Annotated in this window: 105 protein-coding genes, 2 tRNA genes and 3 pseudogenes (2 of these 110 running past the window's edge); 78 read left to right on the forward strand and 32 right to left on the reverse strand. The window is 70.1% G+C overall.

Going from position 1 to position 113450, the window contains the following annotated elements; all coding sequences use genetic code 11:
- Positions 1–438 carry the 3' portion of an HIT domain-containing protein gene (locus Q0P88_RS02075; protein WP_295010779.1) on the forward strand. Its footprint begins 114 nt before the window's first position, so 438 of the gene's 552 nt are visible here — the last part of the coding sequence; the start codon falls outside the window, past its left edge; its stop codon occupies positions 436–438.
- Between the two features lie 146 nt (positions 439–584).
- Here Q0P88_RS02075 and pdxY read toward each other — a convergent pair whose 3' ends face one another.
- Positions 585–1439: a pyridoxal kinase PdxY gene (gene pdxY, locus Q0P88_RS02080; RefSeq protein ID WP_295010627.1), complete on the reverse strand. Its 855-nt coding sequence runs from the start codon at positions 1437–1439 to the stop codon at positions 585–587.
- Positions 1440–1525: 86 nt separating this feature from the next.
- Between pdxY and pdxS the strand changes: the two genes are divergently transcribed.
- The 4 genes and pseudogenes from pdxS to Q0P88_RS14060 all read left to right on the forward strand — a co-directional run.
- The gene (gene pdxS, locus Q0P88_RS02085; RefSeq protein ID WP_295010628.1) at positions 1526–2428 is read left to right on the forward strand and encodes a pyridoxal 5'-phosphate synthase lyase subunit PdxS; all 903 of its coding nucleotides are present in this window, start codon (positions 1526–1528) and stop codon (positions 2426–2428) included.
- Entirely contained in the window at positions 2425–3033 is a 609-nt protein-coding gene (pdxT, locus tag Q0P88_RS02090) for a pyridoxal 5'-phosphate synthase glutaminase subunit PdxT (protein ID WP_295010629.1), read from the forward strand. Before pdxS ends, pdxT begins: the two co-directional genes overlap by 4 nt.
- 184 nt (positions 3034–3217) lie before the next feature.
- Positions 3218–3976, forward strand: a complete 759-nt coding sequence (locus tag Q0P88_RS02095; RefSeq protein ID WP_295010630.1) for a YebC/PmpR family DNA-binding transcriptional regulator — start codon at positions 3218–3220, stop codon at positions 3974–3976.
- 22 nt (positions 3977–3998) lie between these two features.
- Positions 3999–4289 (forward strand): annotated as a pseudogene (locus Q0P88_RS14060) (GrpB family protein); the annotation flags it as partial.
- Between the two features lie 32 nt (positions 4290–4321).
- Here Q0P88_RS14060 and Q0P88_RS02100 read toward each other — a convergent pair.
- Entirely contained in the window at positions 4322–5320 is a 999-nt protein-coding gene (locus Q0P88_RS02100) for a DMT family transporter (protein ID WP_295010631.1), read from the reverse strand.
- Between the two features lie 71 nt (positions 5321–5391).
- Here Q0P88_RS02100 and Q0P88_RS02105 point away from each other — a divergent pair, with 71 nt between their 5' ends.
- From Q0P88_RS02105 to Q0P88_RS02140, 8 genes are all read left to right on the forward strand, one after another.
- Positions 5392–6324, forward strand: a complete 933-nt coding sequence (locus tag Q0P88_RS02105; RefSeq protein ID WP_295010632.1) for a LysR family transcriptional regulator — start codon at positions 5392–5394, stop codon at positions 6322–6324.
- Between the two features lie 116 nt (positions 6325–6440).
- Complete coding sequence (gene ruvC / locus Q0P88_RS02110; protein ID WP_295010633.1) at positions 6441–7046, forward strand: crossover junction endodeoxyribonuclease RuvC; 606 nt, start codon at positions 6441–6443, stop codon at positions 7044–7046.
- A 9-nt stretch (positions 7047–7055) separates the two neighbouring features.
- Complete coding sequence (gene ruvA / locus Q0P88_RS02115) at positions 7056–7658, forward strand: Holliday junction branch migration protein RuvA (RefSeq protein WP_295010634.1); 603 nt, start codon at positions 7056–7058, stop codon at positions 7656–7658.
- Entirely contained in the window at positions 7651–8679 is a 1029-nt protein-coding gene (ruvB, locus tag Q0P88_RS02120; protein WP_295010635.1) for a Holliday junction branch migration DNA helicase RuvB, read from the forward strand. The genes ruvA and ruvB overlap by 8 nt, the downstream gene beginning before the upstream one ends.
- Positions 8680–8757: 78 nt before the next feature.
- Positions 8758–9198, forward strand: coding sequence for a preprotein translocase subunit YajC (locus Q0P88_RS02125; RefSeq protein ID WP_295010636.1), 441 nt, complete (start codon positions 8758–8760; stop codon positions 9196–9198).
- Positions 9199–9261: 63 nt separating this feature from the next.
- Positions 9262–10986 (forward strand): protein translocase subunit SecD, encoded by a 1725-nt coding sequence (gene secD, locus Q0P88_RS02130; RefSeq protein WP_295010637.1) that lies wholly within the window; start codon positions 9262–9264, stop codon positions 10984–10986.
- The gene (gene secF / locus Q0P88_RS02135) at positions 10986–11987 is read left to right on the forward strand and encodes a protein translocase subunit SecF (RefSeq protein WP_295010638.1); all 1002 of its coding nucleotides are present in this window, start codon (positions 10986–10988) and stop codon (positions 11985–11987) included. The genes secD and secF overlap by 1 nt, the downstream gene beginning before the upstream one ends.
- 57 nt (positions 11988–12044) lie before the next feature.
- The gene (locus Q0P88_RS02140; protein ID WP_295010639.1) at positions 12045–14327 is read left to right on the forward strand and encodes a bifunctional (p)ppGpp synthetase/guanosine-3',5'-bis(diphosphate) 3'-pyrophosphohydrolase; all 2283 of its coding nucleotides are present in this window, start codon (positions 12045–12047) and stop codon (positions 14325–14327) included.
- Here the strand turns inward: Q0P88_RS02140 and Q0P88_RS02145 are convergent.
- The 3 genes from Q0P88_RS02145 to Q0P88_RS02155 form a co-directional block, all read right to left on the reverse strand.
- The gene (locus Q0P88_RS02145) at positions 14306–14926 is read right to left on the reverse strand and encodes a type IV toxin-antitoxin system AbiEi family antitoxin (RefSeq protein WP_295010640.1); all 621 of its coding nucleotides are present in this window, start codon (positions 14924–14926) and stop codon (positions 14306–14308) included. The two genes, Q0P88_RS02140 and Q0P88_RS02145, sit on opposite strands and share 22 nt — an antisense overlap.
- A gap of 89 nt (positions 14927–15015) precedes the next feature.
- Positions 15016–16320 (reverse strand): DUF349 domain-containing protein, encoded by a 1305-nt coding sequence (locus Q0P88_RS02150; RefSeq protein ID WP_295010781.1) that lies wholly within the window; start codon positions 16318–16320, stop codon positions 15016–15018.
- Positions 16321–16643: 323 nt separating this feature from the next.
- Positions 16644–16943: a hypothetical protein gene (locus Q0P88_RS02155; protein ID WP_295010641.1), complete on the reverse strand. Its 300-nt coding sequence runs from the start codon at positions 16941–16943 to the stop codon at positions 16644–16646.
- Between the two features lie 110 nt (positions 16944–17053).
- Here Q0P88_RS02155 and Q0P88_RS02160 point away from each other — a divergent pair, with 110 nt between their 5' ends.
- The 46 genes from Q0P88_RS02160 (at position 17054) to Q0P88_RS02385 (ending at position 67471) form a co-directional block, all read left to right on the forward strand.
- A complete protein-coding gene (locus tag Q0P88_RS02160; RefSeq protein ID WP_295010642.1) occupies positions 17054–18421 on the forward strand; it encodes a replication-associated recombination protein A in 1368 nt (455 codons plus the stop codon).
- Between the two features lie 231 nt (positions 18422–18652).
- Positions 18653–19282: a 30S ribosomal protein S4 gene (rpsD, locus tag Q0P88_RS02165; RefSeq protein ID WP_295010643.1), complete on the forward strand. Its 630-nt coding sequence runs from the start codon at positions 18653–18655 to the stop codon at positions 19280–19282.
- Between the two features lie 141 nt (positions 19283–19423).
- On the forward strand, positions 19424–19603 hold the full coding sequence (locus Q0P88_RS02170) for a hypothetical protein (protein WP_295010644.1): 180 nt from the start codon (positions 19424–19426) through the stop codon (positions 19601–19603).
- Between the two features lie 68 nt (positions 19604–19671).
- Positions 19672–22332 (forward strand): alanine--tRNA ligase, encoded by a 2661-nt coding sequence (gene alaS, locus Q0P88_RS02175; protein WP_295010645.1) that lies wholly within the window; start codon positions 19672–19674, stop codon positions 22330–22332.
- Positions 22329–22802 carry a Holliday junction resolvase RuvX gene (ruvX, locus tag Q0P88_RS02180; protein WP_295010646.1) on the forward strand — a complete coding sequence of 158 codons (474 nt, stop codon included), beginning with the start codon at positions 22329–22331 and terminating at the stop codon, positions 22800–22802. Before alaS ends, ruvX begins: the two co-directional genes overlap by 4 nt.
- A gap of 1 nt (position 22803) precedes the next feature.
- Positions 22804–24336 carry an endolytic transglycosylase MltG gene (gene mltG, locus Q0P88_RS02185; protein WP_295010647.1) on the forward strand — a complete coding sequence of 511 codons (1533 nt, stop codon included), beginning with the start codon at positions 22804–22806 and terminating at the stop codon, positions 24334–24336.
- Positions 24337–24340: 4 nt separating this feature from the next.
- On the forward strand, positions 24341–25186 hold the full coding sequence (locus Q0P88_RS02190) for a shikimate dehydrogenase (RefSeq protein WP_295010648.1): 846 nt from the start codon (positions 24341–24343) through the stop codon (positions 25184–25186).
- 61 nt (positions 25187–25247) lie between these two features.
- On the forward strand, positions 25248–26477 hold the full coding sequence (aroC, locus tag Q0P88_RS02195; protein WP_295010649.1) for a chorismate synthase: 1230 nt from the start codon (positions 25248–25250) through the stop codon (positions 26475–26477).
- Positions 26464–26994 carry a shikimate kinase gene (locus tag Q0P88_RS02200; RefSeq protein ID WP_295010650.1) on the forward strand — a complete coding sequence of 177 codons (531 nt, stop codon included), beginning with the start codon at positions 26464–26466 and terminating at the stop codon, positions 26992–26994. Before aroC ends, Q0P88_RS02200 begins: the two co-directional genes overlap by 14 nt.
- A complete protein-coding gene (gene aroB, locus Q0P88_RS02205) occupies positions 26991–28100 on the forward strand; it encodes a 3-dehydroquinate synthase (protein WP_295010651.1) in 1110 nt (369 codons plus the stop codon). Before Q0P88_RS02200 ends, aroB begins: the two co-directional genes overlap by 4 nt.
- A complete protein-coding gene (locus Q0P88_RS02210; RefSeq protein ID WP_295010652.1) occupies positions 28097–28633 on the forward strand; it encodes an N-acetyltransferase in 537 nt (178 codons plus the stop codon). The genes aroB and Q0P88_RS02210 overlap by 4 nt, the downstream gene beginning before the upstream one ends.
- Before the next feature lie 5 nt (positions 28634–28638).
- Complete coding sequence (gene aroQ / locus Q0P88_RS02215) at positions 28639–29097, forward strand: type II 3-dehydroquinate dehydratase (RefSeq protein WP_295010653.1); 459 nt, start codon at positions 28639–28641, stop codon at positions 29095–29097.
- A 95-nt stretch (positions 29098–29192) separates the two neighbouring features.
- Complete coding sequence (efp, locus tag Q0P88_RS02220; RefSeq protein WP_295010654.1) at positions 29193–29756, forward strand: elongation factor P; 564 nt, start codon at positions 29193–29195, stop codon at positions 29754–29756.
- 3 nt (positions 29757–29759) lie between these two features.
- Entirely contained in the window at positions 29760–30170 is a 411-nt protein-coding gene (nusB, locus tag Q0P88_RS02225) for a transcription antitermination factor NusB (protein WP_295010655.1), read from the forward strand.
- A gap of 79 nt (positions 30171–30249) precedes the next feature.
- On the forward strand, positions 30250–33216 hold the full coding sequence (locus Q0P88_RS02230; RefSeq protein ID WP_295010656.1) for a DEAD/DEAH box helicase: 2967 nt from the start codon (positions 30250–30252) through the stop codon (positions 33214–33216).
- Between the two features lie 80 nt (positions 33217–33296).
- Positions 33297–34877 carry a Rieske 2Fe-2S domain-containing protein gene (locus Q0P88_RS02235; protein ID WP_295010657.1) on the forward strand — a complete coding sequence of 527 codons (1581 nt, stop codon included), beginning with the start codon at positions 33297–33299 and terminating at the stop codon, positions 34875–34877.
- A gap of 126 nt (positions 34878–35003) precedes the next feature.
- Positions 35004–35543: a bifunctional pyr operon transcriptional regulator/uracil phosphoribosyltransferase PyrR gene (gene pyrR, locus Q0P88_RS02240; protein WP_295010658.1), complete on the forward strand. Its 540-nt coding sequence runs from the start codon at positions 35004–35006 to the stop codon at positions 35541–35543.
- A complete protein-coding gene (locus Q0P88_RS02245) occupies positions 35540–36532 on the forward strand; it encodes an aspartate carbamoyltransferase catalytic subunit (RefSeq protein WP_295010659.1) in 993 nt (330 codons plus the stop codon). The genes pyrR and Q0P88_RS02245 overlap by 4 nt, the downstream gene beginning before the upstream one ends.
- Positions 36529–37842 carry a dihydroorotase gene (locus tag Q0P88_RS02250; RefSeq protein ID WP_295010660.1) on the forward strand — a complete coding sequence of 438 codons (1314 nt, stop codon included), beginning with the start codon at positions 36529–36531 and terminating at the stop codon, positions 37840–37842. Before Q0P88_RS02245 ends, Q0P88_RS02250 begins: the two co-directional genes overlap by 4 nt.
- Positions 37839–38360, forward strand: a complete 522-nt coding sequence (locus Q0P88_RS02255; protein ID WP_295010661.1) for a hypothetical protein — start codon at positions 37839–37841, stop codon at positions 38358–38360. Before Q0P88_RS02250 ends, Q0P88_RS02255 begins: the two co-directional genes overlap by 4 nt.
- Positions 38357–39529, forward strand: a complete 1173-nt coding sequence (gene carA, locus Q0P88_RS02260) for a glutamine-hydrolyzing carbamoyl-phosphate synthase small subunit (RefSeq protein ID WP_295010662.1) — start codon at positions 38357–38359, stop codon at positions 39527–39529. The genes Q0P88_RS02255 and carA overlap by 4 nt, the downstream gene beginning before the upstream one ends.
- The gene (gene carB, locus Q0P88_RS02265; protein ID WP_295010663.1) at positions 39529–42834 is read left to right on the forward strand and encodes a carbamoyl-phosphate synthase large subunit; all 3306 of its coding nucleotides are present in this window, start codon (positions 39529–39531) and stop codon (positions 42832–42834) included. Before carA ends, carB begins: the two co-directional genes overlap by 1 nt.
- A complete protein-coding gene (gene pyrF, locus Q0P88_RS02270; RefSeq protein ID WP_295010664.1) occupies positions 42831–43673 on the forward strand; it encodes an orotidine-5'-phosphate decarboxylase in 843 nt (280 codons plus the stop codon). The genes carB and pyrF overlap by 4 nt, the downstream gene beginning before the upstream one ends.
- Complete coding sequence (gene gmk / locus Q0P88_RS02275; protein ID WP_295010665.1) at positions 43666–44580, forward strand: guanylate kinase; 915 nt, start codon at positions 43666–43668, stop codon at positions 44578–44580. The genes pyrF and gmk overlap by 8 nt, the downstream gene beginning before the upstream one ends.
- Before the next feature lie 71 nt (positions 44581–44651).
- Positions 44652–44906 (forward strand): DNA-directed RNA polymerase subunit omega, encoded by a 255-nt coding sequence (gene rpoZ / locus Q0P88_RS02280; protein ID WP_179434547.1) that lies wholly within the window; start codon positions 44652–44654, stop codon positions 44904–44906.
- Between the two features lie 130 nt (positions 44907–45036).
- Positions 45037–46233, forward strand: coding sequence for a methionine adenosyltransferase (gene metK / locus Q0P88_RS02285; protein WP_295010666.1), 1197 nt, complete (start codon positions 45037–45039; stop codon positions 46231–46233).
- A gap of 19 nt (positions 46234–46252) precedes the next feature.
- Entirely contained in the window at positions 46253–48241 is a 1989-nt protein-coding gene (locus Q0P88_RS02290) for a primosomal protein N' (protein ID WP_295010667.1), read from the forward strand.
- A gap of 42 nt (positions 48242–48283) precedes the next feature.
- Complete coding sequence (fmt, locus tag Q0P88_RS02295; protein ID WP_295010668.1) at positions 48284–49225, forward strand: methionyl-tRNA formyltransferase; 942 nt, start codon at positions 48284–48286, stop codon at positions 49223–49225.
- Positions 49226–49272: 47 nt separating this feature from the next.
- Complete coding sequence (locus tag Q0P88_RS02300; protein WP_295010783.1) at positions 49273–50688, forward strand: RsmB/NOP family class I SAM-dependent RNA methyltransferase; 1416 nt, start codon at positions 49273–49275, stop codon at positions 50686–50688.
- A 7-nt stretch (positions 50689–50695) separates the two neighbouring features.
- A complete protein-coding gene (gene rpe, locus Q0P88_RS02305; RefSeq protein ID WP_295010669.1) occupies positions 50696–51385 on the forward strand; it encodes a ribulose-phosphate 3-epimerase in 690 nt (229 codons plus the stop codon).
- The gene (locus Q0P88_RS02310) at positions 51382–51645 is read left to right on the forward strand and encodes a phosphoribosyl-ATP diphosphatase (RefSeq protein WP_295010670.1); all 264 of its coding nucleotides are present in this window, start codon (positions 51382–51384) and stop codon (positions 51643–51645) included. Before rpe ends, Q0P88_RS02310 begins: the two co-directional genes overlap by 4 nt.
- 38 nt (positions 51646–51683) lie before the next feature.
- Complete coding sequence (gene hisG / locus Q0P88_RS02315; protein WP_295010671.1) at positions 51684–52526, forward strand: ATP phosphoribosyltransferase; 843 nt, start codon at positions 51684–51686, stop codon at positions 52524–52526.
- A complete protein-coding gene (gene hisF, locus Q0P88_RS02320; RefSeq protein WP_295010672.1) occupies positions 52526–53317 on the forward strand; it encodes an imidazole glycerol phosphate synthase subunit HisF in 792 nt (263 codons plus the stop codon). The genes hisG and hisF overlap by 1 nt, the downstream gene beginning before the upstream one ends.
- Positions 53314–53697, forward strand: a complete 384-nt coding sequence (gene hisI, locus Q0P88_RS02325) for a phosphoribosyl-AMP cyclohydrolase (RefSeq protein WP_295010673.1) — start codon at positions 53314–53316, stop codon at positions 53695–53697. The genes hisF and hisI overlap by 4 nt, the downstream gene beginning before the upstream one ends.
- On the forward strand, positions 53694–54281 hold the full coding sequence (locus Q0P88_RS02330; RefSeq protein ID WP_295010674.1) for a Trp biosynthesis-associated membrane protein: 588 nt from the start codon (positions 53694–53696) through the stop codon (positions 54279–54281). The genes hisI and Q0P88_RS02330 overlap by 4 nt, the downstream gene beginning before the upstream one ends.
- Before the next feature lie 78 nt (positions 54282–54359).
- Positions 54360–54590 carry a DUF6704 family protein gene (locus Q0P88_RS02335; protein WP_295010675.1) on the forward strand — a complete coding sequence of 77 codons (231 nt, stop codon included), beginning with the start codon at positions 54360–54362 and terminating at the stop codon, positions 54588–54590.
- Positions 54590–55402, forward strand: coding sequence for an indole-3-glycerol phosphate synthase TrpC (gene trpC / locus Q0P88_RS02340; RefSeq protein ID WP_295010676.1), 813 nt, complete (start codon positions 54590–54592; stop codon positions 55400–55402). Before Q0P88_RS02335 ends, trpC begins: the two co-directional genes overlap by 1 nt.
- The gene (gene trpB / locus Q0P88_RS02345) at positions 55399–56628 is read left to right on the forward strand and encodes a tryptophan synthase subunit beta (protein WP_295010677.1); all 1230 of its coding nucleotides are present in this window, start codon (positions 55399–55401) and stop codon (positions 56626–56628) included. Before trpC ends, trpB begins: the two co-directional genes overlap by 4 nt.
- The gene (gene trpA / locus Q0P88_RS02350; RefSeq protein ID WP_295010678.1) at positions 56625–57413 is read left to right on the forward strand and encodes a tryptophan synthase subunit alpha; all 789 of its coding nucleotides are present in this window, start codon (positions 56625–56627) and stop codon (positions 57411–57413) included. The genes trpB and trpA overlap by 4 nt, the downstream gene beginning before the upstream one ends.
- A gap of 29 nt (positions 57414–57442) precedes the next feature.
- Positions 57443–58444, forward strand: a complete 1002-nt coding sequence (lgt, locus tag Q0P88_RS02355) for a prolipoprotein diacylglyceryl transferase (protein ID WP_295010679.1) — start codon at positions 57443–57445, stop codon at positions 58442–58444.
- 169 nt (positions 58445–58613) lie between these two features.
- Complete coding sequence (gene gltB / locus Q0P88_RS02360; protein WP_295010680.1) at positions 58614–63131, forward strand: glutamate synthase large subunit; 4518 nt, start codon at positions 58614–58616, stop codon at positions 63129–63131.
- On the forward strand, positions 63124–64587 hold the full coding sequence (locus tag Q0P88_RS02365) for a glutamate synthase subunit beta (protein WP_295010681.1): 1464 nt from the start codon (positions 63124–63126) through the stop codon (positions 64585–64587). The genes gltB and Q0P88_RS02365 overlap by 8 nt, the downstream gene beginning before the upstream one ends.
- A 54-nt stretch (positions 64588–64641) precedes the next feature.
- The gene (gene pyk, locus Q0P88_RS02370; RefSeq protein WP_295010682.1) at positions 64642–66087 is read left to right on the forward strand and encodes a pyruvate kinase; all 1446 of its coding nucleotides are present in this window, start codon (positions 64642–64644) and stop codon (positions 66085–66087) included.
- Positions 66088–66183: 96 nt separating this feature from the next.
- A tRNA-Leu gene (locus Q0P88_RS02375) sits at positions 66184–66266 on the forward strand.
- 31 nt (positions 66267–66297) lie between these two features.
- Positions 66298–66924, forward strand: coding sequence for an ANTAR domain-containing response regulator (locus tag Q0P88_RS02380; RefSeq protein ID WP_295010683.1), 627 nt, complete (start codon positions 66298–66300; stop codon positions 66922–66924).
- Positions 66925–66928: 4 nt separating this feature from the next.
- On the forward strand, positions 66929–67471 hold the full coding sequence (locus Q0P88_RS02385; protein WP_295010685.1) for a GNAT family N-acetyltransferase: 543 nt from the start codon (positions 66929–66931) through the stop codon (positions 67469–67471).
- Between the two features lie 42 nt (positions 67472–67513).
- Here the strand turns inward: Q0P88_RS02385 and Q0P88_RS02390 are convergent, their stop codons facing one another.
- Positions 67514–67888, reverse strand: a complete 375-nt coding sequence (locus tag Q0P88_RS02390) for a hotdog fold thioesterase (RefSeq protein ID WP_295010785.1) — start codon at positions 67886–67888, stop codon at positions 67514–67516.
- Positions 67889–67990: 102 nt separating this feature from the next.
- Here Q0P88_RS02390 and polA point away from each other — a divergent pair, with 102 nt between their 5' ends.
- The 4 genes from polA (at position 67991) to Q0P88_RS02410 (ending at position 74265) form a co-directional block, all read left to right on the forward strand.
- Positions 67991–70624, forward strand: a complete 2634-nt coding sequence (polA, locus tag Q0P88_RS02395) for a DNA polymerase I (RefSeq protein WP_295010687.1) — start codon at positions 67991–67993, stop codon at positions 70622–70624.
- Between the two features lie 38 nt (positions 70625–70662).
- Positions 70663–72348 (forward strand): DUF885 domain-containing protein, encoded by a 1686-nt coding sequence (locus Q0P88_RS02400; RefSeq protein WP_295010689.1) that lies wholly within the window; start codon positions 70663–70665, stop codon positions 72346–72348.
- A 69-nt stretch (positions 72349–72417) separates the two neighbouring features.
- Entirely contained in the window at positions 72418–73452 is a 1035-nt protein-coding gene (locus Q0P88_RS02405; RefSeq protein WP_295010691.1) for an LLM class flavin-dependent oxidoreductase, read from the forward strand.
- Between the two features lie 39 nt (positions 73453–73491).
- A complete protein-coding gene (locus Q0P88_RS02410) occupies positions 73492–74265 on the forward strand; it encodes an SGNH/GDSL hydrolase family protein (protein ID WP_295010693.1) in 774 nt (257 codons plus the stop codon).
- Positions 74266–74287: 22 nt separating this feature from the next.
- Here the strand turns inward: Q0P88_RS02410 and Q0P88_RS02415 are convergent, their stop codons facing one another.
- Positions 74288–74857, reverse strand: coding sequence for a dihydrofolate reductase family protein (locus Q0P88_RS02415; RefSeq protein ID WP_295010695.1), 570 nt, complete (start codon positions 74855–74857; stop codon positions 74288–74290).
- Between the two features lie 81 nt (positions 74858–74938).
- Between Q0P88_RS02415 and Q0P88_RS02420 the strand changes: the two are divergent.
- A pseudogene (locus tag Q0P88_RS02420) lies at positions 74939–75683 on the forward strand (SUMF1/EgtB/PvdO family nonheme iron enzyme).
- A 59-nt stretch (positions 75684–75742) separates the two neighbouring features.
- On the opposite strand, the gene Q0P88_RS02425 reads toward Q0P88_RS02420, so the two are convergent.
- The 4 genes from Q0P88_RS02425 to Q0P88_RS02440 form a co-directional block, all read right to left on the reverse strand.
- A complete protein-coding gene (locus Q0P88_RS02425; RefSeq protein WP_363316494.1) occupies positions 75743–76306 on the reverse strand; it encodes a GNAT family N-acetyltransferase in 564 nt (187 codons plus the stop codon).
- Between the two features lie 82 nt (positions 76307–76388).
- Positions 76389–77396 carry an alpha/beta hydrolase gene (locus Q0P88_RS02430; protein WP_363316493.1) on the reverse strand — a complete coding sequence of 336 codons (1008 nt, stop codon included), beginning with the start codon at positions 77394–77396 and terminating at the stop codon, positions 76389–76391.
- A 4-nt stretch (positions 77397–77400) separates the two neighbouring features.
- Positions 77401–77997: a putative glycolipid-binding domain-containing protein gene (locus tag Q0P88_RS02435; RefSeq protein WP_295010699.1), complete on the reverse strand. Its 597-nt coding sequence runs from the start codon at positions 77995–77997 to the stop codon at positions 77401–77403.
- Between the two features lie 165 nt (positions 77998–78162).
- A complete protein-coding gene (locus Q0P88_RS02440; protein WP_295010701.1) occupies positions 78163–79485 on the reverse strand; it encodes an FAD-dependent oxidoreductase in 1323 nt (440 codons plus the stop codon).
- Positions 79486–79567: 82 nt separating this feature from the next.
- On the opposite strand from Q0P88_RS02440, the gene Q0P88_RS02445 reads away from it, so the two are divergent.
- Positions 79568–79921, forward strand: coding sequence for a metalloregulator ArsR/SmtB family transcription factor (locus Q0P88_RS02445; RefSeq protein ID WP_295010702.1), 354 nt, complete (start codon positions 79568–79570; stop codon positions 79919–79921).
- Positions 79922–80220: 299 nt separating this feature from the next.
- Here Q0P88_RS02445 and Q0P88_RS02450 read toward each other — a convergent pair.
- From Q0P88_RS02450 to Q0P88_RS02470, 5 genes and pseudogenes are all read right to left on the reverse strand, one after another.
- A pseudogene (locus Q0P88_RS02450) lies at positions 80221–80640 on the reverse strand (NUDIX domain-containing protein).
- Positions 80641–81090: 450 nt separating this feature from the next.
- Positions 81091–81927, reverse strand: coding sequence for a TrmH family RNA methyltransferase (locus Q0P88_RS02455; RefSeq protein ID WP_295010706.1), 837 nt, complete (start codon positions 81925–81927; stop codon positions 81091–81093).
- A gap of 13 nt (positions 81928–81940) precedes the next feature.
- Positions 81941–84295, reverse strand: a complete 2355-nt coding sequence (locus tag Q0P88_RS02460; RefSeq protein ID WP_295010708.1) for an excinuclease ABC subunit UvrA — start codon at positions 84293–84295, stop codon at positions 81941–81943.
- A 97-nt stretch (positions 84296–84392) separates the two neighbouring features.
- A complete protein-coding gene (locus Q0P88_RS02465; protein ID WP_295010709.1) occupies positions 84393–84803 on the reverse strand; it encodes a VOC family protein in 411 nt (136 codons plus the stop codon).
- Between the two features lie 10 nt (positions 84804–84813).
- Positions 84814–85254: a helix-turn-helix transcriptional regulator gene (locus Q0P88_RS02470; protein ID WP_295010711.1), complete on the reverse strand. Its 441-nt coding sequence runs from the start codon at positions 85252–85254 to the stop codon at positions 84814–84816.
- 132 nt (positions 85255–85386) lie between these two features.
- On the opposite strand from Q0P88_RS02470, the gene Q0P88_RS02475 reads away from it, so the two are divergent.
- Positions 85387–85956, forward strand: coding sequence for an HdeD family acid-resistance protein (locus Q0P88_RS02475; RefSeq protein WP_295010713.1), 570 nt, complete (start codon positions 85387–85389; stop codon positions 85954–85956).
- A 66-nt stretch (positions 85957–86022) separates the two neighbouring features.
- Here Q0P88_RS02475 and Q0P88_RS02480 read toward each other — a convergent pair whose 3' ends face one another.
- Entirely contained in the window at positions 86023–86787 is a 765-nt protein-coding gene (locus tag Q0P88_RS02480) for an SDR family oxidoreductase (protein WP_295010715.1), read from the reverse strand.
- A gap of 147 nt (positions 86788–86934) precedes the next feature.
- Here Q0P88_RS02480 and Q0P88_RS02485 point away from each other — a divergent pair, with 147 nt between their 5' ends.
- From Q0P88_RS02485 to Q0P88_RS02500, 4 genes are all read left to right on the forward strand, one after another.
- The gene (locus tag Q0P88_RS02485) at positions 86935–87411 is read left to right on the forward strand and encodes an NfeD family protein (protein WP_295010717.1); all 477 of its coding nucleotides are present in this window, start codon (positions 86935–86937) and stop codon (positions 87409–87411) included.
- Between the two features lie 22 nt (positions 87412–87433).
- On the forward strand, positions 87434–88435 hold the full coding sequence (locus Q0P88_RS02490) for an SPFH domain-containing protein (protein WP_295010719.1): 1002 nt from the start codon (positions 87434–87436) through the stop codon (positions 88433–88435).
- Positions 88432–89214 (forward strand): glycerophosphodiester phosphodiesterase family protein, encoded by a 783-nt coding sequence (locus Q0P88_RS02495; protein ID WP_295010721.1) that lies wholly within the window; start codon positions 88432–88434, stop codon positions 89212–89214. Before Q0P88_RS02490 ends, Q0P88_RS02495 begins: the two co-directional genes overlap by 4 nt.
- A gap of 151 nt (positions 89215–89365) precedes the next feature.
- Positions 89366–89749, forward strand: coding sequence for an RNA polymerase-binding protein RbpA (locus Q0P88_RS02500; protein WP_295010723.1), 384 nt, complete (start codon positions 89366–89368; stop codon positions 89747–89749).
- Here Q0P88_RS02500 and lnt read toward each other — a convergent pair.
- From lnt to Q0P88_RS02545, 9 genes are read right to left on the reverse strand one after another with little or no spacing between them, the layout of a single operon-like run.
- The gene (gene lnt, locus Q0P88_RS02505) at positions 89746–91329 is read right to left on the reverse strand and encodes an apolipoprotein N-acyltransferase (protein WP_295010724.1); all 1584 of its coding nucleotides are present in this window, start codon (positions 91327–91329) and stop codon (positions 89746–89748) included. The genes Q0P88_RS02500 and lnt overlap by 4 nt on opposite strands.
- 2 nt (positions 91330–91331) lie before the next feature.
- Positions 91332–93806, reverse strand: a complete 2475-nt coding sequence (locus tag Q0P88_RS02510) for an RNA helicase (protein WP_295010726.1) — start codon at positions 93804–93806, stop codon at positions 91332–91334.
- Positions 93803–94558 carry a twin-arginine translocase subunit TatC gene (tatC, locus tag Q0P88_RS02515; RefSeq protein ID WP_295010789.1) on the reverse strand — a complete coding sequence of 252 codons (756 nt, stop codon included), beginning with the start codon at positions 94556–94558 and terminating at the stop codon, positions 93803–93805. Before tatC ends, Q0P88_RS02510 begins: the two co-directional genes overlap by 4 nt.
- 59 nt (positions 94559–94617) lie before the next feature.
- On the reverse strand, positions 94618–94896 hold the full coding sequence (tatA, locus tag Q0P88_RS02520) for a Sec-independent protein translocase subunit TatA (protein ID WP_295010728.1): 279 nt from the start codon (positions 94894–94896) through the stop codon (positions 94618–94620).
- 35 nt (positions 94897–94931) lie between these two features.
- Positions 94932–95918: a YafY family protein gene (locus Q0P88_RS02525; protein ID WP_295010730.1), complete on the reverse strand. Its 987-nt coding sequence runs from the start codon at positions 95916–95918 to the stop codon at positions 94932–94934.
- Positions 95918–96916 carry a YafY family protein gene (locus Q0P88_RS02530; RefSeq protein WP_295010732.1) on the reverse strand — a complete coding sequence of 333 codons (999 nt, stop codon included), beginning with the start codon at positions 96914–96916 and terminating at the stop codon, positions 95918–95920. Before Q0P88_RS02530 ends, Q0P88_RS02525 begins: the two co-directional genes overlap by 1 nt.
- A 41-nt stretch (positions 96917–96957) precedes the next feature.
- Positions 96958–97923, reverse strand: a complete 966-nt coding sequence (locus Q0P88_RS02535) for an FKBP-type peptidyl-prolyl cis-trans isomerase (protein WP_295010734.1) — start codon at positions 97921–97923, stop codon at positions 96958–96960.
- Positions 97924–97933: 10 nt separating this feature from the next.
- Positions 97934–98980, reverse strand: a complete 1047-nt coding sequence (locus Q0P88_RS02540) for a tRNA (adenine-N1)-methyltransferase (RefSeq protein ID WP_295010736.1) — start codon at positions 98978–98980, stop codon at positions 97934–97936.
- Positions 98977–99663 carry an HAD family phosphatase gene (locus tag Q0P88_RS02545; protein WP_295010738.1) on the reverse strand — a complete coding sequence of 229 codons (687 nt, stop codon included), beginning with the start codon at positions 99661–99663 and terminating at the stop codon, positions 98977–98979. Before Q0P88_RS02545 ends, Q0P88_RS02540 begins: the two co-directional genes overlap by 4 nt.
- Positions 99664–99773: 110 nt before the next feature.
- Between Q0P88_RS02545 and Q0P88_RS02550 the strand changes: the two genes are divergently transcribed.
- Positions 99774–100640 (forward strand): PAC2 family protein, encoded by an 867-nt coding sequence (locus Q0P88_RS02550; RefSeq protein ID WP_295010740.1) that lies wholly within the window; start codon positions 99774–99776, stop codon positions 100638–100640.
- A gap of 28 nt (positions 100641–100668) precedes the next feature.
- Here the strand turns inward: Q0P88_RS02550 and Q0P88_RS02555 are convergent, their stop codons facing one another.
- Both Q0P88_RS02555 and Q0P88_RS02560 read right to left on the reverse strand, forming a co-directional pair.
- Positions 100669–101493, reverse strand: coding sequence for an undecaprenyl-diphosphate phosphatase (locus tag Q0P88_RS02555; protein ID WP_295010742.1), 825 nt, complete (start codon positions 101491–101493; stop codon positions 100669–100671).
- 98 nt (positions 101494–101591) lie between these two features.
- Positions 101592–102893: a M20/M25/M40 family metallo-hydrolase gene (locus Q0P88_RS02560; RefSeq protein WP_295010743.1), complete on the reverse strand. Its 1302-nt coding sequence runs from the start codon at positions 102891–102893 to the stop codon at positions 101592–101594.
- A 156-nt stretch (positions 102894–103049) separates the two neighbouring features.
- Between Q0P88_RS02560 and Q0P88_RS02565 the strand changes: the two genes are divergently transcribed.
- Together Q0P88_RS02565 and Q0P88_RS02570 are read left to right on the forward strand one after the other, a co-directional pair.
- Positions 103050–103134, forward strand: a tRNA-Leu gene (locus tag Q0P88_RS02565).
- A 132-nt stretch (positions 103135–103266) separates the two neighbouring features.
- Positions 103267–103668: a DUF4186 domain-containing protein gene (locus tag Q0P88_RS02570; protein WP_295010745.1), complete on the forward strand. Its 402-nt coding sequence runs from the start codon at positions 103267–103269 to the stop codon at positions 103666–103668.
- 32 nt (positions 103669–103700) lie between these two features.
- Here the strand turns inward: Q0P88_RS02570 and Q0P88_RS02575 are convergent, their stop codons facing one another.
- Positions 103701–104810 carry a VIT1/CCC1 family protein gene (locus Q0P88_RS02575; RefSeq protein WP_295010747.1) on the reverse strand — a complete coding sequence of 370 codons (1110 nt, stop codon included), beginning with the start codon at positions 104808–104810 and terminating at the stop codon, positions 103701–103703.
- Between the two features lie 129 nt (positions 104811–104939).
- On the reverse strand, positions 104940–106682 hold the full coding sequence (locus Q0P88_RS02580) for a DEAD/DEAH box helicase (RefSeq protein WP_295010749.1): 1743 nt from the start codon (positions 106680–106682) through the stop codon (positions 104940–104942).
- A gap of 176 nt (positions 106683–106858) precedes the next feature.
- On the opposite strand from Q0P88_RS02580, the gene Q0P88_RS02585 reads away from it, so the two are divergent.
- Both Q0P88_RS02585 and Q0P88_RS02590 read left to right on the forward strand, forming a co-directional pair.
- The gene (locus Q0P88_RS02585) at positions 106859–108112 is read left to right on the forward strand and encodes an LCP family protein (RefSeq protein WP_295010751.1); all 1254 of its coding nucleotides are present in this window, start codon (positions 106859–106861) and stop codon (positions 108110–108112) included.
- A 76-nt stretch (positions 108113–108188) separates the two neighbouring features.
- Complete coding sequence (locus tag Q0P88_RS02590) at positions 108189–109010, forward strand: SGNH/GDSL hydrolase family protein (RefSeq protein ID WP_295010753.1); 822 nt, start codon at positions 108189–108191, stop codon at positions 109008–109010.
- Between the two features lie 24 nt (positions 109011–109034).
- Here the strand turns inward: Q0P88_RS02590 and Q0P88_RS02595 are convergent, their stop codons facing one another.
- Both Q0P88_RS02595 and Q0P88_RS02600 read right to left on the reverse strand, forming a co-directional pair.
- Positions 109035–110207 carry a low temperature requirement protein A gene (locus Q0P88_RS02595; RefSeq protein ID WP_295010755.1) on the reverse strand — a complete coding sequence of 391 codons (1173 nt, stop codon included), beginning with the start codon at positions 110205–110207 and terminating at the stop codon, positions 109035–109037.
- 72 nt (positions 110208–110279) lie between these two features.
- On the reverse strand, positions 110280–111113 hold the full coding sequence (locus Q0P88_RS02600; protein ID WP_295010757.1) for an RNA methyltransferase: 834 nt from the start codon (positions 111111–111113) through the stop codon (positions 110280–110282).
- Positions 111114–111192: 79 nt separating this feature from the next.
- Here Q0P88_RS02600 and Q0P88_RS02605 point away from each other — a divergent pair, with 79 nt between their 5' ends.
- From Q0P88_RS02605 to Q0P88_RS02615, 3 genes are all read left to right on the forward strand, one after another.
- Entirely contained in the window at positions 111193–112029 is an 837-nt protein-coding gene (locus Q0P88_RS02605; RefSeq protein WP_295010758.1) for a Sir2 family NAD-dependent protein deacetylase, read from the forward strand.
- The gene (locus Q0P88_RS02610; protein WP_295010760.1) at positions 112026–112610 is read left to right on the forward strand and encodes a histidine phosphatase family protein; all 585 of its coding nucleotides are present in this window, start codon (positions 112026–112028) and stop codon (positions 112608–112610) included. The genes Q0P88_RS02605 and Q0P88_RS02610 overlap by 4 nt, the downstream gene beginning before the upstream one ends.
- Before the next feature lie 108 nt (positions 112611–112718).
- On the forward strand, positions 112719–113450 hold the 5' portion of the coding sequence (locus Q0P88_RS02615; RefSeq protein WP_295010791.1) for a nitrate/nitrite transporter. Its footprint extends 567 nt past the window's final position; the window shows 732 of its 1299 coding nt (coding positions 1–732); the start codon lies at positions 112719–112721; the stop codon falls past the right edge of the window.

Raw genomic sequence — 113450 nt, forward strand, 5'->3', positions numbered from 1 at the left:
GAGCCGCTGCGCGAGCAGTGCCCGTTCTGCGAGGCGCCGAAGCATCCGGACGAGGAGCGCCTGATCGTCGCGCGCGGCCGGACGTCCTATGTGCTGCTGAACCTCTTCCCCTACAACTCCGGCCACCTGCTCGTCTGCCCCTACCGCCACATCGCCACGTACGACCAGGCGACGCCGGAGGAGGTCGCCGAGATCGGCGCCCTCACGCAGACGGCCATGCGCGTCCTGCGCGCGACATCGCACTGCGACGGCTTCAACATCGGGATGAACCAGGGCGCGGTCGCGGGCGCCGGCGTCGATGCGCACCTGCATCAGCACGTGGTCCCGCGGTGGACGAGCGATGCGAACTTCTTCCCGATCATCGCGAAGACCAAGGCGCTCCCGCAGCTCCTGGGAGACGTGCGCAACACCCTCGCGGCCGCGTGGCCGCAGGACTGACTCCCGGGGCGTCGAGCGAGCCCAGCCGGGCGGCACCCCCTGGCGGTCGTTGAGCGAGTCCCGCCGGGCAGCACCCCTTAGGGGTCGTTGAGCGAGCCCCGGCGCAGCCGGAGCGAGACGAAACGCCGCGAGACGGCCGCGCCGTCTCAGCGCACCTGGCGTGCTTCGAACTGCTGCGGCGGGTTGGCGTAGAACTCCTGCGCCGGCACGAGCTGCAGTTCGCGCGCGCCCGACTCCAGGGTGAGACGGAGGAGCTCGTACACGCTGGACACCGTGCGCTCGAGCGCCAGCTTGGCATCGCCCGTCTCCACGTAGTGCGCCGTGAACAGCGCGGCGGTCACGTCGCCGGATCCGTTCGCCTTCATCGGAAGGTGGGGCGTCGCCACCAGCCACGCGCCCTCGTCGTCCACGGCGAGCATCTCGATCGTGCCCTCGGCGCGATCCGGTCGCTCCACGCTCGTGACGAGGACGGTGCGCGGACCCATCGCGCGCGCGGCGTCGACCGAGGCGAGGGTCGACTCCAGGGTGTCGGGCTCCGTGTTCGTGAGGTAGCCGAGCTCGAACTGGTTCGGCGTGATGATGTCGGCGACGGGAACGACGCGGTCGCGCAGCAGCTCGGGGATCGCGGGGGCGACGAAGCACCCCGACTTGGCATTGCCCATGACCGGGTCGCAGGAGTACACCGCCGCGGGGTTGGCGGCCTTGACCCGCGCCACGGCGTCGATGATGACGTCCGCGATGCCCTCGCCGCCCTGATAGCCGCTGAGCACGACATCGACGTCGCCGAGCACGCCGCGCTCCTCGATGCCTGTGATGACCTCGCGCACGTCGTCGGGCGCGATGAGCGGCCCGCGCCACGCGCCGTAGCCCGTGTGGTTCGAGAAGTTCACGGTGTAGACGGGGAGCACCTCGACGCCGATGCGCTGCAGAGGGAACACGGCGGCGGAGTTGCCGACGTGTCCGTAGGCGACGGCGGACTGGATCGAGAGCACGGTGAGCATTCCTCGATCCTCTCATTGGTGCGCGAGGAACCGCACACTGTCTCGGGCGGAAAGAGCATCGGAGCAGACAGCGTATGATCTGTCCTATGACAGAAACTTCCCCTGGAACGACCACCGGCACCGGACGGGTCAAGCGAGGCCTCGCGGAGATGCTCAAGGGCGGCGTCATCATGGACGTCGTCACCCCAGAGCAGGCCCGCGTCGCCGAGGACGCCGGCGCCGTGGCGGTCATGGCGCTCGAACGGGTCCCGGCGGACATCCGCGCCCAGGGCGGCGTCTCCCGCATGAGCGATCCGGACATGATCGACGGGATCATCTCCGCCGTGTCGATCCCGGTCATGGCGAAGGCGCGCATCGGTCACTTCGTCGAGGCGCAGGTGCTGCAGGAGCTCGGCGTCGACTACATCGACGAGTCCGAGGTGCTCTCGCCCGCCGACTACGTGAACCACATCGACAAGTGGGGCTTCGACGTGCCGTTCGTCTGCGGTGCGACCAACCTCGGCGAGGCGCTGCGCCGCATCACCGAGGGCGCGGCGATGATCCGTTCCAAGGGCGAGGCGGGAACCGGTGACGTCTCGGAGGCGATGAAGCACATCCGCACCATCCGCGGCGAGATCGCACGCCTGACCACCCTGTCCAAGGACGAGCTGTACGTCGCCGCCAAGGAACTGCAGGCGCCCTACGAGCTGGTCGCCGAGGTCGCCGAGAAGGGTGCGCTCCCTGTCGTCATGTTCGTCGCCGGGGGAGTGGCCACTCCCGCCGATGCCGCGATGATGATGCAGCTGGGCGCCGACGGCGTCTTCGTCGGATCCGGCATCTTCAAATCCGGGGATCCCGCGGCTCGCGCGGCGGCGATCGTCAAGGCCACCGCCGCCTACGACGACCCCGCCGTGATCGCCCAGGTCTCGCGCGGACTCGGCGAGGCCATGGTCGGCATCAACGTGGCAGACCTTCCCGCGCCGCACCGTCTGGCGGAGCGCGGCTGGTGACAGCCCCCGTGCGGATCGGCGTGCTCGCGCTGCAGGGCGATGTGCGCGAGCACGCCGCGATCCTCACCGCGCTCGGGGCGGAGGCGGTGCCCGTCCGCCGCCCCGAGCAGCTCGACCGGATCGACGGCCTGGTGCTCCCGGGCGGCGAGTCCAGCGTGATCGACAAGCTGTCGCGGATCTTCGGTCTGCGCGATCCGCTGCGTGCGCTCATCGCGGACGGTCTGCCCGTCTACGGGACGTGCGCCGGGCTGATCCTGCTCGCGGACGAGATCGAGGGCGCGATCGACGGGCAGCTCACCTTCGGCGGGCTCGACGTCACCGTGGCGCGCAACGCGTTCGGCGGACAGGTCGAGTCGTTCGAGACCACGCTCACGATCGCCGGCATCGAGGGCGAGGTCGAGGCGACCTTCATCCGTGCACCGCTGATCACCCGGGTCGGACCGCGGGCCACCGCGATCGCGACCCTTCCCGACGGTGGCGTGGTCGCGGTGGAGCAGGGGAGTCTGCTCGGCACGAGCTTCCACCCGGAGATGAACGGCGAGACGCGTCTGCACGCCCGGCTGCTGCACCTGGTCGAGGCACGCCGGTCCGCACGCGCCGCCTGACCCGCCCCCGTCGGGCACAACGCAGGAGTTGCGGTCGGAACACCGCCTCACGGCGGTCCGGCAGGCCCAAAACTCCTGCGTCGTGTCGCGGGCGGAGCAGTCGGCGACGACGAGGATGGCCGATTCGTTAGAATGGACGATGCCCTGGCGGGATGAGCCCCGGGGCGGATAGAGCGGGAGACATATGTCCGGGCATTCCAAGTGGGCCACGACGAAGCACAAGAAGGCCGTCATCGATGCGCGCCGTGCGAAGTCCTGGGCCAAGCTCATCAAGAACATCGAGGTCGCGGCGAAGCTCGGCGGCCCCGATCAGGCCGGCAATCCGACGCTGTTCGACGCCGTGCTCAAGGCCAAGAAGACCTCCGTCCCCAAGGACAACATCGACCGCGCCATCAAGCGCGGCGCCGGCATCGGCGGCGAGTCGGTCGAGTACTCCTCGATCACGTACGAGGGCTATGGCGCGAACGGCGTCGCGCTGATGATCGAGTGTCTGACCGACAACAAGAACCGGGCCGCCGCCGAGGTGCGTACCGCGCTGAGCCGCAACGGCGGCACGCTCGCCGATCCCGGCAGCGTCGCGTACAACTTCACCCGCAAGGGCGTCATCGTCGTCGAAGGCGAGAACACCACCGAGGACGACGTCATGATGGCGGCACTCGAAGCCGGCGCCGAGGAGATCGAGCCGCATGCGCAGGGCTTCGAGATCATCACCGAGGCCTCCGACCTCGTCGCGGTGCGCAGTGCGCTGCAGGATGCCGGCATCGAGTACGAGTCCGCGGACGTCGAGTTCGTGCCGAATCTCAAGGTCGAGGTCGATGCCGAGACGGCGCGCAAGATCTTCCGCCTGATCGACGCCCTCGAGGACAGCGACGACGTGCAGAACGTCTACGCCAACTTCGATCTCACGCCCGAGGTGCAGGCCGAGCTCGAGAACGACGAGTAGGCCGCATCCCGAAGAGACCCCGATGGCCGCGCCGCAGATCGTCCCGTACGACCCGGCGTGGCCATCGCTCGCGGAAGACTGGATCGCGCGTCTGCGAGGGGTGCTCTCGCCTGTCCTGGGTGAGAGCGCGTGGATCGAGCGCATCGGTTCGACCGCGGTGCCGGGGCTGGCTGCGAAGCCCTTCCTCGATCTGCAGCTGACTCTGACGGAGCTGCCGGAGGAGCGGCGGATCCGCCAGGCGGTGCTCCCGCTCGGGTTCGCGCGGGCACGCGGAGCGCGTCCGACTCGCCCGGCGTCGATCACGACACGCTCCGGCCAGGATCGGATCCCGCCCATCACGACAGTTCATGGACGAGGCGCAGGCGCGGATGGGCTGGCACGCTCCGGGCTGATCGACGGCGTCGGAGGGCTGCGTTTCGCGCGTGGAGCCCGGTTTCCGGACGCCTCGCGCGCCGAGAGGCGCTGTGCCCCGAACACCGCGACCAGCATCACCACGATGCCGATGGCGCTCATCGGGGTCAGACGATCATGAGCGACGAAGACGCCGAAGAGCGCGGCCCACACCGGTTCGGTGCCGAGCAGCAGTCCGGCGTGGGTCGCGGAGGTCGCCGCGATGCCCCAGGTCTGGATCACGAACACGACAGCGCCGGCCACGATCGCCAGATACAGCAGCGCGAGCAGTCGAGGAGGCGTCATGCCGGCGAAGAAGGCGCCGACGGGAGTGCCGCGAACGGGGCACAGCGCCGCGAACACCACTCCGACGGTTCCGAGCTGGATCGCGGTGAGCCGAGTGGGGTCCATCGGACGGGCCGCCTGCAGGGCGCTCGACGCGGTGACGTGCACGACCCGCGCGAGCGCGGCGCCCAGGATCAACAGGTCGCCGAGACCGGGAGCCGAGAGCGTGTGTCCGCCGGCGATCAACCACGCTCCCATCATGGCGACCGCGCACAGGGCGACGATGACGCCCCGCAGTCGCGTGCGACGAACCGCTGCTTCGGCGAAGGGCACGAGCACGATGCACAGGGCGATGAGGACGCCCGCGTTGGTCGCACTCGTCAGGGCGACGCCGTACGTCTCCAGGGCGAAGACGATGCTCAGCGGGAGACCCAGGAGAACCCCGGTCCGCCATTCGGCGGGCGTCGGGCGCCCCCTCCGACGCGCCATCGCGAAGAGCGCGAGCACTGCCGCCGAGAGGAGCATCCGTGTGGCGATGAGGGCCGGCGCGCCGTCGGGATCCGGGAGGAGTTGCTTGACGACGAGATAGGTCGAGCCCCAGCAGACGGCGCCGAGCAGCAGCAGCGCGTCGTGACGGCGGACGGCGAAGGAGCGGGGGAGGACGGGCACCGTCTCAGCCTCGCTGTTCGTGAATCATCAGACCAGATAGCGATCGCTGATCCAAGCCGTAAGTTCTTCTTATGGATCCACAGCAACTCCGTGCCCTCCGCGAACTGCGTGACCGTGGCTCGATCGCGCAGGTCGCCGTCGCATTCCGAGTGACGCCCTCGGCCGTGTCGCAGCAGCTCGCGGCGCTCCAGCGGCGCGCGGGCGTCGCGCTGACCCGGATCGACGGGCGCAGGACGGTGCTGACGGACGCGGGGCACGCGCTCGCGGACGCCGCCGTCGGGGTCGAGATCGCGATGGCGCAGGCGCAGGACGCGGTGGACCGCTTCCACGCGACCGAGGCGGCGACGGTATCGGTCTCGGCCCTCTCCTCCGTGGCCCAGACGTTCTTCCCTGCCCTGCTCAGTGCCCGGTTACCGAGCGACCCGGTGCTGAGCTTCACGGATCGCGACGTCGCCCACCACCGGTATGCCGCCCTCACCGCCGACATCGATCTGGTGATCGCGCACCGACTCCCCGGCGCGGATCGGTGGCCGTCCGGCATCCAGGTGATCCCGCTGCTGGACGAACCGCTCGATCTGACCTTCCGCCGCGGCCACGATCTGGATCGCGCTGCGCCCGCCTCGATCGACGAGCTCGCCGACGTCGAATGGATCAACGTGCACGAGGACTATCCGCTCGCAGGATCGGTCTCGCTGCTCGGCGCGCTCAGCGGGCGCGAGCCGCGTGTCCGGCACCAGGTCAACGACTACGCCGTCACGGCCGCACTCCTCGGCGCCTCCGACGCCGTCGCGCTGCTCCCGCGGCACACGGGTCGCTGCTACCTCGGCGCAGGTCTCGTCCAGCGTCCGATCGCGCACGACGCGGCCCCTCGCCGGAGCATCGACGTGCTCGCCCGCCCCGAGGCGCTGCGTCGCCGGGGCGTGCGCGCCGTGCTCGATGCGATCCGGGCGCACGCGGCGCTGATCGCCGGCGCGGACGAAGCCGAGTCCACGCCACGCGCGTGACGCGGCCGCGCTCGGGCACGCCGACGCGTCCTCCGCGCCGCGCGACGAGGCGTGGACGGAGCGGAGCGGCGGTGCGCCTCCGCCACGGCACGCGTCGCGAGACCTAGCCTGGTCGGATGACGAGCGCACGGAGGATCAGCGCACGAAGGATCCTGGGGATCGATCCCGGACTGACCCGGTGCGGGGTCGGCGTGGTCGACGTCGATCCGATGCGGAGGGGCACGCTCGTGCACGTGGGCGTGATCCGGACGCCGGTCGACGCGCCGATCGGCGAACGGCTCGCGTCCGTGGCGGAGGGCATCCGGTCCGTGATCGCCGCGCACGGCCCGGAGGCCGTCGCCGTGGAGAGGGTCTTCGCGCAGCAGAACAGTCACACCGTCATGGGCACGGCCCAGGCGAGCGGAGTCGCGCTCCTCATCGCGGCGGAGCACGGGCTTCCCGCGGCGACGCACACCCCGAGCGAGGTCAAGGCGGCTGTGACCGGATACGGCTCGGCCGATAAGAAGCAGGTCCAGGCGATGATCGCCCGGATCCTCCGGCTCGACGCGCCGCCGCAGCCGGCCGATGCCGCGGACGCGCTAGCCATCGCGCTGTGCCACGCCTGGCGGGGGGCCGCGTCCGATCCCGCGGGCTCGGCGGCAGGCGCAGGCCAGACGCCGGCGCAGCGCGCGTGGGCCGACGCGGAGCGTGTCGCTCGAACATACCTACGAGCGCGTGCGTAGAATCGTCGTATGATCTCCTCCTTGCGCGGCATCGTGCTGGCCACGACCGCGGACTCCGTGGTCATCGAGGTCGGGGGAGTCGGGTTCTTCGTCGCCGTCCCGGGGGACGTGGCGCACACGGCCCGCCTCGGACACGAGCTGCGGCTGCACACCTCGCTCATCGTGCGCGAGGACGCGCTGTCGCTCTTCGGATTCGCCGAGGCCACCGAGTTGGAGGTGTTCGGTCATCTGCTCTCCGTCACGGGGGTCGGTCCGAAGTCCGCCCTCGGCGTGCTCTCGCATCTGTCCGTGGATCAGATCGCGGCGGCGGTCGACGCGGACGACGACGCCCCGTTCCGCCGGGTCTCCGGGATCGGTCCGAAGACCGCCAAGCTCATCGTCGTCCAGCTCGCCGGCAAGCTGCAGCCGCCCACAGCGGCCACCCCGATCTCCTCCGTGCCGGACGAGATCGGCACGCAGCTGATCGCGGCGCTGATGGGCCTCGGCTGGAGCGAGCGCGTCGCCGCGGACGCCGCGGAGAGCAGCCTCGCCGAGGCGAGCGAGACCGAGCGCGCCTCGGTGGCGCTGCTGCTGCGCCGCACCCTCGCGACTCTGGGTCCGGCCCGTGCCTGAGTTCCGCGATTCCGCCGAGGCCACGGACGACGCTGAGCTGGCGATCGAGGGGGCACTGCGTCCCGCGAGCCTCGACGAGTTCGTCGGCCAGCACAAGGTCCGCGGTCAGATGAAGCTGCTCCTCGACGCGGCGCGCATCCAGGACCGGCCGGCGGACCACATCCTGCTCTCGGGACCTCCCGGCCTCGGAAAAACGACCCTCGCGATGATCGTCGCCCATGAGAGCGGCCGCGCCCTGCGGATGTCGAGCGGTCCCGCGATCCAGCACGCCGGGGACCTCGCGGCTCTCCTCAGCAGCCTCACCCCGGGCGAGGTGCTCTTCATCGACGAGATCCACCGGATGGCGCGCTCCGCCGAGGAGATGCTCTACCTCGCGATGGAGGACTTCCGGATCGACATCATGGTCGGCAAGGGCGCGGGGGCCACGAGCATCCCGCTCGAGCTCGCGCCCTTCACGCTCGTCGGCGCGACGACGCGCTCCGGCCTGCTCCCCAACCCGCTGCGCGACCGCTTCGGCTTCACGGCGCACCTGGAGTACTACGACGCCGAGGAGCTCGAACGCGTGGTGGAGCGCTCGGCGCTCGTGCTGGGCGTCGACGTCCCGGCGGTGGCGCGCGCCGAGATCGGGCGGCGGTCTCGAGGGACTCCGCGCATCGCCAACCGCCTGCTCCGTCGCGTGCGCGATTTCGCGCTCGTGCACGGCGGGGGATCCTCCGCGTCGGTCGAGGACGTGCGCGCGGCGCTGGAGCTCTACGACGTGGACCGGATCGGGCTCGACCGCCTGGACAGGGCGGTGCTCGACGCGATCGTGCGCCGGTTCCGCGGCGGTCCGGTGGGGCTCAGCACCCTCGCGGTGTCGGTCGGGGAGGAGCCCGACACGATCGAAAGCGTCGTGGAGCCGTATCTCGTCCGGATCGGTTTCCTCGGGCGCACGCCGCGCGGTCGCATCGCGATGCCCGAGGCGTATGCGCATCTCGGCATCGGCCACCCCGAGGGGGCGGCATTGTTCGATGACCTATAATCGCTGAAGACTTCCACCCTGTCCCTGCACCGCGCGTACCCATCGACGGCTCGCACGCTCGAAAGGCCCTTCTCCCGCATGAACATCGGCAATTTCTTCAGCCAGTACGGACTCTTTTTCGTTCTGGCGATCCTCCTCGTCTTCATGGTGTTCAGCACCCGTCGTCGCAACAAGCGCATGAAGGAGGAGCAGGAGAAGAAGGCGCGCGAGACCGTTCCGGGCGCCCGCGTCCTGCTGCAGGGCGGCATCTACGGCACGATCGTCGAGTTCGACCCGGAGAACCTCGATCAGCCGGCACGCGTCGAGATCGCACCCGGCACCGTCATCGAGGTGCACTCGCAGGCCATCCTGCGCATCGTCGACGAGGAGGCCACGGCTCTCGTCGCCACGGAGGAGCACACGCCGCTCGATGACCAGACGCCTCTTGACGAGCGGCCCGCTGCCTCGGCGGACCCCCGCATCGAGTCCGCCGAGGAGACCCGCGCCCGCCTGGAGCGCGAGGCCGACGACAAGAACTGACGTCCGCCGCGCTCCGGCGCGGACAGACCTTCCGCCCCGTTCTCCAGAAAGCGAAGAACCTTCGTGGCATCCTCTTCTCCCGTCAAGCACGCCTGGCGGGTCCTGCTCGGCCTGCTCGTGCTCATCGCGGTGCTCTTCGGCATCAACGCCGGCGGTGTGATCTTCGGCAAGAGCTCCTGGTCCCCGCAGCTTGCCCTCGATCTGCAGGGCGGGACGCAGATCATCCTGAGTGCGCAGACGGCGGACGGCAAGGATCCGAACGCGGAGCAGCTCGACCAGGCCGCGCAGATCATCCGACAGCGTGTCGACGCCTCGGGCGTCGGCGAGTCCGACATCACGACTGAGGGCGGTCGCAACATCGTCGTCCAGATTGCGGGGAAGGCCGATGAGGCCACGCGCAACCGGATCCAGGCGAGCGCCAAGCTCGAGCTGCGCCCTGTGCTGGCCGCCACGGATCCCGCTACCTCGTTCGTCGGCCAGGACGGCAAGAGCACCCCGTACCCGACGCCGGCGCCGGATCTCGCCTCCACCCCCTCACCGTCGCCCACCGACGGCAGCGACACGAGTTGGATCACACCGAAGCTGCAGGCCGAGTTCCTCGCCTTCGACTGCAACACGAAGCGCGACGCGGCGAAGCAGCCCACCGATCAGCCGCTCATCGCGTGCGACGGCCAGGCGAAGTACTTGCTGGGCCCCGTCGCCCTCGACGGCACGTCGATCACCGACGCGACCGCGGGGATGAACCAGCAGAACGGGCAGTGGGAGGTCAACCTGACCTTCAACGCCAAAGGCACCGACGCCTTCGGCAAGGTGAGCCAGCGCCTCTACGGCTACACCCAGCAGAACCAGACGCCGCGCAACCAGTTCGCGTTCGTGCTCGACGGCTCGGTGATCTCGGCCCCCACGATGAACGGCGTGATCCTGGACGGTCGTCCCTCGATCAGCGGTTCGTTCACGCAGGAGACGGCCAAGAGCCTCGCGGACCAGCTGAAGTATGGCGCGCTGCCGCTGAGCTTCACGGTGCAGAGCTCCGACACCATCTCCGCGACCCTCGGCTCCCAGCAGCTGCAGATCGGCCTCATCGCCGGCCTCATCGGCCTCGGACTCGTCGCGATCTACTCGCTCCTCAGTTACCGCGCACTCGGGTTCGTGATCGTCGCGTCGATCGCGGTCATGGCCGTGCTGACGTACGTCATCATCTGCATCCTGGGCTGGCGGATGGGCTTCCGGCTCTCGCTCGCGGGTGTCGCCGGTCTGATCGTCTCGATCGGATTCACGGCCGACTCCTTCATCGTCTACTTCGAGCGGATCAGGGACGAGCTGCGCGACGGCAAGTCGATCACGGGCGCCGTGGAAGACGGCTGGGGTCGTGCGAAGCGCACGATCTACATCTCGAAGTCGATCAACATCCTCGCCGCGGTCGTGCTCTACATCCTCGCCGACGCGACGGTGAAGGGCTTCGCGTTCACCCTCGGTCTCACCACGATCATCGACGTGGCGATCTTCGTGATCTTCACGCACCCGGTGATGCAGCTCCTCGCGCGCACCCGCTTCTTCGGCAACGGGCATCCGCTCAGCGGCATGGACCCCGAGGCGTTGGGCGCGGTCTACCGCACGCGCACCGAGTACCGCAGCGTGGCTCCCGCGTCGCAGGGCCGTGCCGCCAAGGCGGGTCGTTCCCGGGGCGAGGCGGAGCGTCGCCAGACGATCGCGGAACGCAAGAGGGCCGAAGCCCTCGCCGGATCCGACACCGGGGCCGCGCGCTCCGGGAACGAGGAGAACGACTGATGCGCTCGATGAACGAGTTCGGCAACGACCTCTATTCCGGCAAGACCTCCTTCCCGTTCGTCGCGAAGCGGCGGATCTGGTTCGTCATCGCGATCGTGCTCGTGATCGCGTCGGCCCTCGTGCCCTTGTTCCGCCCCGTCCAGTTCTCGATCGAGTTCACCGGCGGATCGCAGTTCACGGTCGAAGCCCCCGCGGATCGCAACCAGGACATCGCGACCTCCGCCGTGCGCTCGGTGCTGCCGAACGTGACCACCAAGGTCACGACCGTCAACAACCGCGACATCCGGGTGCAGACCGCGCAGCTCAAGGACGATCAGGAGACGCACGACGTCGCGGCGGCTCTGGCCAAGGCCTACGGCGTCTCCGAGGACAAGGTCAACACGTCCTTCATCGGTCCGAGCTGGGGCGAGGGCGTGACGCGCCAGTCGCTGTGGGGTCTGGCGATCTTCCTCGCGCTGACCTTCCTGATCCTCGCGCTCTACTTCCGCACCTGGAAGATGTCGGCGGCGGCCATCCTGGGACTGGTCGACGTGCTGGTCATCACCGTCGGCGTGTACGCGCTGGCCGGCTTCGAGATCTCGCCCGCCGCGGTGATCGGATTCCTGACCATCCTGGCGTACTCGCTGTACGACACGACGGTCGTGTTCGACAAGATCCGGGAGAACACCACCGAGGAAGGCGCCAAGTCGTCACGGACCTTCGGCGAGTCCGTCAATCTCGCGGTCAACCAGACCCTGATCCGATCGATCAACACCGCGGTCATCGCGGCGCTGCCGGTCGGCGCGATCCTGTTCATCGGCGCCTTCTGGCTCGGCGCGCAGACCCTCACCGACATCTCCCTGTCGATCTTCGTCGGCATCATCGTCGCGGCCTATTCGACGCTGTTCGTCGCCGCGCCGCTCTACTCGCTCTTCCGGGAGAACGAGCACACCATCACCGAGCGCGACAAGCGCGTCCGTGAGGCCCGTGCGCGGGCGACCGTCACCGCGGTAGAGGTCTGATCCGTCGATGCGTCCGGTGCTCTTCTCCGCGCGTAGGATGATCTGCCTGGAGGTCGGATGAGCGAGGTTTCCACGTCCCAGGGCGCGAACCCCGCGTCCGGACAGGGGCAGGGGTCGAGTCTGCGCAGGCTCGTGCCGCGGATCTTCTCGCGCGCGCCCCGGATCAACGACCTCGACAACCTCATCCGCACCGTCCGGCAGAACCACCCGCGGGGCGATCTCACGATCATCGAGCGCGCATACGCGGTCGCGGCCGAGAAGCACGAAGGGCAGAAGCGACAGAGCGGCGAGCCCTACATCACGCATCCCCTCGCCGTGGCGCAGATCCTCGCGGATCTCGGTCTCGGGCCGCGGGCGATCGCCGCCGCCCTGCTGCACGACACGGTCGAGGACACGGGCTACGCCCTCACGGACCTGACCGCCACGTTCGGCGACGAGGTCGCCATGCTCGTGGACGGCGTGACCAAGCTCGACAAGGTCAAGTACGGCGACAGCGCGCAGGCCGAGACGGTCCGCAAGATGATCGTGGCGATGTCGAAAGACATCCGCGTGCTCATCATCAAGCTCGCCGACCGCCTGCACAACGCGCGCACCTGGGGTTTCGTGCCTCCGGCGAAGGCCGCGAAGAAGGCCACGGAGACCCTCGAGATCTACGCTCCGCTCGCGCATCGCCTCGGTATCCAGGCGATCAAGTCGGAGCTCGAAGACCTCTCCTTCGCGGTGCTGCACCCGAAGATCTACGCCGAGATCGAGAGCCTCATCAAGCAGCGCACCCCTCAGCGCGAGCAGTACATCCGCGAAGTGATCGGCGCCGTCGAGAGCGATCTGCGGGATCTGCGGGTGCGCGGCAAGGTCGCCGGACGGCCCAAGCAGCTGTACTCCGTGTACCAGAAGATGGTGGTCCGCGGCCGGGAGTTCGACGACATCTACGATCTCATCGGCATCCGCGTGCTCGTGAGCACCGTGCGCGACTGCTACGCCGTGCTCGGAGCGATCCACGCCCGATGGACGCCGCTGCCCGGGCGTTTCAAGGACTACATCGCGACGCCGAAGTTCAACCTCTACCAGTCGCTCCACACGACGGTGATCGGTCCAGGGGGCCGCACCGTCGAGATCCAGATCCGCACCCACGAGATGCACCAGCAGGCCGAGTTCGGCGTGGCCGCGCACTGGATGTACAAGGAGCGGATGAACGGGGGCAAGGGCGTCGCCGCATCCTCCTCGGACGCCGACATGACCTGGCTCGCGCACATCTCCGACTGGCAGGCCGAGACGGCGGATCCCAGCGAGTTCCTCGAGTCGCTGCGCTTCGAGATCGGTGCGAAGGAGGTCTACGTCTTCACGCCCAAGGGGCGCGTCATCGGCCTTCCCTCCGGTGCCACGCCGGTCGACTTCGCGTACGCCGTGCACACCGAGATCGGCCACCGTACGATGGGTGCGAGGGTCAACGGACGGCTCGTCCCGCTGGAGACGGCGCTCAACAGCGGCGACGTGGTCGAGGTGTTCACCTCGAAGAACCCCGACGCCGGCCCGAGCCAGGACTGGCTCACCTTCGTCAAGAGCACCCGCGCGCGCAACAAGATCCGCGGCTGGTTCACGAAGGAGCGGCGCGAGGAGGCGATCGAGCAGGGCAAGGAGGCGATCGCGCGCGCGATGCGTCGGCAGAACCTGCCGCTGCAGCGTCTGATGAGCCAGGAGTCGTTCACCGAGGTCGCGCATCAGCTTCGCTATGAGGACGTCTCCGCGCTCTATGCGGCCGTGGGCGAAGGCCATGTCTCGACGCAGTCGGTGCTCGAGAAGGTCACCGCGCTCATCTCCACGACCGAGGACACCACGACCGGCGCGATCGACGTCCCCACCCAGGGTCGCAGCCGGGCGCCTCGCGAGGGGGATTCCGGCGTGCTCGTGCGCGGCTCCGCCGACATCCTCGTCAAGCTCGCCAAGTGCTGCACGCCGGTGCCGGGCGACGAGATCGTCGGCTTCGTCACGCGCGGGAGCGGCGTCTCCGTGCACCGCGCCGACTGCGTGAACGTCAAGGCGCTCTCGGCGGAGAAGGACCGCATGGTCGAGGTCGAGTGGGCCCCGACCACCCGGAGCATCTTCCTCGTGCAGATCCAGGTGGAGGCCCTCGACCGTTCGGGGCTCCTCTCCGACGTGACCAGGGTGCTCAGCGAGCATCACGTGAACATCCTGTCCGCCAGCGTGCAGACGAACTCCGACCGCCTGGCGCTGAGCCGTTTCGTCTTCGAGATGGGCGACACCGTGCATCTGGACCGCGTGCTGAACGCGGTGCGCCGGATCGACGCCGTCTACGACGTCTATCGCGTGACGTCCTCCTGACCCCGCCGCACCGGCGTCGCGGCGGGCGTCGCCGGTGCGCCGCGCGCACGCAGGAAGGCGCGCACCCTGTCCATCCCCGGTCCGCGCCCGTCCACCTCCGCCCGCGTCAGGATCCTGGTCACGAGCGTCGGATCCGCCTCGGCGAGGGCCCGTGCCCAGACCGCGCGCTCCGGGACCGTCGGCGGCCAGCGGAGCAGATCGATGAGGGTCCGTTCCGGGGAGGCCACGGCGACGGTGCCGATCCGACGGACGTCGTGGTGACCGAGTGCCACGTCATGGACGATCAGACGGGTGACGGGCGCGCTGCGCAATCGTCGTCCGGAGGCGCTCTGGATCTCGTGGACGCGGGGCGGCGCGTCGCCCGCGCCGTGGATCCAGGCCGCGCTCATCCCCGCGAACGCCACCCCCTCGCTCCGGGGCAGCACCGTCGCGAGAGACAGCGCGCGGAGGGCGGCGGTCTCGACGAGGTCTGCCGGGACGTACGCCTCGCCGAGCTCGACCACATGGCCGTCGAGTCTGGCCGCGCTGAGCTCCGCGGGGGAGAGGCGGTCACCGATCCGGTGCACGATGCCGATCCGGTGCACGAAGAGGCCGTTCATGCCGCCATTGTCCCGGGAACGCCACAGGGCGGGGCGCCGAAGCACCCCGCCCTGTGGACAAGCCGTCTCGATCGGCCGGCGTCCCCGGATCAGCCGTCCAGGGCGCCCAACCAGGCACGACGCGCCTCGAGCGCTTCGGTCGCCTGCTTCAGCGCTCGTGCATCGCCCGACTTCTCCGCGGCGTCGCGCGCGGCCTCGAGCTTGGCGATGGCCTGCTGCAGCTGCTCGCTCATCGCGCCGGCGCGGGCCTTCGTCTCGGGATTGTTGCGCTTCCAGTCGACGTCCTCGCGGCCCTTGAGCTCCTGCTCGATGACGCGGAGCCTGTCGTCGAGCGCACGCTCCTTCTCCCGCGGGAAGATCCGGCCGACGTCGTCCCACTGACGCTGGATGCGCGTCAGCAGCGCTCGTGCCTTGGCCAGGTTGGGCTCGTCGGTGACGGCCTTGGCCTCCTCGAGCAGCGCGGTGCGCGCCTCGATGCGCGGCGCGGACTCGGCCTCGGTCGCGGCGGCCTGCTCGGCACGCGCCGAGTACAGCGCGTCGCCGGCCGCCTTGAACCGGGCCCAGAGCGCATCGTCGGCCTTGCGTCCGGCGCGTCCCGCGGCCTTCCACTCGTCGAGCAGCGCACGGTACGCGGGGATCCCGTCGACGCCCCGCGGCGCGAGCGCCTCGGCACGCTCCACGAGGCGCGCCTTGCGGTCCCGCGCGGCCTTGTGCGTCTCGTCCAGCTCGGCGTAGAAGGCGCGGCGCTGACGGTCGACGGTCGCGCGCGCGTCCCGGAATCGCTTCCAGAGCTGGTTGGCGGCACCCTTGGGCAGTCGGGGCCCGGTCTGCTGGTGGTTCTGCCAGGCGTCGAAGAGCGCGCCCATCTCCTCGGTGACCTTCTTCCACTGCACGGAGGAGAGGTCCTGCGCGGCGATGGCCTCCGAGCGCTCGACGATCGCGGTGCGCTCGGCGATCGCGGCGTCCACCGCGGCCTTCGCCTCGACGGCCTCCGCCGCGGAGGCGTCCGCGAGCGACGCGGTCAGGGCGTCCAGACGGGAGCGGAGCCCCTGCAGATCCCCGACCGCGGCGGCATCGGTGAGCTCGACGACGAGGTGGCCCGCCTGCTTGGAGAGGTCGCCGGCGGCCGCGCCTCCGCTCTTCACGCGCTGCTCGAGCGTGTTGACCTTGAAAGCGAGATCGTCGAACTTGCGGGCGAAATAGGCCAGCGCCTCGGCGGCAGTGCCGTCGGGGTACTCGCCCACGACGCGCCATCCGCCGTTCTCGCGGACCGCGACGGTGCCGTCCTCGTCCACGCGACCCCACTCTGCGGCATCGCTGATGCTCGACGGCCCTGCCGTCGCGGGAGCCGCGGGGGCGGCGGGCCGGATCGTGCGCGCGGGCGGGCGGGGCATGGCGGGCGGACGCGGCATCGCCGACGGCCGCGGCGCAGGGGCCGCGGGGGCGTCCGTGGACGAGTCCTGCGCCGTGACGGACGCGTCGGGCTCCGCAGCGCCGTCCGGGGCGGCGTCGACGCTCTCGGGCGCCGCGGGCTCGGCCGCCGCGACGGACTCGGGCGCGTCGGACTCGGGCGTGGGGGTGGACTCGGTGCTGTTCGGCTCTTCGGCAGACACGGTGAACTCCTTGCGCGGGCGACCCGCGGGAGGCGGAAAGGACAGGCCCTCAGCCTAGTATGCCGGTGCGCGGCGCGAAGGGTTCCCGCCTCGGGCTCGCTCCGTCAGCCCGCCGGCGGCGTCGTGGCAGGGGCGACCGTCGACGGAACCGGTGAGGGCGTGGGCGTGGTCGTCGCCGAGGGCGTCGGCTTCGGTGCGGGGGCCGTCACCTCTGCGTGGACGACCTGGCTGACGATCGCTGCGAGGACCACGATCGACCCCGCCACGATCGCCACCGCGTTGTCTCGCAGGCGACGGCGCTGGATCCCGGCATGCCAGTCGCGACGTGCCGCATACGCGCGAGCGCGCTCCTGGTCGAGACGGGCGCGCTGTTCGCGGGCGTTCGTCGGACGGCGACCGGCCATGGTCCTCCTCGGGATGTCGGCTCCGGGTGTCGAGCACAGAGCCTAGCCGCACGCCATCTGCGCCTTCCGCATCCCCGTCCGATGTCGGTGGTCGCGGCTAGCCTGGGGGGATGACTCCCGCCTCTCCGCTGCTCGGCGGCCAGACGCCGCTCGCGGTGCGGATGCGCCCGACCTCGCTCGACGAGGTGGCGGGACAGCAGCATCTGCTGCGCCCCGGATCGCCGATCGTGACCCTGGCGGATCCCTCGGGGAAGACGGCGTCGAGCGTTTCGATGATCCTGTGGGGACCGCCCGGCACGGGCAAGACGACCCTCGCGCAGGCGATCGCGCGTTCGTCCGGGCGCCGGTTCGTCGAGCTGTCGGCGGTCACCGCCGGAGTCAAGGACGTGCGCGAGGTCATGCAGGAGGCGCTCACCCAGCGCGATCTCTACGGGCAGTCGACCATCCTCTTCCTCGACGAGATCCACCGCTTCACCAAGGCGCAGCAGGACGCGCTGCTGCCCGGCGTCGAGAACGGGTGGGTGATCCTCATCGCCGCGACGACGGAGAACCCCTCCTTCTCCGTGATCTCGCCGCTTCTCTCCCGCTCGTTGCTGCTCACACTGCAACCCCTCACCGATGACGACATCGGCCTGCTCATCGATCGAGCGGTGGGCGACGCCCGAGGGCTGAACGGGCGGGTCGTGCTCGATCCCTCCGCCCGCGCCGCGCTGATCCGGCTCGCCTCGGGCGACGCACGCCGCGCGCTCACGGGGCTGGAAGCCGCCGCATCGGTGGCGGCGACCGCGGACCACGAGGAGGACGACCCGGACCGCGAGGAGGACGGCGAGCAGGACGCGCCCCCCGTGCTCACGGAGGACGACGTCGCACAGGCGGTGGACCGGGCGCTGCTGCGCTACGACCGCCAGGGCGACGAGCACTACGACGTGATCAGCGCCTTCATCAAGTCGATCCGGGGTTCCGACGTCGACGCCGCCGTCCACTATCTGGCCCGCATGATCGAGGCGGGGGAGGACCCGCGCTTCATCGCTCGACGACTGGTCATCTCGGCATCGGAGGACATCGGCCTCGCCGACCCCCAGGCGCTCGTCATCGCGGTCGCGGCGGCCGACGCCGTCGCCTTCATCGGCATGCCCGAGGGACGCATTCCGCTCGCGGAGGCCACCGTGTACCTCGCGACCACGGCGAAGTCCAACGCCGCCTATCTGGCGGTCGATGCGGCGATCGCCGACATCCGCGCGGGCGGTTTCGGCCGCGTGCCCGTACACCTGCGCGACGCCCACTATCCCGGTGCCAAGCGCCTGGGCCACGGCAAGGGCTATCGCTATCCGCACGACCACGAGGCGGGAATCGTCGCGCAGCAGTACCTCCCGGACGAGCTGCGCGGTCGCCGCTACTACCGGCCCAAGGCGCTCGGGGCCGAGCGCGACGTCCAGGCACGCCTGGAACGGATACGCCGCATCCTCGGCGACGGCTGAGAGCCCGTGCGGACGCGCGTCGGGAGGTCGGCGCGGAGGCCGAGGCGGAGAGGTCGCGGGCAGGATCGGCCGATCTGATAGCATGGATCGGCTCGAAACCGGGTTTTCGGGCATCTCTCCACTCCTGCACCACCCTCTCGTCCGCCCCGGCGTGCGTTCGTGAGGGGCGGAATCGAGACGATACGTCCGCGAGCCGTGATGGACACGGCCGCGTATCGAAAGGAACACTTCGTGGTCACGAAGTCCCAGGACCGCCGCAAGGTGCGTCTGTCGCGCGCCCTCGGCGTCGCGCTCACCCCCAAGGCCGCCCGCTACTTGGAGAAGCGTCCCTACGCTCCCGGTGAGCACGGCCGCACCAAGCGCAAGGCCGACAGCGACTACGCCGTCCGTCTGCGCGAGAAGCAGCGTCTCCGCGAGCAGTACGGCATCCGCGAGAAGCAGCTGGTCATCCAGTTCAACGAGGCCCGTCGCAAGGACGGCCTGACGGGTGAGAACCTCGTCGAGCAGCTCGAGATGCGTCTCGACGCGCTCGTGGTCCGCGCGGGCTTCGCGCGCACCACCGCGCAGGCGCGTCAGCTCGTCGTGCACCGTCACATCCTCGTCGACGGCCAGCTCGTCGACCGCCCGTCGTTCCGCGTGAAGCCGGGTCAGCTCATCCACGTCAAGCCCAAGAGCGAGGGCCTCGAGCCCTTCCAGGTGGCGGCCGCCGGCGGTCACGCCGAGGTGCTGCCCCCGGTTCCGGGCTACCTCGAGGTCGAGCTCGACAAGCTGCAGGCCCGTCTGGTCCGTCGCCCGAAGCGCGCCGAGGTCCCCGTGACCTGCGACGTGCAGCTGGTCGTCGAGTACTACGCGGCTCGCTGAGTCCGTCGGACTCCGGACGGAGTCCAGCGAACTCTCCGAACACACCGAGGAGGTGTCGGGGGCAACCCCGGCGCCTCCTCGGTGTTTGCGCATACGATGGATCTCGCCGTGACGTGCGGCCGGAAAGCGGAGGTGAAGGGCATGAAGAGCCTGGCATGGTTCCTCATCGGCGTGATCGGCGGGTTCGTCGCCGCCCACTTCCTCAACAAGGATCCGCGCAGCCATGACGTGCTCGCGGACGTCGACCGCCGCATCGACGAGTTCACCGGCATCCTCGGCGACGCGTTCCGGGCGCAGGAGGCCCGTCTCACCGCGGACTGACGCCCGACCTCGTCACCTCTTCGTCACGCGCGCCGACGCGCGCCCACAGCAAGGACTCCTCTACGAGCATGAAGACCGCGGAGATCGCGCAGCGCTACCTCGACTACTTCGAGAAGAACGACCACCTCATCGTCCCGTCGGCCTCGCTGGTCAGCGACGACCCGTCGTTGCTGTTCACCGTCGCCGGCATGGTGCCGATGATCCCGTATCTCACGGGTGTGGTCCCCGCCCCCCATCCGCGCATCGCCGACCTGCAGAAGTGCATCCGCACCAACGACATCGAAGAGGTCGGTCGCACGGCCCGCCACGGCACGTTCTTCCAGATGCTCGGCAACTGGTCCTTCGGCGACTACTTCAAAGAGGGTGCGATCCGCTACGCGTGGGAGCTGCTGACCGCCTCCGAGTCCGACGGCGGTCTCGGCTTCGACGAGAAGGACCTCTGGGTCACCGTCTACGAGACCGACGACGAGGCGGAGGCGATCTGGCGCGACGTCATCGGGCTCAAGCCCGAGCGGATCCAGCGCCTCGGGCGCGCGGACAACTACTGGAACACGGGTCAGCCCGGTCCTGGTGGACCCGACAGCGAGATCTTCTTCGACCGAGGGCCGGCCTACGGCGAGGACGGCGGCCCCGCGGTCGACGACACCCGGTTCCTGGAGATCTGGAACCTCGTCTTCATGCAGGACTTCATCGAGAACATCCAGGGCAAGACGGAGTTCGACATCGTCGGCGAGCTGCCGATGAAGAACATCGACACCGGGATGGGCCTCGAACGCGTCGCCTTCCTCAAGCAGGGCGTCGAGAACATGTACGAGACGGATCAGGTGCGCCCCGTGCTGGACCGTGCGGTGGAGCTCTCCGGACGCCGCTACGGCGCCGAGCACGCCGACGACGTGCGCTTCCGCGTCGTCGCGGACCACGTGCGCTCCTCGCTCATGCTCCTCTCGGACGGCGTGCGGCCCTCGAACGAGGGGCGCGGGTACATCCTGCGTCGGCTGATGCGCCGGACGGTGCGGTCGATGCGGCTGCTCGGCGTCGACGAGCCCGTCTTCCCCGAGCTGTTCTCCGTGTCGAAGGACGCGATGAAGAGCGCGTACCCGGTGCTCGAGCAGGACTGGGCGCAGCTCTCCGCCGCCGCCGACGCGGAGGAGGAGACGTTCCGCCGGACGCTGGACGCCGGATCCACCATCCTCGATCTGGCACTCGACGACACGAAGAAGGCGGGATCGGCGACGCTGAACGGATCGCAGGCGTTCCTGCTGCACGACACCTACGGCTTCCCCATCGACCTCACGCTCGAGATCGCGGAGGAGGCCGGCCTCAGCGTCGATCGTGCCGCGTTCGACACGCTCATGCAGGAGCAGCGCACCCGAGCGAAGGCGGACGCCCGCAATCGCAAGCGTCAGCTGGCCGACGTCTCGGTCTACCGTGACCTGCGCGCGCTGGGCGAGACCGCGTTCCTCGGATACGACGAGCTCGAGACCTCCTCGCGCGTGCTCGGCATCCTCGTGGACGGGCACCCCGTGCAGAGCGCGGGCGAAGGACAGGTCGCCGAGGTGATCCTCGCCGAGACGACCCTCTATGCGGAGTCCGGCGGTCAGGTCGCCGACAAGGGCGTCATCACCGGCCCCGGCTACGCCCTCGAGGTGCTGGACGTGCAGCGCCCCGTCCCCGGTCTCATCAGCCACACGGTCGAGGTCACGAGCGGCACGGTCTCGGTCGACGCCGCCGCGACCACGTCGGTGGACGCCGCCAACCGTCGCGCCGCGCGTCAGGCCCACTCCGCCACGCACCTCGTGCACGCCGCGCTCCGCGACACGCTGGGCAAGACGGCGACCCAGGCCGGCTCGCTCAATCGCGCGGGCTATCTGCGCTTCGACTTCTCCTGGGGGCAGGCTCTGTCGGCCGAGACCCGCACGGAGATCGAGGAGATCGCGAACCGCGCCGTGCAGGACGGCCTCGAGGTCACGACGAAGATCATGTCGCTCGACGACGCGAAGGCCGCGGGCGCGATGGCCCTGTTCGGGGAGAAGTACGGCTCCACCGTCCGCATGGTCGACATCGGCGGCCCCTGGTCCCGAGAGCTCTGCGCGGGCACGCACGTCTCGTCCAGCGCGGAGATCGGCCTGATCAATCTGGTCGGGGAGTCCTCCGTCGGCGCGTCCAACCGTCGCGTCGAGGCGCTCGTCGGACAGGAGGCGTTCCGGGAGTTCGCGGCCGAGAGGGCGCTCGTCTCGCAGCTGACCACGGCGCTGAAGACCCCGCGCGAGCAGCTGACCGAGCGCGTCTCGGACCTCGCGGCGCAGCTCAAGGCCGCGGAGAAGCGGATCGCCCAGTTCGAGGCCGCGGAGCGGGCGGGACGGGTCCCTGCGATCGCGCAGACCGCGACCGCCGTCGGCACGCTGCAGTTCGTCGCGCACGACCTCGGAGAGGTCGCCGGTGCGGACGAGGTCCGTGAGATCGCGATGGGCGTGCGGGACACGTTCGGCGGGACGGCCGCGGTCGTCGCGATCGCGGGCGTGGCGAACGGGCGACCGATGGTCGTCATCGCCACGAACGACGCCGCGCGTGCCGACGGCGCCAAGGCGGGTGCGCTCGCGAAGATCGCGGCCGGGGTGCTCGGCGGCGGAGGCGGTGGACGGGACGACGTCGCGCAGGGCGGCGGCTCCGATCCGGCAGCGCTGCCGGCGGCGTTCGCGGCGATCGAGCAGGAGCTGCGTCGCGCGTGACCGGGTTCCGTCGAGGAGTGCGGCTCGGGGTCGATGTCGGCCGGGCGCGGATCGGGGTCGCGCGCAGCGATCCCGACGGGATGCTGGCCGTACCCGTCGAGACGGTGCCGCGCGACGACGACGCGATTGCGCGCCTGGTCGCGCTCGTCGGGGAGTACGAGCCGCTGGAACTGCTCGTGGGACTTCCGATCAACCTGCGCGGCGAGGACACCGCCTCGACCGTCGACGCGCGCGATTTCGCCCGGGCACTCGGGTCGGCGTCGTCCGTCCCGGTGCGCCTGGTCGACGAGAGACTGAGTACGGTGTCCGCCCACCAGGCGTTGCGCGCCTCGGGACGCAGCCAGCGCTCGTCGCGTGGCGTCGTGGACCAGGCCGCCGCGGTCGTGCTGCTGCAGCAGGCCATCGACACCGAGAAGAACACCGGTTCCCCCGCCGGTACTCCGCTGATTCTCGACGAGGAGAACCTCTGACATGACCGACCGCGAAGACCCGGCCGCGTCCGACGCCGCGCACGACCTGTTCCGTGCGCTTCCCGATCCGCAGGTCGAGGCCCCGCGCCCCGTCGGGGCCGCACCGGCGCCCGGATCCCGGCGCGCCGCACGCGCCGCCGCGCAGCAGGGTCCCGCGCCGCAGGAAGCCGCTCCGCAGAACGCCGTCGCGCCGCAGGACGGCGACGCGAGGTCGGCGGCCGACGCACCGGAGGTTCCTCCCGTGCCCGCCGGCCCGGGAGTCGAGCAGGTGGGCGCGTCTCGTCCGGCGGCCGCGGAACCGACGACGCGCGACACTGCTCGCGCCGAGGATCCCTCGCCCGCCGCACCGCTCGACGAACCGACGGCGGGAGCGTCCGGAGGCGGATCCGCAACCGAGGATCCCTCGCACGCGACGCTCGAGGCGCTGTTCCGCCACGAGCCGGATCACGCGCCGACGAAGCCGCGGAGCCGCAGGCGGGGCTGTCTCGTCGCGCTCATCATCGTCTTCGTGCTCGTCGGCGGTGCCGCCGCGGGCGGCCTGTGGGTGTGGAACCAGTTCGGTTCGACGATCGCGGAGAACATGGGCTGGGGGCCGCCCAAGGACTACGCCGCAGGACAGGCGACGGGAGAGGCCCTCGTCACGATCGCCAAGGGCGACGCAGGACAGGAGGTCTCGACGGCCTTGTACGACGCGGGCGTGACCCGGACGAAGAGCGTCTTCTACGACATGCTCGTGACGCAGGGCGTCAACCCGACGTTCTATCCGGGCGTCTACAAGCTGCAGACGAGGATGACCGCCGCGGCGGCGTTGAAGGCTCTGCAGGATCCGAAGACGAAGATGGAGAACTCCGCGATCATCCCCGAGGGGCTGACGGTGGATCAGACGATCGAGAAGATCTCGAAGAGCGTCGACGTGCCCCTCGCGGATCTGCAGGCCGCGGTCAAAACGCCCGCCGACTACGGTGTGAACGCGCCGTCGCTCGAGGGCTGGCTGTTCCCCGCCCTCTACGAGTTCGCGCCGAAGGCGACGGCGAAGGACGTCATCACGACGCTCGTGAAGCGCACGCGCGACTCGCTCGCGGCGGCCGAGGTCCCGGCGGCCGAGGAGGAGAGGGTGCTCACGATCGCCTCGATCGTGCAGCGCGAGGCGCGCGCGGAGGCCGACTTCTACAAGGTCTCCCGGGTGATCCAGAACCGTCTGGACAAGGGCATGAAGCTGCAGATGGATTCCACCGCGCAGTACGGCTACGGCGAGCTGCACGCGGGCAGCGCGAGTACTTCGGACGCCGCCCAGAACGACGACAACGCGTGGAACACCTACGTCATCGACGGCCTGCCCAAGACGCCGATCGCGAACCCCGGCGACAAGGCCATCGACGCGGCCATGCATCCCGCCGACGGACCCTGGCTCTACTTCGTGACCGTCAACCTCGACACCGGCGAGACGGTCTTCTCCTCGACGTACGAGGAGCACGAGGCCGCGGTGAAGCAGTGGCAGGACTGGTGCAAGGCGAACCCGGACTCCGGGTGCTGACGCGATGACCGCCGCAGGCGCCGCGGTCCGCCTCGCGGTCTGGGGCGATCCCATCGCGCACAGCCGGTCGCCCGAACTGCACGCTGCCGCTTACAGGGTGCTCGGGCTGGACTGGAGCTACGGGCGGGAACGGGTCGCGGTCGACGGCTTCGACGCGGCCCTGGACCGTCTCGACGGTTCCTGGCGGGGGCTGTCGCTCACGATGCCGCTCAAGGAGCGGGCCTTCGCCTTGGCCGATGCCGTCGACGACGACGCCCGGCTCACCGGTGCGGTCAACACGTACCTGCTCGGATCCTCCGTGCAGGGCTTCAACACGGACGTCGGCGGCCTCACGGCCGCCCTCGCCGACGCGGGACTGGGAGCCGTCCGGACGGCGCGCGTCCTGGGCGGGGGAGCGACGGCACGCTCCGCCCTGGTCTCACTGCTGCGGCTGGGGACGGTCGAGGTGGAGCTCCGCACCCGCCGGAGCGCCCAGGCGGACGAGCTTGCCGCCTTCGCGCGGCGGATCGGTCTGCGCGCGTCGGCGGCCGCGCTCGACGTCGACGGGCCGCTATCGGCCGTCGACCTCACGGCCTCTACGCTGCCGGGATCGGCTGAGCTGCCGGGAGGCGTGACGGCGGCTCTCGCGGCGGCGGGCGGAGCGCTCTTCTCCGCCGCGTACGCACCGTGGCCCACCCCGCTCGCCACCGCCTGGCGGAACGCACCCGTCGTGACGGGGCTGGAGATGCTGCTGCATCAGGCCGTGCGTCAGATCCGGATCTTCCGCAACGGGGCCCCCGATCGGGAGCTGCCGGACGAGGCGGCCGTGCTCCGCGCGATGCGTGCCGCGCTCGACGCCCCGCCCGTCTGAGCCGCCGGACCCCTCACGACACGCGGCGTCGTGCCGCGGGAACGCATGGGAGACTAGAAGAATGCTCCGCGTGCTCACGGCCGGCGAATCGCACGGCCCCGAACTCATTGCCGTCATGGAGGGCCTGCCGGCGGGCGTTCCCCTCTCCCGGGAGGCGATCCAGGCCGACCTGCAGCGTCGCAAGCTGGGCTATGGGCGTGGATCGCGGATGAAGTTCGAGCAGGACGAGTTGACGATCTCCGGCGGCGTGCGACACGGCCTCTCCCTGGGCAGCCCGATCGCGATGCGCATCGGAAACACCGAGTGGCCGAAATGGGTCGAGGTGATGAGCGCCGACCCCGTCGAGCTCACCGAGAAGTCCCGCGGACGCAGCGCCGCGCTGACCCGCCCGCGGCCGGGGCACGCCGATCTCGTGGGCATGCAGAAGTACGGCTTCGACGAGGCGCGCCCGATCCTCGAACGCGCCAGCGCCCGCGAGACGGCGGCTCGGGTCGCCCTCGGCGCGGTGGCGCGTGCGTTCCTCGGCGAGCTCGGGATCCGCCTGGTCAGCCATACGCTCGCGATCGGACCGGTGCGGGTGCCGGACGGCGCCGCTCTGCCGACCCCCGACGACGTCGACGTGCTCGACGCGGATCCGCTGCGCTGCTTCGACGCCGCCACGAGCGAGCTCATGGTCGCCGAGGTCGACGCGGCCCGCAAGGACGGCGACACCCTCGGGGGCATCGTGGAGGTGCTCGCCTACGGCTTGCCGCCCGGGCTCGGCTCCCACGTGCACTGGGATCGCCGCCTCGATGCGCGGCTCGCGTACGCGCTCATGGGCATCCAGGCGATCAAGGGCGTCGAGGTCGGAGACGGCTTCGAGACCACCCGCCGTCGGGGTTCCGCCGCGCACGACGAGCTCTTCGCGACGGACGACGGCATCAGCCGCGGCTCGGACCGTGCGGGCGGGACCGAGGGCGGCATGTCGACCGGGACGGTGCTGCGGGTGCGTGCCGGCATGAAGCCGATCGCGACCGTCCCGCACGCCCTGCGCACGGTCGACGTCGCCTCGGGCGATCAGGCGACCGCGCACCACCAGCGCTCCGATGTCTGTGCGGTCCCTGCGGCCGGTGTCGTGGCGGAGGCGATGGTCGCGATCGAGCTCGCGAACGCCGTGCTGGAGAAGTTCGGCGGCGACAACGTAGCGGAGACCCGCCGCAACCTCGAGGCGTACCTGGCCGCGATCCCCGACGAGCTGCGCACCACGCCGGCGTCCGAGGCGGCCCTGATCCTGCACGATGAACTCGGCTGAGCCGGCCCCGCAGCGTCTGGTCCTTGTCCTCGCCGGTCCGATGGGCGCGGGCAAGACGAGCGTGGGGCGACGCGTCGCCCGCCTGCTCGGGCTGCCGTTCGTCGACACGGACAAGGCGATCGTGCGTGCGCACGGACCCATCCCGCAGATCTTCTCGGAGCACGGCGAGGCGCAGTTCCGGATCTGGGAGCGGGAGCAGGTGGCGCGGGCGCTCGACGACGGGGGAGTGATCTCCCTGGGCGGCGGGGCGGTGCTCGCGGAGGACACGCGTGCACGCCTGCGCACCGTTCCGGTGGTGCTGCTGACGGTGACCCCCGACGCCGTCGCGGCGCGGATCGACGGCGGAGGGCGGCCGCTGCTGGCCGCGGAGGAGGATCCTCTCGTGCGATGGAGCCGGATCCTCTCCGAGCGTAGGCCCCTGTACGAGGAGATCGCCGACGTGGTCTTCGACACCTCCCGGGCGCCGATGACGCGCGTGGCCGAGGAGATCGCGGCATGGATGAGAGGACGAGCATGAGCACGGAGCAGCAGGACGGGGAGATCACGACGATCCCCGTGACCGGGACCGACGCGTACGACATCACGATCGGCCGGGACGTGCTCGACCACGTCTCCGCCGCGCTCGCGCCGTCGGTGCGCAAGGTCCTGGTGGTGCATCCCCCGACGCTCGCGGATCGCGCCGCGCAGTTGCGCGATCGGATCCTGGCCGACACGGCGAACGGCCCCCGGGAGGTGCTGCTCGCGGAGATCCCGGATGCGGAGCAGGGCAAGCGGATCGAGGTCGCGCAGTTCTGCTGGCAGATCATGGGTCAGGCCGACTTCACGCGCACCGACGCCGTGGTGGGCTACGGCGGGGGAGCGGTCACCGACCTCGCGGGCTTCGTCGCGGCCACCTGGCTGCGCGGCGTGCAGCTCGTCCAGGTGCCGACCACCGTCCTCGGCCTCGTGGACGCCGCGGTCGGAGGCAAGACCGGGATCAACACGAACGAGGGCAAGAACCTCGTCGGTGCGTTCTGGGCGCCGCGCGCGGTCATCGGCGACCTCGACGAGCTGTCCAGTCTCAGCCGCAACGAGGCCACGGCCGGCTTCGCCGAGGTCGTCAAGGCCGGATTCATCTGGTCCCCGGAAATCCTCGACATCGTCGAGGCCGATCCCTCGCGGGCTGTCGATCCCCTCACCCCGGAGTTCCGCCGTGCCGTCGAGCTGGCGATCGGGATGAAGGCGCGCGTGGTCTCCGAGGACTTCCGCGAAGCCGGGCAGCGCGAGATCCTCAACTACGGGCACACGCTCGGCCACGCGATCGAGCACGCCGAGCGGTACCGCTGGCGTCACGGCGCGGCGATCTCGGTCGGGATGCTCTTCGCCGCCGAGTTGTCCCGCCTGGCCGGTCGCCTGGACGACGCAGCGGCGGACCGGCATCGCACCGTGCTGGAATCGCTCGGACTGCCGACCTCGTATCGTGCGGGCGCGTGGCAGACGCTGCTGGCGACGATGCAGCGCGACAAGAAGAGCCGCGGCGGGACGCTGCGCTTCATCGTGCTCGACGACATCGCCAAGCCCACCGTGCTGCAGGCCCCGGACGAGTCGCTGCTCTTCGCCGCCTACCAGGAGGTCGCGGAGTGAGCCCTCTCGTGCGCCGGATCCAGGCGCACGAGTGGGAACTGACGAAGCGGCTGCGGCTGAGGGCGCTGCGGGATCCGGTGGCCGACCTGGCCTTCCTGGACACGGTCGAGAACGCCTCCGCCCAGCCGGACGCGTTCTGGCAGGAGCGCACCCGCGCCGCGGCGGAGGGAGGCCCCCACGCGCAGTTCGTCGCGATCGCGGAGAACGGCGACGAGTACGGCACGGCCACGGTCCTTCCGCGCACGGACGCACCGCGACAGGGGCTCGTCGTCGGCGTCTACGTCGCGGAGGGGCATCGCGGCGCCGGCACGATCGAGGCCCTCTTCGACGCCTGCGCCGCCTGGGGCATCGCACAGGGATACTCCGACCTCGTGCTCGAGGTGCACGTGGACAACGCCCGCGCGCAGCGTGCCTACGCGCGATGCGGCTTCGTCCGCACCGGCGAGATCACGGAGCTCGCCAACGGCCGCGAGTACGTCATGCGCCGCGGCCTGCCGCAGCCGACGGACGGATCCGATCCGCTGGTACCGTGAGGCGCGTGACCCCTCCGCGCCGCCTGCTCCTCGTCAACGGACCGAACCTCAACCTGCTCGGCACGCGTGAGCCGGGGATCTACGGATCCGCGACCCTCGCCGACGTCGAACGCCTCACCGCGGACACGGCGGCCGCCTACGGCTTCGAGGTGCGTGCGGTGCAGAGCAACCACGAGGGGGCCTTGCTCGACGCGATCCACGAGGCCGCCGCGGACTGCGCGGGCATCGTGATCAACGCCGGCGCGTACACGCACACCTCGGTCGCGCTGCGGGACGCGCTCACGGGAGTGGATCTGCCGTTCGCCGAGGTGCACATCTCCGACGTGTACGCCCGCGAGGAGTTCCGTCACCACTCGTACCTGACGGACGTGGCCGTGGTGCACGTCGTCGGCGAGGGCATCGACGGGTACGCCACGGCGACACGCCGCCTCATCGCGGTGCTCACGGGGCAGGCCGACGGCTGATCGTCCGCCCTCGGCCCCGGCGCGCTTCGGGGAACCGGTAGAATCGGACTTCGGCCGATCGGCCGTGCACTCTCAGGAACGGACTTCTCAGACCCATGGCATCCACTGCAGACATCAAGAACGGCGTCGTCCTCTCCATCGACGGCCAGCTCTGGAACGTCATCGAGTTCCAGCACGTGAAGCCGGGCAAGGGCGGCGCGTTCGTCCGCACCAAGCTGAAGAACGTCGTCAGCGGCAAGGTCGTCGACCGCACGTACAACGCGGGCGCCAAGGTCGACATCGAGAACGTCGACCGCCGCGACTTCACCTACCTGTACACCGACGGCGACAACTTCGTCTTCATGGACCAGGAGGACTACGACCAGATCAACGTCCCCGCGGCCACCGTCGGCGACGCGAAGAACTTCATGCTGGAGAACCAGTCCGTCCAGATCGCGCTGAACAACGGCAACCCGCTCTACATCGAGCTCCCGGCGTCCGTCGTGCTCGAGGTCACCTACACCCAGCCCGGCCTGCAGGGCGACCGCTCGTCGGCCGGCACCAAGCCCGCCACCCTCGAGACGGGCTATGAGATCCAGGTCCCGCTGTTCCTCGAGACCGGCACCAAGGTCAAGGTCGACACCCGCACGGGCGGCTACCTCGGCCGCATCAACGACTAACGCGTGGGCGCCCGGACCAAGGCGCGCAAGCGCGCCCTCGACATCCTGTTCTCCTCCGACGTGCGCGGTGACGATCTCGCCGTGACGCTCGCCGCCGAGGCCAAGCGCGCCGTCGCGGAGCCCTCGCGGGAGGGCTCCTGGCTGTACGCGCGGGAGATCGTCGACGGCATCATCGATCACCGCGACGAGATCGACGAGCAGATCACGACCCACAGCCGCGACTGGAAGCTCGACCGCATGCCGGCGGTCGACCGGGCGCTGCTGCGCATCGGCGTGTGGGAGATCCTGCACAACGACGAGGTGCCCACGGCGGTCGCGATCGACGAGGCGGTCGAGCTCGCCAAGGAGTTCTCCACGGACGACTCCGGTGCGTTCGTGCACGGCGTGCTCGCCCGGGTCGCGCGTACCGCCTGAGCGCCACCGCACCGCGCCAGACGGCCCACGGCGTCCGCAGGGGTGAGTGCGATGTCGGCGGCGCCGACGAGGATGGGCGATGATGAGCACCGACGCGAACGACGACTGGCGCGCGCTCCTGCCCGCCGCGCCCACCACCGGTGCGGGGCTCGCGCTCGGCGTCGAGCTGCGCCGCAGGGATCGTGCGGACGCCGGGCACTGGACGAGCCGCCCTCTGCGCACCGCGACGGCCAGGGACCTCGTCAAGGACCGTGGCGAGTTGTTCCTCGCCGTCCGCCCCTTGCGTCGCAACGACGCGGGCAACGCCTGGGTCCAGGGCGACGCGGGCTGGGACGCCGTGCGGCGGCCCGGGAGCCGCTTCGCCGCCGCGCAGTCGCGCTGGTTCGCCGACCTGCTCAGCATCTCGCGCGACTCGCTCCTGTCGGGCACAGCGGGGGACTGGCTCCTGCTCGATCCCGTCGCCTCCGCGCTGCTCTGGCCGCATCTCTCCGGGGCGGAGCGCCTGGGCATCCCGTTCGTCGCGACGGAGCGTCGGACGCGCCTGCGCTGGTCCGAGGACCTGCGCTTCGCGGTCGACGTCCGCGCGACGGGGGACGGGGGGCTGCGGATCGACCTGGCGCTGTCGGACGCGGGGGACGAGGTGCCGGCGGCCCAGGTCCGGGCGATCGGCGCGGGAGGGGTCTACGCGTACCGCGTGGTCGCGGCCGACATCGAACTCACGCTGGGCCCGGTGAGCGTCACCGAGACCGCGCGGGCGCTCCTCGACGCTCCCGACGGACTCGCCGTGGCGCCCGTGGACAAGGACGTGTTCTTCCGGGAGGCCTCCCCGCTCCTGCGTGCCGTCGGCGAGCTCCGCGCGGGCCGTGACGTGCGTCTGCCGGATCCGCCGCGCCCGGTTCCGCTGCTCGTCGTGGACTTCCGTCCCGCGGACGTGGTCGGGTATCGACTGCACTGGGACTACCCGGGCTACGCCAGGTTCCCCCTCGACGAGCGGGGCGCCGAGTCCGGCATCAGAGACGCGGCCCGCGAGGCGGAGCACCGTCCCGTGCTGATCGCCGCCTGGACCGAGACGACGGGCCTGCCCTTCCTGCTCTCCGGTTCGTTCCGCGATGCGGACGCGGCCGAATTCGTGTCCCACCTCGTCCCCACGCTCGAGGAACGCGGCTTCTCGGTGACGACCAGCGGCACGCCGCGCACGTACGCCGCGCTCACCGGAGAGCCGGAGATCACGGTGAACACCGTGGAGAGCACGGATCCGGACTGGTTCGATCTCGGCGTGATCGTGCGCATCGACGGGCGCAGCATCCCGTTCGAACCGCTGTTCCGGGCGCTCGCACTGCGCCAGGGCAAGCTCAAGCTGGTCGACAACTCCTGGTTCTCGTTGCGTCATCCGGCCTTCGACCGGTTGAAGGAACTGCTCGACGAGGCGACGGAGCTGGCGGAGTGGGAGACCGGTCCGCGGATCCCACGCACGCACGTCACGCTGTGGGAGGACTTCGAGGACCTCGCGGACGAGGCGCTCCCCGCCCGCACGTGGCGCGCCGCGGTCGACGACCTCCGCGCCGATCCCGCCACCGATCCGGTGCCGGTCCCCGCGGGGATCACAGCCGTGCTGCGGCCGTATCAACAGGAGGGATTCAGCCGGCTCGCGCGGCTGTGGAAGCACCGATTGGGCGGCATCCTCGCCGACGACATGGGCCTGGGCAAGACGCTGCAACTGCTCGCCCTCATCGCGCACGCGAGGCAAGGCGCGAGCGCGGACGGCGATGACGAGGCGCGCGCGCCCTGGCTCGTCGTGGCGCCGACCTCCGTGCTGCCCGTGTGGGTGCGCGAGGCGGAACGCTTCGCCCCCGCGCTCCGCGTCGCCCTGGTCGCCCGGACGAGGGACGCCCGAGGTGTGCCGTTGGACGACGTGATCGCGGGCGCCGACGTCGTGGTCACCTCGTACACGGTCCTGCGCCTGGACGCCGGGGAGTTCTCCGCCCGGCGGTGGGACGGGGTCGTGCTCGACGAGGCGCAGCAGGTGAAGAACCCCGCCACGCAGCAGCACCAGGCGGTGGCGGCGCTGGATGCCCGTGCGGTGTTCGCGGCGACCGGCACGCCCCTGGAGAACGGTCTGGACGAGCTCTGGGCGCTGCTGAGCCTCGTCGCTCCGGGACTGTTCCCCTCGGCGCGGCGGTTCAGGGAGGACTTCGTCCAGCCGATCGAGCAGGGCAAGGTGCCGGAGAACGCCGAGGGCGCTCGGTACCGGCAGGGCCGGATCGCGCTGCTGCGTCGCCGGATCCGTCCCTTCCTCATCCGCCGGACGAAGGAGCTCGTCGCGCCGGAGCTGCCCGAGCGGCAGGAGCAGGTGCTGCGGATCGAGCTCGGGCCGGCGCATCGACTGCGCTACGACACGGTGCTGCAGCGCGAGCGGCAGAAGATCCTGGGGCTTCTCCCGGAGCTCGATCGGCACCGGTTCATCGTGTTCCGGTCTCTCACGCTGCTGCGCATGCTGAGTCTCGCGCCCGGCCTCGTCGACCCCGACGACGCGGACATCGCCTCGGGGAAGATCGAAGAGCTCGTCGAGCGGATCCTCGAGCTCCGGGCCGAGGGGCACAGAGCGCTCGTGTTCAGCCAGTTCACCTCCTTCCTCGCCCTCGCCGCCGACCGCCTGCAGCGCGCGGGACTGGACATCTCGTACCTCGACGGTTCCACGCGCCACAGGGACAGGGTCGTGCAGGAATTCCGAGAGGGGGAGCAGGACGTCTTCCTGCTCAGCCTGAAAGCGGGCGGAACGGGTCTGACGCTCACGGAGGCGGACTACGTCTTCCTTCTCGACCCGTGGTGGAACCCCGCGGCGGAAGCGCAGGCGGCCGACCGCGCGCACCGGATCGGTCAGAGCGAGCGGGTGTTCGTGTACCGCATGATCGCGGCCGACACGATCGAGGAGAAGGTGCTCGCGCTCCAGCAGCGCAAAGCGCGTCTCGCCGCCGCCGTGCTCGACGACGAGGACCTCTTCGCGCAGTCGCTCACCGCCGACGACATCCGCGACCTCCTGGGCTGAGGCGGTTACGCACGGCCCCGCTCCAGGCTCTCCGGAGGCGACGCCGGTAGACTCGGGAGGTCCACACGGGAGGAAGACACATGCGGATCACGGGACTCGGACACGCCGGGATGTTCATCGAGACGGCGGGCGGGAACATCATCTGCGACCCCGTGCTCGGGCCCTCGTTCTACGGCTCGTGGTTCCCGTTCCCCGACAACCGCGGCCTGGACTGGGAACGCTTCGGACGCGAGGCGGACTTCCTCTACGTGTCGCACCGGCACCGCGACCACTTCGACCCTCGTCTGCTCGAGCGCCACATCCGCAAGGACATCGAGGTGCTCCTGCCGGAGTACCCGACGGACGACCTGGAGAAGGATCTGCGCGCGCTCGGCTACGAGAACATCACGTACGCGCCGGCGGGTCAGGTCATCGAACGGGGCGACCTCAAGATCATGATCACGCCGCTGCGCGCTCCGAGCGACGGACCCATCGGGGACAGCTCGCTGAGCGTGGACGACGGCACGGGCTCCGTGCTGAACCAGAACGACTCGCACCCGCTCGACCTCGAAAAGCTCATGGACTTCGGCACCCCTGATGCCTACTTCACGCAGGTCTCCGGGGCGATCTGGTGGCCGATGGTCTACGACCTCCCCATGGACGCCAAGCAGAACTTCGCACGCCTCAAGCGCGAGGCGCAGAACAAGCGTGCGATGTACTACATCGAGAAGGTCGATGCGCCGCACGTCTTCCCGATGGCCGGGCCGCCCATGTTCCTGCGCGACGAACTGTTCGACTTCAACGGGGTCGGGCGCAACGGCGAGTCGATCTTCACCGACCAGAAGCAGTTCCTCGCGCACATGAACGAGCTCGCGCCCCAGTACGACGGGCATCTCTTCGTGCCGGGCACGGTCGTCACGCTCCAGGACCGCGACGTGGTCGCCGTCGAGCAGACCCTCTACACCGAGGACGAGCTGCGTCACGTCTTCGACGAGAAGTGGGAGTACCTGGAGGAGCAGCGGGCCTCCCGGCAGCAGGAGCTCCGCGACGAGGAGGAGCGGCGCGCGCCGGTCCTGCCCCCGGACGAGATGCTCGCCGCCATCAAGGCCTGGTGGGAGCCGCTGCTGAAGAAGTCCCGCACGATCCGGCTCGGCGTCGGCGGCAACGTCCGCTTCCGGATCGGAGAGCTCGACATGGTCGTGGACTTCCCCAAGGCGAAGGTCCGCGAGTACGCGGGCGAGGAGTGCATCTACTGGTACACGATCCCCGCCGATCTCGTGTCGACGAACATCGCGGACCACGAGATCGATTGGTCCAACTCGATCTTCCTCTCGATGCAGTTCTCCGTGGGACGCAGCGGCAAGTTCAACGAGTTCCTCACCACGTTCCTCAAGTGCCTCTCGGTCGACCGGATCGAGTACGTCGAGAACTGGTACCAGGAGCAGACCGATCAGACCGAGGACGCCGAGATCGGCGACTGGATCGTCCAGCGACGCTGCCCGCACCTCCGCGCCGACCTCACCCGGACCGGTTCCGTGGACGAGAACGGCGTGCTGACGTGCAGCATGCACGACTGGAAGTGGGATCTGACCTCGGGGCGGTGCCTGTCGACGAGCGGCCACCCGATCCGCGCCGCGAAGATCGACGAGGTCACCGAGGCCGTGCTGAGCGAAGCCTCCTGAGGCGACGGGCCGCGGCGCGTGCGTCGCCCTCGCCGTCCGCGGAGCTCTGCCGCCTCCGGTAGACTGGACGCATCGAAGCACGCAACCTTTAACACCGTCCCGTGAGGCGGAGAAGGGAGCCGGTGGATGAACGCACGCATCGTGCTGCAGGAAGCCGACATCAGGCGCGCCCTGACGCGCATCGCCCATGAGATCCTCGAGTCCAATCGGGGTGCGGAGGATCTGGTCCTCCTGGGCATTCCGACGCGCGGGGTCCCCTTGGCCGAACGCCTCGGCCTGCTGATCACCGAGATCGCCCAGATCGCCGTGCCGGTCGGATCCCTCGACGTCACCCTGTTCCGGGACGATCTCGCACGGCATCCGACCCGGTCCCCGCACCCGACCGAGATCCCCGCGGGGGGCATCGACGGGAAGACCGTCGTGCTGGTCGACGACGTGCTCTTCTCGGGCCGCAGCATCCGTGCGGCGCTCGACGCCCTGCAGTCGATCGGCCGCCCCGCGGCCGTCCGGCTCGCCATCCTCGTCGACCGCGGCCATCGCGAGCTCCCGATCCGCCCCGACTTCGTGGGCAAGAACATCCCCTCGGCCCGCGCCGAGCGCGTGAATGTGCGCCTGCGCGAGGACGACGGCGAGGACCTCGTCTCGATCGAGGGGAGCGAGGCATGAGGCATCTGCTCGACACCCGCACGCTCGCCCGGGAGGACGCCTTGCGCATCCTCGACGTCGCGGAGGACATGGCGGACACCCAGTCCCGCGAGGTCAAGAAGCTCCCGACGCTGCGGGGCAAGACCGTGGTCAACCTCTTCTTCGAGGATTCGACCCGCACCAGGATCTCGTTCGAGGCCGCGGCCAAACGGCTGTCCGCCGACGTCATCAACTTCGCGGCCAAGGGGTCGAGCGTCTCCAAGGGGGAGAGCCTCAAGGACACGGCGCAGACGCTGCAGGCCATGGGCGCCGACGCGGTCGTGATCCGGCACGCGGCGTCGGGCGCCCCCCGCACCCTCGCGACGAGCGGCTGGATCTCGGCGGGCGTGGTGAACGCCGGCGACGGCACGCACGAGCATCCCACCCAGGCGCTCCTCGACGCCTACACGATCCGCAAGCGCCGCTTCGGGGCCGACAGCCGGGGTCGTGATCTGAGCGGCGTCCGCGTGGTCATCGTGGGGGACGTGCTGCACTCCCGGGTCGCGCGCTCCAACGTGTGGCTGCTCTCGACGCTCGGCGCCGAGGTCACCCTCGTCACCCCTCCCACGCTCATCCCGCAGGACGTCAGCGCGTGGCCTGCGCGGGTGCTGTACGACCTCGACGCCGCGCTGGCCGAGGAGCCCGATGCCGTGATGATGCTGCGGATCCAGCTGGAGCGCATGCACGCCGCATACTTCCCGAGCGAACGCGAGTACGCGCGGCGGTGGGGACTCGACGCCACGCGGATGCGCCGGCTCCCCGAGGGTACGATCGTCATGCACCCCGGCCCGATGAACCGCGGACTGGAGATCTCCTCCGAGGCCGCGGACTCCGCGCGATCCACCGTTCTCGAGCAGGTCGCGAACGGGGTGTCCGTGCGCATGGCCGCGCTCTACCTGCTGCTGGCCGGCGAGCGCCCCGCGGTCGCAGCGACCGCCGACGAGTTCGAGATGAATCGAGGAGACCGATGACCGAGAGCCTGCTTTTCCGAGGGGCCAGGATCCTCGGGACGACCTCCGCCGACATCCTCGTGCGCGACGGGCTGATCGTCGAGGTCGGATCCGGTGTCGCCGATGCCTCCGCCCGGGTCGTCGACGTCGAGGGCCTCGTCGCCCTTCCCGGCCTCGTCGACCTGCACACGCACCTGCGCGAGCCGGGCTACGAGGCCAGCGAGACCGTGCTCTCCGGGACCCGCGCCGCCGCGGCGGGAGGGTTCACGGCCGTGTTCGCGATGCCGAACACGTCGCCGGTGGCGGACTCCGCCGGCGTCGTCGAACAGGAGCTCGCCCTCGGCGAGGCGGCCGGCTACGCCGCCGTCCAGCCGATCGGCGCGGTCACCGTCGGGCAGAAGGGGGAGCGGCTCGCCGAGCTCGGCGCGATGGCCTCTTCCCGCGCCAGGGTGCGCGTGTTCAGCGACGACGGTTTCTGCGTCTGGGATCCGCTCATCATGCGCCGTGCGCTCGAGTACGTGAAGGCGTTCGACGGCGTCATCGCGCAGCATGCCCAGGACCCCCGGCTGACCGAGGGCGCCCAGCTCAACGAGGGCTCCGTGTCGGCCGAGCTCGGGCTCGCGGGGTGGCCGGCGGTCGCCGAAGAGTCGATCATCGCGCGGGACATCCTGCTCGCCGAGCACGTCGGATCGCGCCTGCACGTGTGCCACCTGTCCACCGCCGGATCGGTCGAGCTGATCCGCTGGGCCAAGAAGCGCGGCGTCAGGGTCACTGCCGAGGTCACGCCCCATCACCTGCTGCTGACCGACGAGCTGGCACGCGGCTACGACGCGCGCTTCAAGGTGAACCCGCCGCTGCGCACGCAGGAGGACGTCCTCGCCGTGCGCGAAGGCCTGGCCGACGGGACGATCGACATCGTCGCGACCGACCACGCGCCGCACCCGAGCGAGGCGAAGGCCTGCGAGTGGCAGGCCGCCGCCAACGGCATGGTCGGGCTCGAGTCGGCACTGCGGGTGGTCCACCAGGCGATGGTGCAGACCGGGATGCTGGACTGGGCCGACGTCGCGCGGGTGATGAGCGCCGCCCCCGCCCGGATCGGCGCGCTCGACGGCCACGGCACGCCGATCGCCGCGGGGCAGCCGGCGGAGTTCACGCTGTACGACGCCGACGCCCAGGGCGTCTTCGCCGCCTCCGACCTGCACGGGCAGAGCACCAACTCGCCGTACCTCGGCCGAGAGCTCCCCGGGAAGGTGCTCTGGACCGTGCACCGCGGTGCTCCCACCGTCGAAGACGGCGTCCTCGTCGAGCGCAGCGAGGAGGCAACCCGGTGACCCAGCAGATCGCGGGCGCCGTCGTCCTCGTCGTCGCGCTCCTCCTTCTGCTCGCGGGCGTGTTCGCCTGGCGTGCACGGCTGCGCCGCGACGCGGGCCTCACCGCTCCGCTCGGCGTTCCCGAGCACGCCGAGGTGCGGGCCCGCTACGAGACGCTCTACGTCGCCACCACGAAGCACGACCAGCCGCTCGAACGGCTCGCGGTGCGACCGCTCGTGTACCGTGCCCGCGGCGAGCTGACCATCACCGACCGCGGGGCGGCGCTCAGCCTCGACGGCAGCCCGACCGTGTTCCTCGCATCGAACCGCCTGATCGGCGCCGATCGAGCGACCGTGACGATCGATCGGGTCGTCGAGCCGGGCGGGCTGATCCGCCTGACCTGGCGCACCGACGAGGGCACCGTCGTCGACAGCTATCTCCGCATCACGGGCGACCTGGGCCACACCGACGCCCAGAGCGCCGCGCTCACCGACCTCCAGCGCCTGTGCGCTGACTCCGAGACAGGAGCTTCCGCATGACCATCCCCTCCACCTCGGCGGACCACACCGCCGACGCCGCCGTGCTCGTCCTCGAGGACGGCACCCGACACGTCGGACGCGCGTACGGCGCCCGGGGCACGACCCTCGGCGAGGTCGTCTTCGCCACCGGCATGTCCGGCTACCAGGAGACGCTGACCGATCCCTCCTACGCCGGCCAGATCGTGCTGCAGACCGCGCCCCACATCGGCAACACCGGCATGAACGACGAGGATCCGGAGTCCCGTCGCATCTGGGTCGCGGGGTACATCGTGCGCGACCCCTCGCGCATCGTGTCGAACTGGCGCGCCACGACCTCGCTCGACGACGACCTCGTGCGGGACGGGATCGTCGGCATCAGCGGCATCGACACGCGCGCGATCACCCGGCACATCCGCTCCGCCGGCTCGATGCGCGGCGGGATCTTCTCCGGCGACGCCGCGGACCTCGATCCGCAGGAGCAGCTGCGGATCGTGACCGAGGCGCCGGAGATGGCGGGACGCAACCTCTCCGCCGAGGTCTCCGTGTCGGTGGCCGAGATCACCCCGGCGACCGGGGAGCGGGTCGGCAACCTCGCCGTGCTCGACCTCGGCGTGAAGCAGTCCACGCTGGACAACCTCGCCGCCCGCGGCTTCGACGTCCACGTGCTGCCGCAGTCGTCGTCCTTCGCCGACATCGTCGCGATCGAGCCGGTCGCCGTCTTCTACTCGAACGGCCCCGGCGACCCCTCTGCCTCGGACGCGCAGGTCGCGGTCCTGCGGGAGGTGCTCGACGCCGGGCTGCCGTACTTCGGCATCTGCTTCGGCAACCAGCTCTTCGGCCGGGCGCTCGGCCTCGGCACGTACAAGCTCGCCTTCGGTCATAGGGGCATCAACCAGCCCGTGCTGGACAAGGCCACGGGCCGGGTCGAGATCACCGCGCACAACCACGGCTTCGCGGTCGAGGCGCCCGTCGAGGGCACGTTCGACAGCCCGCACGGCTACGGCCAGGTCGAGGTCAGCCACGTCGGTCTCAACGACCAGGTCGTCGAGGGGCTCCGCGCCCTCGACATCCCCGCCTTCTCGGTGCAGTACCACCCGGAAGCCGCGGCCGGCCCGCACGACGCCAACTACCTCTTCGACAGATTCCGCGACGTCGTCGTCGCCCACCTCGCAAAGAAGGACAGCAAGTAATGCCCAAGCGCGACGACATCTCCTCCGTCCTCGTCATCGGATCCGGCCCCATCGTCATCGGACAGGCCTGCGAGTTCGACTACTCCGGCACCCAGGCGTGCCGCGTCCTGCGTGCCGAGGGCGTGCGGGTGATCCTGGTCAACTCGAACCCGGCCACGATCATGACCGATCCCGACTTCGCCGACGCGACCTACATCGAGCCGATCACCCCCGAGGTGATCGAGACGATCATCGCCAAGGAGCAGCCCGACGCGATCCTGCCCACGCTCGGCGGTCAAACCGCGCTCAACGCGGCCATGGCGCTGCACGAGCGGGGGATCCTCGAGAAGTACGGCGTCGAGCTCATCGGAGCGAACGTCGACGCCATCAAGAAGGGCGAGGACCGGCAGATCTTCAAGGAGCTCGTGATCGAGTGCGGCGCGGACGTCGCCGACTCCGTCATCTGCCACACGATGGACGAACTCCTCGCGGGCGCCGAGAAGCTCGGCTATCCGCTCGTGGTCCGACCCTCTTTCACGATGGGCGGCCTCGGCTCGGGCTTCGCGTACGACGAGGCGGACCTGCGCCGGATCGGCGGCGCAGGGCTGCACGACTCGCCCACGACCGAGGTGCTCCTGGAGGAGTCGATCCTCGGCTGGAAGGAGTACGAGCTCGAGCTCATGCGGGACACCGCCGACAACACCGTCGTGGTCTGCTCGATCGAGAACGTCGACCCGGTCGGCGTGCACACGGGGGACTCGATCACCGTCGCGCCCGCGCTGACGCTGACCGACCGCGAGTACCAGAAGATGCGCGACATCGGCATCGACATCATCCGCGCCGTCGGCGTGGACACCGGTGGCTGCAACATCCAGTTCGCCGTCGACCCGGCGACCGGGCGCATCATCGTCATCGAGATGAACCCGCGCGTCTCCCGCTCCAGCGCGCTGGCCTCCAAGGCGACCGGCTTCCCGATCGCGAAGCTCGCCGCCAAGCTCGCGCTCGGGTACCGCCTCGACGAGATCCCCAACGACATCACGGGCGTGACTCCGGCGAGCTTCGAGCCGACGCTCGACTACGTGGTCGTCAAGGCCCCGCGCTTCGCGTTCGAGAAGTTCCCCGCCGCCGACGCCACGCTCACGACGACCATGAAGTCGGTCGGCGAGGCCATGGCGATCGGACGCAACTACACGACCGCGCTGCAGAAGGCGCTGCGCTCCCTGGAGAAGCGCGGGTCCTCCTTCCACTGGGGGCCGGAGGAGCGGTCGGTCGAGGAACTGCTGGAGATCGCGAAGACCCCGACCGACGGACGGATAGTGACCCTGCAGCAGGCGCTGCGCAAGGGCGCGACGATCGAGCAGGCCTTCGAGGCGACGGCGATGGACCCCTGGTTCCTCGATCAGATCGTGCTCATCAACGAGGTCGCGGAGCAGATCCGCACGGCGCCCGAGCTCGACGCGGCCGTCTTCCGTCTCGGCAAGGAGCACGGGTTCAGCGACGCCCAGTTCGCACAGTTGCGGGGCATCGGCGAGGCCGAGGTCCGCGGCGTGCGGCACGGACTGGGGATCCGCCCGGTCTACAAGACCGTCGACACCTGTGCGGGGGAGTTCCCCGCGCTCACGCCCTACCACTACTCGAGCTACGACACCGAGACCGAGGTCGCCCCGAGCGACCGCACCAAGGTCGTCATCATCGGGTCAGGCCCGAACCGCATCGGACAGGGCGTCGAGTTCGACTACTCCTGCGTGCACGCGTCCTTCGCGCTCTCGGACGCGGGGTACGAGACGATCATGGTCAACTGCAACCCGGAGACGGTCTCGACCGACTACGACACGAGCGACCGGCTCTACTTCGAGCCGCTCACGCTCGAGGACGTCCTCGAGGTGCTGCACGCCGAGTCGCAGTCCGGCACGATCCTCGGCGTCGTCTGCCAGCTCGGCGGCCAGACCCCACTCGGCCTCGCGAAAGGCATCGAGGCCGCGGGTTACACCGTGCTCGGCACGAGCCCGGAGGCCATCGACCTCGCCGAGGAGCGCGAGCTGTTCTCCCGTCTGCTCGATCAGGCGGAGCTCGTCGCGCCGCGCAACGGCACCGCGACCGACGTCGAGGGCGCCGTCGCGGTGGCGGAGGAGATCGGCTACCCCGTGCTCGTGCGCCCGAGCTTCGTGCTCGGCGGCCGGGGCATGGAGATCGTGTACGACACCCCGGCGCTGCGCGACTACTTCGTGCGCACGGCGGGAGAGGTCGTGATCGAGGAGGGCAAGCCGCTGCTCGTCGACCGCTTCCTCGACGACGCGATCGAAATCGACGTGGACGCGCTGTACGACGGCACAGAGCTCTACATCGGCGGGGTCATGGAGCACCTCGAGGAGGCGGGGATCCACTCCGGCGACTCGAGCTGCACGCTGCCCCCCGTCTCGCTCGGCCGCACCGACATCGACCGCGTCCGTGAGGCGACGCTCGCGATCGCCGAGGGCGTGGGCGTGCGCGGCCTGTTGAACGTCCAGTTCGCGATCAGCGCGGGGGTGCTCTACGTCATCGAGGCGAACCCTCGCGCGAGCCGCACGGTGCCCTTCGTGTCGAAGGCGCTCGGCATTCCTCTCGCCAAGGCTGCGAGCCGGATCCTGTCCGGCTCCACGATCTCGGAACTGATCGCCGAGGGGCTGCTGCCGGAGAACGACGGCTCGCGCGTGCCGCTGGGATCGCCCGTCTCCGTCAAGGAGGCGGTGCTGCCGTTCAAGCGGTTCCGCACCGCCGATGGCCGGATCGTGGACTCCGTGCTGGGCCCGGAGATGCGCTCGACCGGTGAGGTCATGGGCATCGACCGCGACTTCCCGACGGCGTTCGCGAAGAGCCAGGCGGCCGCCTACGGCGGCACGCCGACGTCCGGCACGGTGTTCATCTCCGTCGCCGATGCGGACAAGCGCGCCGTGATCCTGCCCGCGCACCGGCTGCATCAGCTCGGGTTCGCGATCGTCGCGACGTCGGGCACGGCCGAGATCCTCTCGCGCAACGGCATCCCCGTGACCGTCGTCGAGAAGTACAGCGAGACGCAGGAGAGCGGGTCGACGAACATTGTCGACCTCATCGATCGCGGCGAGATCGACATCATCGTCAACACCCCGTCGGGCGGGGCGGCACGCGCCGACGGCTACGAGATCCGGGCGGCCGCGGTCGCCGCGGACAAGGCGCTCTTCACGACCATCGCCACGCTCGGCGCGGCGGTGAGCGGGATGGACGCCGCGCACACCGGATTCGACGTCCGCAGCCTGCAGGAGTACGCGCAGGACCGCGCTGCGAGACACGAGCAGGTGGCGCGGGCGTGACGGCGTCGTTCGGACGGCGGCTGCGGGCGGCGCTCGACGCGTACGGCCCGCTGTGCGTGGGGATCGATCCGCACGCACAGCTGCTCGACGACTGGGGGCTCGGTCAGGATGCCGCAGGCGTGCGCGACTTCGGCCTCAGGGTGGTCGACGCGTCCGCGGGCCGGGTCGCCGCGGTGAAACCGCAGGTGTCGTTCTTCGAGCGGTTCGGGGCGGCAGGGTTCGCGGCGCTGGAGAGTGTGCTCGCCGCGGCCCGTGCCGCCGGGCTGCTGGTCGTCGCGGACGCCAAGCGGGGCGACATCGGCACGACCATGGCCGGATACGCTCAGGCCTGGCTCGAGCCGGGTGCGCCTCTCGAGGCCGACGCGTTGACGGTCAGCCCGTACCTCGGCGGGGGTTCGCTGGCCGAGGCGATCCGGCACGCGCTTCCGCACGGGAAGGGCGTGTTCGTGCTGGCCGCGACGAGCAATCCCGAGGGCGCGTCGGTGCAGCAGGCGCACACGACGCGCCCGGGGGAGACGGTGGCGTTGCGCGTCACCCGCGACGTGGTCGCGCTCGACGACTCCACCGACCCGCTCGGCTCGGTGGGGCTCGTGGTCGGGGCGACGATCGATCGGGCCGCGTTCGCGCTCGACGACGAGGTCCTGCGCGCCGTGCCGCTGCTCGCCCCCGGATTCGGCGCCCAGGGCGCGACGGCCGAGGACCTGCGACGGGGATTCGGTACGCTGGCAGGTAACGTCCTGGCTTCCGAGAGCCGGAGCATCCTGTCCGCCGGCCCGGATCGGATCGCAGCGACGATCGACGAGCGCGCGGCGCGCTATCAGGAGGTCATGGGTGGCTGAACCGGCACAGCGTGTGGTGCCCGAGGTCGATCGCGCGGCGGCGGCACGGCGTGCCGTCGAGCGCCGCAGGGCAAGAGCCTCGCTCAAGCGGGATCTGAGCATGCGCGTCGTCGCTCCCCAGGACGTCCTGGACGCGGCGACCGCCGATCCGGAGTCGACGGCGGGCACCCTGCGGGTGCCGGACTTCCTGACCGCGCTTCCCGCGATCGGCGCGGGCAAGCGGGACAGGATCCTCGCCGATCTGCACATCTCGCCCGTCAAGAGGCTCGGCGGGCTCGGCACGCGCCAGCTCGCGGCCCTGCGCACCTGGCTCGACACGCGGTTCCCGATCGCGCGCCCGCGGGACGGCCGCAGCCGGCTGCTCGTGCTGGCGGGGCCGACCGCGGTCGGCAAGGGCACCGTCGCCGCGCACATCCGGGAGAACCATCCCGAGATCCACCTCTCCGTCTCGGCCACGACCCGGGCGCCCCGTCCCGGCGAGCAGGACGGTGTGCACTACTTCTTCGTCGACGACGACGAGTTCGACCGGATGATCGCCGCCGGAGAGCTGCTCGAGCATGCGACGGTGCACAACCGGTTCCGGTACGGCACGCCGCGCCGACCGATCGAGGAGGCGCTCGCGAACGGCAAGACCGTGCTGCTCGAGATCGACCTGCAGGGCGCGCGTCAGGTGCGCGCCGCGGACCCGGCCGCGACGCTCGTGTTCCTGCTCCCGCCTTCCTGGGACGAGCTGGTGCAGCGACTGGTCGGCCGCGGCACCGAGGACGCCGAGGAGCGGACCCGGCGTCTGCGCACGGCGAAGGTCGAGCTGGCCGCGCAGAGCGAGTTCGATCACCGCGTCGTGAACGAGGACGTCGCCACCGCGGCCCGCGAGGTCGTAGAATTGAGTTCGAGCTCCGCGCGCTGACGTCGTCGCGCGCCCGCATTCCTCTCCGCGTCCGCCGGCGCGAGAACGTTCCCACCACCAGGAGGTCCACCATGGCCGGAAGCAACCAGGGCATCATCGACCCGCCGATCGACAACCTGCTCGACCGTGTCGAGTCCAAGTACGAGCTCGTGATCTATGCGTCCAAGCGCGCCCGTCAGATCAACGACTACTACTCCGACCTGCACGAGGGCAACCTCTTCGACAACGTGGGACCGCTCGTCGACTCGTCCGTCGAGGACAAGCCGCTCACGATCGCCCTGCACGAGATCAACGAGGACAAGCTCCGCATCCGCCACGCGGAGTGAGCTGACGCTCCGGAGCCGCCGCCATCCCGTCGGATGTCGGCGGCTCCGTCCATACTGGGGTCCGCACGACGGATCCGCACCGGGGACGGATCCGTCCCGCACGTCCGCCCTGCACACCGAGGGAGCACCGATGAGCGCACTGCGTCTGTTCACGTCCGAGTCCGTCACGGAGGGGCATCCCGACAAGATCTGCGACCAGATCTCCGATTCGATCCTGGACGGTCTCCTCTCCGTCGACACGGGCTCGCGCGTCGCCGTCGAGACCCTGGTGACGACGGGTCTGGTGCAGGTCGCGGGCGAGATCCGGACATCGGGCTACGTCGACATCCCCACGATCGTGCGGGACGTCGTGAACGGGATCGGGTACACCTCGAGCGACATGGGCTTCGACGGCTCGTCGTGCGGCGTGAGCGTCTCGGTGGGGGAGCAGTCCTCCGACATCGCGAGCGGCGTCGACGAGGCCCGCGAGCATCGTGAGGGCGGCTCCTCGGATCCGCGCGACCTCCTCGGCGCGGGCGATCAGGGGATCATGTTCGGCTTCGCCACCACGGAGACCCCGCAGCTCATGCCGATGGCGGCATGGACCGCGCACCGCCTCGCCGAGCAGCTGACGGCCGTGCGTCGCGACGGAACGCTCCCGTTCCTGCGCCCGGACGGCAAGACGCAGGTCACGCTGGGCTACGACGGGTTCACCCCGAAGACCGTCGACGCGGTCGTGCTGTCGACGCAGCACCACCCCGACATCTCGCAGGCCGAGCTGCGCTCGCTCGTGCGCGAGCACGTGATCGACCCGGTGCTCGCGACGACGGGCCTCGATCTCAGCGCGATGAAGGACCCCTACATCAACCCCGCGGGGCCCTTCGTGACCGGCGGCCCCAAGGGCGACGCCGGTCTCACCGGGCGCAAGATCATCATCGACACCTACGGCGGCGCGGCCCGCCACGGCGGCGGCGCCTTCAGCGGGAAGGATCCGTCCAAGGTCGACCGCTCCGGCGCCTACGCGATGCGCTGGGTCGCGAAGAACGCCGTCGCCGCGGGACTCGCGGATCGGCTGGAGGTGCAGGTCGCGTATGCGATCGGCGTCGCCCAGCCCGTGGGGCTCTACGTCGAGACGTTCGGCACGGGCCGGGTGGACGACGAGACGATCACCCGGGCGATCCGGGACGTGTTCGACCTGCGCCCGCAGGCGATCATCGAGGAGCTCGACCTGCTGCGCCCGATCTACGCGGAGACCGCCGCCTACGGGCACTTCGGGCGCGAGCTTCCCGCCTTCACCTGGGAGCGCACCGACCGCGCCGACGACCTACGTCGCGCCGCGGGTCTCTGAGTCGGCCTGCGAGTCCGCCGTGGCCCGCCCCCTCGCGCGCGTGCTGCTCGACTCGCCGGTGCCGCAGCTCGACCGGTTGTTCGACTACGCGATCCCCGCGGAGCTCGTCGACGAAGCGGTCGTCGGGGTGCGGGTGCGGGTGCCCCTGCGCTCGGCGGGCCGCATGATCGACGCGTACATCGTCGAACTCGACGCCGAGAGCGACGATGCGCGCGTCCTCGCCGAACTCGACGCGGTGGTCTCTCCGGCGCGCGTGCTGCCGGAGGAGCTGTACGCGCTCGCCCGCCGCGTCGCGGATCGCGCCGCGGGCAGCGCCTCGGACATTCTGCGCCTGATCGTGCCCAAACGACAGGTGCGCGTCGAGAAGGCCTGGCTCGCCGCTCAGGGGGAGCGGCCCGCCTCGTCCGGTGACGACGGCGAAGACCGGACCGGCGGTCTTCCCGACACGCCGGGGCCCGCGACCGAGGACGTGCTCGCCCTGTACGCCGGTCTCACCGATGTGCTGGACGACCGCGAACGCGCCGCGGTCGAGGCGATCCCCCGTCTCGGTCCGGATGGATCGCCGGAGTGGGCGCGTCTCCTGGCGTCCGCGGCCGCGCACACGCTCGGATCCGGCTCTTCCGCGATCCTCGTCGTGCCGGACTACCGGGACCTCGATCTGCTGATCGCCGCCCTCGACCTGCTCGCCCCGGACGCTCCGATCGTACGGCTCGACTCGCGGCAGGCGAACCCCGATCGCTACCGCGCCTATCTGCGCACGCTCGAAGACGCGCCCTGCATCGTGGTCGGCAACCGCTCGGCGGTGTACGCACCCGTGCGCGCGGGACTCGTCGCGCTCTGGGACGACGGCGACGGACTCCTCGCCGAACCCCTCGCCCCGGGCGTCCACGCGCGGGATGCGGCGCTGCTGCGTCAGGAGCGCGAAGGGTCCGCACTGCTCTTCGTCGGGCATACCCGCACCACGGACGTCGAGCGGCTCGTCGAGACCGGGTGGTTCCGCGCGGTCACGGCCGCACGTCGTGTGCTGCCGCGCATCGTCCTGGACTCGCCGGAGGATCTGGACCGCCGCGGACAGCGACTCCCCTCGCGGGCGTTCCTCACCGCCCGCGAGGCGGCGGCGACCGGGCCCGTGCTGCTGCAGGTCGCGCGGCCCGGCTTCTCGCCCACGCTCGTCTGCGCCGCGTGCCGCACTCCCGCCCGCTGCCGGTCGTGCGGCGGCCCCCTCGGCGCCGCGCACCGCGGTGCCGTACCGGTCTGCGCCTGGTGCGGACGGGAGGCGAGATCCTGGTCCTGCGGTCACTGCGGCGGGACCACGGTGCGCCTCGCCGCCTCGGGCAGCGAACGGACGGCGGAGGAGCTCGGCCGGGCGTTCCCCGGGATCCGGGTGATCGTCGCCGACGGCGCGCATCCGCTCTCGCACGTGGACGCCCGCCCTGCGCTCGTCGTCGCGACACGGGGCGCGGAGCCGGTGGCGGAGGGGGGCTATCGCGCGATCGTGCTGCTCGACGGGTCGCGCATGCTGCAGACGCCGGAGCTGCGGATCGGGGAGTCCTGCCTGCGCTGGTGGTCCAACGCCGCGGCCCTCGCCGCTCCCGGTGCGCCGATCCACCTCGTCGGCGTGGACGGCCCGGTCGCCCGTGCCTTCGCGACCTGGTCCCAGCCGGCCTACGCTCGTGCCGAGCTCGCCGAGCGCGCCCCGCTGCGCATGCCCCCGGCGGTGCGGGTCGCCCAGCTGGAAGGCACGGCGGCGGGCGTCCGGCGGGCGCTCGACGATCTCACGGCGCTGCGCCTGCCCGCGGACGCCGTGCTGGGACCGGTGACGATCGAGAACGACCCGGACGGACGGGAGCGCGCCCTGGTGCGCTTCCCGTACGTCGAAGGCACCCGGGTCGCCGAGACGCTGCGCGCGTCCGTGATCGCCGAGGCCATGGGCCGCCGTCGGGGCCGCGGACGCAGCACACGGACTACGCTCTCCGTGAGGCTGGACGTCACCGAGCCCGACCTCTGAGATCACGCACCACCCCGACCGCAGCACCTTCGAAGGACCTCCATGCGCCTCGTCTTCGCCGGAACTCCGGCGGCCGCCGTGCCCGCCCTGCGGCGCCTCGCCGCCGAGCACGAGATCGTCTCCGTCGTCACACGCCCGGACGCCCCCCTCGGTCGCCGACGCGTGCTCACCCCGTCGCCCGTGGCGCAGGAGGCGGCGGCTCTCGGGATCCCGGTCATCAAGGCCGCCCGCCTCGACGAGGACGCGACAGGGCGGATCGCCGCGCTGCGTCCCGACCTCGGCGTCATCGTGGCGTACGGCGGGCTCGTCCGCGAGCCGCTTCTGAGCACCCCGGCGCGCGGCTGGATCAACCTGCACTTCTCGCTGCTGCCCGCGTGGCGGGGCGCCGCACCCGTCCAGCGCGCGTTGATCGCGGGAGACGAGGAGCTCGGGGCCACCGTGTTCCAGCTCGTGCCCGCGCTCGACGCGGGGGATGTCCACGCGATGCGGGTCTACCCGATCGACGCCGAGGCGACCGCGGACGACGCGCTCGCCTCGCTCGCCGAGGACGGCGCCGGCCTCCTGTGCGAGGCGGTCTCGGCGATCGCGGATGGCACCGCGCGTCCCGTCGCTCAGGTGGGCGAGCCCACGCATGCCGCCAAGCTGGTGCTCGCGGACGGACTGCTCGACTGGACGCTCCCGGCGGACGAGATCCATGCGCGCTTCCGCGGCGTGACCAGCGAGCCAGGAGCCCACACCGTGTTCGACGGGGCGGTGCTGAAGGTCCGCGATCTGGGCAGCGTCGACACGGACGCGATACTGCGGCCGGGCGAGCTGCGTGCGGTGAAGGACGGCGTGCTCGTCGGCACCGGATCTCGTCCGCTCCTGCTCCGTCGGGTGCAGCCGGCGGGCAAGGCGGCGATGGCCGCACAGGACTGGTTCCGCGGCCTGCGCGCGGAGGCGGGGGAGAGCGTGCGGCTCGGCGCGAAGGACGCGGCACGATGACCGGGGCGGAGCATCGGGGACGCCCGGGCAGAGACCGGGGCCAGGCCATGGGTCAGGCCAGAGCTCAGGGCGGACGCCCCCGTCCGCGCGAGGTGCAGCCGGCGCGGCGCGTCGCCTACGACGTGATCCGCGCGGTCGGCGACTCCGACGCGTACGCGAACCTGCTGCTGCCGGGGGCGATCCGTGAGGCGGGGCTCTCCGCCGCCGACGCCGCGCTCGCAACCGAGCTCGCGTACGGCACCCTGCGACGCGCGGGCACTTACGATGCGGTCATCGCGCAAGCGGCCGGTCGCCCCGTCGCGGAGATCGACCCACCCGTACTCGACGCGCTCCGTCTCGGCGTGCACCAGTTGCTGAACACGCGGGTCGCGACGCACGCCGCCGTGAACGAAACCGTGAACCTCGTCGCGACCGAGGCCGGCCGTGGTGCGTCCGGCTTCGCGAACGCCGTGCTGCGCTCGGTCGCCGGACACTCCGCCGAGGAGTGGACGGCGCGGATCGAGAGCGCGGCACGCTCCGACGACGAGCGCCTGGGGCTCCGCTTCGCGCATCCCGTCTGGATCATCCGCGCCCTGCGTCGCGCCCTCGCCGCGGAAGGACGCGAGGACGAGCTGGAGGCGCTGCTCGCGGCGGACAACGCGGCACCCGAGGTCACGCTCGTCGCCCTGCCCGGCCTCGCAGAGCCGTCAGAGCCCCGTCGTCCCTTCGCCGAGACCGCGTTCGGCTCGGGCGGTGGCGACCCCGGAGCCGTCGTCGCCGAGAGCGGCGGACGGATCCGCGTGCAGGACGAGGGCTCGCAGCTCGTCGCGCTCGCGCTGGCTGGAGCCCGCCCGATCCGGCCCGGCGAGCGCTGGCTCGACCTGTGCGCCGGCCCGGGCGGCAAGACCGCGCTCCTCGCGGCGGAAGCGCTCCGTAGCGGAGCGACCCTCGATGCGAACGAGGTGGTGCCTGCCCGCGCCGGGCTCGTCCGTCGTGCGGTCGCCGCCGTGCCGCTGGCGGTCGACGTGACCGAGGAGGACGGGCGGACCGTCGGCGCCGAACGCCCCGCGCATTACGACCGCATCCTCGTCGACGCGCCGTGCACGGGACTGGGGGCGCTGCGGCGCAGACCGGAGGCGCGCTGGCGCAAGACCGCCGCCGACGTGCCGGAGCTCGCGATGCTGCAGGAGCAATTGCTGGGCTCCGCGCTCGACGCGCTCGCGCCGGACGGCGTCCTCGCCTACGTCACCTGCTCGCCCCATCTGGCCGAGACCGCCGCCGTCGTGCAGACGGCGCTGCGCGATCACGCGGATGTCGTGGAGCTCGATGCGCGTGCCGCCCTCGCCCGCGTCTCGCACAGCCCGATCGATCTGCCCGAGCCGTCGAGCGGTGCGGGGCATGCGCAGCTGTGGCCGCATCGCCACGGCACCGACGCGATGTTCCTCGCCCTCCTGCACAAGCGGGCCGAGGAACCGATCGGATAATGGACTCATGACGCTCGAGCCGCTGCCCGCCGCCCCTCGGATCAACCCGTCGATCCTCGCCGCCGACTTCGCGAACATGCAGGCGGAGCTCGCCCGCATCGCGTCCGCCGACTTCGTGCACGTCGACGTGATGGACAACCATTTCGTGCCCAACCTGACGTTCGGCCCGCAGATGGTGGAGCGGATCCAGCAGACCAGCCCGATCCCGCTCGACGTGCACCTGATGATGACCGACCCCGACCGCTGGGCGCCGGGCTACGCGGAGCTCGGCGCGGCCAGCGTGACCTTCCACCTGGAGGCCGCTGCGGATCCGGTCGCGCTCGCGCGTCGGCTCAGGGACATCGGCGCGCGCGCGGGCATCGCGATCAAGCCCGGCACGGCGGCGGAGCCGCTGTTCGACGTCCTCGACGAGTTCGACCAGATCCTGGTGATGACGGTCGAGCCCGGTTTCGGAGGGCAGGGGTTCATGCCCGAGACCATGCCCAAGCTGCGTGCGCTCGCGGACGAGGCGCGCCGTCGCGGATCGGACGTGTGGCTGCAGGTCGACGGCGGGATCGCCGATCAGACGATCGCACAGGCCGCCGCGGCCGGGGCCGACACGTTCGTCGCGGGGTCGGCCGTGTACGGATCCGACGACATCGAGGCGGCGGTCACGCGGCTCCGGGCCATCGCGCGAGCCGGTAGCCTGGAAGCGTGAAGACCTTCGACGAACTGTTCGCCGAGCTGAGCCGCAAGGCGGCCGAGCGCCCGGAGGGATCCGGGACCGTGCGCGAACTCGACGCGGGCGTGCACACGATCGGCAAGAAGATCGTGGAGGAAGCGGCCGAGGTGTGGATGGCCGCCGAGTACGAGACCGACGAGGCCGCGGCCGAGGAGATCTCCCAGCTGCTGTACCACCTGCAGGTGCTCATGCTGGCCAAGGGCATGACGTTGGAGGACGTCTACCGACATCTGTGAAGCGCCCTCCCCGGACCGCTTCGAACGAAAGACCACCCATGCTCCGCATCGCCGTCCCGAACAAGGGATCGCTCTCCGAGACCGCCGCCGAGATGCTCGCGGAGGCCGGGTACGCCGGCCGCCGCGACGCCAAGACCCTGCACGTGATCGACGCCGAGAACGACGTCGAGTTCTTCTTCCTGCGCCCGCGGGACATCGCCACCTACGTCGCCTCCGGCGCCCTCGACGTCGGCATCACCGGGCGCGATCTGCTCCGCGACGTCCGCCGTCCGGCCGCCAGGGAGATCGAGCAGCTGGGATTCGCGCGATCGACGTTCCGCTTCGCCGCTCCTCCCGGTCGCTTCGCGACGCTCGAGGATCTGGCGGGCGTGCGCATCGCGTCGGCCTATCCCGGCCTCGTCGACGACTACCTGCGCGAGCACGGCGTCGAGGCGGAGCTGGTCCCTCTCGACGGTGCCGTGGAGTCGGCGGTGCGCCTCGGCGTCGCCGACGCCATCGCGGACGTCGTCGAGACCGGGACCACGCTGCGCCAAGCGGGCCTGGAGATCTTCGGTCCGGTCATCATCGAGTCGGAGGCGGTGCTGATCAGCCGGCCCGGCGACGCGGAGGGCACCGAGACGCTCCTGCGGCGCCTGCGCGGCGTCCTGGTCGCACACCGCTTCGTGCTCCTCGACTACGACCTGCCGGCGGAGCTCGTGGATCGAGCCGCGGCGATCGCACCGGGCCGCGAGTCCCCGACGGTGTCGCCGCTCAAGGATCCGTCCTGGGTGGCCGTCCGCGTGATGGTGCCGCGGCGCGGCATGAACCAGGTCATGGATCAGCTCTACGCGCTCGGAGCCCGGGCCATCCTCGTCACCGCGATCCACGCGGCGAGGCTCTGATGAGCCTCACTGCACGCGTCATCCCGTGCCTCGACGTGGCGGCCGGACGCGTCGTGAAGGGCGTGAACTTCGAGAACCTGCGCGACATGGGCGACCCCGTCGAGCTGGCGAGGCACTACGCCGCCCAGGGGGCGGACGAGATCACCTTCCTCGACGTCACGGCCACCGTCGACGCCCGCGACACGACCTACGACGTCGTGCGACGCACCGCGGAGCAGGTCTTCGTGCCGCTCACGGTCGGGGGCGGCGTGCGCTCGGTCGACGACGTCTCCCGTCTGCAGGCCGTCGGGGCGGACAAGGTCGGGGTCAACTCCGCGGCGATCGCCCGCCCCGCCCTCATCGGCGAGATCGCCGACCGGTTCGGGGCGCAGGTGCTCGTGCTCTCCCTCGACATCCGGCGCACTCCGCGGACCGCGAGCGGCTTCGTCGTCACCACGCACGGGGGCCGCTCCGAGACCGATCTCGACGCGGTCGACTGGGCGCGCGAGGCGATCGAGCGCGGCGCGGGCGAGCTGCTCGTGAACTCGATCGACGCGGACGGGACGAAGGACGGCTTCGATCTGGAGCTCGTCCGGCTCATGCGGGAGGTGTCCAGCGTGCCCGTGATCGCCTCGGGCGGTGCCGGAGGGGTCGCGGATTTCGCCCCGGCGATCGCCGCAGGCGCCGACGCGGTGCTGGCCGCGAGCGTCTTCCACTCCGGGCAGCTCACGATCGGCGAGGTGAAGGACGCGATGGCCGCGGCGGGGATCCCCGTGCGGCGCACCGAGCGGGGCGCGGAGGACGCACGATGACCGAGACGGATCTGGACGCGGCGCTCGCCGGCGTCACGTGGAACGAGAACGGGCTCGTGCCGGTCGTCGTGCAGCAGTGGGACACGAAGGAGGTCCTGATGATGGCGTGGGCCGACGAGGAGGCGCTGCGCCGCACGCTCACCTCGGGCCGGGCCACGTACTGGTCGCGATCCCGCCAGCGCTACTGGCGCAAGGGCGACACCTCGGGACACGTCCAGCATGTGCGCGGCGCCCGCCTGGACTGCGACGGCGACACGGTCCTCCTGTTCGTGGACCAGGTCGGGGTCGCCTGCCACACGGGGACCCGCACCTGCTTCGACAGCGTCGATCTGCGGCCGGTGATCGGCGACGGCACGCCGGGGCTGGAGCCGGGGGCGTGAAGACCCTGCTCGGACGTCGGGCCAAGTCCACGGCGCTGCTGCTCATCCTCCTCGCCGGAGGCATCGGCGTGCTCTCCTCGACCCAGACCTGGTTGACCGTGACCCGCGCCGACGGGGGAGAGGTGCTCGACGTGGCGGGCAACGCCGCGGTCCCGCTCCTCGCGCCGCTGAGTCTCACCGTGCTCGCCCTCGACGCCGCGCTCGCCCTGGTCGGACCGGTCGCGCGGCGGGTCTTCGCCGCGCTGGCTCTCGCCGTCGGTGCTGTGACGCTCGTGCTCACGCTGCGCATCGTGCTGCTGCATCCCCTCGACGCGGCAGCGCCCGCGCTCACGAAGGCGACGGGGCTCGCGGGGGACGCGGCCCTGAGCGACGTCGTGCACTCGATCGGCCTGACCGCCTGGCCCTGGATCGCGGTCACCGGCTGGATCCTGCTCGTCCTCGGCGCCGTGCTCGCGCTCGTGATGGCGGGCCGTTGGCGCACCGGAGGGCGGCGTTACCAGACCTCTGCCACGACGCACGACGGGCCGGTCGATCCGGTGGAGAGCTGGGACGAGCTCAGCCGCGGCACGGATCCCACGCGGTGACACCCGCCCGCCGTCGGCCACGCGCGGCGGGACGACCCCGATAGACTTGAGACGACCCACTGCAGCTCGGAGGAGAACATGAGCAACCCCATCGCCGATCCCGGACACGGACACTCGCCGGCCGCCTGGACCGCGGTCGTCGTCATGCTGCTCGGCTTCGCCGTCGGCACCACCGCGTTCTTCCTCGACGTGCCCGTGGTCGTCTGGGTGGGCGTCGCGCTCATCGTGATCGGCGCCATCCTGGGCTGGGTGCTCGCGAAGGCCGGCTACGGCTCGAAGGGTCCGAAGTACCAGCCGAAGGCCCACTGATGGTCCTCGCCGACCTCACGGCCGGCGCAGTCGAGGACGCGGCACGACGCGAACGGGAGCGTCCGCTCCCGGTCGTCGAGCGTGCCGCCCTCGAACGGGAACCGGCCCTGGACGTCCGCAGTGCGCTCGCGCCGGGCGACGCGGTGAGGATCATCGCGGAGGTCAAGCGCGCGAGCCCCTCGCGCGGCGCCCTCGCCGAGATTCCCGACCCGGCCCGCCAGGCCTCGCTCTACCAGCAGGGCGGCGCGTCGGCGATCAGCGTCCTCACGGAGGAGCGCCGGTTCCGCGGCCGCTTGGAGGACCTGGAGGCCGTCACCGCCGCCGTGGACGTCCCGGTGCTCCGCAAGGACTTCATCGCCACGCCGTACCAGGTGTTCGAGGCGCGCGCGGCGGGCGCCTCCCTGGCACTGCTGATCGTCGCGGGCCTCGAGCGCGCGAATCTGGAGCGCCTGTACGCGCTCATCCTCGAACTGGGCATGATGCCGCTCGTCGAGACGCACTCCGCCGAGGAGCTCGAGGTCGCGATCGACCTCGGCGCTCATCTCATCGGGGTGAACGCGCGCGATCTGACCACGCTCGATCTGGACCGCGACCTGTTCGGACGGCTCGTGGAGCGCATCCCCTCGTCGTCCGTGAAGATCGCGGAGTCCGCGGTGCTCACCCCGGCCGACGTCGCCCACTATCGTGCCGCGGGCGCCGACGCCGTCCTCATCGGGGAGGCGCTCGTGACGGGCGACCCCGTCGCCACGCTGCATTCGTTCCTCGACGCCGGAGCCGGTGACGCGCGGAACGACCGGAGGGAGTCCCTGTGACCCAGAGTCTGCGCGACCAGCCGGGGCCGTTCTTCGGCGATTTCGGCGGTCGCTACATGCCCGAATCGCTCATCGCCGCGATCGACGAGCTGACCGAGGCCTACGAGGCCGCGATCCTCGATCCCGCCTTCCAGGCCGAGCTCTCGACCCTGCTGCACTCCTATGCGGGCCGCCCCTCGCCGATCACCGAGGTGCCGCGATTCGCCGAGCACGCGGGCGGCGCGCGGATCTTCCTCAAGAGGGAGGATCTCAACCACACCGGCTCGCACAAGATCAACAACGTCCTCGGCCAGGCGCTGCTCACGCGGCGGCTCGGCAAGACGCGCGTGATCGCGGAGACCGGAGCGGGCCAGCACGGCGTCGCGACGGCCACCGCCGCGGCGCTCTTCGGGTTGGACTGCACGATCTACATGGGCGAGGTGGACACGGAGCGCCAGGCCCTGAACGTCGCCCGGATGCGGCTGCTGGGTGCGGAGGTCGTGCCGGTCACGACGGGATCGCGCACGCTCAAGGACGCGATCAACGACGCGTATCGCGACTGGGTCGCGACGGTCGAGACGACGAACTACATCTTCGGCACCGCCGCAGGGCCTCATCCGTTCCCGGCGATGGTGCGCGACTTCCAGAAGATCATCGGCGAGGAGGCGCGGCGGCAGCTGCTCGATGAGGCCGGACGCCTGCCGGACGCGGTGCTGGCCTGTGTGGGCGGCGGATCCAACGCGATCGGCATGTTCGACGCCTTCCTCGACGACCCGGAGGTGCGCCTGTACGGGGTGGAGGCCGCCGGCGACGGCGTGGACACCCCGAAGCACGCCGCATCGATCGAACGGGGGCGACCGGGCGTGCTGCACGGCGCACGCACGTACGTGCTGCAGGACGAGGACGGGCAGACGGTCGAGTCCCATTCCATCTCCGCCGGCCTCGACTACCCCGGCGTGGGGCCGGAGCATTCCTGGCTGAGCGCCATCGGCCGCGCCGAGTACATCCCGGCGACCGACGACGAGGCCATGCAGGCGCTGCGCCTGCTGAGTCGCACCGAGGGCATCATCCCGGCGATCGAGTCGGCCCATGCTCTGGCGGGTGCGATCCGGATCGGACGTGAGCTCGGCTCCGACGCGATCCTGGCCGTGTGCCTCTCGGGGCGCGGTGACAAGGACATGGACACCGCAGCGCGCTACTTCGGTCTCTACGACGACGGCGCCGCCGGGAACGGAGCCGGAGCATGAGCCGGGTCGAGGAAGCGATCCAGCGCGCGCACGACGACGGGCGCGGCGCATTCATCGGGTACCTCCCCGTGGGCTACCCCGATCTGCAGACCAGCATCGACGCCGCCATCGCGCTCGCGCGCAACGGTGTCGACATCATCGAGCTGGGACCGCCCTACAGCGACCCCGTGATGGACGGCCTCATCATCCAGGAGGCCACTCAGGCCGCGCTGGCCGGCGGGTTCCGGATGCGGGACCTGTTCACGGCGGTCGCGGCCATCACGGCCGCAGTGGACGTCCCCGTGGTCGTCATGACGTATTGGAACCCCGTGCTGCAATATGGCGTCGGCCGCTACGCCGACGACCTCCTCGCTGCGGGAGGGGCGGGCCTCATCACCCCCGACATCACCCCCGAGGCGGCGCCGGAGTGGATCGCCGCGAGCGACCGCACCGGGCTCGACCGGATCTTCCTCGCGGCGCCCACGTCCACCGACGCACGCCTGGCTCTCGTCGCGTCCTCGTCGCGGGGCTTCGTCTACACCGTGTCGACGATGGGGATCACGGGGGAGCGGGCCGAGCTCGACAAGGCCGCGCGCACCCTCGTCGGCCGCCTCCGTGCGCAGGGTGCCGCGCGTGCCTGCGTCGGCATCGGCATCTCGACCGCGGAGCAGATCGCCGGGGTGCTCGAGTACGCCGATGGTGCGATCGTCGGCACGGCGCTCGTGCGGGCGCTGCGCGACGGGGGAGTGGAGCGCCTCGCCGAGGTCACGCGCGAGCTCGCCACGGGCACCCCGCTGGCGCGGTGACGGCGGCGTGACGCCGTAGACTCGTGAGCATGTCCCTCGCGCTCCTAAACGCCGGTCTCGGCGTGCACGCCAGCATTCCGAGCCCGCCGAGCAGTTCCTTCTCGCTGGGACCGCTGACGATCCACTACTACGCGCTGTGCATCATCGCCGGCATCATCGTCGCCACGTTCCTGACGAACCACCGGCTCACCCGGCGCGGTGCGGAACGGTGGGTCGTGGTGGACATCTGCATCATCGCCGTCCCGCTCGCGATCATCGCCGCGCGGATCTTCCACGTGGTGACGCATCCCGGCTTCTACTTCGGGCCGGGCAAGAACACCTGGAACCCCTTCGAACCTGGATCCGTCTGGGCCATCTGGGAAGGCGGCATCGCGATCTTCGGCGCCCTCATCGGCGGGGCGATCGGAGCGTGGCTCGGCTGCAAGTGGACCGGCGTGCGCTTCTCCACCTTCGCGGATGCGCTGGCACCCGGCCTGATCCTCGCCCAGGCGTTCGGTCGCTTCGGAAACTGGTTCAACCACGAGCTGTTCGGCCTGCCGACCGACCTTCCCTGGGGTCTCGAGATCGAATCGAGCAACCCCGCGTTCCCCCCGGGCCTCGCCGAGGGGACGCTGTTCCACCCGACCTTCCTCTACGAGGTGATCTGGAACACGCTCGGCTGCATCGTGCTGCTCTGGCTGGGCCGCCGGCTGCGTCTGCAGTGGGGCAAGCTGTTCGCGGTGTACCTCATCTGGTACGGAGCGGGTCGCGCCGTGTGGGAGTCGATCCGCATCGATCCGAGCGAGATCTACTTCGGCCTGCGCACGAACGTGTGGGCAGCCCTCGCGGGCGTCGTCCTCGGCATCGTCATCCTCATCGTGCAGACCCGCCGTCATCCCGGTTTCGAGCCCTCGGCGTACCAGCCGGGCCGCCAGCCGAAGAACGCTGTTGTAGAATCGCAAAACCCCGATGATTTCGTCGACCTGAGCGAGCCTCAGGACGACGCGAATCGCGCGGAGGATGTCGCCACGAGCGGCGCCTCCCGCCCCTGAGAACGGCACCGACAGGAGCCTCGCGCCGGTGGACAGACGTCCACCGGAGACCATGCACGGAACGAGCGGGCCGACGGCGTCCCCGGTTTCATCTGAATTCTGAGGACGGTGACTGGTGTCCTTCCAGCCTCCCCACGGTGCCTCCGGTGCCTTTCCCCCGAAACAGGGGATGTACAACCCCGCGTTCGAGAAGGATGCGTGCGGCCTGGCCATGGTCGCCACGCTCCGCGGGGAGCCCGGCCACGACATCATCGCGCTCGCACTCGAGGCACTGCGCAACCTCGAGCACCGCGGTGCGATCGGTTCCGACGCCGGAACGGGCGACGGCGCAGGGATCCTCACCCAGATGCCGGACGCGTTCCTGCGCGAAGTCGTCCCCTTCGCCCTGCCGCCGGTCGGCGAGTACGCGGCCGGCCTCGCCTTCCTGCCTCGCGACTCCAGCGCACGGCGTGCGCAGAAGGCCGGCATCGAGCGGATCGCCGCGCAGGAGGGGCTGACCGTGCTCGGCTGGCGCGCCGTCCCCACGGACAACGCGCACCTCGGCAAGCTCGCCGACGAGGCACGTCCGGCGTTCGAGCAGCTGTTCGTCTCGCGTCCCGCGACCGAGAGCGGCGAGGCGCTGTCCGGGATCGCCCTGGACCGCGTCGCCTACCGTCTGCGCAAGCGCGCAGGGCACGAGCTCGACGCCTACTTCGTCTCCCTCTCCGCCCGCACGCTCGGGTACAAGGGCATGGTCACGACCCTCCAGCTCGAGCCGTTCTACCCCGATCTGCAGGACGAGCGCTTCGCGTCGGAGCTCGCCGTCGTGCACTCCCGGTACTCGACCAACACGTTCCCGTCCTGGCCCCTCGCGCAGCCGCTGCGCATGCTCGCCCACAACGGTGAGATCAACACGGTCGGCGGCAACCGCAACTGGATGCGCGCACGTCAGTCGCAGCTGGAGTCGGAATTGCTCGGCGACATCCGCCCCCTGCTCCCGATCTGCACGGATGGGGCGAGCGACTCCGCCTCGTTCGACGAGGTGCTCGAACTCCTCACCCTCACCGGGCGGAGCCTGCCGCACGCCGTCATGATGATGGTGCCGGCGGCCTGGGAACGCCAGACCGACCTGGACCCTGGTCTGCGCGCCTTCTACGAGTACCACGCGAATCAGATGGAGCCGTGGGACGGCCCTGCCGCGCTCATCTTCACCGACGGCACCGTCGTGGGTGCCACGCTCGACCGCAACGGCCTGCGCCCCGGCCGGTGGACGGAGACGACCGACGGCCTCGTCGTGATCGGCAGCGAGACCGGCGTCCTGGAGTTCGCGCCCGAACGCATCAAGCGTCGAGGACGACTGCAGCCGGGCACCATGTTCGTCGTCGACACCGCGCAGCGCCGCATCGTCGAGGACGAGGAGGTCAAGCGGGACCTCGCCGCACTGCACCCGTGGCAGGAGTGGCTCGACGAAGGGCGCGTCCGCCTCGCCGATCTGCCGGAGCGCGAGCACATCGTGCATCCGGTCGCCTCGATCACCCGTCGTCAGCGCACCTTCGGCTACACCGAGGAGGAGGTGCGGATCCTGCTCACGCCGATGGGGCAGACCGGTGCCGAGCCGCTCGGCGCGATGGGCAGCGATGCGCCGATCGCCGTGCTCGCGGACCGCCCTCGCCTGCTCTTCGACTACTTCGTCCAGCAGTTCGCGCAGGTCACCAACCCGCCCCTGGACGCGATCCGCGAGGAGGTCGTCACCAACCTCGCGGTCGGCCTCGGCCCCGAGCGCAACCTGCTGCACTGGGGAGCGGACCACGCCCAGACGATCGTGCTGGACTTCCCCGTCATCGACAACGACGAGCTCGCCAAGCTCCGTGCGATCGATCGCGCGCTGCCGGAGCGTTCGAGCGCGACGATCAAGGGTTTGTACCACTTCGATGCCGGCCCCGAATCGCTCGCGACGCGGCTCGAGGAGATGTGCGCGGAGGTCGACGAGGCGATCGCGCAGGGCGCGGAGCTGATCATCCTCAGCGACCGCGACTCCAACAAGGACCTCGCGCCGATCCCGTCGCTGCTCATGCTCTCCGCGGTGCACCATCACCTCATCCGCCGCGAGAACCGGATGAAGGTGGGCCTCATCGTCGAAGCCGGAGACGTGCGCGAGGTGCATCACGTCGCGACGCTCATCGGTTACGGTGCGTCGGCCGTGAACCCCTATCTCGCGATGGAGACGGTCGAGCACCTCGTGCGCACGGGGTACATCACCGGCATCACGCCGGAGAAGGCCGTCCGCAACCTCATCTACGCGCTCGGCAAGGGCGTGCTCAAGATCATGTCGAAGATGGGCATCTCGACCGTGAACTCCTACGCGGGAGCGCAGGTGTTCGAGGCCGTGGGCCTCAGCCAGGAGTTCGTCGACGCCTACTTCACGGGCACGGAGACCAAGCTCGGCGGCATCGGGATCGACGACGTGTTCGCCGAGAACCAGGCCCGCTACGACTTCGCGTACCCGGAGGACGCCGCGGCGCGCGCGCACGAACGACTCTGGACCGGCGGCGAGTACCAGTGGCGCAGGGACGGATCCCCTCACCTCTTCAATCCGGAGACGGTCTTCCGCCTGCAGCACTCGACCCGCACCCGTCGCTACGACGTGTTCCGCGAGTACACGACGCTCGTCGACGATCAGGCCAAGGAGCTGAAGACCCTCCGCGGCCTGTTCGAGCTGCGCACGGGGGAGCGGCCGCCCGTGCCGATCGACGAGGTCGAGCCGGTCTCGGAGATCGTCAAGCGCTTCTCCACCGGAGCGATGAGCTACGGCTCCATCTCTCAGGAAGCGCACGAGACGCTCGCGATCGCGATGAACCGTCTGGGCGCGAAGTCGAACACCGGTGAGGGCGGCGAGGATCCGGAACGCCTCGTGGATCCGGAGCGGCGCAGCGCGATCAAGCAGGTCGCTTCGGGCCGGTTCGGCGTCACGAGTCAGTACCTGACCGCTGCGGACGACATCCAGATCAAGCTCGCCCAGGGCGCGAAGCCGGGCGAGGGTGGTCAACTGCCGCCGCAGAAGGTGTACCCGTGGATCGCGCGCACCCGCCACGCGACGCCAGGCGTCGGACTGATCTCGCCTCCGCCGCACCACGACATCTACTCGATCGAGGATCTCAAGCAGTTGATCTTCGACCTGAAGCGCGCGAATCCGGGCGCTCGGATCCACACCAAGCTCGTGAGCCAGTCCGGGATCGGCGCGGTCGCGGCCGGCGTCGCGAAGGCGCTCAGCGACGTCGTCCTCGTCTCCGGGCACGACGGCGGCACGGGTGCGAGCCCGCTCAACTCCCTCAAGCACGCGGGAACGCCCTGGGAGCTCGGACTCGCCGAGACGCAGCAGACCCTCATGCTCAACGGCATGCGCGATCGCGTCGTGGTGCAGGTCGACGGCCAGCTCAAGACGGGCCGCGACGTCATCATCGGCGCGCTTCTCGGTGCGGAGGAGTTCGGGTTCGCGACGGCCCCGCTGGTCGTCTCCGGCTGCATCATGATGCGCGTCTGCCACCTGGACACGTGCCCGGTCGGCGTCGCGACGCAGAACCCCGTGCTCCGCGAGCGGTTCACCGGCAAGCCGGAGTTCGTCGTGAACTTCATGGAGTTCATCGCCGAGGAGGTGCGCGAGCACCTCGCCGCGCTCGGTTTCCGGAGCCTCGAGGAGATCGTGGGCCGCACGGAGCTGCTGCGCACCGACGCCGCGATCCGCCACTGGAAGGCCGACGGTCTCGATCTCGCCCCGGTGCTGGAGGGCCCCGCCTTCCCCGCCGACGAGCCGCGCCGCAGTGCCCGCACGCAGGATCACGAGCTCGACAAGCACTTCGACGCCCCGCTGCTGAAGAAGGCGCATCACGCGCTCGAGACCGGCGCGCCGATCCGCTTCGATCTGCCGATCCGCAACACGGAACGCGCGGTCGGCACGATGCTCGGCCATGCCGTGACCTCGCGGCACGGGGGAGAAGGCCTGCCCGACGGCACGATCGAGATCACCCTGCACGGCACGGCCGGGCAGTCGCTCGGCGCGTTCCTGCCGCGGGGCATCTCGCTGCGCCTGGAGGGAGACGCCAACGACTACGTGGGCAAGGGGCTGTCCGGCGGCGAGATCGCGATCCGTCCGCATCGTGCGGCGACCTTCGAGCCGCATCGCAACGTGATCGCGGGCAACGTGATCGGCTACGGCGCGACGAGCGGCACGATCCACATCTCCGGCGTCGTCGGCGAGCGATTCCTCGTGCGCAACTCCGGTGCGACGGCCGTGGCCGAGGGCGTGGGCGACCACGCGCTCGAGTACATGACCGGCGGTGTCGCGGTGATCCTGGGCAGCACGGGCCGCAACCTCGGTGCCGGGATGTCCGGCGGTGTCGCGTACATCCGCGACCTGCACGAGGAGCGCGTCAATCCGCTGTCGCTGAACTCCGGAGAGCTCGAACTGCTCCCGCTGGACGAGGTGGACGCGCAGGAGCTGCGCGAGCTGCTGGCGCAGCACGTCGAACGCACGGGATCCCCGCTCGCCGCCGAGATCCTGGCCGATGACGACTTCGCCGCCTCGTTCACGAAGATCCTGCCGCGCGACTACGCCGCCGTGCTGCGCACGCGCGCCGAGGCAGAGGCCGAGGGGATCGACCCCGACGGCTCCATCGTCTGGACCCGCATCCTGGAGGTGACCGGTGGCTGATCCCAAGGGCTTTCTGACCGTCACGGAGCGCGAGCTCCCCGCCCGTCGACCCGTTCCGGTCCGCATCATGGACTGGAAGGAGGTCTACGAGCCGGGCGACTCGGCCGTGGTCCGCCGCCAGGCCGGCCGTTGCATGGACTGCGGCGTGCCGTTCTGTCACCAGGGCTGCCCCCTGGGCAACCTCATCCCCGAGTGGAACGACCTCACCTGGCGGGGCGAGGGCCGTGCGGCGATCGAGCGTCTGCACGCCACCAACAACTTCCCGGAGTTCACCGGGCGGCTGTGCCCTGCGCCCTGCGAGAGCGCCTGCGTGCTGGGGATCAATCAGCCCGCCGTGACCATCAAGCAGATCGAGGTCTCGATCATCGACCAGGCCTTCTCCGCCGGCTGGGTCGAGGCCGAGCCTCCCGCGCGCCTGACCGGCAAGACGGTCGCGGTCGTCGGATCGGGTCCCGCGGGGCTCGCGGCCGCGCAGCAGCTCACCCGCGCGGGTCACACGGTCGCGGTGTTCGAGCGCGACGACCGCATCGGCGGACTGCTGCGCTACGGAATCCCCGACTTCAAGATGGAGAAGTCGCACCTCGACGCGCGGCTCCGCCAGATGTCCGAGGAGGGCACCCGGTTCCGCGCCGGCGTCGACATCGGCACCGACATCGCGTGGGACGACCTGCGTGCCCGCTACGACGCGGTCCTCATCGCCACCGGGTCGACCCTGCCGCGCGACCTGGCCATCCCCGGCCGCGATCTCGACGGCGTGCACTTCGCGATGGAGTACCTGGTCGAGTCGAACAAGGTCGTCGCCGGCGACCCCGTGGCCAACCAGATCAGCGCGGAGGGCAAGCACGTCATCGTGATCGGCGGCGGCGACACCGGTGCGGACTGCATCGGGACCGCGCACCGCCAGGGCGCCCTCAGCGTCACGAACCTCGCGATCGGCCGTCAGCCGTCCGCTCAGCGCCCCGACCACCAGCCGTGGCCGATGATGCCGACGGTGTTCGAGGTCTCCTCCGCGCACGAGGAGGGCGGCGAGCGGCAGTACCTGGCCTCGACCGTCGAATTCCTCGGCAACGAGGCCGGCGAGGTCCGCGGGCTGCGGGTGGCCGAGACCGAGTTCGTGGACGGCCGGCGCGTGCCGCGCACCGGCAGCGAGCGGGAGATCCCGGCGGATCTCGTCCTCATCGCGATGGGATTCACGGGTCCCGAGTACGAGGACTTCGGATCCGAGGAGCCGCAGCGCACCGAGCGCGGCGTGTTCCGCCGCGACGAGGACTACAGCTCGACGGTTCCCGGCGTGTTCGTCGCCGGAGACGCCGGACGAGGGCAGTCGCTCATCGTGTGGGCGATCGCCGAAGGCCGGGCGGCCGCCGCGGCGGTCGATCGCCACCTCATGGGGACCACGGTCCTGCCCACGCCCGTCCGCCCGTCTGATGTCGCTATCGGGATCCAGCCCGCGTAGGCTGAGCCCGGCAGCGTGGCCCTTCATCCATCACTGAACATTCCGGAGAACGCTTTGAGACGTGCCAAAATCGTGGCCACTCTTGGACCCGCAACCTCGACCTACGAGACCGTGCGGGCCATCATCGACGCCGGCGTCGACGTCGCTCGACTGAACCTCAGCCACGGGGACTACTCCGTGCACGAGAACAACTACGCGAACGTGCGGCGCGCCGCCGACGACTCCGGGCGCGCGGTCGCCGTCCTCGTCGACCTGCAGGGGCCGAAGATCCGCCTCGGCAGGTTCGAGAACGGTCCCTACGAGCTCGCCGTCGGCGACATCTTCAAGATCACCACCGAGGACATCCTCGGCAACAAGGAGATCTGCGGAACGACCTTCAAGGGGCTGCCCCAGGACGTCAAGCCCGGAGACTTCCTTCTCATCGACGACGGCAAGGTGCGCGTCGAGGTGATCGACACCGATGGCACGGTCGTCACGACTCGCGTCGTCGTCGCCGGCGCCGTCTCGAACAACAAGGGAATCAACCTGCCGGGCGTGGCGGTCAGCGTCCCGGCGCTGAGCGAGAAGGACGAGCAGGATCTCCGGTGGGGCCTGCGCACGGGCGCCGACCTCATCGCCCTCTCCTTCGTGCGCAACGCCGCCGATGTCGACCGCGTGCACGAGATCATGGCGGAGGAGGGCGTCCGCGTCCCCGTCATCGCGAAGATCGAGAAGCCGCAGGCCGTCGACGCGCTCGAGGAGATCGTCGACGCCTTCGACGGCATCATGGTCGCCCGCGGCGACCTCGGCGTCGAGCTCCCGCTGGAGGCCGTGCCGATCGTGCAGAAGCGCGCGGTCGAGTTGGCCCGACGCATGGCGAAGCCCGTCATCGTCGCCACGCAGATGCTCGAGTCGATGATCTCGAGCCCCGTCCCGACCCGTGCGGAGACCAGCGACGTCGCCAACGCGGTCCTCGACGGCGCCGACGCGGTCATGCTCTCGGGCGAGACCAGCGTGGGGGAGTACCCGGTCGTGGTCGTCGAGACCATGGCGCGCATCGTCGAGTCGACCGAGGAGCACGGCCTCGAGCGGATCCATCCGCTGACCACCAAGCCGCGCACCCAGGGCGGCGCGATCACGCTCGCCGCGCTGGAGGTCGCCGAGTTTGTCGACGCGAAGTTCCTCTGCGTCTTCACGCAGTCCGGCGACTCCGCCCGGCGTCTTTCCCGGCTGCGTCCGCGCATCCCCATGCTCGCGTTCACGCCGGATCCCGCGATCCGTCGTCGTATGGCCGTCACGTGGGGCATCCACACGACGCTCGTGGACGAGGTCACGCACACCGACATGATGTTCCACCAGGTGGACGAGCACCTGCTCGGCACCGGTCTCGCGGAGGAGGGCGACAAGGTCGTCGTGATCTCCGGATCCCCTCCCGGGATCGTCGGATCCACGAACGACGTCCGCATCCACCAGGTGGGCGACGCCGCGAGCGGCGCAGCACCGGCCTACCAGGCCAGGTAGCGGACACGAGGAGGGGCCGGTTCCACACGGGGGCCGGCCCCTCCTCGTGCCGCGGCGCGCCCGGGCGTCGCGGCACGTACGGTACAGTCGATCCGGGCCGGCGTGGCGGAATGGCAGACGCGGAGCACTCAAAATGCTTTGTCCGAAAGGGCATGTGGGTTCGAGTCCCACCGCCGGTACAGAACACTTCGCACAGCGTGCACCGATAGGATGGAATCCGTGACCGAAGAGCAGCAGCCTGAGCAGCCCGCCTCGTCCGCCCCGCGACGCGTGGTCGTCGCCGAGGACGAGTCGCTGATCCGCCTCGACATCGTCGAGATCCTCCGCGACAACGGGTTCGACGTCGTCGGCGAGGCCGGAGACGGCGAGACCGCGGTGCAGCTGGCGACCGAGCTGCGTCCCGACCTGGTCATCATGGACGTGAAGATGCCGCAGCTGGACGGCATCAGCGCCGCCGAGAAGCTGCACAAGGGCAACATCGCACCGGTGGTGCTGCTGACGGCGTTCAGCCAGAAGGAGCTCGTCGAGCGTGCGAGCGAGGCGGGCGCGCTGGCGTACGTCGTCAAGCCGTTCACGCCCAACGACCTTCTTCCCGCGATCGAGATCGCTCTGGCCCGTCACGAGCAGATCATCACGCTCGAGGCCGAGGTCGCCGACATGGTCGAGCGCTTCGAGACCCGCAAACTCGTCGACCGGGCGAAGGGCCTGCTCAACGAGAAGATGGGACTCAGCGAGCCCGAGGCGTTCCGCTGGATCCAGAAGGCGTCGATGGATCGCCGCCTCACCATGCAGGACGTCGCGAAGGCGATCATCGAGCAGCTGGCCCCCAAGAAGTAACCGCGTGGATCTCGGTTCCGGGATCCGGCTCCGTCCTCTGCGTCCCGGCGATGGCGCCCCGCTCGCCACAGCCTACCGCCGCAATCGTGCGCACCTCGCTCCCTGGGAGCCCGCGCGCACGGAGGACTTCTACACCGCGTCCCGGCAGACGAGAGCCGTCTCGCACACCCTTCGCGAAGTGAGTGTCGGCCGCAGCGCGGCCTACGTGCTCTCCGATGACGAGGAGCGTATCGTCGGGCGGGTGAACCTCAGCGACGTCGTCCGCGGCGCCTTCGACAGCTGTCACCTCGGGTACTGGATCGACGCCACGTTGACCGGGCGGGGGCTCGCGCAGCGTGCCGTCGCGGAAGTCGCTCGGCGGGCCCGCGACGAGTGGGGGCTGCACCGGATCCAGGCGGCGACGCTGCTGCACAACGCGGCCTCGCAGCGGGTGCTGCGCGCGACCGGGTTCAGCGAGATCGGTTGCGCGCCCCGCTATCTGCGGATCGCCGGGGAGTGGCAGGACCACCTGCTGTTCCAGCGGATCCTGGCCGACTCGCCGTCCTGAGCGGGGTCCGTCCCTGGCCGGCTCCCGCCCCGCTGCCCGGACTCAGCCCCGGGGCAGGTCCTTGATCATGTTGGTGATCCGGATGGTCGAGCACCGTCGGCCGCGATCGTCGCTGACGACGATCTCGTGCACCGTGACGCTGCGTCCGAGGTGGATCGGCGTGCAGACCCCGGTGACGTGGCCGCTCGTCGCCGAGCGAGTGTGCGTGGCGTTGATGTCGAGGCCCACGGCGAGGCGGTCGGGCCCGGCGTGCAGATTCGCCGCCATCGATCCGAGCGATTCGCCGAGCACGACGTAGGCGCCGCCGTGCATGAGTCCGACCGGCTGGGTGTTTCCCTCGACCGGCATCGTCGCGACGCATCGATCGATCGAGAACTCGACCCAGCTCAGGCCCATCTTCTCCGCGAGGGCGCCCATGCCCCGGGCGGCGGCCCACTCCAGTCCGTCGCCGGGCAGCACGTCGTCGCTCACGCGGATCCTCCTCGAAGTGATGTCCGTGGTCCTCGTTAGGCTGGAGGTGTGACGGACTCCGCAAAGCCTACCCTCATGGTCGTCGACGGCCACTCGCTCGCATACCGGGCGTTCTTCGCCCTGCCGGTGGAGAACTTCACGACGAAGGACAACCAGCACACGAACGCCATCTACGGCTTCCTGTCCATGCTGGTGAACCTCATCAAGGCCGAGCGTCCCACGCACATGGCGATCGCCTTCGATACCTCCCGCCACTCCTTCCGCACCGACGAGTACCCGGAGTACAAGGCCACGCGGTCCGAGACGCCGTCCGAGTTCCGCGGTCAGATCCCGCTGCTGCAGGACTGCCTCGCGGCGATGTCGATCCCGGTGCTCACGAAGGAAGGGATCGAGGCCGACGACATCCTCGCGACCCTCGCCGCACAGGGCTCCGCGCAGGGCTACGACGTGCTCGTGGTCTCGGGCGATCGCGACACCATCCAACTCGTGAACGACGAGGTGACGCTGCTGTACCCGAACGTCCAGGGGGTCTCGCAGCTCAAGCGATACGACCCGGCCGCGGTGCAGGAGCGCTACGGGGTGCGCCCGGAGCAGTACCCCGACATCGCCGCGCTCGTCGGCGAGACCAGTGACAACCTGCCCGGCGTGCCGAAGGTGGGCGAGAAGACCGCGGTCAAGTGGCTGACCCAGTTCGGCTCCCTGGACGAGCTGCTCGAGCGCTCGGGTGAGATCAAGGGCGTCGTCGGCGGCAATCTGCGCGAGCACATCGAGGACGTGCGCCGCAACCGCAAGCTGAACCGTCTCCTGCAGGACGTCGAGCTGCCGGTCGGTCCCTCCGATCTCGCCGTCGCGACGATCGACGCCCAGGCGGTGCGCGACATCTTCGCCCGACTCGAGTTCCGCACGCTCCTTCCGCGTGTCTTCGAGGCGGTCGGCGAGGACGCGCCGGAGGAGTCCGCAGCGGCGGTCGTCGAGGTGCCGGAGGTCCGCGAGCTGTCGCCGGCGGACCTCGGCGCCTGGCTGTCCATGGCCACGGGCGAGATCGCCGTGGAGGTGGCTTCGACGGGCGGGCTGCCGCAGCGGATCGGCCTCGCCCACGGCGAGGATCTGCTCGAGGCCAACTGGTCGGAGGCGACGCAGGCCGCGCTCGCGGACTGGCTCGCCTCCGACGCACCGAAGATCCTGCACGACGCCAAGCCGCAGGTGAAGGCTCTTGCGACGGAGGGGGCGCGGCTGGGCGGTCTCGCCTATGACACCAACCTCGCCGGGTGGCTGCTGCGTCCCAGCTATCCGGACAAGACCCTGGCCGATCTCGTCGACCGCTACCTGGGGGAGAAGCTCCCCGAGTCCGACCCGACGCAGCTCGTTCCGGAGACCGAAGGCGCCTCGCCGGCGCAGCTCGCCTGGTTCGCGGCGCGGGTCGCGACGGCGTTGCGCGCCGACGTCCCGGAGAGCGTGGACGCGGTGCTGCGCGAGATCGAGCTGCCCACGCTCATCGCCCTCGCCGACATGGAGCTCGCCGGCGTCGCGGTGTCGCACGACATCCTCTCCGGCTTCTCCCACGAGCTGGGCGAGCGCGCCGCGGGCATCGCGGAGGAGGCGTTCGCGGTGATCGGCCGCGAGGTCAACCTCGGCTCACCCAAACAGCTGCAGGAGGTGCTGTTCGATCAGCTCGACCTGCCCAAGACGCGCAAGACGAAGACGGGCTATTCGACGGATGCGGCATCGCTCGCCGACATCCAGGAGAGGAACCCGCACCCCTTCCTCGAACTGCTCTCGCAGCACCGGGAGGCCACGAAGCTGCGTCAGATCATCGAGTCGCTCGACACGGCGATCCGGGCGGACCACCGCATCCACACGACGTACGTGCAGACGGGCAGCCAGACCGGCCGGCTCAGCAGCACGGATCCGAACCTGCAGAACATCCCGGTGCGGACCGAGGAGTCGCGGCGGATCCGCAGCGCGTTCCAGGTCGGCGAGGGGTACGAGACGCTGCTCACCGCCGACTACTCGCAGATCGAGATGCGCATCATGGCGCATCTCTCGGGCGACGAGGGCCTCATCGAAGCCTTCAACTCGGGGGAGGATCTGCATCGATTCGTGGGCGCGCGCGTCTTCGGTGTCGAGCCCGAAGACGTCACGTCTGCGATGCGCACCAAGGTCAAGGCGATGTCCTACGGTCTCGTCTACGGGCTGAGCGCCTTCGGCCTGTCCAAGCAGCTGCGCATCGAGCAGTCCGAGGCGAAACAGCTGATGATGGAGTATTTCGCGCGCTTCGGTGCCGTCCGCGACTACCTGCGCGCCTCGGTGATCGCGGCGAAAGAGGTCGGCTACACCGAGACGATCTTCGGGCGGCGGCGGCCGTTCCCCGACCTGGCGAGCCCGAACCGTGTGCTCCGGGAGAACGCGGAGCGGGCGGCGCTCAACGCGCCGATCCAGGGCAGCGCGGCCGACATCATGAAGATCGCCCTGTTCCGGATCCACGAAGATCTTCGCGACGAACAGCTCGCGTCCCGCGTGCTCCTGCAGATCCACGACGAGCTCGTGGTCGAGGTCGCCCCGGGGGAGTGGGACGCCACGGAGCGCATCGTGCGAGACCGCATGGGCGGTGCCGCGTCGCTGTCGGTGCCGTTGGAGGTGCAGGTGGGGCGCGGCGCGGATTGGAACGAGGCCGCGCACTGATCCTCGGCGGCGGGGGCATCCGTGGATAGGCTCGGAGGATGACCGCAGAGCAGCCGACGCCGCGCACGCCCTCCGCCATCGATCGCATCGCCGAGGACTGGGTGGACACCCTCGCCGACCTGTCGCCGATCCTGGGCACGTACATCGGGCGCAACGAGCAGAATCCCCGTCTCGACGACTTCAGCCCCGCGGGTCACGAGCGGGCCGTCGGGGAGACCCGACGTGTGCTGGCGGAGCTGGATGCCGCGGAGCCGGTCGACGAGATCGATCGCGTGACCAAGACCGATCTGTCGTCCGAACTGCGCCTGAGCCTGGAGCAGCACGACGCCGAGTGGCAGTTGCGCGACCTCAATGTGATCGCCTCTCCCGCGCAGGACGTGCGTCAGGCGTTCGACCTCATGCCGACGGCGACCGTGGACGACTGGGGGGTGGTCGCCGAGCGGCTGGCCGCCGTGCCCGCGGCGCTCGAGGGTTACATCGAGACGCTGCGGGAGGGCATCGCCCGCGGGGTGGTGCCGGCGCGCCGTCAGGTCGTCGAGGTGGCGACGCAGATCACCCGCTATACCGCTGACGACGGCTTCTTCGCGGCGTTCGTGGCCGATGCCGCCCCGGAGGAGGGGTCCCTGCCGGCGAGTCTCGCCCGCGAGCTCGCGGATCGCTCCGCGGCAGCCCGTGTCGCCTACGACGGCTTGCGGACGTTCCTCACGGCGGAGCTCGCTCCGGCCGCAGTCGAGCAGGACGCCGTGGGCCGGGACCTCTACGCCCTCGCGTCGCGGCGCTTCCTCGGTGCGACGATCGATCTCGACGAGACCTACGAGTGGGGGCGCGAGGAGCTCGACCGCATGATCGCCGAGCAGACGGCGATCGCCCACGAGATCCTCCCCGGCGCCACGGTGGAGGAGGCGGTGGCCCACCTCGAAGCGGACCCCGCGCGCAAGCTGGTCGGAACCGAGGCGCTGCAGCGGTGGATGCAGGAGACCAGCGACCGGGCGATCGCCGAGCTCGGAGCGACGCACTTCGACATTCCGGACAAGATCCGGCGCCTCGAATGCATGATCGCCCCGACGCAGGAGGGCGGGATCTACTACACGGGTCCGACAGACGACTTCTCCCGGCCCGGACGCATGTGGTGGTCGGTTCCGGAGGGCGTCACGGAGTTCGACACCTGGCGCGAGCTGACCACCGTGTACCACGAGGGGGTTCCCGGCCATCACCTGCAGATCGCGCAGGCTACGTACAACCGGGCAGAGCTCAACACCTGGCGGCGCGTGCTGGCGGGCACCTCGGGCCACGCCGAGGGATGGGCGCTCTACGCGGAGCGGCTCATGGAGCAGCTGGGCTATCTCGACGATCCCGCGGATCGACTGGGCATGCTCGACGGGCAGCGCATGCGCGCCCTGCGGGTCGTCCTCGACATCGGCGTGCACCTCGGCAAGCCGCGCCTCGACGGCGAGGGGGTCTGGGACCACGACTACGCGCTCGAGATGATGCGTCGCAACGTCAACATGTCCGACGAGTTCCGCCGGTTCGAGGTGAACCGCTACCTCGGCTGGCCCGGTCAGGCGCCGTCGTACAAGGTCGGGCAGCGCATCTGGGAGGAGGTCCGGGACGGCGTCAAGGCTCGTGAGGGCGAGGCGTTCGACATCAAGGCTTTCCACAAGCGCGCCCTCGACATCGGCGGTGTCGGCCTCGACACGCTGCGCAGCGTCTTCCGCACGCCCTGAGCGCACGCAGACGGCGGGAATGCCGACAGGTCTGCCCTGGTTCATTCATGTGAATAGAAAGGGGCTCGGATGGACATCGAGTTCGGATTGGACACGTTCGGCGACATCACGATCGGCGCCGACGGGAAGCCGCTGAGCGGGGCGCAGACGATCCGCAACATCGTCGAGCAGGCGGCACTGGCAGACCGTGTGGGCATCGATTTCTTCGGGGTGGGGGAGCACCACCGCCGTGACTTCGCCGTCTCGAGCCCCGAGATGGTCCTCGCAGCCATCTCCGCGCGCACCGAGCGCCTTCGGCTCGGCACCGCGGTCACCGTGCTGAGCTCCGACGACCCCGTGCGCGTGTACGAACGGTTCGCCACGCTCGATGCGCTCTCCGGCGGCCGGGCCGAGGTCGTGCTCGGGCGCGGCTCGTTCACCGAGTCCTTCCCCCTGTTCGGGTACGACCTGCGCGACTACGACCGGCTCTTCGAGGAGAAGCTCGACCTGTTCGTCGAGCTCCTCAAGGAGGAGCCCGTCACCTGGCAAGGGTCCGTGCGAGCACCCCTCGACCGCGCCGATGTCTTCCCGAAGACCGAGCACGGGATGCGCGCCTGGGTCGGGGTGGGCGGTTCGCCCGAGTCCGTCGTCCGGGTCGCGCGGCATGGCCTCGGACTGATGCTCGCGATCATCGGCGGTCCAGCGGCGCGCTTCCGCCCGTTCGTCGACCTCTACCACCGATCCGTCGACTCCTTCGGCAATCCTGCGCTCCCGATCGCGGTGCACTCACCCGGACATATCGCGGACACGGACGACGAGGCGTGGAGCATCGCGTACCCCGCGTTCGAGCACATGCGCAACACGATCGGCGCGGAGCGCGGGTGGGGCACCGGGTACAGCCGCGCGCAGTTCCAGAACGAGGTCGGGCCCGAAGGAGCCGTGTACGCGGGATCGCCCGAGCGCGTCGCGGCCAAGATCGCTGACACCGTTCGCACGCTCGGCATCGGACGCTTCGATCTCAAGTACGCGACCGGATCCCTTCCGCACGAGGCGCTCCTGCACAGCATCGAGCTGTACGGGACCGAGGTCGTTCCGCGCGTGCGCGCTCTGCTCGCGGAAGGCTGACGCGAGAAGCGCGGTGCTGCGCGGTCGTAGGCTGGGGGGATGACCGTCGTCCGTTTCGTCGCCATCGGAGATTCCTTCAGCGAGGGTGTCGGTGACGAGCTGCCCGACGGCCACGTCCGAGGGTGGGCGGACATTGCCGCGCAGGGGTGGGCGGACGCGATCGGCGCTCCGATCTCGTACGCGAACCTCGCGATCCGCGGAAAGCTGGCGTGGCCGGTCGTCGAGGAGCAGCTCGAACCGGCTCTCGCGTTGAAGCCCACTCATCTGTCCTTCAACGCGGGCGGCAACGACATGCTTCGACCGCGCGCCGACATCGAGCACATCGCCGACGCGTTCACGCGCGTCTTGCGCCGCTGCGACGAGGCCGGAGTGACCCTGATCGTCCTGTCGGGCGCGAATCCCTCCGCACAGCTGCCGCTCGCCTCCCTGATCCAGCGTCGTGGTGATGAGCTCTCCGCCGCCGTACTCCGGCGCATCGCCGATCGCTCCGATGTCGTCCAGGCGCTGAACTGGCCCGATCGCGAGCTCAGCCGTCCCGCCTACTGGGCCGAGGACCGCTTGCACATGAACGCCTTCGGCCACCACCGGGTCGCGGCGCGGGTGCTCGACGCGCTGGGGGCCGGGGCGCCCGCCGAATGGTGGAGTGCCGCGACGCTTCCGACGACCGAACGACTGGGAACGGGGGCGTACTACCGACGCCACGTCGGCCCGTGGATCCGACGCCGGGTGACCGGCCGTTCCTCGGGTGACGGGCGACGTCCGAAATTCGCGACGTGGACCGAGATCGTCCCGTCCGCCCCCGCCGTGGCCTGATCGACCGATCTCCACCGCCCCGTCAGCGTGACGGTGCGGGCAGGATGCGATAGGTCAACTCGGCGAACGGCCCTGTCTGACGAGCGCCCGTGAGTGCGAGGCGGGTGTGATCGAGATCGCGCGGCAGCAGGGGTTTGCCTGCGTGCAGCGTCGCCGGAGCGATCGTCACGACGAGCTCGTCGAGGAGTCCGGCGTCGAGGAACTGGCCCGCGAGATCGCCACCGCCGACGATCCAGACGTCTCTCTCATCCGCGGCGGCGACGATGTCGTCCCAGTGCGTGGCGACCTCGCCGCGCACGAAACGGATGTCGGCGCGGGGGACCGCGGGCAGGGTCCGAGTCGTGAACACGAACGTCGGGCGAGAGCCGTAGAAATCCCGCCAACGTTCCGGGTGCGCGACGAGGTCTTCGTGCCCCAGGACCCAGGAGTAGGTCGAGGAGCCTTCGACCAGCACGCCGATCCGGTCCACGAACGTGGCGATCTCGGCGGCGGACTCCTCCTGCGGGATCGACAGCAGCCACGAGAGCCCGTCGTCCTCGTCGGCCAGGAAGCCGTTCAGCGTCGCCGCGGTGAAGAAGATCGCTCGTGTCATGTCGCTGACGCTAGCGAACGGCGCCGACATACGATCCAGCGGGCGCGTGCCGCTGCTCTGCCCTCCGTAGACTGACGAGGGATGAGGGATATCGAGATGCGTGCGCTGCCGGCGGGGTCGGTGGAGTTGCACGACGCCCGTTCCCGGCGGCGGTGGAGCGTCGCACTCCAACCGTTCTCGATCGGCGTCTACCCGGTCACGGAGGAGCAGACCGCGGAACTGCTGGGCATCGCGGCGATGCACCCGGACCGTCCGGCGGTCGACGTGTCCTGGTTGCGGGCGATCCGGTTCTGCAACGCCGCCTCCGAATGGGAGGGCCTCGATCCCGTCTATCGCTTCGACGGGCCGGACGTGCACTGGGACGTCTCCGCAGACGGCTACCGGCTCCCGACAGAAGCCGAGTGGGAGTACGCATGCCGCTACGGGTCGACGACGCCACACTACGGACCCTTGCCGGACATCGCCTGGACGGCCGCGGACGGGGTGCGTCACCCGCAGCCCGTCGGACTGCGCCTGCCGAACCTCAACGGACTCTTTGACACGCTCGGCAACGTCTGGGAGTGGTGCTGGGACCTGCTGGATCCTGCCCGTTACGGGGAGTATCGCGTGTTCCGCGGCGGCGGCTTCGCCGACGATGCGTGGAGTGTGCGCGCCTCGGTACGCCGTGGGGGGAGACCCCCGCACCTCTCAGGACGATCTCGGCTTCCGAGTCGCGCGCGGCGCGTTCGAGAGTCGAGACGCGGCCCAGGGCTGGTCGCGCATCGCGGATGAGGAGCGTGCGGAGCAGGCTGGCGCTCGACCTCTGGGCTGGACGCCGCGACGCTGACGGTACGCGGCGCTCGGTCTGCGCTCAGGTGCACGGAGACGCGTGCCGCGTCGTCCGGACTAGCGATCGAGCCGCATGCCCAGAACGACGCGCACGGGGATGTCTCCGTCATGGTCTTCGGCGATCCGGCGCATTCCGAGCTTTTCCGCGACGCGCAGGGAGGCACGATTGTCCGGATGGACGATCGCCACGAGCTCGTCGGCCTCCAGGAGATCGCGAGCAAGGTCACGGCAGGCTGCGGCAGCCTTCGTGGCCAGCCCGAGCCCCTGCCACGCCGGAAGGACGTGGTATCCGACCTCGAGTCGGGGCACGCCGGAGACGGTCTGCCAGGTCAGTCCGCAGTCCCCGACGAACTCGCCGGCATGGGTCTCGACGATCCAGAGCCCGAAGCCGTGCGCGGCGTAGTTGTGCTCGTTCCGGAGGATCCATTTGACCGCGTCGGCGCGCGACTTCGGCGCCGGGTAGAACGCCATGACGATGGGGTCACCCAGCAGCTCGGTCATTGCTTCCGTGTCGTCCGAGGACATCGTGCTGAACCGAAGGCGCGCGGTGTCCAAGGGGAGCAGCCGAGCAATCTTAGTCGCGGGCCGGCACGCCCCGCGGAGTCCTGAGCGCGGTGCCATGAAGGCCGGATCTGCGTCGCGGTGGGCCACCGGGGCATCCGCTCATCTGCCGTTCGCACTCCGACCTGCTCTGTGAGGTGCTTCAGATGCGCGCTGACCGCACCGTTGAGAGCCAATCGTCGGTGATCCGCAGGAACGCCTCTGGCTGCTCGATCCATGGGTAGTGGCCGCAGTCTTCGATCATCGCGAGGTCTGCGCCCAAGGCCGTCGCATAGTCCACGACCGGCCGGATCCCGGGGAGATAGTCGCGGTCGCCGCCGATGACGAGCGCCTGCGGGGAGTTGGTGGCGCGGATGCGATCCGTGGCGTCAGCGGGGATGTCGTTGAACCACGCCAGCGCCGAAGCCCGGCTGACTGCGCCCGAGTTCGCGTGCGCCTGCTCGCTCTCGGTCCAGTGCGCGTATGTCGCTGGAGCTTGACGTAGGAATGCCGTGCGGAATGCATCCTCGGTGCTGGGATCGTCTTGCTCGAGTGAGCGGAGCGCCTCTGCGACGGCGGGGGAGCTCCTATCGAGGACGACGGAATCTCCGTCGTGACGAGTTTCGGTCAACCACGCCGCGGGCGGCGTGACCAGGGCCAGTGATCGAACGCGATGCGGATATCGAGTTGCAACGGCGAGAGCGAGCCGAGTCCCCGCGGAGTGGGCGAGAAGATCGACTCTGTCTAGGTCGAGGGCATCTGCCAGAGCGATCACATCGTCAGCGTCCGACCACCATCCACGGGAGAGTCCGCCGCTTTGAGGTGTTCCCCGCGGATGCAGCACGATGAGCCGGTGGGTTCGACCAAGGCCCGCAAGGTCGCTCACGTACTCCGGGCCTCGGCATGGACCGCCAGGAAGAACGATGACGGGCTCAGTGTCGGAGCCGTGAGTCTCGGTCGCCGCAATGGGGAGACTCAGAACGTCAGCGCGCATGGTTCCCACCTTGCCATGCAGTCCGGGTCTGAAACCCCGACGGGTCGGACCCGGCAAGACGGCCCGGTCACGCAACAGGGCAGATTTCCTCCGTCGTCGCGTCTCGACCCGCTCCCAGGTGGCTTCGTCTTTTGCGCGGGTTTCATTCTGGGCGTCAGTGACGCCGGAGCGTGCCATCGCGTCAGTGATCCACTCGACGAGCCAACGTCGGGTATTCGATCACGACCCCGTCCTGATCGACGAGCAATTCCGCTTCGAAGTCACGATGGAGGCTGCGGTAGCGGACACGCCCCGGTCGAGGAGACGATGCGTACAGCTGATCGCTGCGCAGCACCCGCAAGGACGGCACCTCTACCCAGGCCATGATCAACGGCGTCGGAGGGACTTCACGCTCGAGCAGACCCAGACGTCGAATCGGCATGGTATTCGTGACGGGACAGAGCCCTAGATCGCAATCAAGCGCCGTCGAGAGCGATTCCGGGTCCGCGAGTCCGGGGTCCGGGAGGCCGACGGATCCCATGCTGTTGGTCTGCGACGACCAGACACCATCAGGACTGCGACGCAGCACCAACGACCGTGACCACTCGAACGCTTCGGCGGTGACGCGCAACTCTCGCGTCACCCAGCCCTCTCCTGCATCCAGACGCCATGAGAGTGCGTAATCCGGGGCGATCGCCGTGCCGAAGGCGTACATCCCCTCGCTGGTCAGCTGCAGATGCGCCTCATCGGTCCGGTCCCCGTCGGGGAGGCTGGTCCACTTCTGCCGACAGAGAGTCACCCGTCCATCATCTCGCGCCTGCTTCTCGGCGGCTCCCGACGAGTGCTGTCCGAGTCCCCAGGGGGAGGGGGAGGGGTCTCGAAGGTGGTCTCGTCGTCGGCGATTCCAGCCGCGAAGCTCAGCTCGATCCGCACCCGATCGCCGGGACCCCCCGGGCGGATGGACTTATGAACAGCAGGAACCGCCGTCGCTGTCACCGGTGGAGCAGACTCCCGTCGCCGGCAGCACCAACGCGACCTGCGACGCCGCGGCGAAGTCGCCGTCGATCCAGGCGGTAACGGAGCGGACCTGCTCGTAGCCAGTGGCGAGGAGGAATGTAGGTGCGCGGCCGTAGGACTTCATCCCGACGATGAAGAATCCCGGCTCCGGGTGGGTGAGTTCGCGGAACCCGTGGGGTTCGACGGTGCCGCAGGAGTGGATGTTCGGGTCGATCAGCGGCGCCAGTCGGCGGGGGGCTTCGACGATGTCGTCCAGCGCGAGTCGAACTTCCCGCAGCATATCCAGGTCGGGGCGGAACCCTGTCGCGTTCACCACCAGATCCGCGTCCAGCAGCGCCGGCTCTCCGCGGCGGGTGCCGATCAGGCGGATCCCGCCGTCCTGAGTTTCGACGCGGGAGATCTCGAACGAGTCGACCCCTGTGACGATGCCGGAGGCGACGAGGCGTTCGGTGCGGGTCCCGAGCTTCGCGCGGTCCGGCAGTTCGTCGTCGGGGGAGGAGGACACGCGGATCGCGGAAGGGTTGCGTATCGCCCAGGTCACCCGGGTGGTCGGCTCCTGCTGGGCGAGCTTCCCGAGCGCGATGAGCGTGTTCGCCGCTGAATGCCCCGCCCCGACCACGACCGTGTGCCGGCCGGCGAACCGTGCCCGGTCGGCGCCGAGAACATCGGGGAGAGCGTGCATCACCCGGTCTGCAACCTGGTCGAAGCCGAGCGGGGTGAGCCCGGAGGAAGCAAGCGGGTTGGGAGACGTGTAGGTGCCGGACGCGTCGATCACCGCCCGCGCCGTGGTCTCTGCGACCTGCCCGTTGGGGTGCTGGATGCGCAGCAGGAACGGGGCCTGCGCGCGCCCCGCGGTGCGGGTGCGGTCCATGCCCTCCCGCGACACGGCGACCACACGGGCGCCGAACTGGATCCGTGACCCGATCTCCGGAAGTTCCACGAGCGGGGCCAGGTAGTCGTCGACGAGCTCCCGCCCGGTCGGGGGGCGCCCCTCCGCCGAAGGCATCACCCAATCCGCCGCCTCCAGCAACCGCCGAGACGCGGGATCGACGAGATGCTTCCAAGGCGAGAACAGGCGGGTGTGGCCCCAGAGCTGAACGGAGTCCGCGATCCGATCTCCGGCCTCGAGGACTGTGAAGTCGATGCCCCGCTCGACCAGGTTCGCCGCCGCCGCGAGCCCGATCGGGCCCGCGCCGATGATCACGACCGGAAGCGTCGCCAGGTGGTCCGGTCCCGCTGTCCGGGGAGCGAAATCCAGCGTCGTCATCATCAGAACCTCCGTATATCGACAAACATCGATGCAAGTATGAGCTGATCTATCGACACCTGTCAATATCGACTAATATCGATGTATGGTCACGATGCTCGAAGTCACTGACGTCACTACCTCGACCGCGTGCTGCGCGCCGCTCGTGAAGCAGCCGCTCGGCCAGGAAGACGCCGAGCGGCTTGCCGTGCGCCTGAAGGCACTCGCGGATCCTGCCCGACTGCGGTTGCTGTCGATCGTGGCCTCGAGTGAGGATCAGGAAGCGTGCGTGTGCGACCTCATAGACCCGATCGGGCTGTCCCAGCCGACCGTTTCCCATCACCTCAAGGTCCTCACCACGGCGGGGTTCCTGGCGCGGTCGCAGCGGGGGACGTGGGCGTATTACAGGCTCATGCCGGAGTCGCTGAGCGCTGTGACTCGCATGCTGGAGACCAACTGAGGCGCGTGTGCCTGCAGGCCAATCGGGCGTGCTGCATGTCGAGGGGATTCGATGCCGTCAGTCGGCGGCGTTGCCAGTCACCTTAGCGAAGGGTAATGGGGCCCAGATCAAGGGAGTATTCAAGCAACCGAAGCCGCGGTTGTCAGGGGAGCGTGCATCTGCAGACCTTGCAGATGCACTCGTTACGACTGGATGTCCGGCTTATCGACTTGAGGACTTCGTGCTCTGTCGCCTGCCGCTCTGAGCGCTGGACTCCCGGGTGCTCGAAGCCACACAACACTCCCTGCTCGGTCGCGTCCTCAGCAGCCATCGGTGACGCTTTCCGCGAAGGCTCGCAGCACAATCTCTCGCGCCTCCTCAGGCACGAGCGGCTCGTCCGCGAGCTCGGCTACAGGGACCCATACGGGCCAATATCGGTTGTCTTCGCTCTCCGCGAGAGCCTCCGGCCCTCCCAGAGTCGGCTCTCCGGGCAAAGCCGCCATTAGCAGGTAGTGCGCCCGCCGGTCGTCGTGGTCAACAGTGGCGACGTCGCCGATCACGGCCGCGACGAGCCCGGTCTCCTCAGCAAATTCGCGCAACGCCGCCCGCTCGGGCAATTAGCCCGGCTCTATGCCGCCACCTGGAAGCACGGTGTACCGCCGGCCGCTTTTGAATCGCCTCAGCAGCAGCACGCGGGAGCCGTCGAAGCACACACAGGCAGCGCGTTCCTTGGGATTCATGGCATCCTTCCGTCGCGCGGTCGGCGGGGCCGTTCGCTTCACGATCCCAGCTGGCTAGCCGCTGAGGAAATTCGACGAGGGCGTTCATCACGATCAGTGCTGCGCCGCCCTTTCGGCAGGGGGCACCAGCTGCCGTCCTCATCGGTAGGTGCGCAGATAGACCCGCATGCTTCATCGTATTCGGGGTGCCCCTGTGCTCCCGCAGGGCCGTCGTAATCAGGTTCGTCGCGAGTCGAATGCTCGGACGAGGGTTCAGGTGACGACAGCCCGGCGGACGGCTTGAGCGGTACAGATGCGACCGCACCCGGGGGCCTCAGGCACGGATACAGGGGGTCCCGCGTACCGGCGTATTCGCAGCGGAGGAGAAGATGTCGTCTACGTTCTGACATAATGTGCATTATCGGCTGTTCGACAACGATTCGTCGAGCACCCGCAGAAACCCTGACGTGCTCAGTTCAGGGATGCGAGGCGCGGCTGTGCCGCGCGCTGACGCTCGGCCTCGTAGAGCATCAGCGTGGCGGCGTTCGAGGCGTTCAGGGAACTCGCCGAACCGCTCATCGGAACGCGGATCGTGACGTCTGCCGCCTCGCGCCAGCTCCGCGCAAGTCCCGTCGTCTCGTTGCCCAGAAGGATCAACGTCGGCTGCGTGAAGTCGTGATCCCAGATATCGATGTCGCCCGTCTCGTCGGTCGCGACGAGCGTCAGTGGCGTGCCGTGCGCGCGCACGTCGCGCACCCAGTCGAACACCGTGCCCGGCGACCCGGCCCGGATGACGGGCGTGGCGAACAACGAACCGGTGGATGCGCGCACCGACTTGGGGTCGTAAGGATCGGCGGCGTGCCCGGAGACAATCAGGCCGTCGCCCCCAAGCGCATCCATCGAGCGCAGGATCGCTCCGATGTTTCCCGGCTGCGTGGGGCGATCGAACACCATGCCGAAGAAATCCGCGCTCACGGGAAGCCTGCCCAGGTCATCATCCGGCATCTCCACGATCGCGAGGACCTCGACCGCCCCTTCGTCCTTCTCCGAGAGCTCCGCGAGAAGGGCAGGACTCATCGCGATCGTTTCGCGGGCGTCGGCCACAACCTCCCGCGCCCAGGGGGTGAGCGCGCGCTGGGCGTCGTAGACGGCGGTGAGGATGGGCCACCCGAACGCGCGCGCCTGAGAGATCGGACGCACGCCCTGCACCACGAAGCGGCGCTCGCGCGTGCGGTGCGTGCGGTTGCGCAGCAGCGCCTCGATCAGCTGGAACCGGGAGTTGCGCGTGGAGATCTTGAGGTCGGCCATCACCTCCAGCCTCTCATGCCCCCACGTACGCCGCGAGGTACTCCCCTGTGACCGTGGACCTGCTCTCCACCAGGTCGGAGGGTGTCCCCTCGAAGATCACTCTGCCGCCGTCGTGTCCGGCACCAGGGCCCACGTCGATGATCCAGTCGGCGTGCGCCATGACGGCCTGGTGGTGTTCGATGACGATCACCGATTTGCCGGCGTCGACGAGTCGGTCCAACAGTCCGAGAAGATTCTGCACGTCGGCCAGGTGGAGTCCGGTCGTCGGCTCGTCGAGCACGTACACCTCGACGCCCTCCGCCATCTGCGTGGCGAGCTTGATCCGCTGACGCTCCCCGCCGGAGAGCGTCGACAGCGGTTGCCCGAGCGACAGGTAGCCGAGTCCGACGTCCTCCAGCCGGGCGAGGATCGTCACCGCGGCGGGGAGCTTCGCCTCTCCCGCACGGAAGAACTCCTTCGCCTGCGTGACGGACATGTCCAGGACCTCGGTGATATCGCGCCCGCCGAGCGTGTACTCCAGCACCGCGGGCTGGAAACGCCTTCCACCGCAGTCCTCGCAAGGGCTCTCGACGGTGTCCATGAATCCCAGCTCCGTGACGATGACCCCGGATCCCTTGCAGGTCGGGCACGCCCCCTCGGAGTTGGCACTGAACAGTGCGGGCTTGACTCCGTTGGCCTTGGCGAACGCCTTCCTGATCGGCTCGAGCAGCCCCGTGTAGGTCGCAGGGTTGCTGCGACGGGACCCCCTGATCGCGGTCTGGTCGATCGACACGACCTCCTCGCGCGGCGAGACCGAACCGTGGATGAGCGAGCTCTTGCCCGATCCAGCCACGCCCGTGACGACCGTGAGCACGCCGAGCGGCACATCCACCGAGACGTCCTGAAGATTGTTCGTCGACGCACCCCGCACCTCGATGACGCCCGTGCGCGAGCGGACGGACGGCTTGAGGGATGACCGGTCGTCCAGGTGACGCCCGGTCAGGGTCCCGCTCGCGCGGAGGCCGCTCACCGTGCCCTCGAAACAGATCTCTCCCCCCGCCGCGCCCGCGCCGGGACCGAGATCCACCACGTGATCGGCGATCCCGATCGTCTCCGGCTTGTGCTCGACCACGAGCACGGTGTTGCCCTTGTCCCGCAGCCGCTCGAGCAGCCCGTTCATGCGGGTGATGTCGTGCGGATGGAGGCCGATCGTCGGCTCATCGAAGACGTACGTCACATCGGTGAGCGAGGACCCGAGATGCCGCAGCATCTTGATGCGCTGCGCCTCTCCCCCGCTCAGCGTCCCCGACGGCCGATCCAGGCTGAGGTAGCCCAGGCCCAGCGTGACGAAGGCGTCGAGATTGGCCTGCAGCGCCTCGAGCAGCGGGGCGGCCTCGGGCAGCGTGAGGCCGCGCACCCAGGCGGCGAGGTCGGTGACCTGCATGCGGCAGGCGTCCGCGATGCTGACCCCGGCGATCCTCGACGAACGAGCGCCCTCCGTGAGCCTGGTCCCGTCGCACTCGGGGCAGACCGCGAAGGTCGCCACCCGTTCGACGAAGGCGCGGATGTGCGGCTGCAGCGCATCGATGTCCTTCGAGAGCATCGACTTCGTGATCTTGGGGATCAGGCCCTCATAGGTCATGTTGATGCCGGAGATCTTGACCTTGGTGACCTCGCCGTAGAGGAAGAGGTTCCTCTGCTTCTCGGTGAACTCGGCGATCGGCTTGTCGGCGGGATAGAAGCCCGATTGCGCGAAGCCCTTCACCATCCACCCGTCCGGTGTGTACCCGGGGACCCGGATCGCACCGTCGTTCAAGGACTTCGACTCGTCGACGATCTGCGCGAGGTCGAGATCCGAGACGGCTCCCCTGCCCTCGCAACGCGGGCACATGCCACCGAGATAGATCGCGTCCTTCACGATCTTCTTCTCGCCGCCCGGCCCGGTCATCACTCCGCTCGCCTTCTGCGTCGGGACGTTGAACGAGAACGCGGTCGGGCCGCCGATAAAGGGCTCCCCGAGCCTGGAGAAGAGGATCCGCAGCATCGCGTTGGCGTCGGTCACGGTGCCGACCGTCGAACGCGGATTGGCGCCGAGCCGCTCCTGATCGACGATGATCGCGGTCGTCAGCCCTTCCAGCACGTCCACGTCCGGCCGTGGGACCGACGGCATGAACCCCTGAATGAAGGCGCTGTACGTCTCGTCGATCATGCGGCGCGACTCCGCCGCGATCGTGTCGAAGACGAGAGAGCTCTTGCCGGATCCCGACACGCCGGTGAAGACCGTCAGCCGCCGCTTGGGCAGGTCGATCGATACGTCCTTGAGGTTGTTCTCCCTGGCGCCGCGCACGCGGATGGCATCGTGGGTGTCGGCGACATGCGGGTCGGTCATCAGTGGCTTCTCTCGGTGGCGCGCGGTACGGGGCGGACACAGACTAGCGGTGCCCGCCGACGTCGCAGAAAGGGCGCGAACGGGGTCCCGAGGGTGCTCAGGCGACCTGCTGCAGACGGATCATGTTCCCCGCCGGGTCCCGGAAGGCGCAGTCGCGGATGCCGTACGGCTGATCGATCGGCTCCTGCACGACGTCGGCACCGCGGGACTCGAGCTCCGCGAAGGCGACGTCGACGTCCGGGGTCGCGAGGACGATGCCCCCGTAGCTGCCCTTGGCCATGAGCTCCAGGATCGTTCGGCGCTCGTCGTCGGAAATGCCGGGGTCGACCGCCGGCGGGGTCAGCACGACGGCCGTGTCGGGCTGGTTCGCCGGGCCGACCGTGAGCCAGCGCATCTGCTGGTAGCCGACGTCCTTGCGCAGCTCCCAGCCGAGCACGTCGCGGTAGAACCGCAGTGACTCCTCGGCGTCGGTGTGCGGGAGGAAACTGGCGTTGATCGTGATGTCCATGCCGCTCACGCTACGCGCGGCCGACGGAGCCCGCTTCTCGATTCCTGATCGGCCTCGTGGCCTGCTTCTCGATCCAGGACGGGATCCCGGGACCGAGGCCGGGATCCGCACGATAGCGGCTCGGCGAGACGCCGACGAGCTCGGAGAAGCGCGTGCTGAAGGTGCCGAGCGACTGGAATCCGACGGCGAAGCATGCCTCTGTCACCGTCACGTCGCCGCGCCGGAGCAACGCCATCGCCCGCTCGATGCGACGCGTCATGAGGTAGGAGTAGGGCGGTTCGCCGTACACCAGGCGGAACTGCCGGCTGAGATGCCCTGCCGACATGTGCACCCCGGCCGCGAGGGCCTCGACATCGAGGGGCTGCGCGTACTCGCGATCGATCCGGTCGCGGACCCTCCTCAGGGCGACGAGATCGCGCAGCCGATCGGCATCGGCGGAGGACGAGCTCATCCCCCGATCCTCCCATGCGCGGCTCCGAGGATTCCGACCGGCCGCGGCCCGTCTTGTCTCTCGCCGCCTGGGTCACCGGTACGCTGTCGGCGTATCCCCCTTCTCAGGGATTTCTCAGAAAGGATAACCGTCATGTCCGAAGCACTTGCCGACGCGAAGGGACTCGTGAAGTCGCTGCGCGTCTTCCTCGCAGTCTCCGGCGTCATCGCTCTCCTCGCCGGTCTCGTCCTGCTCATCTGGCCGGCGAAGACGGCTGTCGTCGTCACCGGTATCGTCGCCGTCTACCTCATCATCGCGGGACTCGTCTACCTCGCCCTGGGGATCTTCTCCGGCCGCGGAGGCGGCTGGGGGCGCGTCGGGCACATCCTGCTGGGCCTGCTCTACATCGTCGCTGCGATCATCGCGTTCTCGAACCTGCCCGCGGCCACGGTCGCTCTGGCCATCGTCACGGTCGTGTTCATCGGCATCAGCTGGATCGTCGACGGCGTGGTGTCGCTGACCCTCATGGGTCAGGACGGCAGCAAGATCTGGACCCTCCTCTACGCGCTGCTCAGCATCGTCGCGGGAATCGTCGTCCTGTTCTCCCCGCTCTACGCGGCGGCGCTGCTGTGGTGGATCCTGGGCATCTCGCTCGTCGTCCTCGGAATCGTGCAGATCGTGCGCGCGATCACGACGCGCTCGGGCGCGACGGCCACCGTCTGATCCACGCCGAACGCCGAAGCGGCCCGGATGCATCCGCACCGGGCCGCTTCGGCGTTCTCGCGCGGGTCACTCCCCCGCGAATGCGCTCACGTCGCCGATCAACCGCGTGTGGTCGGCAGGGATCGGCTCGACGGCGGCCTTCGCGACCTCCGCCGCGAACTCGGACACGTTGTAGAGGCGACCGGCCGACTCGCGCCGCTGCGAGATCGCTCCGGGGTTGGCGCGCTCGAGGAGGGTCGCGGTGATCGTGCCCTCGATCATGTCCCCGGAGACGACCACGAACCCGATCCCCTGGTCCTCGATCGTGGGCACGAGGGCGCGCAGCGCATCCTCCCCGGCACGCTTGGACAGCGCGACCGGCTCGTACTCCGGCATGGTCGGCGTGGTGCGGATGAAGTGGGCCTGGTGGCTCGTGACGAAGACGATCCGGCCGCCCTCGCGCAACGCGGGAAGCGCCGTCTCGAGCACGTTCACCTGAGCGTCGCGGTTGAGACGCAGCGCATAGTCCTCTCCCATGTTGGACTCCATGCCGCCCGACGCGTTGAGGACCAGGATGTCGAGTCCGCCGAACTCCGCGGTCACCGCATCGATCATCGCGGCGACCGAGGAGGGATCCGTCAGATCCGCGCCGACGACGAGCGCGCGGCGGCCGAGCTCGCGCACCTCGGCCGCGAGCTTCTCGGCACGAGGCGCCTTGTTCCGGAAATTGATGACGACGTCCGCCCCGGCCTCGGCGAAGTAGCGGATCGTGTCGGCGCCGATCCCCCGGGAGGAACCGGTCACCAGTGCGACCTTTCCGGTCAGCGATGCGGCGGGAAGAGGCTGAGACACGTTCGGCTCCTCGGTGGGGTGCGCACGAGGCGCGGGAAAGGGACGGGGATCACCCTATCAATCCGCGTGATTCCGCGGCGCAGACCGCGCGTGCGGCCGCGGGCCGCCGGTGGCCGCGTGATAGGTTGACGGCAAGAAGGGGGACGCATGGACGCGATGCTGCAGATGTTCCAGGACTGGGCATGGATCGGCTGGCTCGTCCTCATGGTGCTCTTCTTCGTGATCGAGATCTTCACCCTCGACATGACATTCCTGATGCTCGGGCTCGGCTGCGCGGTGGGTCTGCTCTCCGTGCTCACCGGCTGGCCGATCTGGGCGCAGGCGATCGTGGCGGCGCTCTCCGCGGCGCTGCTCATCTTCCTCCTGCGGCCGCCGTTGCTGCGACGTCTGCATCGCGGGGAGGACGACACGCGCTCGAACGTGGCTGCCCTGATCGGGTTGCACGGCGTCGTGCTGCTGGAGGTCTCCACCCTCAGCGGCCAGGTCAAGTTGAGCAACGGAGACACCTGGACCGCGCGGATCGCCGCCGATGCGCCGGTCCTCGCCCCGTTGAACCCCGGTGCGCCCGTCACGGTCGTGCGTATCGAGGGAGCCACCGCATACGTCCGTTCCGCCCACGACTAGGAAGAGACAGGAGCAGCCCTTCATGGACAGCGCATCCTTCATCCCGGCCGCCATCGGCTGGATCCTGGCGATCGCCATCATCATCTTCGTGCTGGTGACGATCGCCCGATCCGTCAGGATCATCCCGCAGGCGACCGCCGGGATCGTCGAACGCCTCGGGCGGTATCACAAGACCCTCTCCCCCGGCCTGAACCTGCTGGTGCCGTTCATCGACCGCCTGCGTCCTCTCATCGACATGCGCGAACAGGTCGTCTCGTTCCCGCCGCAGCCGGTGATCACCGAGGACAACCTCGTCGTCTCGATCGACACGGTGGTGTACTTCCAGGTCACCGACGCGCGTGCCGCGACGTACGAGATCGCGAACTACCTCGGCGCAGTCGAGCAGCTCACCACCACCACGCTCCGCAACGTCGTCGGCGGTCTGAACCTCGAAGAGGCGCTCACCAGCCGCGACAACATCAACGGACAGTTGCGGATCGTGCTCGACGAGGCCACCGGCAAGTGGGGCATCCGCGTCTCCCGGGTCGAGCTCAAGGCCATAGATCCGCCCGTGTCGATCCAGGACTCGATGGAGAAGCAGATGCGCGCCGAGCGCGACCGTCGTGCCGCCATCCTCACTGCGGAGGGCACCAAGCAGTCCCAGATCCTCGAGGCCGAGGGTCAGCGCCAGGCCGACATCCTCCGCGCGGAGGGAGAGAAGCAGGCGGCGGTGCTCCGTGCCGAGGGCGAGGCGGAGGCGATCCAGAACGTCTTCAACGCCATCCACCAGGGGCAGCCCGACGACAAGCTGCTCGCCTATCAGTACCTGCAGATGCTGCCGAAGATCAGCGAGAGCGCCTCCAGCAAGCTGTGGATCATCCCGAGCGAGTTCACCGAGGCGCTGAAGAACTTCGGCGGTGCCTTCACGCCCGGAGCCGGTGGCGCCCCGCGCATCCCCTCGACTCCCCCGACGGGGACCGTGCCGGGCACGCGTGCCGAGCCCGCCGCCGCGACGCCTCCGCCGTCCGGGATCCCCGAGGCGTGACCCACCCGTACTTCGAGGGGGCTCCGTTCCCGCGCGTCCTCGCCCACCGCGGTCTCCTGACCGGGTCGGGCGAGGACGCCGTCGTGTTCGACAACTCCGCCGCCGCCCTCGCGGCCGCCGATGCCGCAGGGGTCGTGTACTTGGAGACCGACGTGCGGGCGACCGCGGACGGCGACCCCGTGCTCTTCCACGACGAGACGCTGGAGCGTCTGCTCGGGGATCCTCGGCCGGTTGCACAGGTCGCCACCGCGGAACTCCAGGAGTTGTTCGCCGCGCACGGCGGTCTGCTGACGCTCACGGAAGCGCTCGATCTCTTTCCCCGACTCCGCTTCAACGTCGACGTCAAGGCGTCGAGCGCGGCCGCCGCGATCGGCGTCGCGGTCGCGCCCCACGGGCACCGGGTGCTGCTGACGAGTTTCAGGGACGCGAACCGGAGGACCGCCCTGGACGCCGCCGCAGGCGCGGGAGCCCCCGTACTTCCCGCGTCGTCCGGCGGGCAGAGGGCGATCGCACTCCTCCGCCTCGCCTCGGCGCTGCGTCTGGGTGCCTGGGCACGGCGAATCCTGAGCGGCCTCGACGCGGTGCAGATCCCCGAGCGCTTCGGCTTCGTCCGTGTGTTCACGCCCGCCCTCGTGCGTGCCGCGCACGCCTCGGGGGTCGAGGTGCACGTCTGGACGATCGACGATCCTGCGCAGATGCGACGCCTCGTCGCACAGGGTGCCGACGGGATCGTCACCGACCGGGCCGACCTCGCCCTCGCAACCCTGCCGTCACGCTGATCCGCCGTCTCGGACGTCCCTCGGCACCTCGAACCGCGACCCTACGGCGATAGGCCTGGGGATCGACTGTGAAAGCCTTCACGGTTGCCTCCCCTCGCACCTTCTGCACAGCCCGGAGCGGTATACCTGAGGGCGACGAGAGGACCACACAATGGCAGATCGCAGCCTTCGAGGAATCCGACTCGGCGCCCAGAGCCTTCAGAGCGAAGAGGGCGTCGTCTTCATGGAACGGCAGCAGACGGCGTACACCTGTGACGTCTGCGGACACGTGACCACGCTGATGTTCGCGGCGGACGCCGAGCCGCCGGCCACGTGGGAGTGCCGCTCCTGCGGCGCCGAGGCGCGCCTGCAGATCGACGGCAAGCCTGTCGAGATCGAGGAGAGCGGCGAAAAGGCCGGACGTACGCACTGGGACATGCTCCTGGAGCGTCGTACCCGTGCCGAGCTCGAGGAGCTCCTGGAGGAGCGCCTCGCCTTCATCCGCGCCCGCCGCGGCGCCGGTGAGGACCCGACCAGGGAGCGCATCGGCGCCTAGCCCCTCCGGCGGACCCGTGCGACGAGCCCCGCGCTCGCGACGACCAGCAGACCGCCCCACAGGAGGATCTGCTCGACCCACGGGCCCAGCAGGACACCCGCCGTCGCCCCGGTACGTCGCTCGACCTGTTCGAGCAGCGCACCGGGGCGATTCTCGTCGAGCGACGCCTGGGTGGAACCGTCGGGGCGGATCACCTGGCTCGTGCCGACCGTGGAGATGTTGACGACCGCGCGCCCGGTCTCCACGGCGCGCATGCGAGCGATCGCCAACTGCTGGCGGTTCTCGGCGGTGCCGCGGAAGTCGGCGTTGTTCGTCTGGAAGACGAGCACTTCCGCGCCCCCGTCGATCCCCTCCGCGATGACCTCGTCGTAGATGACGTCGAAGCAGATCGCCAGGCCGATCGGGGTGGCGCCGGAGCGGACGACCGGTGCATCCGTTCCCGGCGTGTACTCCCGCCCGATGAGCCCGATCAGATCAGGCGCCAGCGCATTGAAGAACGCCCGGTCGGGCACGTACTCGCCGAACGGGACGGGGTGACGTTTCGAGTGGGTCTGCACGTCTTCGCGGCCCAGCACGCCGTGCGACTGGTCCGGCCAGAGGAACGAGGTGTTGTAGAACAGGTCGCCCTTCGCGGTCGCCGCGTTGGCAAGGATCGGAGCCCGCACGCCGGAGGCGACGGCATCCAGACCGTCGGCCAGTTCCGGGTACTGGAAGGGATCCCCGTCGAGGCCGCCCTCGGGCCAGACGAGAAGGTCCATCCGCTTGCCGAACAGGGGCTCCGAGGCTTTCGTCTGGGCATCGAGCACCGCGAACGGCTCCCGATGGTCGAAGTAGCCGGTCGGACCGTTCCCCTGCACTGCGCCGATGCGCATCGTGCCGTGCGCCGTGGTCGGGAAGGAGGGGACGAAGGCCAGCACCAGCACGAGCACGGCCGCGGGCACGAGGGCGATCGGGCGAGGGCGGGCACGCACGCGGAGAAGCTCCACGATCAGCGCGACGAGGAGCACCATGAGAAAGCCGAGCCCGCTGACCCCGATCCAACTCGTGACCCTGGCCGCCGGAGTCTCCGACATCACGAGAGCCACCCGCGCCCACGGGAACCCCCCGTAGGGCCAGGTGCCGACGAACAGCTCACGACCGATCCAGAGTGCCGCGACCACGACCGCCGTGATCGCACCTCGGGCCGCCCCGGCACGGACGAGCATGGGGATCCACCGGTACGCGAGGGTGACCGGCACGAGCGCCACCGCGGTCAGCGCCGCCTCCAGGAGACCGAGAGCGAGCCACGGCACGGGCCCGAGATACCGTGCGGTCCACGATACGAGCACGAGGAACAGCACTGCGCCGAACACGAACCCGACGAGCAGCGCGGCCCAGGCGCGGCGGCCGATGAGCGCGACGAGCACGAGCCCGATCGCGGGGAACGCCGCGATCCACACCGACGGCGCGGGGAAGGCGAGGGTCAGCAGGCCGCCCGCGGCGGCCGCGGCGAGCAGAGCACCCCACAGCGGCAGGACGGGCGGCGGTCCGGGCAGAGACTTTCGGCGGCGGCCGCGCCGCGCGGTCGTACGAGGGCTCATGGTCACATCGACGAGTAGGCGACGATGCCGCGACGGACGCCGTCGAGGGCGTCCCGGGCCGTACGTGCGGTCTCCGCGGAGGGCGCCACGATCGAGAGCTGGTCGAGCAGGTCGATCGTCTGTTTGGTCCAGCGGACGAAGTCTCCCGCGGCCATGTCCGCGTCCTGCAGCACGGTGTCGAGCGCGGCACCGCGCGCCCAGGCGTGCATCGCGCCCGCGAGCCCCGCCGAGGGACGCTCCGATCCGGGCAGCCGGTTGTCGTGCTCGAGATCGTCGAGCTCGGCCCACAGCTCCTGGGTGCGATCCCAGGCGACCCGGAACCTCCCTCGCGGCAGATCCCGGGGATCGACCGAACCGTCATCCCGGCGCGGCTCGTACACGAGCGCACAGGCCATGGCCGCCAGGGACGGAGCGTCCAGCCCGTCCCAGAGGCCGCGACGCAGCGACTCCGCGACGAGGAGATCCCGTTCTCCGTAGATGCGCTGCATCGTGCGTCCGGCATCGGTCAGACGCAGGTCGTCGCCCTGCCCCTCGACGTAGCCGACCTCGCGCAGCACGTCGAGGACCCGATCGAAGACGCGGGCGACCGTCCCCGTGCGGTTCTCGATCTGACGGCGCGTGCGGTCGGTCTCGCGCTTGAGCTTCCAGTAGCGCTCCGCCCAGCGCGCGTGCGCCTCGCGGTCCGGACACCGATGGCAGGCGTGGCGCTGCATGCGCCGCCTCAGATCCTCGATCTTGTGCAGCCGCTTGTCCCGCACCGCACGCGGCGCCTGCGCATCCGAACGGTTCTTCTTCTCCAGGTCGCTGAGCTCCCGCCGGATCCCGGAGTACTCGGCGAAGTCCCCCCGATCGCAGGTCATGGCTTCGAGGTACCCGGCCAGCGAGGTCTCGGCCTCGCGCACCGTCCTGGCGAGCCCCACGACGGCACGGTCCGCCTGGAACTGGGCGAACGACGATTCGAGGATCTCCCGGGAGCGCTCCCGTCCGAACCGATCGAGCAGGTTGACCGCCATGTTGTACGTCGGCCGGAAGCTGGAGTTGAGCGGGTAGGTGCGGCGTGACGCGAGCGCGGCGACGGCCTGCGGATCCATCCCCTCCGTCCACTGCACGACCGCATGGCCCTCCACGTCGATGCCCCGGCGGCCGGCGCGGCCCGTCAGCTGCGTGTACTCCCCCGAAGTGATCGCGACCCGCGCCTCGCCGTTGAACTTCTCCATGCGCTCCAGCACGACCGTGCGCGCCGGCATGTTGATCCCGAGCGCCAGCGTCTCCGTGGCGAAGACGACCTTGAGCAGGCGCTGCTGGAAGAGCTCCTCGACGATCTCCTTGAACGCCGGCAGCAGACCCGCATGGTGGGCGGCCACGCCGCGCTCGAGGTTGTCGAGCCAGTCCCAGTACCCGAGCACGGCCAGGTCCTCGTCGCGCAGCGTGCGGACCCGCTCCTCGACGATCGCGCGGATCTCGCGACGTTCCTCGGCCGTCGTCAGCCGCAGCCCCGAGCGCCGCACCTGCTGGACCGCCGCATCGCAGCCGACCCGGCTGAAGATGAAGAAGATCGCGGGGAGCAGATTCGCCCGATCCAGCAGATCGACGACCTGGGGACGATCGAGGCGTTCGATGCGGCGCACGTTCGCCGAACGTACGGGCCGTTTGCCGCCGCGCTGCGGTCGCCGTCCCTGAGCGCCCGCCTGACGTGCGCTGCGGTACTGCTGCGCATCGCGGTTGCGCTCGTAATTGGCGCCGCCGAAGGAGCGGATCCGCAGAAGCTCCTGATTGACCTGTGCGGTCGCCAGGCCCGCGCGCTCGTCGAAGAGCGGCAGGAGGTCGTCCCGGACGAGCACGTGCTGCTCGAGGGGCACGGGCCGGGTCTCCGAGACGATCACTTCGGTGTCGCCGCGTACCGCGTCGAGCCAGTCGCCGAACTCCTCCGCGTTCGACACGGTGGCGCTGAGCGCGACGAGCCGCACCGTGCGCGGCAGGTGGATGATGACCTCCTCCCACACCGCGCCGCGGAAGCGATCGGCGAGGTAGTGCACCTCGTCCATGATCACGTAGCGGAGATGGTCGAGTGCCCGGGAATCCGCGTAGATCATGTTGCGGAGCACTTCGGTGGTCATCACGACGATCCGGGCGGAGCCGTTGATGTTGACGTCGCCGGTCAGCAGCCCGACCTGGTCTGCGCCGTACACGTCGACGAGCTCACGGAACTTCTGGTTCGACAACGCCTTCATCGGCGTCGTGTAGAACGCCTTGTCGTGGGGCGTCTGCATCGCGAGATGGATCGCGAACTCGCCGACGATCGTCTTCCCTGCGCCGGTGGGAGCGGCCACGAGGACGCTGCTCCCCCGCTCGAGGGCGTGACAGCCCTCGACCTGGAAGGGATCCAGCTGGAATCGCTGCGCCGCAGCGAACGCCGCGGTCTCCGGATGCTCCTGAGCGGCACGGGCGGCGGCGTAACGGTCCGCCGGGGAGGTCATACCGCGGACTCCTCGAGGAACGCCTGCTGCTGCTTGTGCTTGCGCCGGTCGAAGACGAGCGAGAGGAGCGCGGCGGCGAAGTAGAGGACGACGAGGATGCCGGCGAGCATCAGCATGCTCACCACGTCGGCGGCGGGCGTCGCGAGTGCCGCGAACAGACAGGCGATCAGGATGGCGACGCGCCAGGCCTTGAGGATCGCGCGGCCCGACATGATGCCCGCGAAGTTCAGCGCCACGAGGAACACGGGGATGATGAAGGAGACCCCGATCACGAGCATGAGCTTGAACACGAAGTCGTAGTAGTCCTGCGCGTTGTAGAGGTTCGCCGCGCCCTTCGGAGTGAAGCCCCACATGAGCTCGACGATGTGCGGCATGACCATCACGCCCACGTAGCAGCCGGCGAAGAAGAGGGGAACCGCGGCGGCGACGAAGCCGATCGTGTAGCGGATCTCCTTCTTCGTGAGCCCGGGCATGATGAAGGCCCAGATCTGCCACAGCCAGATCGGCGCCGCGAGGAAGATGCCGATCGAGAAGGCGATGCGCATCCGCATGTCGAACGCGGCAGTCACGGTACCGAAGTTCAGCGCGGCGAAGTTGTCTCCGCGTTCCCGGGCGACGACGCGGATCGGCTCGGTGACGAACGAGATGATCGGATCCGTGATGAGGAACGCCACCACCATCCCGATCAGGAGCGCCGCCGCGGAGATCACCAGCCGCTTGCGCAACTCGATCAGATGCCCGGCGAGGGGCATGGTGCGGTCGCGACGCGGCTTGCGGCCCTTCGTCGCGGGTGACGCGTCGGTCACGCCCGTCAGCGAGAGGTGCCGGCGTCGTGCGGAGGAGTGACGACGTTGGTGGGCTGCGGCGCGACGGTGTTCTGCGCGGGGGTGACCGGCGCGGAGGCCTCAGGCGCCGTCGTTCCGGCGTCGCGCACGGCGTCGTCGTCCTTCATCGCCTTCATCTCGCCCTTGAAGACACGGGCCGACTGGCCCATGCTCTTCGCGAGCGCGGGGAGCTTCGCCGCACCGAACAGCAGCAGGATGACGGCGAGAATGATGACGAGGTGCCATCCGTTGAGCCCGGCGAGCATGATGATCTCCCTTGATGGTCAAGTTTCGCGTAAGTCTACAGTGCTGCAGGCCCGCTGTCCGCGTTGTAGAGATCCAGACCCGCGCGCGCCCATTCCCGTGCCGCTGCGCGCGCCGCGGCGGGGTCCAGGATCTCCACCGCGCCCCCGAATCGTGCGGCCAGGCGCTTGAGGCTCAGCGGATCGCCGACCCGCAGCGTCGCCGTCATCGTCCCCTCCTCGATGCGGACGTCCGCGCGCGTGAGGTAGTCGCGCAGCAGCGGCGCGAGCCGCTCGGGGAAGCGGATCACGGCCTCGTCGTGCACGGAAGCGCCGGCGAACAGCTCAGGGACGGCCTCGTCGCCGTGCTCGATCGGGATGTCGGTGAGCCGCGGCTCGCTGACCCTGTCCAGATGGAACGTGCGCATCGCGCGGCGCAGGTGGCACCAGCCCTGCAGGTACCACTGGCCGTTCGTGATGAGCACGGTGACGGGATCGACGGTGCGGGTGGTGGGCTCCGCATCCGGCGCCCGGTACGTGAACGACACCGCGACGTGCTCCTGCAGCGCCGTCGAGACGACCGTGCGGACCTCGTCGACCGGTCCCGGGGCGACGATGACGTCCGCAGGAAGGCCGGCTGCGCCACGGGAGAGCTTGGCGACGAGGCCGCGCACGACCTCCGAGTCGGCGACGCCGGGAACGGCGGAGGCGAGCTGCAGTCCCGCGACGAGCGCGGCGGCCTCCCGAGCGGTGAACCTCGGCACACGGCGAAGGCCGACGTCGTTCGTGATCTCGATGATCCCCTGCTGGTCGAGCAGATCCCAGTTGATGTCGAAGAGCTCCTGCGGGGGCTGCCAGTAGCCCTCGTCCCCGGGCAGCCCGATCACCGTGAGCTTCTCGACCATCGCGCGCATCTGCGCCTCGGTCATGTCGAACTCGGCGGCGGCCTCGGCGAGCGACACCTCGCCGCGTTCGAGCAGATAGGGGACGAGGGTCAGGTAGGCGCGCACGCGGTCGGACGTGAGCAGCGGCTTGTGATCGGCCATCAGGCTCCCTCCTCCCCCGTGTGCGCGGCGCCGTGATGCACGGCCGCCACCGCGCGCAGACGTTCGACGACCTCGGCGCGCAGGTCCTCCGGCGCGACGACGCGCACCTCCGGGCCGTAGGAGGCCAGCTCGTCCGCGAGGATGTGCAGATCCACGTACGGCAGCCGGAAGCCCTGCGCGGCCGGCTCCGCACGGCGCCCGAGCCGGAGAGCAGCCTCCGTGCCCGGGGTGATCTCGAGGAGCGCGGAGTTCGCGGCGGCGACCGCGGCCAGCCCGGCCAGCGCGCGCTCGCCGGCTCCCTCGCGCAGTGCGGGCGGGAAGGAGGCGGATCCGACGACGACGTCCCCGATGATCCGTGTCAGCAGGAACATCCGATCACCGTCCGCGTCGACGTCGTTTCCGAAGACGTGCCAGCGGGCCTCGTACTCGACGAGCGCCAAGGGGCGCACCCGGCGCCGGCGCGGGGACTCCTCTCCCGGCTTCAGATAGTCGAAGACCACCTCGACGCTGCGTTCGATCGCGCCCTGCAACGGGGCGAACGCCGCGTCGCGCGCCGTGATGCGCGGGGCGAAGCCGATGATCGGCTCGTCGACGTCGATCCCGAGGGCGCGGATCTTGCGCACGCCGGCCTGCGCGTCGCCCGAGAGCGACTCCTCGCTCCACACGCTCCCGGCGAGCCGCAGAACCGCGAGCTCCGCCGGCGTGAACTCGATGTCGACGGGCAGGTCGTACTCGGCCTTCGGGATCCGATAGCGCGCTTCCCTGAGGTCGTTCGGGTCGGCGTGGTCGCCGAGCGTCTCGATGGGGATGCCGAGGGAGCGGAGTTCGTCCTTGTCGCGCTCGAACATCTTCTCCAGCGCGTCCTGACGTCCGTCGGCGCGCTGGCGGTACCCCGAGACCGAGGCAAGGATCTGCTGCTTGGTCAGTCCGATCTCGGTCGCCATGAGCGCGACGACGAGGTTCGTCAGACGCTCTTCCGCCGGAATCCGCGCCGCCATCGCTGCCGTCCTTCACTGGCCCGCGCGCGGCGGGCCTTCGATCACTGCCCCGAGGAGGAAGGGGCGTCGATCCCGAGGATATCGATCACGAGCACCTGGGTGCCCCCGCTGCCGTCGGCGCTCGACGCCTGACCGTCCGCCGCGGGGACCACGATCATCACCTGCGACCCGACGGTCTTGCCCACGAGACCCTTGTCGAACACCTCGCCGAGATCCGTCTCGGTGAACCGGACGGACTGCTCCCCCCACGTGGTCTTGAGAACCTTGCGGGTGTCCCAGTCGACCGCGGTGAACTGGACGCGCACCGCGTCGCCCTTGGTGATCGCCGTGCCGTCGCCGTGGAGCAGGGTCTGCACCACGAGCGAGGACGGCTTCTTCGCATCCGGCACGATGATGCCGGGGCGACCGTCGGGCGCGCGCACGACGGTCGGGAGTCCGAGGGCGTCGTTGTAGACGAGGGAACCCTCCGCCCGAGGGAGGTACACCTTGAGCACGTCCATGACCGCGACGACCGAGTCGTCCGCGGCCAGGTTCACCCCCTGTGCCAGGGCGTCGGAGACCTGTGCGTGCGGAATGCCGACGAGCAGCCGGGAACCCGCGGTCGCGCACTGCAACGCGGCGCCGATCCCCTTCGCCTGCGAGGCCCAGCTCTCGACGTCGCCGACGCGGGAGAGGTCTCCGTTGAAGTCGGTCGCGACGAGCTTGCGTCCCGTCTTCGCGCTGTAGAGGGCGATGTCGACGACGAGGGGCTGGTGCGCGCTGGTGACGGCGGTGCCCTTGCCGACGATCAGGTCGTCGACGGAGAGCTTCGACGCGCGCGTCGGGGTGCTCACCGTCACGTCCGGCGCCGCGCCGAAGTCGCCCTTCACCGCCACCGAACTGGCGAAATCCGGTGCCCCGGTCTGCGTCGGGCAGGAGTTCCCCGCGAACGACGGCCCGCCCGCACACCCCGTCAGGGCGAGGGCGGCGAGACCGAGGGTGATCAGGGCAGCGGCAGTCTTACGCACGCGCTCCAGTCTAAGCGGACGGATCCGAGGCGTCGGACCGTGCCACGCCCGCGTCGCCGGATGCCGCGAGTCGCGCGCCGCCGGCGGCGCGCTGGGCCTCCCGGACGCGCTTGCGCAGGTTCTTGTCCGTGATCTCCCTGTCGCCGACCGCGCCGGGCGTCCAGAGCTCCACGTCCACGTCGCCGTAGCTGGGCTTCTTGGCCGCGCGCCGCTTGACGTCGGGCGGAACCGCGCCCGGTGCGAGCCGGCGGGCGGTGATCAGGAACCCGGTGTGCGCGACCATCCGGTGATCCGGGCGGACGGCGAGCCCTTCCACGTGCCATCCGCGGACCATGGTCTCGGAGGACTCCGGCTCGGTGAACAGCCCCGTGCCGCGGATGTACTCCGCGACCCGGGAGAGCTGGGTCGCGGTCGCGATGTAGCAGAGCACGACCCCGCCGGGCGCGAGGGCCTCCGCGACGGCGTCGATGCACTCCCAGGGAGCCAGCATGTCGAGCACGACCCTGTCCACGCTTCCCGTCGGGAATCGGCCGGGCAGCTCCTCCTGCAGATCGCCGACGACGACGTCCCACGACGGCGGGAGGGCGCCGAGGAAGGTCTCGACGTTGGCGCGCGCGACCTCGGCGAAGTCCTCCCGCCGCTCGAAGGAGACGAGCCGTCCTTCGGAGCCGATCGCCCGCAGCAGGGAGAGCGAGAGAGCGCCGGAGCCGACGCCTGCCTCGACGACCGTCGCGCCGGGGAAGATGTCGGCCTGCGTCACGATCTGCGCCGCGTCCTTCGGGTAGACGATCGCCGCGCCGCGCGGCATCGACATGACGAAGTCGCGCAGCAGCGGCCGCAGGGCGAGGTACTCGTGGCCGGAGCTGTTCTCGACGACCGAGCCGTCCGGCAGTCCGATGAGATCGCGATGGCGGAGCACGCCGTGATGCGTGTGCAGTTCGCCGTCGGCGCGGAGCGTGATCGTGTGCATACGGCCCTTCGGGCCGGTCAGCTGCACCCGGTCGCCCTCGCGGAATGGCCCGCTGGGCCGGGGTCCCGACGTGGGGTCGACGCTCATCGGGCGACCTCCGTCCGCTCCGCAGCGACTCGCGCGAACTCCGCGGCGATGTCGTCGGCATCCTTGTCCGAGAGGCTCTCCCAGAGCAGATCGGCGCCGAGCCCGTCCAGCGGCACGATGTGCGGCACGCCGATCGTGACGGCACGGGCGGCCGCGGCCGCGGCCACGCCGGTGGGCGAGTCCTCCAGCGCGACCGTGTCGAGGATGTCGACCCCGAGGGCCTCCGCCGCCTGCAGATAGGGGTCGGGGAACGGCTTGGGGCGGGTCGCGTCGTCGCCGCCGACGATCACGTCGAAGGCGTCGAAGCCGATGAGCGCGACGATGTCCTCCGCCATGCGACGCAGCGACATCGTGACGAGGCCCGTGCGGATCCCCGCGTCCTTCAGGCTGCGCAGCAGCTCGCGCGCGCCGGGGCGGAACGGCACGCCGTCCTGCTGCAGACGCACGCGGACGCGCTCGGTGAGCTCGTCGACGATCGCCTGCGGCTCCATGTCGACGCCGGCGGAGCGAAGGATCAGCGCACTGCCGATGAGGCTGTTGCCGACCAGCTGCAGGGCCTGCTCGTGGGTCCAGGTGCCGCCGAAGGATGCGACCAGATCGGTCTCGGCATCCATCCAGTACGGCTCGGTGTCGACGAGGGTTCCGTCCATGTCCCAGAGGACCGCGCGAGGGTGCTGTGTCACTGCTCCATGGTACCGGCGGCACGGAGGCGGCCCCGTCCGACGCCGGATCCGCTCGCGAGGACTAGCCTGGACGGAACCCGCGGCGCCCGCTGCGGGGCGAGAGGAACGTCGTGCAGGTACTCGGATCCCGGATCGTCGTCGCCGCGTTCGACGGATGGAACGACGCGGGAGAGGCCGCGTCCGCCGCCGCCGAGCAGATCGCCGACGCGGGCCCCTACGAGCTCGTGCACACCGTCGACCCCGAGCTCTACTTCGACTATCAGTGGGCCCGCCCGACCGTCGAGCGGGACGCCGAGGGCGTGCGTCAGCTGCGCTGGCCGCGCGCGCGGCTGCGTCGCCCGGCCGACGACCTCTCCCGCCCCCGCGAGGCCGACGAGCCCCGGCTGTGGCTGTTGACCGGCACGGAGCCCGCGCGGGCGTGGCAGTCGTTCAGTGCCGAGTTCATCGACGCGGCGCTGCGCGAGGACGTGACCGGTTTCGTGACGCTCGGCGCGATGCTCTCCGACGTGCCGCACACCCGTCCGATCTCGATCTTCGCGTCGAGCGAGAACTCCGACGTGCGCGAGGCGCTCGGCATCGAGCGATCCGGGTACGAGGGCCCGATCGGGATCCTGTCCGCCCTCGAGCACGCGGCGGAGGAGGCCGGGATCCCCGCGCTCTCGCTCTGGGCGAACGTTCCGCACTACGTGCAGACGGGCGGCGCCTCGCCCAAGGCCACGCTCGCCCTCCTGGACCGCTTGCACGAGGTGACCGGAGTCGACGTGGCCCGCAGCCAGCTCGCCACGGAGGCCGCCGTCTGGGAGGCGACGATCGACGCCGCGGCCGCGGAGGACGAGGAGATGGCGGCCTACATCGAGCAGCTGGAAGCCAAGCGCGACACGTGGGAGTCGCCCGACGCCTCGGGCGAGGCGATCGCGCAGGCGTTCGAACGCTTCTTCCGCCGCAACGGGGACGGTCCGGGAGAGCACAAGCGCTGAGTGCGCCGAGAGGGCGCACCGCCGCGGATCAGGGCTGGATGACGCCCAGCGCGAGCAGGACGATCAGCGTCACGCCGAGCAGGATCCGGTAGACGACGAACGGCAGGAAACTGCGCTGCGAGATCCAGCGCATGAAGAACGTGATCACGGCGAGTCCGACGACGAACGCGATCCCCGTGGCGGCGAGGGTCTCCCCCGCCGAGAAGATCGACGGTTTGCCGATGCTCTTGAACATCTCGTAGAAGCCCGATCCGAACACGGCGGGGATCGCGAGCAGGAACGCGTAGCGTGCGGCGGCTGCGCGCTCGTAGCCGAGCAGCAGCCCCGCGGTGATCGTGCCACCGGAACGGGAGACGCCCGGAATCAGTGCGAGCGACTGGGCGAGGCCGTAGACGACGCCGTGCCCCAGCGTCAGATCGTCGAGCGTGCGCCGACGCGCTCCGATCGCGTCGGCGACGCCGAGCAGCACGCCGAAGACGATCAGCATGATGGCGACGAGCCACAGCGAACGGAACACGGTCTCGATCTGGTCCTTGAACACGAGACCGAGCACGACGATCGGGATGCTGCCGATGATGATGAGCCAGCCCATGCGCGCGTCGGGGTCGTTGCGCGGGATGCGGCCGAGGAGCGCCTGGAACCAGTGCGAGACGATCCGCACGATGTCGCGCCAGAAGTAGACGACCACCGCTGCTTCCGTGCCGATCTGCGTGATCGCCGTGAACGCGGCCCCCGGATCCTGCACTTCGGGCAGGAACGCACCCACGATGCGCAGATGGGCGCTGGACGAGATCGGCAGGAACTCGGTGAGGCCCTGGACGATCCCGAGGAAGATCGCTTCGAGAAGATGCATGGCGTGCCTTCGCGTCGTGCGCGAGCTGCGCAGGTCGGGTGTGCGGACGGTGTCGGTGCGTGGAGGGGCCCGGTCGACGGGCCAGGACCCCTGGGGTGTCAGTAGGTGCGCAGCAGGTCGGTCAGCACGCGCTGCCCGAACACGAGGGAATCGATCGGCACCCTCTCGTCCACGCCGTGGAACATCCCGGTGAAATCGAGATCGGCGGGGAGTCGCAGCGGGGCGAAGCCGTACCCGGTGATCCCGAGGGAGGCGAGCGCCTTGTTGTCCGTCCCCGCGCCGAGCAGATAGGGGATGACCGGGACGCCCGGATCGTGCCGGTCGAGCGCCGAGACCATGGCGTCGACGAGTTCGCCGGAGAACGGCGTCTCCATGCCGATGTCCTGCACCACCATCTCGAGCTCGACGTCATCTCCGATGAGCTCCCGCAGCTGGGCGAGCACCGAATCCTCCTGCCCCGGCACGACGCGCACGTCGACGAGCGCCTCGGCGCGTTCCGGGATGACGTTGTGCTTGTAGCCCGCCTGCAGGACCGTCGGGTTCGTAGTCGTGCGCAGGGTGGAGCGGAGGAACGCCTCGGCCGGTCCCGCGGCCGCCGCGAGGGCGTCGGGATCGTCGTTGGGGAGGCCCGTGAGGGCGCTCATGCGGTCCAGGAAGTCCCGCGTCGTGTCGGTGAGCTGGATCGGCCATGCGGTCCTGCCGATGCGCGCGACCGCCTCGGCGAGCCTCGTCACCGCGTTGTCGGGGTGGAAGCGGCTTCCGTGGCCGGCGCGGCCGCGCGCGACGAGGCGGATCCACAGGAGCGCCTTCTCGCCGACCTGCAGCAGATACGCCCTCTGGTCGCCGACCGGGATCGAGTAGCCGCCGACCTCGCTGATCGCCTCCGTCGCGCCCTCGAACCACTCGGGGCGGTCCTGCACGACGAGCGCGGAACCCTCCACGCCCCCGTTCTCCTCGTCGGCGAAGAAGACGAGGATCAGGTCGCGCTCCGGCTGCTCTCCGGCGCGCAGGATCTCGGCCACCGAGGTCAGGATCATCGCGTCCATGTTCTTCATGTCCACGGCCCCGCGCCCCCAGAGCATCCCGTCGCGGACGATGCCCGCGAACGGATCGACGGACCAGTCCCCGGCCATGGCAGGCACCACGTCGAGGTGTCCGTGCACGACGAGAGCGGGCTTGTCCCTGTTCCGACCGGGTACCCGCGCCATCACGCTCGTGCGCCGAGGGACGGGCTCGTAGTACTCGGGCTCCAGACCGAGCGCCGCGAGGTAGTCCCCGACGTACTCCGCGGCCTCGCGTTCGCCCTTCGCGTCGCCTCCGCCGAAATTAGACGTGTCGAAGCGGATGAGGTCGGCGGCGATCCGCGCGACCTCGGGAAGTTCGAGATCCTGCTCGGGCATGGCTCCAGGCTACCGAACGGCCGCCGGGGCTCGTGCCGCTCCCCCGGTGCGACGCGCCCGGCGGGCGTCCTGGTTCGAGGGGTCTCCGAGATCGTGGTAGTGTCATTCCTCGGTTGCGAAACAGCCGAAAGGGTCGGGAAACCGGCCCGGTCACCTGCGCGGGTGGCGGAATAGGTAGACGCGCTAGCTTGAGGTGCTAGTGCCCGAATAGGGCGTGGGGGTTCAAGTCCCCCCTCGCGCACAGTACGACGAAGGCCCCGGATCCGAAAGGTCCCGGGGCCTTCGTCGTCCCGTCTTCTGGCTCGCCTCCCTGCTCGTGGACCGTGCGGTGTCCGCCTTCGGTGTCCGTGGTCGGCGTTACGATCGTGCCAACATGCAGGACCCGATCGACCGTATGCTCGCACGCATCACCCGGCTGCCGTTCCGAGCGACGTTCCACCTCAGGGCGCCCGAGTATCGCTACGCCGTCGCCCGGGGCGCGGATACGATCCGGCGTCAGGCCGGAGCGCTCATCGACGAGAGGCTCGCGCCCGCGCATCCGCGCAAGGACGGCAGCCAGACGCCGTGGGGCGGCCACCCGGTCTTCCGCGCGCAGCACGCCACGGCCACGTGCTGCCGCACCTGCCTGCAGATCAATCATCGGATCCCGAAGGGTCGCGTGCTCAGCGACCGGGAGCGCGGCTACGTCGTCGACGTGATCTGCCGCTGGATCGACCACGAGTGCGCGTCCTTCGACCGCAGCACGTTGCCGCCCGCCCCACCGGCGCTGTTCTGAGGGGGATCCCCCAGGGCCGCACGGCGTCTCGGCTACCCCGCGCTGACCCCGAACAACAGGCCCAGCCCGTACGTCACCGCCGCGGCGCCGAAACCGATCATAAGCTGACGCAGCCCCCTGCGCAGCGGAGGGCCGCCCGAGAGCACGCCCACCATCGCCCCCGTGCTCAGCAGCGCCAGTCCGACCAGGCCCAGAGCGGTGAGCACCGCCGGAAGCCCCTGGAGTCCGAAGATCCACGGCAGGACCGGGACGATCGCGCCCGAGGCGAAGAGCAGGAAGCTCGAGATCGCGGCTGACCAGGCGCTGCCGATGATCTCGTGCTCGTCCGATCCTCCCTCGTCGCCCGCCCGCAGCGGGCCGGTGTGCATGGCCATGCCGGCCTTGGCCGCACTGACGACCCGGCGCGCCCGGGTGAGGGCCTCGTCGGCGTCCATGCCGCGGGCGCGATACACGAGCGCGAGCTCGTTCTCGTCGAGGTCGAGGTCGCTCGCGCTCGCGTCGCCGTGACCGTTCTCCTGCGTGGCCTCGAGCAGCTCGCGCTGCGACCGCACCGAGACGAACTCCCCCGCCCCCATGGACAGTGCGCCCGCGAGCAGACCGGCGAACCCGCTGAACAGCACGAGTCCGCTGCTCGCGCCCGTCGCGCCGATGCCGAGCACGAGGGCGAGGTTGCTCACCAGTCCGTCGTTCGCGCCGAACACCGCCGCGCGGAAGGACCCGGACAGCTGCCGGCGGCCTCGGGCGGCAAGACCGCGGACCACTTCGAAGTGCACCTTCTCGTCGGCGCGCATGGCCGGCGTCGCGTACGCCTCTTCGTCATAGGGCGAACGGGCCTCCGCGCTCTGCGCGAGCGCCAGGACGAAGATGGATCCGAACCGCCCTGCCATCCAGCCGAGCAGTCGCGAACGCAGCCCTGGTCGGGGCAGTCGGGCGGGCTCGCCACCGAGCAGTGCGAGCCAATGCGCCTCATGCCGGCCCTCCGCGGCGGCGAGCTCACGCAGGATCTGCTGCTCCTCGCCGGCGCGGCGTCGGGCGAGCTGCGTGTACACATGGGCTTCGGCGCGCTCTTCGACGAGATAGCGCGCCCACCGGCGACGGTCCGCCGCGGTGGGTTCCGCGAGCGCGGGATCAGACGTGTGCATGGATTCCTTCGGATCAAGGCGACCCTTCAACGCTATCCAGACGGTTCGCGCAAAGGCCTGCTCAGACCCGGATTGACAGCATTTCGGGCTTCCGAACCCCACTCCCCCGGGCGCGTCTGCCGCGGTCGCTCACGCCCGGACTCTGCGACGGAGCAGGTCGATCCGGGCCTGGAGTTGGGTGACGGTCGCCTGGGCCACCGCGGGCCCGCCGCACAGGCGCCGGAGCTCGGCATGCACGGCGCCGTGCGGCTCGCCCGTCTGCCGCGCGTAGACGCCCACGAGGCTGTTCAGCAGCTGCCGCTGTTCGCGCAGCGTGCGGTGCAGCGGCTCGGGAAGCGTCGTGGTCGTGGCGGGGACGGTCGCCTCCCGCGCCTCGCGCAGCTTTGACTGCCTGCTCTGCCGCTGCATGAGCAGTTCGTGCACGTGCTCGGGTTCGAGCAACCCGGGGATGCCGATGAACTCCTCCTCCTCGGGCGTGTTCGGTTCGGCGAGCTGACCGAACTCCTTCCCGTCGAAGACCACCCGATCGAAATGCGCGAGGGAGGAGATCGCCTGGTAGCTGAACTCCTGGGTGAGCGCATCGGACGCCTCGTCCTCGCGGTTCGCGCTCTCCAGCAGCGAGTCCTCGAGGCCGTCCTCGTCCTTCGAAGCACGGTCCAGCGCATGGTCCCGCTGCTTCTCGAGCTCGTTCGCGAGCTTCATCAGCACGGGGACGTTCGGCAGGAACACGCTCGCGGCCTCGCCACGACGCCGAGCCCGAACGAAACGGCCGATCGCCTGTGCGAAGAAGAGCGGCGTGGAGGACGAGGTCGCGTAGACGCCGACCGCGAGGCGCGGAACGTCGACGCCCTCGGACACCATGCGCACCGCGACCATCCACCGATCGTTCGAGGCGCTGAACCTCTCGATGCGCTCGGATGCGGTCGCATCGTCCGAGAGGACAACGGTCGGTCGCTGCCCGGTCAGGGCATGCAGGATCTTCGCGTACGCGCGGGCGACCGTCTGGTCCGTCGCGAGCACGAGTCCTCCCGCATCCGGCACATGGTGCCGGATCTCGGTCAGCCGACGGTCCGCCGCGGAAAGCACCGCCGGCATCCACTCGCCTTCGGGATCCAAGGCGGTGCGCCACGCCTGTGCGGTGACGTCCTTGGTGTTGTCCTGTCCGAGGTGGGCCTCCAGCTCGTCGCCCGCGCTGGTACGCCACCGCATCTTGCCGGCGTACATGTGGAACAGCACCGGCCGCACCACGCCGTCCTGAAGCGCCCGGCCGTAGCCGTACGCGTAGTCGGTGCTCGATACTCGCGCCCCGGACTCGTCGGGGAGGTACTCGACGAAAGGGATCGGAGCGGTGTCGCTGCGGAACGGCGTTCCGCTGAGCAGCAGGCGACGCTTCGCCGGCGCGTACGCGTCGCGGATCGCATCGCCCCAGCTCAGCGCATCGCCGCCGTGATGCACCTCGTCGAGGATGACGAGCGTGCGCGCGTCCTCCGTGAGATGCCGGTGCACGGACGACCTGGCCGCGACCTGCGCGTACGTCACCACCACCCCGTGATACTGCCGCGACGGAGCCCATTCGCTGTTCCGGAAGCGCGGATCCAGGCGGATGTGCACGCGCGCCGCGGCGTCGGCCCACTGCGTCTTGAGGTGCTCGGTCGGGGCGACGACGATGATCCGATCGACCTCGTGCGTGCGCAGAAGCTCGACCGCGAGGGTCAGCGCGAACGTGGTCTTGCCGGCGCCCGGAGTGGCCGCGACCAGGAAGTCGCGGCGGTGCTCCACCCGGAAGTACTCCTCGAGCGCCTCCCGCTGCCACGCCCTCAGCCGGTCCGCGGTTCCCCAGGGCGCGCGCTGAGGGAAGGACGGAGAGAGCATGGGATTCCACGATAGACGAGGCGGCAGACATCGCGCGCCCGCACGGACACCGGCATGCGTGGCCCGCCCGCGGTCACAGGGATCCCTGGGCTCCGGCCCAGACGATCCATGGCGTGTCGACTTAGCGTGAGCCGCGTATGGAGCGCTTCGGCGCGCGCCGAGACCGAAGGAGCACCGTGACCCGACGCACCCCCGCGCCCCCGCTCGCGCAACACAGCGGAGCGCACGACGCACGCCCGTGGGTGCGCCTCCTCCGCGTGATCGGCGTGTCCCTCGCGGTCGTGCTCGTCAGTGCGGTCGGCGTCGTCGGCTACGTGCTCACCGATCTGCACACCGCGGTGGCCCGCAACGCCGTGCGACTGGAAGGGGCACCGGCGACGGCCCCGGACATCGCCGCGTACAAGTCGGGATTCAATCTGCTCGTGACCGGGATCGATGCCTGCGAGCAGAAGTATGCGGCACTGTTCCCCGGTCGATGCGACGGCCCCGATGCGGACAGCGTCAACAACGACGTCACCATGCTCGTGCACGTGTCCAACGGCCCTCGTCGGATCACCGTGGTCAGCTTTCCCCGCGATCTGATCGCCCCGGTGCCGGAGTGCACCGCGAAGGACGGGTCGTACGTCTCGGCCCAGGACGGCGCGCAGATCAACACGACGTATCAGGAGGGTGGCCTCTCCTGCGTGGCGAAGACCGTGTCCGCCCTGTCCGGTCAGCAGATCGACTTCGCGGCCGCCGTGAACTTCGGCACGGTCATCGACATCACGAACGCGATCGGCGGCGTGCAGGTCTGCCTCGCGACGCCGCTCCAGGATCCCTACACCGGCCTGGATCTGAGCGCGGGCGAGCACACGATCCAGGGCATGCAGGCGCTGCAGTTCCTGCGCACCCGGCACGGACTCGTCTCCGGCAGCGATCTGGCGCGCATCGGCAATCAGCAGCAGTACCTGGCCAGCCTCGCCCGGCAGCTCACGAGCGGGCAGGTGCTGGGCAACGTCCCCGAGGTGCTGAAGATCGCCAACATCGCGCTCAGCAACCTGGAGGCCAGCACCACGCTGACCGATCCGATGACGATCGTGCAGCTCGCTCTGGCCGTGAAGGACGTGAAGCCTGCCGACATCACGTTCATCCAGTACCCGAACGTCACCGCCCCGGACAACCCGAACAGGGTGGTCCCCGACGACTCGGCGGCGGCGACGCTCTGGGCCGCGGTCGCCGCGAACCAGCCGGTGCAGATCACGCACCAGAACACGGAGGACGACGGGGTCACCGTGGAGCCGAGCGCTCCAACCGGGACGGCGACCGCCTCACCGGCGCCGTCGGCGGCGGCGACCGCCACACCCGCTCCCTCGGCCGTGCCGCTGTCGGAGAACGTCCGCGGAAGCACCGCGGCGCAGCAGACCTGCACGAACGGGGACACGTCCGGCTGAGCACGCGCCGGGCGAGCCGCGCGAGTATCGTCGGATCCGGCGTCCGGCCGATCGTGCGGACGCAGGGAGGAAGCACATGACCGGTCACGAGCCGCGCACCCCGTACGTCCCCAACGACAGTCCGCACCCCTGGCGCCGCTACGTCGCTCTGGGCGACTCCTTCACGGAGGGCATCGGGGACCCTGATCCGACGGCCCCCGGCGGCAACCGGGGCTGGGCCGACCGCGTCGCCGAGGTGCTCGGCGCGCAGAGCGAGGACTTCGCGTACGCGAACCTCGCGGTCCGGGGAAAGCTCATCGCGCAGATCGCGGACGGCCAGGTGGAGCCCGCGATCGCCCTGAACCCCGACCTGCTCACGCTCTGCGCGGGCGGGAACGACGTCATCCGCCCGGGGACGGATCCCGACGAGATCGCGATCCAGCTCGACGACATGGTGACGCGGCTGGCACGCACGGGCGCGGCGATCGTGCTCATCACCGGGATCGACACGAACTTCACCCCGGTGTTCCGCCCGTTCCGCGGCAAGGTCGCGATCTACAACGAGAACGTCCGAGCGATCGCGGAGCGCCACGACTGCATCGTCGCGGATCAGTGGGGGCTCAAGACGATTCAGGATCCGCGGTTCTTCGCCGACGACCGGCTGCACATGAACCCGCTCGGGCATCACGAGGTGGCACGGCTCGTCCTCGGAGCCCTCAACGTGCCGAACGAGTTGCAGGCGCTGCAGCCCGATCCGCTCCCCCAGCGCACCTGGCGGGCGGCGCGCAGCGAAGACCTCGTCTGGGCGAGGACGCACCTCGTGCCCTGGGTCCTGCGGCGCCTGCGCCACCAGTCCTCCGGTGACTCGATCGAGGCGAAGCGCCCCGAACCGCTGCCGATCGCCTTCCCCGAGGACTGACGCGGTTCCCGGTTCGGGCGCTTCCTACCGCTCCCGGTGCCCTGCGGGTTCGATCGGCCGCCGCCAGACCAGGACGACGACGACGGCGGCGAGGATCAGCGTGGTCACCGCGAACGGCACAGGCACCAGAGGGTCGATCAGCACGAGGAGAGCCGCGACCGGGACCACCGTGTTCACGATCCGGTCCGCGCGGGGACGGATCACGAGCAACCAGACGCCGAGGAGGAACACCGCGAGCGGAACGGTGAACGCGAACGAGGACCAGGGTGCGTGGAGCGTGCTGTGGTCGGTCAGCACGTCGATCTCCACCTCGATCCCCGCGGAGAAGGCGCCCGCCGCGGCGAACACGAAGTAGTGCCCGTACCCGTAGGCCAGAGAGTTCGCGAACGAGCCGATGGCGTGGTGGTGCGGGGCCCAGAAGTAGATCCACCACAGGGCGGCGGTCGAGACGAGCGCGAGCGCGGCGACGCCGATCAGCGGGCCGAGCTCGTCGATGCCGCGGAGGGCCTCGATGATCGCGTTCGCGGAGCCCAGCAGGCTCTCGCCGAGCAGGATGAGCGTGAACAGGCCGTAGCGCTCGGTGATGTGATGCGGATGCCACGGTGTGGATCCGATGCGCTCGGCGACCAGCGGGACGGCGAGCTCGGCCGCGATGAGCACGACGAGCGCGACGGAGAACCACTCCCGGGGCAGCAGCAACGAGGCGAGCCAGAGCACCTGGACGAGGGCGATCCCACCGGCGTAGATCAGCGCCGCCCTGCCGGACGGACCCGGAGTGCGGGACGCCCGCAGCCACTGCGCCACCATCCCGAGGCGCATCACGACGTACGCGATGATGAGGACCGTGAAGTCGTGGTCCTCGAAGGCGGGACCGATGCCCGAGGCGAGAACGAGCACGCCGCCCATCTGCACGATCGTCAGCACGCGGTAGAACCAGTCGTCGGTGTCGAACGACGTGGCGAACCACGTGAAGTTCATCCACGCCCACCAGATGCCGAAGAAGACGATCGCATAGTTGAGGATGCCGTCCGCGACGTGCCCCGCGGTGAGTTCGTGGTGCAGCTCCGCCGAGGCGATACTGACCGCGACGACGAACACGAGGTCGAAGAACAGCTCCAGCGTGGAAGCCGTGCGCCCGCCCTCGTGCGGGTCCCGGGGGCGCATGGGAACGAGTCGGAAGCGGTTCTCACGGGTCATGCCGTGATCCTCTCTGCGCGTCGGCCGGGCGGGGTCGCCGTGGGCCCTTGCGCCCCATCTTCCCCGGTGCGGTCATTCTTCACCGGGACGCCGCGTCGCGTAGAACGCGACCGCGGCCGCGGCGGCGACGTTCAGCGAGTCCACCTCTCCCGTCATCGGGATGACGACCCGGCGATCGAGCAGGCGGTCGGTGCACGGCGTGATCCCGTCGCCCTCGGTGCCGAACACGAGGGCCAGACGCGCGGGGCTTTCCGCGACCAGCGCGTCGAGGGGGATCGCGGACTCCCCCAGCGTCATCCCCGCGACCACGTAGCCCGCGTCGTGCAGCTCGTCGATGCCGTCGGGCCACCGCGCGAACCGCGCCCAGGGCACCTGGAAAACGGTCCCCATCGAGACCCGCACCGCGCGCCGGTACAGGGGATCCGCGCAATCCGGCGACAGCAGCACCGCCCGCACCCCGAGCGCGGCGGCGCAGCGGAACACGGCTCCCACGTTCGCGTGGTCGGTCAGGCTCTCCAGCACGGCGATCCGCGGCGACGCGCTCTGCGCCTCCGCCTCGCGGAGAAGCCGATCCACGGTCGGCAACCGCGGTCGGTGCATCGCCGCGAGCGCCCCGCGGTGCACCGGATACCCGGCGACGGCCTCGACGAGGGTGTCGGCCGCGATGTAGACCGGGGTCTCGTCGTCGTCGTGGAGCAGCTCGCGGACGGCGGGCAACCAGCGCTCCTGGGTCAGCACCGAGCGCGGGAGATGGCCGGCGCGCAGCGCACGTTCGATGACCTTGAAGGACTCCGCCATGTACCGTCCGCCCTCGACGTCGTCGCGCGTGCGCCCGGCCGTGTCGGTGAGCGAGCGATAGTCGTCCAGGCGGGGATCGGAGGAGTCGTCGATGCGGATCTCGATCACCTCTGCAGTCTTCCAGGACCCTCCGGCTCCCGGCGGACGTCCCGCCGCGCGCCCGTAGACTTGGACGCAGGGAGGTCCGGTGCACACGATCACGCCGACGCTGACGGCTCAGCTGGCTGAGGCCGCCCGAGCGCTGGCGGGGCGACGGATCGCCTTCCTCACCGGCGCGGGGCTGTCGACGGACTCCGGGATCCCCGCCTACCGCGGCGCCGGATCCACGCCGCGTCGTGCGCCCATGACCGGGCAGGAGTTCCTCGGGTCAGCGGCGGCGCAGCGCCGTTACTGGCTCGGCGCGCATCTCGGCTGGCGGTCGATGCGCCAGAGCGTCCCGAACGCAGGGCACCGCGCGATCGCGACGCTGGAGCGCGAGGGTCGCGGGGCGGGCGTCATCACGCAGAACGTCGACGGACTGCACCTCGCCGCCGGATCCGAGCGCGTCGTCGAGCTGCACGGCACGCTCCACACGGTGTTCTGCCTGCGCTGCGGGCAGCGCTTCTCCCGCGACGCCGTCGCCGCGCAGATCGAGGCGCGCAACCCCTGGGTGGATGTGCCGGACGAGATCCTGCTCGGCCCCGATGGCGATGTGAGACCCGAGACGACCGATGGCTTCGTCCTGCCGACCTGCACCGTCTGCGGGGGCGCCGTGAAACCGGACGTCGTCTTCTTCGGCGAATACGTCCCGCGCCCGCGCTTCGCCGATGCCGAAGCCCTCATGCGCTCCGCGGAGGCGCTCGTCGTCGCCGGGTCCTCGCTCGTCGTCAACTCCGGGATCCGGATCATCGAGCGCGCCCGTCGCCGGGATCTCCCCCTCGTCATCGTCAACCTCGAGCCGACGCGCGCGGATACGTGGGCCACCGCGATCGTCGCCGCTTCCACGAGCGTCGTGCTCCCCGCCCTCCTGGAGTTGCTGCCATGACCCTGCTCACCCTCGTCCGACACGGCGAGACGGATTGGAACCGGCAGGGCCGGCTGCAGGGATCCACGGACATCCCGCTCAACGAGACGGGGCGGGAGCAGGCGCGCGCCGCGGCCGCATCGCTGCACGGTGCGTCGTTCGACGTGGTCTACACGAGCCCGTTGGGGCGCGCCCGGGAGACCGCGGAGATCATCGCGCACGCGCACGGGCTTGCGTCCCCCCTCATCGCGACGGGCATGCGAGAACGCGGATACGGGGACGGCGAAGGTATGTCATGGGAGGAATACGCCCGGCGCTATCGTGCCGCCGGTCACGACGCTCCGAACGCGGAGACCGCCGAGCAGCTCCTGGCACGCAGCCTCGCCTCCCTACGTCGCATCGATCTCGCGGCCCGGCGCCGCTCGGCGCCCCGGCCGGAGTCCGTTCTCGTCGCGACGCACGGGGGTGTGATCCGTGCTCTCCTCGAACATGCCTCCGCGGGCACGCTTCCGGACCCTGGCCAGCGGATCGGCAACGCTTCCCTGCATCGCTTCGTCATGGACGGCGGCGGTCTGCGGCTCATCGACGCCGCCACCGTCTGACCCTGCCGAAGCCGGGACCGCCCGGGCTGACGAGGTGCCGGACGTAGACTGGAACGCCAAGCGATACCGAGGAGAACCGTGATTCCTGCCCCCGTTCCGGCCTGGCGGATGTGGACGATCTGGACGGTGGGAGTCGCCGCGTACGTGCTCTCGATCACGAATCGCACGTCGCTGTCGGCCGTCGGAGTGGACGCCGCCCATCTGTTCCAGGCCGACGCCTCGACGCTCTCGCTCTTCGCCGTGCTGCAGCTGGCCGTCTACGGCCTGATGCAGATTCCGGTGGGCGTTCTGCTGGACCGCTACGGCTCCCGCCCGATCATGGTCGCCGGGATGGTCCTCATGGCCGCCGGGCAGCTCGTGATGGCCTTCGCACCGAACGTCGGCGTCGCGATCGTGGCGCGCATGCTGCTCGGCGCGGGCGATGCGGCGATCTTCCCGGGCGTGCTGCGCCTCGTCGCGGTGTGGTTCCCGGCGCAGCGCGGTCCGCTCATGGCGCAGCTCACCGGGATCGTGGGGCAGATGGGACAGCTCGTCGCGCTCCTGCCCTTCCCCGTGCTCCTGCACTCCACGACGTGGTCCGTCGCGTTCGGCAGTCTCGCCGGGCTCGGCATGCTGTTCTCGGTCATCGTGTTCGCGCTCATCCGCAACCGCCCGCCGGAGCAGGCGGAGGACGTCTCGGTCGACACGGACACCGGCGCGATCCGCGTCGTCACCTCGCAAGCCGACCTGCGCGTCTCGCTGCGCGAGGCGCTGGCTCAGCCGGGCACGCGCCTCGGCTTCTGGACCCATTTCACGACGCCGTTCGCGGGCACGGCATTCATGATGCTCTGGGGCATCCCG

This window comes from uncultured Microbacterium sp. (assembly GCF_945952435.1).
Lineage (GTDB): Bacteria > Actinomycetota > Actinomycetes > Actinomycetales > Microbacteriaceae > Microbacterium.

What these genes read in the sequence shown, in the direction of transcription:
- Q0P88_RS02190 (WP_295010648.1), top strand. Translation starts at nt 24,341, where the DNA reads ATGACCGCCGCAGGCGCCGCGGTCCGCCTCGCGGTCTGGGGCGATCCC.
- Q0P88_RS02455 (WP_295010706.1), bottom strand. Translation starts at nt 81,927, where the DNA reads ATGGCCGACCTCAAGATCTCCACGCGCAACTCCCGGTTCCAGCTGATC.
- efp (WP_295010654.1), top strand. Translation starts at nt 29,193, where the DNA reads ATGGCATCCACTGCAGACATCAAGAACGGCGTCGTCCTCTCCATCGAC.
- Q0P88_RS02230 (WP_295010656.1), top strand. Translation starts at nt 30,250, where the DNA reads ATGATGAGCACCGACGCGAACGACGACTGGCGCGCGCTCCTGCCCGCC.
- Q0P88_RS02105 (WP_295010632.1), top strand. Translation starts at nt 5,392, where the DNA reads ATGGATCCACAGCAACTCCGTGCCCTCCGCGAACTGCGTGACCGTGGC.
- Q0P88_RS02335 (WP_295010675.1), top strand. Translation starts at nt 54,360, where the DNA reads ATGAGCAACCCCATCGCCGATCCCGGACACGGACACTCGCCGGCCGCC.
- Q0P88_RS02160 (WP_295010642.1), top strand. Translation starts at nt 17,054, where the DNA reads ATGACTCCCGCCTCTCCGCTGCTCGGCGGCCAGACGCCGCTCGCGGTG.
- fmt (WP_295010668.1), top strand. Translation starts at nt 48,284, where the DNA reads ATGCGCCTCGTCTTCGCCGGAACTCCGGCGGCCGCCGTGCCCGCCCTG.
- Q0P88_RS02245 (WP_295010659.1), top strand. Translation starts at nt 35,540, where the DNA reads ATGAGGCATCTGCTCGACACCCGCACGCTCGCCCGGGAGGACGCCTTG.
- ruvA (WP_295010634.1), top strand. Translation starts at nt 7,056, where the DNA reads ATGATCTCCTCCTTGCGCGGCATCGTGCTGGCCACGACCGCGGACTCC.
- Q0P88_RS02425 (WP_363316494.1), bottom strand. Translation starts at nt 76,306, where the DNA reads ATGGCACCGCGCTCAGGACTCCGCGGGGCGTGCCGGCCCGCGACTAAG.
- pyrR (WP_295010658.1), top strand. Translation starts at nt 35,004, where the DNA reads ATGAACGCACGCATCGTGCTGCAGGAAGCCGACATCAGGCGCGCCCTG.
- Q0P88_RS02200 (WP_295010650.1), top strand. Translation starts at nt 26,464, where the DNA reads ATGAACTCGGCTGAGCCGGCCCCGCAGCGTCTGGTCCTTGTCCTCGCC.
- tatC (WP_295010789.1), bottom strand. Translation starts at nt 94,558, where the DNA reads ATGCCCCTCGCCGGGCATCTGATCGAGTTGCGCAAGCGGCTGGTGATC.
- hisI (WP_295010673.1), top strand. Translation starts at nt 53,314, where the DNA reads ATGACCGAGACGGATCTGGACGCGGCGCTCGCCGGCGTCACGTGGAAC.
- hisG (WP_295010671.1), top strand. Translation starts at nt 51,684, where the DNA reads ATGCTCCGCATCGCCGTCCCGAACAAGGGATCGCTCTCCGAGACCGCC.
- rpe (WP_295010669.1), top strand. Translation starts at nt 50,696, where the DNA reads ATGACGCTCGAGCCGCTGCCCGCCGCCCCTCGGATCAACCCGTCGATC.
- Q0P88_RS02145 (WP_295010640.1), bottom strand. Translation starts at nt 14,926, where the DNA reads ATGAACGGCCTCTTCGTGCACCGGATCGGCATCGTGCACCGGATCGGT.
- Q0P88_RS02575 (WP_295010747.1), bottom strand. Translation starts at nt 104,810, where the DNA reads ATGCACACGTCTGATCCCGCGCTCGCGGAACCCACCGCGGCGGACCGT.
- Q0P88_RS02095 (WP_295010630.1), top strand. Translation starts at nt 3,218, where the DNA reads ATGTCCGGGCATTCCAAGTGGGCCACGACGAAGCACAAGAAGGCCGTC.
- ruvC (WP_295010633.1), top strand. Translation starts at nt 6,441, where the DNA reads ATGACGAGCGCACGGAGGATCAGCGCACGAAGGATCCTGGGGATCGAT.
- Q0P88_RS02490 (WP_295010719.1), top strand. Translation starts at nt 87,434, where the DNA reads ATGGACAGCGCATCCTTCATCCCGGCCGCCATCGGCTGGATCCTGGCG.
- Q0P88_RS02410 (WP_295010693.1), top strand. Translation starts at nt 73,492, where the DNA reads ATGACCGTCGTCCGTTTCGTCGCCATCGGAGATTCCTTCAGCGAGGGT.
- secF (WP_295010638.1), top strand. Translation starts at nt 10,986, where the DNA reads ATGCGCTCGATGAACGAGTTCGGCAACGACCTCTATTCCGGCAAGACC.
- Q0P88_RS02125 (WP_295010636.1), top strand. Translation starts at nt 8,758, where the DNA reads ATGAACATCGGCAATTTCTTCAGCCAGTACGGACTCTTTTTCGTTCTG.
- Q0P88_RS02415 (WP_295010695.1), bottom strand. Translation starts at nt 74,857, where the DNA reads ATGACACGAGCGATCTTCTTCACCGCGGCGACGCTGAACGGCTTCCTG.
- aroC (WP_295010649.1), top strand. Translation starts at nt 25,248, where the DNA reads ATGCTCCGCGTGCTCACGGCCGGCGAATCGCACGGCCCCGAACTCATT.
- Q0P88_RS02525 (WP_295010730.1), bottom strand. Translation starts at nt 95,918, where the DNA reads ATGGCCGATCACAAGCCGCTGCTCACGTCCGACCGCGTGCGCGCCTAC.
- Q0P88_RS02380 (WP_295010683.1), top strand. Translation starts at nt 66,298, where the DNA reads ATGGAATCCGTGACCGAAGAGCAGCAGCCTGAGCAGCCCGCCTCGTCC.
- Q0P88_RS02595 (WP_295010755.1), bottom strand. Translation starts at nt 110,207, where the DNA reads ATGACCCGTGAGAACCGCTTCCGACTCGTTCCCATGCGCCCCCGGGAC.
- Q0P88_RS02140 (WP_295010639.1), top strand. Translation starts at nt 12,045, where the DNA reads ATGAGCGAGGTTTCCACGTCCCAGGGCGCGAACCCCGCGTCCGGACAG.
- Q0P88_RS02610 (WP_295010760.1), top strand. Translation starts at nt 112,026, where the DNA reads ATGACCCTGCTCACCCTCGTCCGACACGGCGAGACGGATTGGAACCGG.
- carB (WP_295010663.1), top strand. Translation starts at nt 39,529, where the DNA reads ATGCCCAAGCGCGACGACATCTCCTCCGTCCTCGTCATCGGATCCGGC.
- Q0P88_RS02510 (WP_295010726.1), bottom strand. Translation starts at nt 93,806, where the DNA reads ATGACCTCCCCGGCGGACCGTTACGCCGCCGCCCGTGCCGCTCAGGAG.
- trpC (WP_295010676.1), top strand. Translation starts at nt 54,590, where the DNA reads ATGGTCCTCGCCGACCTCACGGCCGGCGCAGTCGAGGACGCGGCACGA.
- Q0P88_RS02530 (WP_295010732.1), bottom strand. Translation starts at nt 96,916, where the DNA reads ATGGCGGCGCGGATTCCGGCGGAAGAGCGTCTGACGAACCTCGTCGTC.
- Q0P88_RS02555 (WP_295010742.1), bottom strand. Translation starts at nt 101,493, where the DNA reads ATGCATCTTCTCGAAGCGATCTTCCTCGGGATCGTCCAGGGCCTCACC.
- Q0P88_RS02300 (WP_295010783.1), top strand. Translation starts at nt 49,273, where the DNA reads ATGGGTCAGGCCAGAGCTCAGGGCGGACGCCCCCGTCCGCGCGAGGTG.
- gltB (WP_295010680.1), top strand. Translation starts at nt 58,614, where the DNA reads ATGTACAACCCCGCGTTCGAGAAGGATGCGTGCGGCCTGGCCATGGTC.
- rpoZ (WP_179434547.1), top strand. Translation starts at nt 44,652, where the DNA reads ATGGCCGGAAGCAACCAGGGCATCATCGACCCGCCGATCGACAACCTG.
- Q0P88_RS02440 (WP_295010701.1), bottom strand. Translation starts at nt 79,485, where the DNA reads ATGATGACGACGCTGGATTTCGCTCCCCGGACAGCGGGACCGGACCAC.
- mltG (WP_295010647.1), top strand. Translation starts at nt 22,804, where the DNA reads ATGACCGACCGCGAAGACCCGGCCGCGTCCGACGCCGCGCACGACCTG.
- lnt (WP_295010724.1), bottom strand. Translation starts at nt 91,329, where the DNA reads ATGAGCCCTCGTACGACCGCGCGGCGCGGCCGCCGCCGAAAGTCTCTG.
- Q0P88_RS02465 (WP_295010709.1), bottom strand. Translation starts at nt 84,803, where the DNA reads ATGGACATCACGATCAACGCCAGTTTCCTCCCGCACACCGACGCCGAG.
- Q0P88_RS02475 (WP_295010713.1), top strand. Translation starts at nt 85,387, where the DNA reads ATGTCCGAAGCACTTGCCGACGCGAAGGGACTCGTGAAGTCGCTGCGC.
- Q0P88_RS02560 (WP_295010743.1), bottom strand. Translation starts at nt 102,893, where the DNA reads ATGCCCGAGCAGGATCTCGAACTTCCCGAGGTCGCGCGGATCGCCGCC.
- lgt (WP_295010679.1), top strand. Translation starts at nt 57,443, where the DNA reads ATGTCCCTCGCGCTCCTAAACGCCGGTCTCGGCGTGCACGCCAGCATT.
- carA (WP_295010662.1), top strand. Translation starts at nt 38,357, where the DNA reads ATGACCATCCCCTCCACCTCGGCGGACCACACCGCCGACGCCGCCGTG.
- Q0P88_RS02500 (WP_295010723.1), top strand. Translation starts at nt 89,366, where the DNA reads ATGGCAGATCGCAGCCTTCGAGGAATCCGACTCGGCGCCCAGAGCCTT.
- Q0P88_RS02235 (WP_295010657.1), top strand. Translation starts at nt 33,297, where the DNA reads ATGCGGATCACGGGACTCGGACACGCCGGGATGTTCATCGAGACGGCG.
- Q0P88_RS02460 (WP_295010708.1), bottom strand. Translation starts at nt 84,295, where the DNA reads ATGACCGACCCGCATGTCGCCGACACCCACGATGCCATCCGCGTGCGC.
- Q0P88_RS02445 (WP_295010702.1), top strand. Translation starts at nt 79,568, where the DNA reads ATGGTCACGATGCTCGAAGTCACTGACGTCACTACCTCGACCGCGTGC.
- Q0P88_RS02155 (WP_295010641.1), bottom strand. Translation starts at nt 16,943, where the DNA reads ATGGCCGGTCGCCGTCCGACGAACGCCCGCGAACAGCGCGCCCGTCTC.
- aroB (WP_295010651.1), top strand. Translation starts at nt 26,991, where the DNA reads ATGAGCACGGAGCAGCAGGACGGGGAGATCACGACGATCCCCGTGACC.
- pdxY (WP_295010627.1), bottom strand. Translation starts at nt 1,439, where the DNA reads ATGCTCACCGTGCTCTCGATCCAGTCCGCCGTCGCCTACGGACACGTC.
- Q0P88_RS02485 (WP_295010717.1), top strand. Translation starts at nt 86,935, where the DNA reads ATGGACGCGATGCTGCAGATGTTCCAGGACTGGGCATGGATCGGCTGG.
- Q0P88_RS02570 (WP_295010745.1), top strand. Translation starts at nt 103,267, where the DNA reads ATGCAGGACCCGATCGACCGTATGCTCGCACGCATCACCCGGCTGCCG.
- Q0P88_RS02430 (WP_363316493.1), bottom strand. Translation starts at nt 77,396, where the DNA reads ATGGCACGCTCCGGCGTCACTGACGCCCAGAATGAAACCCGCGCAAAA.
- Q0P88_RS02250 (WP_295010660.1), top strand. Translation starts at nt 36,529, where the DNA reads ATGACCGAGAGCCTGCTTTTCCGAGGGGCCAGGATCCTCGGGACGACC.
- Q0P88_RS02390 (WP_295010785.1), bottom strand. Translation starts at nt 67,888, where the DNA reads ATGGGCGCCCTCGCGGAGAAGATGGGCCTGAGCTGGGTCGAGTTCTCG.
- metK (WP_295010666.1), top strand. Translation starts at nt 45,037, where the DNA reads ATGAGCGCACTGCGTCTGTTCACGTCCGAGTCCGTCACGGAGGGGCAT.
- Q0P88_RS02405 (WP_295010691.1), top strand. Translation starts at nt 72,418, where the DNA reads ATGGACATCGAGTTCGGATTGGACACGTTCGGCGACATCACGATCGGC.
- Q0P88_RS02540 (WP_295010736.1), bottom strand. Translation starts at nt 98,980, where the DNA reads ATGAGCGTCGACCCCACGTCGGGACCCCGGCCCAGCGGGCCATTCCGC.
- Q0P88_RS02150 (WP_295010781.1), bottom strand. Translation starts at nt 16,320, where the DNA reads ATGCCCCGCCCGCCCGCGCGCACGATCCGGCCCGCCGCCCCCGCGGCT.
- alaS (WP_295010645.1), top strand. Translation starts at nt 19,672, where the DNA reads ATGAAGACCGCGGAGATCGCGCAGCGCTACCTCGACTACTTCGAGAAG.
- Q0P88_RS02400 (WP_295010689.1), top strand. Translation starts at nt 70,663, where the DNA reads ATGACCGCAGAGCAGCCGACGCCGCGCACGCCCTCCGCCATCGATCGC.
- hisF (WP_295010672.1), top strand. Translation starts at nt 52,526, where the DNA reads ATGAGCCTCACTGCACGCGTCATCCCGTGCCTCGACGTGGCGGCCGGA.
- Q0P88_RS02590 (WP_295010753.1), top strand. Translation starts at nt 108,189, where the DNA reads ATGACCGGTCACGAGCCGCGCACCCCGTACGTCCCCAACGACAGTCCG.
- pdxS (WP_295010628.1), top strand. Translation starts at nt 1,526, where the DNA reads ATGACAGAAACTTCCCCTGGAACGACCACCGGCACCGGACGGGTCAAG.
- trpA (WP_295010678.1), top strand. Translation starts at nt 56,625, where the DNA reads ATGAGCCGGGTCGAGGAAGCGATCCAGCGCGCGCACGACGACGGGCGC.
- Q0P88_RS02470 (WP_295010711.1), bottom strand. Translation starts at nt 85,254, where the DNA reads ATGAGCTCGTCCTCCGCCGATGCCGATCGGCTGCGCGATCTCGTCGCC.
- Q0P88_RS02580 (WP_295010749.1), bottom strand. Translation starts at nt 106,682, where the DNA reads ATGCTCTCTCCGTCCTTCCCTCAGCGCGCGCCCTGGGGAACCGCGGAC.
- tatA (WP_295010728.1), bottom strand. Translation starts at nt 94,896, where the DNA reads ATGCTCGCCGGGCTCAACGGATGGCACCTCGTCATCATTCTCGCCGTC.
- Q0P88_RS02170 (WP_295010644.1), top strand. Translation starts at nt 19,424, where the DNA reads ATGAAGAGCCTGGCATGGTTCCTCATCGGCGTGATCGGCGGGTTCGTC.